The sequence below is a fragment of the Bradyrhizobium sp. USDA 4506 genome (assembly GCF_054058795.1).
In genome coordinates this window covers 1-115343 of the sequence record NZ_JBSSBM010000001.1, presented here as the reverse complement: position 1 = coordinate 115343, position 115343 = coordinate 1, and the positions used below count along the sequence as shown (strand labels likewise).

General features: G+C 61.1%; 94 protein-coding genes and 18 pseudogenes (1 of these 112 running past the window's edge). 52 read left to right on the top strand and 60 right to left on the bottom strand.

Annotated features, from left to right (window positions below; all coding sequences use genetic code 11):
• From tnpC (ACVIHF_RS00560) to ACVIHF_RS00480, 17 genes and pseudogenes are all read right to left on the bottom strand, one after another.
• Nucleotides 1–214: pseudogene (gene tnpC, locus ACVIHF_RS00560) on the bottom strand (IS66 family transposase); its annotated part reaches 836 nt to the left of the window's first position; the annotation flags it as partial.
• Between the two features lie 76 nt (nucleotides 215–290).
• Nucleotides 291–509, bottom strand: a complete 219-nt coding sequence (locus tag ACVIHF_RS00555; RefSeq protein WP_456791436.1) for a hypothetical protein — start codon at nucleotides 507–509, stop codon at nucleotides 291–293.
• A gap of 143 nt (nucleotides 510–652) precedes the next feature.
• On the bottom strand, nucleotides 653–1504 hold the full coding sequence (locus ACVIHF_RS00550) for a tetratricopeptide repeat protein (protein WP_253610443.1): 852 nt from the start codon (nucleotides 1502–1504) through the stop codon (nucleotides 653–655).
• Complete coding sequence (locus ACVIHF_RS00545) at nucleotides 1501–2550, bottom strand: EscU/YscU/HrcU family type III secretion system export apparatus switch protein (RefSeq protein ID WP_253610442.1); 1050 nt, start codon at nucleotides 2548–2550, stop codon at nucleotides 1501–1503. The genes ACVIHF_RS00550 and ACVIHF_RS00545 overlap by 4 nt, the downstream gene beginning before the upstream one ends.
• Nucleotides 2547–3338 (bottom strand): EscT/YscT/HrcT family type III secretion system export apparatus protein, encoded by a 792-nt coding sequence (locus tag ACVIHF_RS00540; RefSeq protein WP_253610441.1) that lies wholly within the window; start codon nucleotides 3336–3338, stop codon nucleotides 2547–2549. The genes ACVIHF_RS00545 and ACVIHF_RS00540 overlap by 4 nt, the downstream gene beginning before the upstream one ends.
• 10 nt (nucleotides 3339–3348) lie before the next feature.
• Nucleotides 3349–3612 carry an EscS/YscS/HrcS family type III secretion system export apparatus protein gene (locus tag ACVIHF_RS00535; RefSeq protein WP_305884507.1) on the bottom strand — a complete coding sequence of 88 codons (264 nt, stop codon included), beginning with the start codon at nucleotides 3610–3612 and terminating at the stop codon, nucleotides 3349–3351.
• A gap of 8 nt (nucleotides 3613–3620) precedes the next feature.
• Entirely contained in the window at nucleotides 3621–4274 is a 654-nt protein-coding gene (sctR, locus tag ACVIHF_RS00530; RefSeq protein ID WP_253610440.1) for a type III secretion system export apparatus subunit SctR, read from the bottom strand.
• Nucleotides 4267–5349 carry a FliM/FliN family flagellar motor switch protein gene (locus ACVIHF_RS00525; RefSeq protein WP_253610439.1) on the bottom strand — a complete coding sequence of 361 codons (1083 nt, stop codon included), beginning with the start codon at nucleotides 5347–5349 and terminating at the stop codon, nucleotides 4267–4269. Before ACVIHF_RS00525 ends, sctR begins: the two co-directional genes overlap by 8 nt.
• A complete protein-coding gene (gene sctO, locus ACVIHF_RS00520) occupies nucleotides 5346–5828 on the bottom strand; it encodes a type III secretion system stalk subunit SctO (RefSeq protein WP_456791435.1) in 483 nt (160 codons plus the stop codon). Before sctO ends, ACVIHF_RS00525 begins: the two co-directional genes overlap by 4 nt.
• Nucleotides 5821–7149, bottom strand: a complete 1329-nt coding sequence (locus ACVIHF_RS00515) for a FliI/YscN family ATPase (protein WP_305884508.1) — start codon at nucleotides 7147–7149, stop codon at nucleotides 5821–5823. Before ACVIHF_RS00515 ends, sctO begins: the two co-directional genes overlap by 8 nt.
• Nucleotides 7139–7753, bottom strand: coding sequence for a hypothetical protein (locus ACVIHF_RS00510; protein WP_253610437.1), 615 nt, complete (start codon nucleotides 7751–7753; stop codon nucleotides 7139–7141). Before ACVIHF_RS00510 ends, ACVIHF_RS00515 begins: the two co-directional genes overlap by 11 nt.
• Before the next feature lie 10 nt (nucleotides 7754–7763).
• Entirely contained in the window at nucleotides 7764–8378 is a 615-nt protein-coding gene (locus ACVIHF_RS00505; protein WP_253610436.1) for a hypothetical protein, read from the bottom strand.
• Nucleotides 8375–9139: a type III secretion system inner membrane ring lipoprotein SctJ gene (sctJ, locus tag ACVIHF_RS00500; RefSeq protein ID WP_253610435.1), complete on the bottom strand. Its 765-nt coding sequence runs from the start codon at nucleotides 9137–9139 to the stop codon at nucleotides 8375–8377. The genes ACVIHF_RS00505 and sctJ overlap by 4 nt, the downstream gene beginning before the upstream one ends.
• A 24-nt stretch (nucleotides 9140–9163) precedes the next feature.
• Nucleotides 9164–9562, bottom strand: a complete 399-nt coding sequence (locus ACVIHF_RS00495) for a hypothetical protein (protein ID WP_253610434.1) — start codon at nucleotides 9560–9562, stop codon at nucleotides 9164–9166.
• A 33-nt stretch (nucleotides 9563–9595) separates the two neighbouring features.
• Nucleotides 9596–10036, bottom strand: coding sequence for a hypothetical protein (locus ACVIHF_RS00490; protein WP_253610433.1), 441 nt, complete (start codon nucleotides 10034–10036; stop codon nucleotides 9596–9598).
• Complete coding sequence (locus ACVIHF_RS00485) at nucleotides 10029–11099, bottom strand: FHA domain-containing protein (RefSeq protein WP_253610432.1); 1071 nt, start codon at nucleotides 11097–11099, stop codon at nucleotides 10029–10031. Before ACVIHF_RS00485 ends, ACVIHF_RS00490 begins: the two co-directional genes overlap by 8 nt.
• The gene (locus ACVIHF_RS00480) at nucleotides 11096–11404 is read right to left on the bottom strand and encodes a hypothetical protein (RefSeq protein ID WP_253610431.1); all 309 of its coding nucleotides are present in this window, start codon (nucleotides 11402–11404) and stop codon (nucleotides 11096–11098) included. The genes ACVIHF_RS00485 and ACVIHF_RS00480 overlap by 4 nt, the downstream gene beginning before the upstream one ends.
• A gap of 452 nt (nucleotides 11405–11856) precedes the next feature.
• On the opposite strand from ACVIHF_RS00480, the gene ACVIHF_RS00475 reads away from it, so the two are divergent.
• Nucleotides 11857–13806, top strand: a complete 1950-nt coding sequence (locus tag ACVIHF_RS00475; RefSeq protein WP_253610430.1) for a hypothetical protein — start codon at nucleotides 11857–11859, stop codon at nucleotides 13804–13806.
• 49 nt (nucleotides 13807–13855) lie between these two features.
• On the opposite strand, the gene ACVIHF_RS00470 is transcribed toward ACVIHF_RS00475, so the two are convergent.
• The 7 genes from ACVIHF_RS00470 to ACVIHF_RS00440 form a co-directional block, all read right to left on the bottom strand.
• Complete coding sequence (locus ACVIHF_RS00470) at nucleotides 13856–14200, bottom strand: hypothetical protein (RefSeq protein ID WP_456791434.1); 345 nt, start codon at nucleotides 14198–14200, stop codon at nucleotides 13856–13858.
• A complete protein-coding gene (locus ACVIHF_RS00465; protein ID WP_069276043.1) occupies nucleotides 14200–15291 on the bottom strand; it encodes an IS5 family transposase in 1092 nt (363 codons plus the stop codon). The genes ACVIHF_RS00470 and ACVIHF_RS00465 overlap by 1 nt, the downstream gene beginning before the upstream one ends.
• Before the next feature lie 83 nt (nucleotides 15292–15374).
• Nucleotides 15375–16811: an IS701 family transposase gene (locus ACVIHF_RS00460; RefSeq protein WP_253610175.1), complete on the bottom strand. Its 1437-nt coding sequence runs from the start codon at nucleotides 16809–16811 to the stop codon at nucleotides 15375–15377.
• A gap of 511 nt (nucleotides 16812–17322) precedes the next feature.
• Nucleotides 17323–17793 (bottom strand): IS66 family transposase, encoded by a 471-nt coding sequence (locus tag ACVIHF_RS00455; protein WP_456791502.1) that lies wholly within the window; start codon nucleotides 17791–17793, stop codon nucleotides 17323–17325.
• A gap of 62 nt (nucleotides 17794–17855) precedes the next feature.
• Nucleotides 17856–18122, bottom strand: coding sequence for a hypothetical protein (locus tag ACVIHF_RS00450; RefSeq protein ID WP_253610429.1), 267 nt, complete (start codon nucleotides 18120–18122; stop codon nucleotides 17856–17858).
• Nucleotides 18123–18215: 93 nt separating this feature from the next.
• Nucleotides 18216–19133: a LysR family transcriptional regulator gene (locus ACVIHF_RS00445; RefSeq protein WP_253610428.1), complete on the bottom strand. Its 918-nt coding sequence runs from the start codon at nucleotides 19131–19133 to the stop codon at nucleotides 18216–18218.
• Nucleotides 19134–19179: 46 nt separating this feature from the next.
• On the bottom strand, nucleotides 19180–19587 hold the full coding sequence (locus tag ACVIHF_RS00440; protein ID WP_253610427.1) for a hypothetical protein: 408 nt from the start codon (nucleotides 19585–19587) through the stop codon (nucleotides 19180–19182).
• 345 nt (nucleotides 19588–19932) lie between these two features.
• Here ACVIHF_RS00440 and ACVIHF_RS00435 point away from each other — a divergent pair.
• Nucleotides 19933–20834, top strand: a pseudogene (locus tag ACVIHF_RS00435) (IS256 family transposase); the annotation flags it as partial.
• A gap of 28 nt (nucleotides 20835–20862) precedes the next feature.
• On the opposite strand, the pseudogene ACVIHF_RS00430 reads toward ACVIHF_RS00435, so the two are convergent.
• A pseudogene (locus ACVIHF_RS00430) lies at nucleotides 20863–21351 on the bottom strand (transposase); the annotation flags it as partial.
• Between ACVIHF_RS00430 and ACVIHF_RS00425 the strand changes: the two are divergent.
• The 15 genes and pseudogenes from ACVIHF_RS00425 (at nucleotide 21325) to tnpB (ACVIHF_RS00355) (ending at nucleotide 30333) form a co-directional block, all read left to right on the top strand.
• Complete coding sequence (locus ACVIHF_RS00425; protein WP_309145186.1) at nucleotides 21325–21690, top strand: transposase; 366 nt, start codon at nucleotides 21325–21327, stop codon at nucleotides 21688–21690. The pseudogene ACVIHF_RS00430 and the gene ACVIHF_RS00425 overlap by 27 nt on opposite strands.
• A pseudogene (locus ACVIHF_RS00420) lies at nucleotides 21657–21833 on the top strand (IS110 family transposase); the annotation flags it as partial. The gene ACVIHF_RS00425 and the pseudogene ACVIHF_RS00420, both read left to right, overlap by 34 nt.
• 427 nt (nucleotides 21834–22260) lie before the next feature.
• Complete coding sequence (locus tag ACVIHF_RS00415) at nucleotides 22261–22608, top strand: hypothetical protein (RefSeq protein ID WP_456791433.1); 348 nt, start codon at nucleotides 22261–22263, stop codon at nucleotides 22606–22608.
• A gap of 81 nt (nucleotides 22609–22689) precedes the next feature.
• Complete coding sequence (locus tag ACVIHF_RS00410) at nucleotides 22690–22932, top strand: hypothetical protein (RefSeq protein WP_253610425.1); 243 nt, start codon at nucleotides 22690–22692, stop codon at nucleotides 22930–22932.
• A 67-nt stretch (nucleotides 22933–22999) separates the two neighbouring features.
• Complete coding sequence (locus tag ACVIHF_RS00405) at nucleotides 23000–23287, top strand: hypothetical protein (RefSeq protein WP_253610424.1); 288 nt, start codon at nucleotides 23000–23002, stop codon at nucleotides 23285–23287.
• A 68-nt stretch (nucleotides 23288–23355) separates the two neighbouring features.
• The gene (locus ACVIHF_RS00400; RefSeq protein WP_253610423.1) at nucleotides 23356–23787 is read left to right on the top strand and encodes a GNAT family N-acetyltransferase; all 432 of its coding nucleotides are present in this window, start codon (nucleotides 23356–23358) and stop codon (nucleotides 23785–23787) included.
• Between the two features lie 76 nt (nucleotides 23788–23863).
• Nucleotides 23864–24211 (top strand): hypothetical protein, encoded by a 348-nt coding sequence (locus ACVIHF_RS00395; RefSeq protein ID WP_253610422.1) that lies wholly within the window; start codon nucleotides 23864–23866, stop codon nucleotides 24209–24211.
• The gene (locus ACVIHF_RS00390) at nucleotides 24208–24822 is read left to right on the top strand and encodes a hypothetical protein (protein WP_253610421.1); all 615 of its coding nucleotides are present in this window, start codon (nucleotides 24208–24210) and stop codon (nucleotides 24820–24822) included. The genes ACVIHF_RS00395 and ACVIHF_RS00390 overlap by 4 nt, the downstream gene beginning before the upstream one ends.
• 71 nt (nucleotides 24823–24893) lie before the next feature.
• Entirely contained in the window at nucleotides 24894–26132 is a 1239-nt protein-coding gene (locus ACVIHF_RS00385) for a pilus assembly protein N-terminal domain-containing protein (protein ID WP_456791432.1), read from the top strand.
• Nucleotides 26132–26758 (top strand): hypothetical protein, encoded by a 627-nt coding sequence (locus tag ACVIHF_RS00380; RefSeq protein WP_253610419.1) that lies wholly within the window; start codon nucleotides 26132–26134, stop codon nucleotides 26756–26758. The genes ACVIHF_RS00385 and ACVIHF_RS00380 overlap by 1 nt, the downstream gene beginning before the upstream one ends.
• 13 nt (nucleotides 26759–26771) lie before the next feature.
• Complete coding sequence (locus ACVIHF_RS00375) at nucleotides 26772–28835, top strand: flagellar biosynthesis protein FlhA (RefSeq protein WP_253610418.1); 2064 nt, start codon at nucleotides 26772–26774, stop codon at nucleotides 28833–28835.
• A 101-nt stretch (nucleotides 28836–28936) separates the two neighbouring features.
• Nucleotides 28937–29158: a helix-turn-helix domain-containing protein gene (locus ACVIHF_RS00370; protein WP_375167179.1), complete on the top strand. Its 222-nt coding sequence runs from the start codon at nucleotides 28937–28939 to the stop codon at nucleotides 29156–29158.
• A gap of 251 nt (nucleotides 29159–29409) precedes the next feature.
• A pseudogene (locus ACVIHF_RS00365) lies at nucleotides 29410–29721 on the top strand (sigma-70 region 4 domain-containing protein); the annotation flags it as partial.
• A gap of 118 nt (nucleotides 29722–29839) precedes the next feature.
• Complete coding sequence (locus ACVIHF_RS00360) at nucleotides 29840–30190, top strand: transposase (protein ID WP_253606702.1); 351 nt, start codon at nucleotides 29840–29842, stop codon at nucleotides 30188–30190.
• On the top strand, nucleotides 30187–30333 hold the full coding sequence (gene tnpB, locus ACVIHF_RS00355; protein ID WP_076824769.1) for an IS66 family insertion sequence element accessory protein TnpB: 147 nt from the start codon (nucleotides 30187–30189) through the stop codon (nucleotides 30331–30333). Before ACVIHF_RS00360 ends, tnpB (ACVIHF_RS00355) begins: the two co-directional genes overlap by 4 nt.
• A gap of 45 nt (nucleotides 30334–30378) precedes the next feature.
• Here the strand turns inward: tnpB (ACVIHF_RS00355) and ACVIHF_RS00350 are convergent, their stop codons facing one another.
• From ACVIHF_RS00350 to tnpA (ACVIHF_RS00320), 7 genes are all read right to left on the bottom strand, one after another.
• Nucleotides 30379–30831, bottom strand: coding sequence for a tyrosine-type recombinase/integrase (locus tag ACVIHF_RS00350; protein WP_253610416.1), 453 nt, complete (start codon nucleotides 30829–30831; stop codon nucleotides 30379–30381).
• Complete coding sequence (locus tag ACVIHF_RS00345; protein ID WP_456791431.1) at nucleotides 30791–31387, bottom strand: tyrosine-type recombinase/integrase; 597 nt, start codon at nucleotides 31385–31387, stop codon at nucleotides 30791–30793. The genes ACVIHF_RS00350 and ACVIHF_RS00345 overlap by 41 nt, the downstream gene beginning before the upstream one ends.
• A complete protein-coding gene (locus ACVIHF_RS00340) occupies nucleotides 31384–32316 on the bottom strand; it encodes a tyrosine-type recombinase/integrase (protein WP_253610414.1) in 933 nt (310 codons plus the stop codon). Before ACVIHF_RS00340 ends, ACVIHF_RS00345 begins: the two co-directional genes overlap by 4 nt.
• The gene (locus ACVIHF_RS00335) at nucleotides 32313–32834 is read right to left on the bottom strand and encodes a site-specific integrase (protein ID WP_456791430.1); all 522 of its coding nucleotides are present in this window, start codon (nucleotides 32832–32834) and stop codon (nucleotides 32313–32315) included. The genes ACVIHF_RS00340 and ACVIHF_RS00335 overlap by 4 nt, the downstream gene beginning before the upstream one ends.
• A 31-nt stretch (nucleotides 32835–32865) precedes the next feature.
• On the bottom strand, nucleotides 32866–33552 hold the full coding sequence (locus ACVIHF_RS00330; protein ID WP_253610412.1) for a hypothetical protein: 687 nt from the start codon (nucleotides 33550–33552) through the stop codon (nucleotides 32866–32868).
• Nucleotides 33553–33655: 103 nt separating this feature from the next.
• Entirely contained in the window at nucleotides 33656–33811 is a 156-nt protein-coding gene (tnpB, locus tag ACVIHF_RS00325; protein WP_456791429.1) for an IS66 family insertion sequence element accessory protein TnpB, read from the bottom strand.
• Nucleotides 33808–34203, bottom strand: a complete 396-nt coding sequence (gene tnpA / locus ACVIHF_RS00320; protein ID WP_253610411.1) for an IS66-like element accessory protein TnpA — start codon at nucleotides 34201–34203, stop codon at nucleotides 33808–33810. Before tnpA (ACVIHF_RS00320) ends, tnpB (ACVIHF_RS00325) begins: the two co-directional genes overlap by 4 nt.
• A gap of 488 nt (nucleotides 34204–34691) precedes the next feature.
• Here tnpA (ACVIHF_RS00320) and ltrA (ACVIHF_RS00315) point away from each other — a divergent pair, with 488 nt between their 5' ends.
• Nucleotides 34692–36128, top strand: a complete 1437-nt coding sequence (gene ltrA, locus ACVIHF_RS00315; protein WP_456791428.1) for a group II intron reverse transcriptase/maturase — start codon at nucleotides 34692–34694, stop codon at nucleotides 36126–36128.
• 300 nt (nucleotides 36129–36428) lie between these two features.
• On the opposite strand, the pseudogene ACVIHF_RS00310 reads toward ltrA (ACVIHF_RS00315), so the two are convergent.
• From ACVIHF_RS00310 to ACVIHF_RS00295, 4 genes and pseudogenes are all read right to left on the bottom strand, one after another.
• Nucleotides 36429–36695: pseudogene (locus tag ACVIHF_RS00310) on the bottom strand (transposase); the annotation flags it as partial.
• 101 nt (nucleotides 36696–36796) lie between these two features.
• Nucleotides 36797–37366, bottom strand: a complete 570-nt coding sequence (locus ACVIHF_RS00305; protein WP_253610410.1) for a GNAT family N-acetyltransferase — start codon at nucleotides 37364–37366, stop codon at nucleotides 36797–36799.
• A 487-nt stretch (nucleotides 37367–37853) separates the two neighbouring features.
• Nucleotides 37854–38665, bottom strand: a pseudogene (gene istB / locus ACVIHF_RS00300) (IS21-like element helper ATPase IstB).
• Nucleotides 38662–39701, bottom strand: a pseudogene (locus tag ACVIHF_RS00295) (Mu transposase domain-containing protein); the annotation flags it as partial. The pseudogenes istB and ACVIHF_RS00295, both read right to left, overlap by 4 nt.
• A 61-nt stretch (nucleotides 39702–39762) precedes the next feature.
• Here ACVIHF_RS00295 and tnpA (ACVIHF_RS00290) point away from each other — a divergent pair.
• The 3 genes and pseudogenes from tnpA (ACVIHF_RS00290) to ACVIHF_RS00280 form a co-directional block, all read left to right on the top strand.
• Nucleotides 39763–40170 (top strand): IS66-like element accessory protein TnpA, encoded by a 408-nt coding sequence (tnpA, locus tag ACVIHF_RS00290; protein WP_456791501.1) that lies wholly within the window; start codon nucleotides 39763–39765, stop codon nucleotides 40168–40170.
• A gap of 23 nt (nucleotides 40171–40193) precedes the next feature.
• Nucleotides 40194–40385, top strand: coding sequence for an IS66 family insertion sequence element accessory protein TnpB (gene tnpB / locus ACVIHF_RS00285; RefSeq protein WP_375167181.1), 192 nt, complete (start codon nucleotides 40194–40196; stop codon nucleotides 40383–40385).
• Between the two features lie 561 nt (nucleotides 40386–40946).
• Nucleotides 40947–41335, top strand: a pseudogene (locus tag ACVIHF_RS00280) (reverse transcriptase domain-containing protein); the annotation flags it as partial.
• Between the two features lie 235 nt (nucleotides 41336–41570).
• Here the strand turns inward: ACVIHF_RS00280 and ACVIHF_RS00275 are convergent.
• Nucleotides 41571–42905, bottom strand: a complete 1335-nt coding sequence (locus ACVIHF_RS00275) for a recombinase family protein (RefSeq protein WP_456791500.1) — start codon at nucleotides 42903–42905, stop codon at nucleotides 41571–41573.
• Nucleotides 42906–42926: 21 nt separating this feature from the next.
• The gene (locus ACVIHF_RS00270) at nucleotides 42927–43568 is read right to left on the bottom strand and encodes a recombinase family protein (protein ID WP_253610408.1); all 642 of its coding nucleotides are present in this window, start codon (nucleotides 43566–43568) and stop codon (nucleotides 42927–42929) included.
• A 511-nt stretch (nucleotides 43569–44079) separates the two neighbouring features.
• On the opposite strand from ACVIHF_RS00270, the pseudogene ACVIHF_RS00265 reads away from it, so the two are divergent.
• From ACVIHF_RS00265 to tnpC (ACVIHF_RS00250), 4 genes and pseudogenes are all read left to right on the top strand, one after another.
• Nucleotides 44080–44328, top strand: a pseudogene (locus tag ACVIHF_RS00265) (reverse transcriptase domain-containing protein); the annotation flags it as partial.
• Between the two features lie 551 nt (nucleotides 44329–44879).
• Nucleotides 44880–46130: a group II intron reverse transcriptase/maturase gene (gene ltrA, locus ACVIHF_RS00260; protein WP_456791427.1), complete on the top strand. Its 1251-nt coding sequence runs from the start codon at nucleotides 44880–44882 to the stop codon at nucleotides 46128–46130.
• A 196-nt stretch (nucleotides 46131–46326) separates the two neighbouring features.
• Nucleotides 46327–46773 carry a group II intron maturase-specific domain-containing protein gene (locus ACVIHF_RS00255; RefSeq protein ID WP_253610406.1) on the top strand — a complete coding sequence of 149 codons (447 nt, stop codon included), beginning with the start codon at nucleotides 46327–46329 and terminating at the stop codon, nucleotides 46771–46773.
• A 13-nt stretch (nucleotides 46774–46786) separates the two neighbouring features.
• A pseudogene (gene tnpC / locus ACVIHF_RS00250) lies at nucleotides 46787–47668 on the top strand (IS66 family transposase); the annotation flags it as partial.
• On the opposite strand, the gene ACVIHF_RS00245 reads toward tnpC (ACVIHF_RS00250), so the two are convergent.
• Complete coding sequence (locus tag ACVIHF_RS00245; RefSeq protein WP_375167286.1) at nucleotides 47598–47909, bottom strand: helix-turn-helix domain-containing protein; 312 nt, start codon at nucleotides 47907–47909, stop codon at nucleotides 47598–47600. The pseudogene tnpC (ACVIHF_RS00250) and the gene ACVIHF_RS00245 sit on opposite strands and share 71 nt — an antisense overlap.
• Here ACVIHF_RS00245 and ACVIHF_RS00240 point away from each other — a divergent pair.
• Entirely contained in the window at nucleotides 47851–49218 is a 1368-nt protein-coding gene (locus tag ACVIHF_RS00240) for an AraC family transcriptional regulator (protein WP_253610405.1), read from the top strand. The two genes, ACVIHF_RS00245 and ACVIHF_RS00240, sit on opposite strands and share 59 nt — an antisense overlap.
• A gap of 172 nt (nucleotides 49219–49390) precedes the next feature.
• On the opposite strand, the gene ACVIHF_RS00235 is transcribed toward ACVIHF_RS00240, so the two are convergent.
• Nucleotides 49391–49516 (bottom strand): transposase domain-containing protein, encoded by a 126-nt coding sequence (locus ACVIHF_RS00235; RefSeq protein WP_375167183.1) that lies wholly within the window; start codon nucleotides 49514–49516, stop codon nucleotides 49391–49393.
• Here ACVIHF_RS00235 and ACVIHF_RS00230 point away from each other — a divergent pair.
• The 8 genes from ACVIHF_RS00230 to ACVIHF_RS00195 all read left to right on the top strand — a co-directional run bounded on the left by ACVIHF_RS00230 (nucleotide 49509) and on the right by ACVIHF_RS00195 (nucleotide 66449).
• On the top strand, nucleotides 49509–50849 hold the full coding sequence (locus ACVIHF_RS00230) for an IS5 family transposase (protein ID WP_253610404.1): 1341 nt from the start codon (nucleotides 49509–49511) through the stop codon (nucleotides 50847–50849). The two genes, ACVIHF_RS00235 and ACVIHF_RS00230, sit on opposite strands and share 8 nt — an antisense overlap.
• Before the next feature lie 165 nt (nucleotides 50850–51014).
• Nucleotides 51015–52049: a hypothetical protein gene (locus tag ACVIHF_RS00225; protein WP_253610403.1), complete on the top strand. Its 1035-nt coding sequence runs from the start codon at nucleotides 51015–51017 to the stop codon at nucleotides 52047–52049.
• Between the two features lie 100 nt (nucleotides 52050–52149).
• Nucleotides 52150–53601: a hypothetical protein gene (locus ACVIHF_RS00220; RefSeq protein ID WP_253610402.1), complete on the top strand. Its 1452-nt coding sequence runs from the start codon at nucleotides 52150–52152 to the stop codon at nucleotides 53599–53601.
• On the top strand, nucleotides 53598–57956 hold the full coding sequence (locus tag ACVIHF_RS00215; protein WP_456791426.1) for a DUF6603 domain-containing protein: 4359 nt from the start codon (nucleotides 53598–53600) through the stop codon (nucleotides 57954–57956). Before ACVIHF_RS00220 ends, ACVIHF_RS00215 begins: the two co-directional genes overlap by 4 nt.
• Before the next feature lie 35 nt (nucleotides 57957–57991).
• Complete coding sequence (locus tag ACVIHF_RS00210; RefSeq protein WP_253610400.1) at nucleotides 57992–59470, top strand: hypothetical protein; 1479 nt, start codon at nucleotides 57992–57994, stop codon at nucleotides 59468–59470.
• Nucleotides 59470–60333 carry a hypothetical protein gene (locus ACVIHF_RS00205; RefSeq protein WP_253610399.1) on the top strand — a complete coding sequence of 288 codons (864 nt, stop codon included), beginning with the start codon at nucleotides 59470–59472 and terminating at the stop codon, nucleotides 60331–60333. Before ACVIHF_RS00210 ends, ACVIHF_RS00205 begins: the two co-directional genes overlap by 1 nt.
• Nucleotides 60334–60339: 6 nt before the next feature.
• On the top strand, nucleotides 60340–64080 hold the full coding sequence (locus tag ACVIHF_RS00200; protein ID WP_253610398.1) for a hypothetical protein: 3741 nt from the start codon (nucleotides 60340–60342) through the stop codon (nucleotides 64078–64080).
• Between the two features lie 11 nt (nucleotides 64081–64091).
• On the top strand, nucleotides 64092–66449 hold the full coding sequence (locus ACVIHF_RS00195) for a Kelch repeat-containing protein (RefSeq protein ID WP_253610397.1): 2358 nt from the start codon (nucleotides 64092–64094) through the stop codon (nucleotides 66447–66449).
• A 548-nt stretch (nucleotides 66450–66997) separates the two neighbouring features.
• Here the strand turns inward: ACVIHF_RS00195 and ACVIHF_RS00190 are convergent.
• The 4 genes and pseudogenes from ACVIHF_RS00190 to ACVIHF_RS00175 form a co-directional block, all read right to left on the bottom strand.
• Nucleotides 66998–67437: pseudogene (locus ACVIHF_RS00190) on the bottom strand (transposase); the annotation flags it as partial.
• Nucleotides 67431–68783, bottom strand: a complete 1353-nt coding sequence (locus ACVIHF_RS00185; protein WP_456791425.1) for an IS4 family transposase — start codon at nucleotides 68781–68783, stop codon at nucleotides 67431–67433. The pseudogene ACVIHF_RS00190 and the gene ACVIHF_RS00185, both read right to left, overlap by 7 nt.
• A 40-nt stretch (nucleotides 68784–68823) precedes the next feature.
• Nucleotides 68824–69180 carry an IS4/Tn5 family transposase DNA-binding protein gene (locus tag ACVIHF_RS00180; protein ID WP_456791424.1) on the bottom strand — a complete coding sequence of 119 codons (357 nt, stop codon included), beginning with the start codon at nucleotides 69178–69180 and terminating at the stop codon, nucleotides 68824–68826.
• Between the two features lie 522 nt (nucleotides 69181–69702).
• A pseudogene (locus tag ACVIHF_RS00175) lies at nucleotides 69703–69863 on the bottom strand (helix-turn-helix transcriptional regulator).
• Between the two features lie 373 nt (nucleotides 69864–70236).
• Between ACVIHF_RS00175 and ACVIHF_RS00170 the strand changes: the two are divergent.
• Both ACVIHF_RS00170 and ACVIHF_RS00165 read left to right on the top strand, forming a co-directional pair.
• Nucleotides 70237–81141, top strand: a complete 10905-nt coding sequence (locus ACVIHF_RS00170) for an IPT/TIG domain-containing protein (RefSeq protein WP_456791499.1) — start codon at nucleotides 70237–70239, stop codon at nucleotides 81139–81141.
• A gap of 379 nt (nucleotides 81142–81520) precedes the next feature.
• Nucleotides 81521–81967: pseudogene (locus ACVIHF_RS00165) on the top strand (transposase); the annotation flags it as partial.
• 75 nt (nucleotides 81968–82042) lie between these two features.
• On the opposite strand, the gene ltrA (ACVIHF_RS00160) reads toward ACVIHF_RS00165, so the two are convergent.
• Nucleotides 82043–83296, bottom strand: a complete 1254-nt coding sequence (gene ltrA, locus ACVIHF_RS00160) for a group II intron reverse transcriptase/maturase (RefSeq protein ID WP_253610472.1) — start codon at nucleotides 83294–83296, stop codon at nucleotides 82043–82045.
• Between the two features lie 559 nt (nucleotides 83297–83855).
• On the opposite strand from ltrA (ACVIHF_RS00160), the pseudogene ACVIHF_RS00155 reads away from it, so the two are divergent.
• Nucleotides 83856–84707: pseudogene (locus tag ACVIHF_RS00155) on the top strand (IS5 family transposase); the annotation flags it as partial.
• 486 nt (nucleotides 84708–85193) lie between these two features.
• On the opposite strand, the gene ACVIHF_RS00150 reads toward ACVIHF_RS00155, so the two are convergent.
• Nucleotides 85194–86357, bottom strand: a complete 1164-nt coding sequence (locus ACVIHF_RS00150; protein ID WP_456791423.1) for a helix-turn-helix domain-containing protein — start codon at nucleotides 86355–86357, stop codon at nucleotides 85194–85196.
• Nucleotides 86358–86385: 28 nt separating this feature from the next.
• On the opposite strand from ACVIHF_RS00150, the gene ACVIHF_RS00145 reads away from it, so the two are divergent.
• From ACVIHF_RS00145 to istA, 7 genes and pseudogenes are all read left to right on the top strand, one after another.
• Nucleotides 86386–87477: an IS5 family transposase gene (locus ACVIHF_RS00145; protein WP_456791422.1), complete on the top strand. Its 1092-nt coding sequence runs from the start codon at nucleotides 86386–86388 to the stop codon at nucleotides 87475–87477.
• Nucleotides 87477–87635, top strand: coding sequence for a hypothetical protein (locus tag ACVIHF_RS00140; RefSeq protein ID WP_253610469.1), 159 nt, complete (start codon nucleotides 87477–87479; stop codon nucleotides 87633–87635). Before ACVIHF_RS00145 ends, ACVIHF_RS00140 begins: the two co-directional genes overlap by 1 nt.
• Nucleotides 87636–87850: 215 nt before the next feature.
• Nucleotides 87851–88324 carry an IS66-like element accessory protein TnpA gene (gene tnpA, locus ACVIHF_RS00135; protein WP_253610468.1) on the top strand — a complete coding sequence of 158 codons (474 nt, stop codon included), beginning with the start codon at nucleotides 87851–87853 and terminating at the stop codon, nucleotides 88322–88324.
• Nucleotides 88305–88658, top strand: coding sequence for an IS66 family insertion sequence element accessory protein TnpB (gene tnpB, locus ACVIHF_RS00130; RefSeq protein WP_253610467.1), 354 nt, complete (start codon nucleotides 88305–88307; stop codon nucleotides 88656–88658). The genes tnpA (ACVIHF_RS00135) and tnpB (ACVIHF_RS00130) overlap by 20 nt, the downstream gene beginning before the upstream one ends.
• Nucleotides 88659–88710: 52 nt before the next feature.
• Entirely contained in the window at nucleotides 88711–90282 is a 1572-nt protein-coding gene (gene tnpC / locus ACVIHF_RS00125; protein WP_253610466.1) for an IS66 family transposase, read from the top strand.
• The gene (locus tag ACVIHF_RS00120) at nucleotides 90183–91232 is read left to right on the top strand and encodes an IS4 family transposase (protein WP_253610465.1); all 1050 of its coding nucleotides are present in this window, start codon (nucleotides 90183–90185) and stop codon (nucleotides 91230–91232) included. The genes tnpC (ACVIHF_RS00125) and ACVIHF_RS00120 overlap by 100 nt, the downstream gene beginning before the upstream one ends.
• A gap of 173 nt (nucleotides 91233–91405) precedes the next feature.
• A pseudogene (istA, locus tag ACVIHF_RS00115) lies at nucleotides 91406–92344 on the top strand (IS21 family transposase); the annotation flags it as partial.
• Between the two features lie 74 nt (nucleotides 92345–92418).
• On the opposite strand, the gene ACVIHF_RS00110 reads toward istA, so the two are convergent.
• Genes ACVIHF_RS00110 through ACVIHF_RS00095 form a run of 4 tightly spaced genes read right to left on the bottom strand, consistent with a single transcriptional unit; the run spans nucleotide 92419 to nucleotide 95936 of the window.
• A complete protein-coding gene (locus ACVIHF_RS00110; RefSeq protein ID WP_253610464.1) occupies nucleotides 92419–93552 on the bottom strand; it encodes a cysteine desulfurase family protein in 1134 nt (377 codons plus the stop codon).
• Nucleotides 93549–93935: a GFA family protein gene (locus tag ACVIHF_RS00105; RefSeq protein WP_253610463.1), complete on the bottom strand. Its 387-nt coding sequence runs from the start codon at nucleotides 93933–93935 to the stop codon at nucleotides 93549–93551. The genes ACVIHF_RS00110 and ACVIHF_RS00105 overlap by 4 nt, the downstream gene beginning before the upstream one ends.
• On the bottom strand, nucleotides 93932–95191 hold the full coding sequence (locus ACVIHF_RS00100; protein ID WP_253610462.1) for an MFS transporter: 1260 nt from the start codon (nucleotides 95189–95191) through the stop codon (nucleotides 93932–93934). Before ACVIHF_RS00100 ends, ACVIHF_RS00105 begins: the two co-directional genes overlap by 4 nt.
• 4 nt (nucleotides 95192–95195) lie before the next feature.
• On the bottom strand, nucleotides 95196–95936 hold the full coding sequence (locus ACVIHF_RS00095; RefSeq protein WP_253610461.1) for an MBL fold metallo-hydrolase: 741 nt from the start codon (nucleotides 95934–95936) through the stop codon (nucleotides 95196–95198).
• A gap of 73 nt (nucleotides 95937–96009) precedes the next feature.
• Between ACVIHF_RS00095 and ACVIHF_RS00090 the strand changes: the two genes are divergently transcribed.
• From ACVIHF_RS00090 to ACVIHF_RS00070, 5 genes are all read left to right on the top strand, one after another.
• Nucleotides 96010–96678, top strand: coding sequence for an ArsR/SmtB family transcription factor (locus ACVIHF_RS00090; RefSeq protein WP_253610460.1), 669 nt, complete (start codon nucleotides 96010–96012; stop codon nucleotides 96676–96678).
• Between the two features lie 92 nt (nucleotides 96679–96770).
• Nucleotides 96771–97523, top strand: coding sequence for a nucleoside phosphorylase (locus ACVIHF_RS00085; protein WP_456791421.1), 753 nt, complete (start codon nucleotides 96771–96773; stop codon nucleotides 97521–97523).
• Between the two features lie 105 nt (nucleotides 97524–97628).
• Nucleotides 97629–97946: an ArsR/SmtB family transcription factor gene (locus ACVIHF_RS00080; protein ID WP_183231859.1), complete on the top strand. Its 318-nt coding sequence runs from the start codon at nucleotides 97629–97631 to the stop codon at nucleotides 97944–97946.
• A 133-nt stretch (nucleotides 97947–98079) separates the two neighbouring features.
• Nucleotides 98080–98355, top strand: a complete 276-nt coding sequence (locus ACVIHF_RS00075; protein WP_375167175.1) for an SRPBCC domain-containing protein — start codon at nucleotides 98080–98082, stop codon at nucleotides 98353–98355.
• 73 nt (nucleotides 98356–98428) lie between these two features.
• Complete coding sequence (locus ACVIHF_RS00070; RefSeq protein ID WP_253610459.1) at nucleotides 98429–98713, top strand: MetQ/NlpA family ABC transporter substrate-binding protein; 285 nt, start codon at nucleotides 98429–98431, stop codon at nucleotides 98711–98713.
• Here ACVIHF_RS00070 and ACVIHF_RS00065 read toward each other — a convergent pair.
• The 7 genes from ACVIHF_RS00065 to ACVIHF_RS00035 all read right to left on the bottom strand — a co-directional run bounded on the left by ACVIHF_RS00065 (nucleotide 98710) and on the right by ACVIHF_RS00035 (nucleotide 106135).
• Nucleotides 98710–99750 carry an HlyD family secretion protein gene (locus ACVIHF_RS00065; protein WP_253610201.1) on the bottom strand — a complete coding sequence of 347 codons (1041 nt, stop codon included), beginning with the start codon at nucleotides 99748–99750 and terminating at the stop codon, nucleotides 98710–98712. The genes ACVIHF_RS00070 and ACVIHF_RS00065 overlap by 4 nt on opposite strands.
• A gap of 4 nt (nucleotides 99751–99754) precedes the next feature.
• Nucleotides 99755–101377 (bottom strand): efflux MFS transporter permease, encoded by a 1623-nt coding sequence (locus ACVIHF_RS00060; RefSeq protein ID WP_253610458.1) that lies wholly within the window; start codon nucleotides 101375–101377, stop codon nucleotides 99755–99757.
• A gap of 114 nt (nucleotides 101378–101491) precedes the next feature.
• The gene (locus ACVIHF_RS00055) at nucleotides 101492–102406 is read right to left on the bottom strand and encodes a carotenoid biosynthesis protein (RefSeq protein ID WP_253610203.1); all 915 of its coding nucleotides are present in this window, start codon (nucleotides 102404–102406) and stop codon (nucleotides 101492–101494) included.
• Nucleotides 102407–102455: 49 nt separating this feature from the next.
• Nucleotides 102456–103184, bottom strand: coding sequence for a type 1 glutamine amidotransferase family protein (locus ACVIHF_RS00050; RefSeq protein ID WP_253610204.1), 729 nt, complete (start codon nucleotides 103182–103184; stop codon nucleotides 102456–102458).
• 249 nt (nucleotides 103185–103433) lie between these two features.
• Nucleotides 103434–104111 (bottom strand): TetR/AcrR family transcriptional regulator, encoded by a 678-nt coding sequence (locus ACVIHF_RS00045; RefSeq protein ID WP_253610205.1) that lies wholly within the window; start codon nucleotides 104109–104111, stop codon nucleotides 103434–103436.
• Between the two features lie 768 nt (nucleotides 104112–104879).
• Nucleotides 104880–105822, bottom strand: a protein-coding gene (locus tag ACVIHF_RS00040; protein WP_141343507.1) for an IS630 family transposase whose coding sequence is annotated in 2 segments (ribosomal slippage) — nucleotides 104880–105482 and nucleotides 105484–105822 — 942 coding nt in all. Because the reading frame shifts where the segments join, the coding sequence is not laid out codon by codon here.
• Nucleotides 105779–106135, bottom strand: coding sequence for an alpha/beta hydrolase (locus ACVIHF_RS00035; protein WP_456791420.1), 357 nt, complete (start codon nucleotides 106133–106135; stop codon nucleotides 105779–105781). Before ACVIHF_RS00035 ends, ACVIHF_RS00040 begins: the two co-directional genes overlap by 44 nt.
• Before the next feature lie 253 nt (nucleotides 106136–106388).
• On the opposite strand from ACVIHF_RS00035, the pseudogene ACVIHF_RS00030 reads away from it, so the two are divergent.
• Both ACVIHF_RS00030 and ACVIHF_RS00025 read left to right on the top strand, forming a co-directional pair.
• A pseudogene (locus ACVIHF_RS00030) lies at nucleotides 106389–106682 on the top strand (ATP-binding protein); the annotation flags it as partial.
• Between the two features lie 140 nt (nucleotides 106683–106822).
• A complete protein-coding gene (locus ACVIHF_RS00025) occupies nucleotides 106823–110872 on the top strand; it encodes a hypothetical protein (protein ID WP_253610455.1) in 4050 nt (1349 codons plus the stop codon).
• 365 nt (nucleotides 110873–111237) lie between these two features.
• Here ACVIHF_RS00025 and tnpC (ACVIHF_RS00020) read toward each other — a convergent pair.
• Nucleotides 111238–111974 (bottom strand): annotated as a pseudogene (gene tnpC / locus ACVIHF_RS00020) (IS66 family transposase); the annotation flags it as partial.
• A gap of 509 nt (nucleotides 111975–112483) precedes the next feature.
• On the opposite strand from tnpC (ACVIHF_RS00020), the gene ltrA (ACVIHF_RS00015) reads away from it, so the two are divergent.
• Nucleotides 112484–113788, top strand: coding sequence for a group II intron reverse transcriptase/maturase (gene ltrA / locus ACVIHF_RS00015; protein ID WP_456791419.1), 1305 nt, complete (start codon nucleotides 112484–112486; stop codon nucleotides 113786–113788).
• 382 nt (nucleotides 113789–114170) lie between these two features.
• On the opposite strand, the gene ACVIHF_RS00010 is transcribed toward ltrA (ACVIHF_RS00015), so the two are convergent.
• Nucleotides 114171–114413 carry a transposase gene (locus tag ACVIHF_RS00010; protein ID WP_375167176.1) on the bottom strand — a complete coding sequence of 81 codons (243 nt, stop codon included), beginning with the start codon at nucleotides 114411–114413 and terminating at the stop codon, nucleotides 114171–114173.
• 204 nt (nucleotides 114414–114617) lie between these two features.
• A partial coding sequence (locus tag ACVIHF_RS00005; protein ID WP_456791418.1) for an IS4 family transposase occupies nucleotides 114618–115343 on the bottom strand: 726 nt, incomplete at its 5' end.

Genomic DNA, 115343 nt, shown 5'->3' with positions numbered 1-115343 from the left:
GCTTTTCCGATCGTCGGCCGAACCGGGCGCGGTCGAAGGCCTTCAGGGTCTGCGTCAGCCGCTCGATGCGCGCATCGGCATCGGCGTTGCGGGCCTTGAGATCGGCGACTTCGCTCGCCAGAGCATCGGCGCGGGCCGCTTTCTCGGCCATGGCAAGCACCATGGCCTTCAGCGTCTCTACGTCATTCGGGAGGCTGAGATCGGGCGGCGTCATTGACCCGACCAGAGCACATTTTGCCCCGGTGTTCTCCTGCCCCTTCAGCTCACTGATTCACTTCGCCGCAGTGCTTTTACCCAACAATCTCCGGCGGCTTGACCGCCGCGGCCCGGACCCGCTTCCAGTCCATCCCATCCACCAGTGCCATCAACTGCGCAGCATTCAGCTGCACCCGATGATGCCCGATCCGCGGCCAGCAGAACCTCGCCTTCGCCTCGTCGGTGAAGCGCCGCCGCCCGCCCGTATCGACGATCTCAAGCCCGCCGACCGGTGTCTCTGTATAGACGTCCATACAGACGATTTCTGACTTGTTCGCCAAAATACACAAGCCTGCCGCCCCCGGTTGCCGTCGGACGGATACGGTAATCGTAAGCTCGCTCGGATGCTTACGTCTAACCGCCGCTGGATGAAAGTTCGGTGAGTTACAAAATGATGTTATTTGCTGTAAGTTATTCTTGTAGATTTGCTCAGAGGGGATTCTCGAAAACTGAGAGCAAGGCTGCGGAAATTTACTCGTGCGTCTGTTTCTGTCAGATCTGTCATGGCAACGCGCATTGCGGCGTCACGGTTATTTGAGAGATACTCAACCAACGCCAAATTCTGGCGGATTGTTCTGTTATTCAGGTTGGATCGCAACAGCTCTGCTATCCGCGGCAATGCGGCGTGTGCGTTGCCGCTCAATGCCTGAGAGAGCGCAAGATTATTGTGTGCCTTTTGGTTGGCGGGGTCGAGGGCGAGGACATTCTGATACCCCTCCTGGGCAAGGTCGTGCTGCCCCATTAGATCATACGCCACCGCGAGACCGTTCAGGACGTCGAGATTATTGGGCTCGAGCGCGAGCACCTCCTGAAGATATGCGCGAGCGGTGCCTGGATTCGATCGGGCCAGCTCGATGCGGGCGAGGCCCAGCTTGCCCCCGACTTCCGCTTTCAGTTGGATGGCCCTCGTGTAAAAGCTCTCCGCCTTCATGTACGCGCCCTGCCGATAATAAGCGTCGGCGAGGGAGAGGGCAGCTGTCATGGATGAGGGATCGCTATCGGCTACTGCGTCCAGCACGCCATAGCCCTTGTCATATTCCGCGTTACTCACGAGTTGCTCGCCCGCGGCGACCACAGACGTGATGCTGGTGCTACTGCTCTCGGGGCTGGCACAGTTCGCAAGACCGGCTATGCTGGCGACAGACGCTATTTTGAGTGCGGCTCCCAGCAAGAAACCAGTGGTCGCGCGGCGTTTGCCAACTGCCTCGGCATTGATCGTATTTGTTTTGGCTGTTCGGGATATTGTCACTGTACTCTGTGCTTCCCCGTTTCGGAGCGATCGCTTGCAGCAACGCGTAGTATTTTCTCCATGCCGATGGCCGAACGCGGCGGCAAATACTGCCCAACCCCCGCCATGGCGTGAAATTCTTGGGCGACCCCTGGCAAGTTGAATGTCGGGATGCGGAAGGCGCGTAACTTCGCCTCAAGCCGGGACACGCTGCCGCCTCTTGCCTTCATCACAACATAGGGACGTTGTCTTGCCTGTTCACGATAGATGATAGCGACAAGATGATCATCTCCAAAGACAACGTGGGTCACATCTCTCGGCCCGGGTTGGTTGGTATTATTCATTGCAATTGATTTTCTAGCCGATTTTATCTGCGGATCGCCTTCTTGGTTCTTGTACTCGTTTTTAATATCCTCTTTTGACATTTTGCTCTTCGAAATAAACATCTTCGTCTGCGCCTTGAAATCGAAAGCCGCCAAGATAATAAAGACAACCAGGATGATGACTATCGTGTTGACGATCTTCGTTTCCATGATCGGTGCTGTGCAATGAATCCCACAATAGCTAGAGACTATAATATCCCGCAGGCTCGATGTTATCGTGTAGTAGACTACATATGAAATAGAGAAAAATATAATCAGAATCCTGACGAAATTATAAATCGTATTCATGGAGAACAGGCCTTTTAAGGTATTCACGGGATTCAGTCGATCGAACTTAGGGCTGAGGGGCTTGAGGGAAAAATTAAACCTGTTGAGCAGCAATCCCGAAGTTAGTGTTACTATTAAGATGAATCCGAGATAGGCTGCCACGAGTGCGGCGAGCTCATAGTTGATTTTCATAAGCGCCGGCAGGTTTTGCTCCAGCCCTTGTAAAACCGTATCGATGGCCGTTTCGGTCAAACGGATCGACAAACTGCCGAAGGGCCGCGACAGCGCTATAAGCATCAAGAGAGATGCCGTCACGACTATGGCCTCTATGACGTTTTTGCGCTGTGGAAGCTGCCCCTCCTTGCGCTGGTCCTCAAGTTTCTTCTGTGTCGGTTCCTCAGTCTTTTCTCCGCTCATGGCGCCAACACCTTCGACATGAGTGTGATGCTAGTCGCGAGCGCCTCCATGATCTTGGGATAGGCAATTTCGAGATAAACTCCGAGCATAGTCAGTACGATGAAGGATTTTACCGGGGGGGCGAAGGTCAGCGCGTTTAGGCTCTGCGCTGTGCGGGTCAGGAAAGCGATGGCGATATCGGCCAGAAGCAGGAACCCCGAAATCGGCAAGGTGAGGGCAACCGCCGTGAAGAACAGCATGCCGGAAAACCGGAGGAAGAGTGGCAAGGCATTGGCTGAGAGCTGGGGCAGCATGTCTGTCGGCGGCCAAATGCTGATACTGTCGAACAGCATTGACATAACGATGATAAACCCGGCAGAAGAGAAGAAATATCCTGAAAAAATCTGCGACAATAGAATGGCTGTCGATGTTGTCTGCGCGCTGAAAATAACGTCGAGATCCTGCCCTTGTGTGCTGCCGATCTGAGTGTCGAAAAGGGTTCCGGCGAGTTCGAGGCCGCGAACAGGCAGCCACGTGAGCACACCGAGAAAGAAGCCGAGCATCAGCTCCTTGGACACGAGCGCCGCGTATTGTACGGAAAGGCCGCTTGTCGCTTGCAAGGCCTCAACCAAGGCAGGCGTGCACATTATGGAGGGAACCGCGATGATGCCCAGTCGCACGGCGCGCGGCATCGCACGCCGCGAAAAGAAGGGTGAAATGGCGAAGAAGCCGGAAAAGCGGCCCATTAAGATCAGGAAGGCCATGAGGACGGTTTGAAGTTTTTCGATATCTTGCAAGCCGGTGGGCATCGCCGTCCCCCTAGAGTCCGCTGACGCGGCTGAGTGCTTGCTTGAGGAACATCAGCAACTGGGTGGCCATCCAGGGGCCCCACAACACGAAGACGGCGACGACTGCGGCCAGCTTCGCCGCAAAGCCAAGTGTCTGCTCCTGCAACTGGATAAGAGTTTGCACCAGTGCGACGATAAGGCCGACAACAGTTGCGGCTGCGATGGTCGGCATGGACAGATAGAACACAATAACGACCGTGCTCTTAGCCATGACGATGATTTCTTCGGTATACATTACCTATCCTACGTGTAGCTGAGGATGAGGTTGTGCAGCAGCACGGCCCACCCGTCGGCGGCGACGAACAGAAGAATTTTGAGCGGCAGCGAAATCAGCATAGGCGGCACCATCATCGCACCCATGGCGAGGAGGATGTTAGACACCACCAGGTCTACCACCACGAACGGCAGGAACAGGACGAAGGCGATCTCGAACGCCCGCGTCAGCTCAGACGTCACATGGGATGACAGGAGAATGAAGATATTGTCGCGCGTGATCTGCCCATGCAGAGGGGCCGGCCAGAGTTTCTTGGCGGCCTCCATAAAGAAGGTCAGTTCTCGCTCATTCGAGAAGCGCAAAAGGTATTTTGAGAACGTGCTGGAGATGATGTCGTAGATTTTGGCGATATTATCCCAACTGCCACTCGTGATGTTCTGGGCGGCGATCTGACGAAGAATGTCATCGCCGAGCGGCATCAGGATGAAGGCTGTCAACGTGAGAGCAATGGCGTTGATCAGCATGCCAGATGGGGCCTGCTGAACGCCGATCGCATTCCGCACAAGCGTAAGCACGATTGTAATCTTTGTGAACGCCGTTCCCATGACAACAAGGAAAGGCAGAAGGCTCAGCGCCATGGTGGCGATGATGGCAGGCAGGAAAGACGGGACGGCCTCAGTCACCGCCGGAGACCTTTTGCATTGGCCAGCGTGTGATTTGGACGCCTATATGATTGCCAAGTTGCAGTAGATGTCCCGAGCCAATGGCCGCACCGTTGGCTAGGATCGTCACGGGAGCTTTCAGGTCGATCTCCAGATCAAGCGTTACGCCGGGCGCAAGGCTGCGAAGGTCCGCGAGGCTTAGACGCCGGCGTTTCAGCAGCACATCGATCCGCACGGGGAGATCGGATACGGCGTCTGAAAGGAAAGTAGCATCGGCTTCGAAAAGAGTTTCGGATTTGGTTTCTGTGATGTCGGTCATGTCGAAAGTATCCGGTTCGAGACGATCTTCCTGCACGATATGCATCAACCCGTTGGGGCTCAGGTTTGCCGAAAACCGCACGATGCCCGGGATGCGCCCGACCAAAGGTAGCGCCTCGACAGAGGCCGCTTCGATCAGGAGAACATCCTCACGGCCCAGTTGCCTGTAATCCTCGACGATGAGGGTTCGCACATGCAGATAAAGCATGCAGCAAAACCCCGGATCGATGGTCGCCGGCGGCGGTGCAGGGGGCAGGGAGGCAAAAAACGCTGCTCCAGCAGGCGAAACCGAAAGAATGGCGAGATCAAACGGGAAATGCGCAGTGTCGATACGGACCATTCCTCCCAGCGTGGCCGTGACATCGCAGAGTCGTTCGTCAACATGACGGAAGGCAGCATCGAGGCTCGCGATGAGGTGATCCATCCCGGCCTTCTCGGCCAGTTGTGTCACAACCAACACGGCACGCCACGTCATATCGAGGACGCCGGGAGCCTCGTCACGCCATTCGGGAAGGGCGTGATCGCACAAGACATCGCAGAGGTCCGGTTCGACGGAGAGCACGAAGGAGCCGAGCCGCGAGGAAACCATGACGTCGATCCGCGGTGTTTTCCCGGCCAGCGATGGCGGAGCGCCAAAGGTGATCCCGATTGCATCCTGGTCGGTGCCGTCCTCACCCGTCATGGGCAAACTCAGCGAGTGACGCGGGCCGGCGACGGCGTTGATGGCCTGGGCGATCTCCGGCGAGAGAACGGGAAGATGCGCCACATTCGGCGTCATGGTCCACGCCCTTCCGATGCGATCAGTTCACAGAATTCGTCGAGCTCGGCATCCTCCGCCGCAATCTCTTCGGCGCACACGATCTGGCGGAGCAGATCGTGCATCTCGCGGCTCTTGTTGAGGCGAGATTCGGTCGCCTTCTTTTCCGTAGAGGCCATCTCCAGCGCATCGCCGGATTCTGTCAGCGCGTGCCGCGCCGCGGCCACCACATTGGCGAGGTTCTGCGCGTCGTCCTGTGTTTTCCGCAGTCGTTCCTCGATAGCCCGGAGATCGTTGGTCGTCACCGGTTTGTTGAGGAGCTCAGTCAGAAGATCTATTTCGAGCGTCCGCGTCTTTTTAAGAAAAGTATCGGCAGCGTCCTGGGCCTCCATAAAGCGCCGCCCCGCTTCGGCGAAAAGCCGTCTGGATCGTGCGAGATTGCGCCGTGCGTGGTCGAGCCGGCGGCTGCGTATCCGGACGATCTGGCCGAAATCAACCATGACCCACCGCCCGCTTGAGCGCCGCGATCGTGTCCTCGAAGCTCGAAAACTCGCAGGGTGCCTGCCGCAGGAAGGCATCCAGTACCGGTTTGCGGCGGATCGCCTCATCTGCCTCCGGATCAGAACCGGTGGTATATTCGCCGATGCGGATCAGCAGTTCGATTTCGTTGTATTTGGCAAGCAGCGTCCGAAGGACGCGAATGGCTTCGCGATGATCAGATGTGACGATGTTGGTCAGGATGCGGCTTGCGCTGGCGCCAACATCGATGGCCGGATAGTGGCCGGAACTGCCGAGCTTGCGAGAGAGGATGATATGCCCGTCTAGCAGCGAACGCACCTCGTCCGCCACAGGTTCATTCATGTCGTCCCCCTCGACCAGAACGGTGTAGAACGCGGTGATCGAGCCGTGTTCGGTTTTCCCCGCGCGTTCGACAAGAATCGGTAATTGTTCGAAAACAGAGGGCGGAAAGCCGCGCCGGGTCGGTGGTTCACCCGCGGAAAGACCAATCTGGCGCTGGGCACGGGCGAAGCGGGTCAGGCTGTCCATGATCAGCAAGACCTTTTCGCCGCGGTCGCGATGATATTCGGCGATGGCCGTGGCGGTATAGGCGGCTTTGACCTGTTCGATGGCCGGCCGGTCGGAGGTTGCCGCGACTATGACAGATCGCGCCATGCCGTCCGGTCCCAGCTGCCTGTCGATGAATTCGCGCACCTCGCGGCCACGCTCGCCGATGAGCGCCATCACGCAGCGATCGTATTGCGCGTTGCGGACCAGGATCGAGATCAAAGTCGATTTGCCGCCGCCCGCCGCTGCAAAAATTCCCATGCGCTGACCCTCGCCGCAGGTCAGTGCGCCATCCAGCGCGCGCACGCCGAGCGCAAAATGTCGATCGATCAGAGGGCGGGACATCGGATTGGGCGGCATTCGGTTGCCGGGAGTGCGCTCGGTAGGGCCGAGGGGAGCGCGGCCATCGATCGGCTGTCCCAGGGCATCCAGCACCCGGCCGACCAGGCTGTCCCCGACGGGCACCTCATACTCCGACATCACCGATTGTATGGTGGAATTGTGCGAGATGCCGATAGTGCGCCCATAGGGCGTCAGGAGCGCGGAGCCCGCCTCAAAGCCGACCACCTCGGCCAGCACGGACTCTTGGTTCATACGCGAAATCGCGCAGACCTCCCCGATGCCGAAGTTTCCAGCGGCGCTGATCAGCGGGCCGACCGTTTTGAGCACGCGCCCCCGCCGGCGAAAGGGCGAAGCCATCCTCGGCTCGCGCGCGAGCGCGTCTTCGCTAAAGGACCGATGCACTTCATGCTGCATGAGGCACTTCCGATCCTGCCAACAGGGTGAGAGCGCCGAGCATCTCCTCGATCATTACGGGGATGCTGGCATCGATCACATCCGATCCGGCGTAGATGAGGCATTCCTCCGGCGGCATGCGCGGATTAGCCTCCGTACGGATAAAGATTGCTGCGTTCCGGTTCTCGCGATGCAGGGCGAGCGTCTGCTCCAGCGCGGGCATCGCGCCGGGGTGGACCATGATCAACACATCGATACCTTGACGCAGATTGCCGAGGACGCTGGCCAGCGTCGCGGCCAGGAGTTCTTCTCGCGGCATCGAGCCGAGGATGTGCTCCAGGCATTCGCGCAGCAGCGCCTCGACGCGATCGGAGACCTGCTTGCCGACCTGGTCGACTTTCCGGATGGCTAAAGCGAAAGCGTCGAGACCGGCGGCGTAGCCGGCGCGGCGCGCGGCGGCACGCTCCGCCTCTATCGTCGCGCGCATGCGCCGCATTTCCTCTTCTGCCCGCTCCCGTGCGATGCGCTCGATGCGCTCAGCCGCAAGAAAGCGCGTCATCAGAGCTGCCTTTACGATGCCATTTGGCGGAAGGGCGATGCCCGGATCGATATTGATCTTGTGCATGAGCCGGCCTTTACCGCTCTAACAGGGAATGGGCGCTCAGGGCGTATTCCAGAAATGTCGTGCTGTCCGGATCATCGGGGGCGAAGGTCGCGATCGGCGGCAGGTCCTCGGCCGCAAAGCGCAACCGGAAGCGCTGGGCGTAGGCGCAGGGCAGGATGCCGAAAAGATACTGACGAACTTTTTGCGCATAGAGATCGAGCGCCTCCAGTGTAACGCTAGTGAAGACCCCGAAACCTTGGAAGACTGGCAATCCGTCCTGCCGGCGGACAATGTCGATCAGATCCTTCCGGCCGCACCAATCGATGATCTGCTCCAGAATGGCGCCATCGGTAGTGCCGAAGACGGCCTGATGATTGATCAGCAGCGCCATCTTGCGCGACAAATCCTCCAGCAGGGCATCGGGACCCGTCACGATTAGGTTGAACAGCGCTGCGGATGCCGGCGGCGTATCCTGCGGTAGCGGTTCGAGTTGTGGATATAGCCTGTCATGCAGCACCGCCCTGAGAAAGTCGTTCGACAGGATCTGCGCGGCAATCCTCCGGCTGCGGATATTCAGCAGGTTCTGCACTTGACTCACAGCGATATGCGAGGAGGGGGCCGCGTCAAAATCGCATGAGATGATCACGGCGTGCCTCCGCGGGCCTTGAACAGGAACGCTCCGGCCGCCCCGAGCAGGGTCGCCAGGAGGCCAGTGCCGGCCAACATCAGGACAGCCCGCGAATAGCTTGCCTTCTGCAGTATGATGCCCGCAAGGTTGACCATTGCGGCCGGTTGCGGCTTTGGCAGATCGACGGGCGAAACGATCACGGCGACACGGTCGTAATCGATGTTCTCGACGCTGAAGGCGACAAGCTGCTTGACCTGGGGGATCAACTCCGCCGTGATCGCATCCTTGGCAACCAGAACGAGAACTGAGGCGCTGGGCGGCGGCGCTCTCTCGAAGGGCGCAGTCTTGCGCGGATTGGCAACATGAACCTCCGCCGATACGACTCCGGGGATGCTCGAGATTGTGTTGGAGAGCTCCTGCGTCAGGGCGTAATTCAGCCGCGCCCATTCCTGCACCGGGCTGGAAACCAATCCTTCGGGTGCAAAGACCTCTCCAAGGCTGGTAAACCGGCGCCGCGGTAGACCCAGCCGCTTCAGTGTCTGGACAGCCTCGGCGAACTGGGCCTCCTCAATGAGGAGGGTGATGGTGTTGTCCTTTTCCGTTTTCTTGGAGGCCGAGAGGTTATGCGCCAGTAATTGGCTCAACATCTCGTTGGCTTCCTTTTCCTTGAGTCCCCGGCTCAACTCAACCTTGCAGCCGCCAAGCATCACCGCGACAGCTGTTACTGCTATCGCCGGGAAACGCCCGCGGCGCCGGCTCGATTGGCTTAGTTTTCTCACAGACACGCTCCGTGATACTTAGCATTACTGCGATGATAGAAGTTGCTGCGCGCTGTTGATCGTTTTGCTGATGGCTTTCACGGCTAGTTCTAGTTGAATTTTGTCGATACCGTGCTGCGTCTTTTGCCGTATGTAGGCGCTGTTTTCGCTATACATATTGACTATCTTCTTTTTTATGGCCAGCGCCGCTTCCCGCTCCTCCGGTGTCCGCAGATATTTGTCCCATTGCTTGAACTGTTCCTGGATCGGCGTCGGGATGTTCAGGAGAGGACTGGATTGATCAAGTACCGCCTGGAACGTCTTGGCGATGTCGTCCTCTTGCTGGCGGACGGCATTGGCCAGACGCTGGCCGATATCGGCAAAGCTTTGCAGCGACTGGAGGTTGCGCGCCTGTCCGACGGAGACGGTCGTAGTGCTGATCATTTTGGAGGGCTCCTTCACTTCGGTTGTTCGAATTCAATGCACATCGTCTTGGCCATCGATCAGACGACCAAGCACGGCATTGCATTCCGTTGTTACGATGCGGATCATCTCCCGGGCGGAATCGGAACCCACCAGGCCTTCATCCATGTAGATCTGGCCGAGATCGGCGGCGCGCTCGATCTGGCCATCCTGCTGGAGAAGGAACAGGTGAAAGGCGACGGCCTCATCGCGATTGATGGCGGCTTCAAAAACCTTGCCCGTTTCGAGGAGGTGGATGGCCTCCCGCGTCTTTCCAATTGAGTATTTGTACATGGCTTCCAGCAGAAACGAGCCAGCATTCTGAGGACGCGCGTCCTGAATAAGGCTGATGATTAACGTTACATGCTCCCCAATGCCTTTGTTCACCGCTGTTGATGCGATGTTGCCGAGGAGAAAGATATCTTCCTTGGTGTATTCTATGCAATTTTTAGTCATGGAATTTCATTTTTTCGTTTTTGTAATTGATTTCTACGACAACGTATTCGTTGTGCACGCTGACAAGCGTGATGCCCGGCCGCAGGGTGTCACCGGGCCGGACAATCGAACTATCGGAGAGCACAACGTAGGGATATTCGCCCGTCCAGATTGCGGCAAGTGCGGCGCGCGCCTGTGTCAGGTCGTTTTCGGTGCTTTTGTCGAACGCGACTCGAAGAAGCCCCGGCACATCCCTGAGCAGGCTGTTCTGGATGGTCTCCGCCGATTTCCGGACATCGCGCAGAGGTGAAAGTTCTATCACGCCGTCTTTCACCGAAAGAACGCGCATGCCTGCGGCTAGATTGGCGAGGGCCATCTCCGCGGCCCTCCGCAGTTGTGCGTCGACGTACACTTCGGGTTCGAACGGAAAATCGAGACGTTCCAGCTTGCTGTTGAGAAGCTGCAGGGCGTCTTCGTCCCCAACCCGCAGAATTGCGGTCCAGCGTCCATCCCGTTGGGTAAGGCTGGAAGGCGTAAGCCCCAACGCTCCGAGCTTCCGGGTGATGGCCGGGGCATCCAGCACAGGCAGGGGCATATTCGCCCACGCTTCCGTCCTGACCTGAGACGGCACCGGTACGGCCCACCCCTCAAACTGCAAGAGGCAGACAATGATGATAGCGGCGACCAATGCGCCGGCGACAGGCGTCAAGCGGCGCGCAGTGGGCTTGATCTGATTCGTTCCGGCCGGACAGCCCGAAGCCGAATAATCCGGCCTGATCCCCTCGAGCTCGATCCGGACGTTCTCGATCTGGAGAATGTCACCGGCATGCCAGGCCCGACGATCACCGCCCCGCAGCGTCGATACAGTGCCAGTGAGACCAGTGTGAAGCTCAGCTGTCGCACCATCGTTAATTTCGACGTCGACCGTATCTTCGGTCGCATGCAGGACCATGTGGACCGGTTGAAAGACTTCGTCGAGCAGAACAACTGTGCAGCCAAGGTCCGCGCCGATGCGGCAAATGCCCGGCACCAGCTTGAAAAAGCGATCCTTGATGCGCGGGCTAGTCACCTTGGCGACGATCAAGAGACGGCCTCCCCGGATGAAGTGGCGGCAGCGGCTACGGTCGTCTCGCCATCGACCTCGCCGAGGGCGAGCAGGTGTTTCACGGTCTCAATCGCACAATCGAAGACGGCGACCGCGCGCATATGGTCGGATGGGTCGCCGCCATAGGCCGCAACGCGCGACATGTCGCGCACCAGCATCTGCCGTCGCGTCCTCAGGTAGGTTGCAACGGCATCAGCGCCGCCGCAGGCACCGCGGAACAGGATGTCGTCGAACCGTTGGCCACATTGCGAAAGAGGTTTGGAATCGATTCCGGCAGGCGCCATGACTGCACTCCTTTCCCAGCAAATCAGGCCGTCGGGGACTTATGAGGAATTCAGAGTTGGTGATGATGCCGTCGCGCCAGCCAGTGCTTATAAGGTCTCACCATGCCCGACGCTGATCGGGAGCAGGGCGGGAGACAATCAGCGTTTTCTATTCGCCCATAAGCCAACTCTCGCAGATGATGCCATTCATCAACGATCTGCAGCGAAAGTGAGCCAGCCCCACACTTGCATGCCGAAGTGCTCGAAGCTCAATAGCATTCGAGCCCTCTCTGCACGGCCACCCACTCGCAACTGTAATTCAACAAGATGCCAAACAAATACAGCGGGAGCAGGCGGAAATGCTACCTAGAACGAATTCGCTGCCATCGGTTGAGGCGATATCAACAAACAGACAACGGGCTGATGAAATCGAACATCAGATTTCGCATCACCGACGATCGAGCGATCCTGGCGTGCGTCAACCCGAATCGCCGCTGCAACCAGGATCAATAATTGCGGCGGCCGACGTATTTGCCGAAGGTTGTCACGCGGCAAGGGCTGCATCTCGCGAATCTGCAGTGCAAAGCGCAGATAGAAACGCTCGTTCTCAGTTTACTCCGGTCGCTATTGACGTGGGAGCAGACCTCGATTCACCTGTCAAACTTCGATGGTGGAATATTGTGCAACGATCGCAGCGGTTGACAAAAACGGAAGACGTAAAAATGTCGCTGTTGCATACCGCCCTCAACGATTTGCACCAAAGATCAAACCCGCGTCTGGCCGAGAGCATTGCAATACTCAAAAGCGCTCTTCCGCATGGAAGTCCGCATGCGAAAGAGGCGACAAACGCATTCGACGCACTACAGGCGCAGCTGACAAAGCTTGAAACATGTTACGAAGAATTCTTGAAGCTCCGCGCTTATCAACAAACACATCGAACCCCGGATACGAGGTCATTGCTGTTTGGAAAGTCGCTAGGGCCCGCCCTCGTGCGCGGGACCATGCAATCCGTGATCATAGTTGCAGGTGGTGTCGGTTTGCAATATGCGACGGTGGCGGCGGTTTCGGCGTTATTGCGGCGAGATCCCGGGCTCTTGCCCGCTTCAGTGCTAGAGCGCGCGGCTACCACAGCTCATGGCGATGTTGACTTAGCATCGGTCTCTCAGCAACAGCTACAGCAGATCGAACATGCCGTTTCGACTCTCCCACCGCGCGACATCCTAAGCCTTGGAACGCTTTCGACCAATCAGCTTGACGATGTGGCCGAGAAAGTCGCTGCGGACCTTCAAAAGAGTTCGGTAGAGACCGTCACGAGCACAGTAGTGCATCAGACGCCCAACGTACTGTCCGAGGCGAACATCAACGAAATCATTGACGGGTATGTTAAGCCGCCCAGTACGTACATCGATGAAAGCGAGGCATCGGTTGGCGTAATATTTGGCCTTGAAGCGGGAGTTGGCTTTGCGCGTGGTATTTCGAATGCGACGGCCGATTCGTTCACTGAAAGCAAGATCCGCGCCCAACAATTGAACGATGCCGTCAACGCCGACTTGAGTACTGTTCCCGGTCGAGGCAAGCGCGTCGTCACCACGACACGCCATTCCGCGAAGTCGCAAGGCATAGGCAGTGCAGTTTCGGTAGGCATATCCGGCGTGACACTTGCCGCGACGTATGGGGCTAACGGCGCAAAGGCAGTCATGGAGGAAATCGGCAAGGCATTGTTTTTTGGCGCAACGACGTGTGGCGTCAACGTCGGTGTGGACGCGCTGCGCACCGCTTTGCCGATCGATGGATGGGGAGACGGTCGAAAACAGGCTCTGAAGGCGGCATTGCGTGTTGTGGGAAGAATTGCCACACAATATGTCAAGGCGGGCATAACGATCGGGACGGCATCACCAGGATCAGTCGGCGGCGCGGCTCTATGGAACGTGTCGACACTTATGGTAAGTGCGGGTCAGGGCACACTGAAGGAAGCCATTGGCGCAGTTGCTCAGGCCGCAACATCGAAATTGTTACCTGCAGACGAAGTCTTTGCAAAGGAGACGGCCGAGACCCTGAAATGCGCCGCAACGTTGATGAATGCGCTGCGCAATCCTGCACTCGAACAGGAATTGTCCGATTCCGACGTGCCAACGCATTCGACCGGATCATCGCAGCCGGGGCAACAAGCCCTGCGCGAGGCGATCAATCATTTGAACGGATATTTGCCGCAAGTCAAAAGTGCAGCCAGTCTGAAGGCTGATGAACCGGGTATTGAACTCAAATGGCGTGCATTTGACGCGGCAGTCCAAGACATGATCGATGGTCCATCATTGGAAGAAGTCGTGATAACGCAGCCCATCTCGAATCCGAGATCAATACAATCCCAAGGACATGACACATCATCAGAATTCGAGCTAAGGGAGGTTATCGTCGCTCAATAAAGCCCATTCACATGTCGCTGATGCCAAACCTAGCAGGCCGTTGAAGAACTCAGCCGCATTCGCAAACGAAGGCTGAATCGTCGCCATTGTGGATGTAGAAGTGGCCAACGAGCCTGCCCGCAGTGCCGATCATGGCCCATCCGCGACCACAGGACGGATCATTCTCGTCGTGCCCCTCCCATGAGAACTCGGCGCAGGCCGATCCGTCGCGGGTGCCGTAGCGAGCATCCAGGAAGCCCTTGAGAGCCCCAAACGCTATTTCGCCATCGGACTTGCCACGGAAGGTGAGATGCGCCTCTCCGACAAGATCGAGGAAGTCGCTGTCCCAGTTGTCCATTTCGACGATGCGCCAGCGGCCGGCAAAGGCCTTGGCAAAGCCGGGCACCTTGGCCATCAACCGGTCTCCGCGATCAACTTGGGCAGCCGCACCAGATTGTAGGCGGCTGCAGCGAAGGTAAAGGCCCATCCGACCCGATCACGGCCACGGAATCTGGTCTTCTCTTGCCCGGCGACCGTCTTGATCCAGCCGAATGCCTCCTCAATCCGCTTGCGGATGCGCTGGCTGACAGCATAACCGCCGTGCCGGGTCGTACGCCCGTCGATCGCAGAGCTACGGCCGCCGGTATTCTGCGCAACATGCGGCGTCACGTTCATCGAGCGCAGCTCGTTGACGAAGTCTTCTGCATCGTAGGCTTTGTCGGCACCAAGCGTGATCGCTGTCGGTCGATCGGCACGAGGCTCGATCATGTGCAGCGCGGCCACCCGTTCGGCATGCCCACCGGCCTGCGTCAGGCAGGCGTCGACCAGCAAGCCGTGGCGGTTCTCCATCAGCCCATGCCCGATGAAGCACAGCTTCGTCTCCTTGCCTTTCCCCTTGCGGTAGAGCCTGGCCTCCGGATCGGTGGTCGAAGCATGGGTGTCGTTGGAGCGCTTCTGGCCATGGAAGTTCGCTTCAGCATTGCGCCCGCCGCCTTGGGCCGGCGGCTCGCCGGAGCTATCCTTCGGTTTGACGCTCTTCATCGAGGCCCAGGCCTCGATCAGCGTGCCGTCGACCGAGAAGTGATCGCTCGACAGAAGCTTCTTCACCCTGGGCTGCGCCAGCACCGCCGCAAGGAACTTCGCCGCGATGTCGCCTTCCAGAAGCCGGTCGCGGTTCTTCGAGAATACCGAATGGTCCCAGGCTGCATCGTCGACGCCGATTCCGACGAACCAGCGGAACAGCAAATCATATTCCAACCGCTCCATCAGAAGTCGCTCCGAGCGGATCGAATAAAACGCCTGCAACAGCATCGCCCGCAGCAGCTTCTCCGGCGGGATCGACGGCCGTCCAATCGGCGAATAAAGGGCGGCGAACTCGTGCTCCAGCGCCGCCAGCGCCTCGTTCACGATCGTCCGGATCCCTCGCAGCGGATGATCACGCCGCACCCTTGCTTCCAGGTCGACGTAGCTGAACAGCTCGCCCGTTCGATTGTCGCCGCCGCGCACGCACCATCTCCGAATCTCGTCGGAGCCAATGAATCATGATCCTCGGTCGGCGGCGACCGCCTTTTTTCAACAGCCTGCTAGTCTTACTGCGTCACAAACGACGATCTGTGTAGTGGTCGAACTTGATCGCACAACAAGGACATCTCGACAGCGTTCGGACGAGCCCATGCTCGAGCCGCCGTCGCATCGTCGCGATCGAGTTTGGAATGTGACGTTGGGTCCGCAGCGGCAGATCCGCGGGGTCTATAATCTGCGGGAAGGCGAGCGAGCGGGATCGGCTGGGCGCGCCGCGCGCCTGAGGGGGGAATCGTCTCCCGCTCGGAGATCAGGAATCCGTAGGCCACAATGCACATCGTTGCGTGATGATGAAAGCCGCGCCAGCCGCGTCCCTGGAAGTGGCCGAGCCCGACCTCCTGCTTGAGGTCCTGATAGTCGCGTTCGATGCGCCAGCGCAATTTAGCCGTCTCAACGAGCGTCCGGAATGCCACATCCTCCGGCATTGTCGAGAGCCAGTATTTGGTAGGCTCGTCCTCGCCTTTCGGCCATTCGATCAGCAACCATTCCTCCAATCGCCGGGTGGTTTGCCAATAATCACGATGCGCGGCACGAACCCGCACGCGGGCAAAGCGCGAGGTCAGCTCTTCGTTCGTTCCTTGCCGCCACGTGATGGTGCGCCAAGCTTGGGCCGGCAGGCCGATCGCGAGCGCCTTCACGGCGGCTGGCTGATGCTGACGGTTGCGGCGCATCAGTTTCGGTGGACGGCCGCGGCCCGACCATGGCTTCGGCGGCAAGGGACCGGTGCCGGGCGCCCATACCGTTGTGCTCGACAGAAGACCCGCCACATAGGTCAATCCCAGCGCCGTGATCTCCGTGCGCAGGTCGCTGTTGTTGCCATAGCCCGCGTCCATCAGCACGACACCACGTGGAAGGTTGCTCGCACAGGCCCACCGCAACTGCTCCAGCGCGATCTCCGGCTTGGTCCGGAAGCCGACTTCGGCGGGAATGCCCACTTTACGCCGCCGATCGCAATCCTCAGTCCATTCCTTCGGAAGATAAAGGCAGTAGGCGACAGGCAGGCTGGCGTGGTGGTTGGCAATCGACAGCGACACCGCCACCTGGCAATTATCCTGCTTGCCGAGCTGCCCGCAATATTGCCGCGCAACTCCAACCGAATGTCGCCCCTGCTTGGGAAATCCGGTATCGTCGATGATCCAGCCTTCGATGGGGCCCTGGCGTTCAATCGCCGGCAGGACCATCTCGCGTACCTTGCTCAGCACCTTCTCATCCGACCAGGCGCCGCTGCCGACGAAATGCAGCAGCGATTGATGCTGGGCCGCCGTCCGCTCCGGAGCCGTCACCGCCGCCATCGGCTCCACGCTCTTGCGACCGCCGCAGGCCATCAGGCCGACGCAATAGTCGCGCAGCGGCGCCTTCCGATCAGCATGACCGATGACACTGGCAAGCCCTTCCAAATACGCCGCAAATCGCTTCTCGCTCGTCCTGGTGCCACGCCCGCTCATGTCGGCCTCATCGGCTAATGGTCCATGCTGCAACCATCGCTGATTCTGGCCGGCTAGAGCCTGCGGTTTTGTGACTCAGTCAGACTAGAAGTCCGCTAAGGTGATCAACGGTCTGCACGGTGCGGGGCAAAGCCGCGCAACGTTTTGCCCCTCGCGCCGCAGCCGTGAAGCGTGAAGCGGCGCCATGTTCGACTGGACCCAGAGGTGAATAGACCGGAGGAATTTCACCTGCCGGCCACTCGCAGAAGGGTGCGTGAACGTCGCGATTCACACCGCTCCCATCAGGTACACGTATTCGTTTCGAGCACCTTCCAAAGCACGCACAGCCCCCGCCCGCGCCAATTGTCTCAAGAAGACGCTGGTCGCGCGTCCTATGGTAAGCGACGTTTACGTTCCATTCGCAAAGATTTGGAGGGACGGATTGCAACGCGTTGGCGCAACGGACTGCAAATCCGTTGATTAACGCGTTGCAAATCGTCGAAGTCGCGACTGTGGCGGCAGCTGCGGAGAATTAGGAGGTGCGGGCGAACGACCAGAGCAAGAGTTCGTCGATCCGCGACTGCGCGTGATCGGTTGCGATCGCTTCGAGGGCCGCTTTCATCCAGGCGTAGGGCCCCACGCCGTTGATCTTGCAGGTGGCGATGAGCGAAGCTATGCGGGCCCATGAACGGCCACCTTCGTCGTGACCTGCAAATAAACTGTTTTTGCGAGTCAGAGTCAGCGGCCTGATTTGATTTTCGACGGGGTTAGTGTCCATCTCAACGCGGCCATCGTCGAGAAACAAAGTGAGGCCATCCCAATGGTTCAGCAGATAGGCGATCGCCTTGCCCATCTCGCTGCCCGGCGACAGGCGGGCGGCTTGCTCGCGCAGGAACTTCTTCAGTTCGACGACGAGCGGCCGTGATCGTTCGTCGCGCGCCTTTTGTCGGATCGCGGCGTCGGAGCCACGGATCTCCTTCTCGATCGCATAGAGCGCGGCGATGCGCGCGAGGACGGCTAAAGAGCGGGCGAGCTATCCCCACGGATCACAGGCGGAGAGCCACATCAGACGGCAATGACGCTGTTGCGGGCGATCATCGAGAACGAGATGATCTGTCGCTCCTCATCGAGCAGGTTTATCAGCGTCATTCTGTCCTCGTCAGGAAGCTCGGACACCGAAATCGCATTCTTCACTTGGCTCAGGGCCTCTAGCAGGTCCGAATTGTTTCGAAAACGACATGCAACGCGCGCGACCTCAGCATGAGAGAAAGTAAACACATCTCCGACAAAGGTCATATGGACCGGGAATTTGCCGAGATCATTGTCGATCATCGTTGCTTCTAAGACTGGGTGTGAAGGGGCACTGAAGGAGCAGGACGCGACGGGCTGACAGTTGCGTTCAGCCGATTCTAAGCCAGCACATCCTCAGGGCACGTACATCCGATCAAAGGCCTGCTGCAAGTCCGAGTGCTTCATCTTGAGGCGGGCGCAGTGGCCAAATGGCATGACCAGCCCAAGCGGCACGTAAATCCGAGAGTGCGAGAATTGCAGACTCCGCAACTGGTGGTCGCACATCTGCAGAGAATTGGAAACAATCGTCGGAATGATGGCTGTCCCTTTGAATTGAATCAAAAATTGTTGGAGGATGCTGCGGCTATTCACTTCGATGAAGTGATCCTTACTGGCGTCAGTCGCGATTTTCAAAGTCTGATAGATGCGGTCCTTTGTGGTGGGATTGATGCCTGAGTAGATGAACGTATACTTGGGAACATCCGTCCACGAGATTACGTTGTTGTCAGCGCTGCCCAAAACGCTCGGATTCGAGGTCACTAACACCATTTCATAACTGCCAAGCGGCAAATACTCGCGATTCCTAGGGCAGACCTCACCATCGATGAGCGCCACGCACCTGTCGTGCTTCTCGATCGTCGCCAGGATCTGGTGCCAATCGGTCACACGAATGGAGACGCCACCCTCCGTGTAGCCGGATATCAGACGCCACAGCCAATCGGGGGAGACGGCCGAGGCATAGGGCGCTTGGATCAGGACGCCGTGCTCGCAGCGCGTTTTCTTCGCTTTGCTGATAGAGCGGAGCGCCTGATCGTAAAAGGTCTTGGCTTGCACCAGCGCATCATAGGTTTCCTTGCCGCGCGGGGTCAGCTTGGCGCAACGCACCTTGCCATGGCGAACAAAAAGCTCTTCCCCGCTTATCGCCTCGATCTCGTCGACGATGCTTACCACGGCCGGTTGTGAGATGTTCGACTGGCGGGCCGCCTCAGTGAAGCTGTCCGTCTCGGCGGCTGCGATGAAGATGCATATCTTCTTGAGGCTCAGAGTTTGCATGGTGTCAATAACCTATTGACGATTGGTTTTGTTTTCGGTCTCCGATCTATGTTCGCACGCCCTTGCAGCAAGGAAACGCCGGTTCTTCGCCAAATCCTCCGCCTCTTTCGAGACGTTCCTGCGACGCTTTTTTGGCCTCCAACGTTCTCTGTGCCCACATTTGCAGGTCATTCGTAGCGCAATTGCCTAGGTACGAGTCCGCGTTGCTTGGAGAATTGTTCGCATGAAAGGCAGAGCGCATATTGAGCCGTAAGTTCAACGGCCCACCACTGCTGCTGACGATCCTGATCGTGTCCATAGCGCAGAACGTTCCGAACAGCTCGTTGCGATGGATGCGAGACATTTCGATATAACCTTTGGCGCGACGTTCCATTCTCTCGGTGAAACGCGCGATCCCGCTCTTCTCATACCAATCTGCAAGACGATGGTTGGCAGTGCAAGCGATCTTCAGCATCCCTGTCGCCTCCTTCAATCTCTGAAGAGTTTCGAACCTGTCTGGCGACAGGGGAGCGGAGAGCGATGGGGTATGTTGTCAGGGTCGACTAACGAGGCTCACGCCAAGACCCGCGACGTAACAGCTAACATCCATCACTCAACCTCGCTACTATGCTTCAATGCAGACGCGCTGTGATGATCGGTTAGCAAAGTTTTGTTATCGGTCGCCTTTTTTCAGAGAACGTATGCCTGCCCGGCCCACTCAGTGAGCTATGCGGGAAAGTGGGTGATGACGGGTTGAGAGAGGCGGCGTATCGAGGCGGGTGTCGAGCCTGCCAGAACCTCTCAAGGAGAGCGATACGCCATGAACGAGACTCCATCCTGCCCTTGTCAGCCGTCTGCGGTTGATGATCCACTGACAGACATTCTGCGGAACGGAGCCCGTGAGCTGCTCGCCCGGGCCGTCGAGATTGAGCTGCAGGCATTTCTAGCGACGACGGCGGAGCTGAAGCTGCCGGATGGCCGTGCTAGGGTGGTGCGGCACGGCTTTGGCCCTGCGCGTAAGATTGCAACGGGGATCGGCGCGATCGAGGTCGCCCGGCCCAAGGTCAGAGACCGCGGTGCGGCCGGAGCTGATCGGATCCGCTTCACCTCGGCGATCCTGCCGCTGTGGGCGCGGCGGACGAAGAGCCTGGATGCCCTGCTGCCGATCCTCTATTTGCGCGGCATCTCGACCGGCGAGTTCCAGGAAGCGCTCTCGGCGCTGCTCGGCAAAGGATGCGCCGAACCTGTCGCCATCGGTGATCTCAGGCCTGAAGGCGCAATGGCAGGGCGAGTACGAGCGCTGGCAGAACCGCGATCTGTCGGCGCGGCGCTATGTCTACGTCTGGGCCGACGGCGTCTTCCTGCAGGCCCGGATGGAGGACCACAGCGAATGCATGCTGGTTTTGATCGGCGCGACGCCCGAGGGCAAGAAGGAGCTGATCGGCTTCCAGGTCGGCGTGCGTGAGAGCGCCTAGAGCTGGCGCGAGCTTCTGATCGACATTCGTCGGCGCGGACTGCAGGTCGCGCCAGAACTGGCGCACACTCGGCTTCTGGAAGGCGCTGGATGAAGTCTTCCCCGGCACGCGGCGGCAGCGCTGCTGGCAGCACAAGACCGTCAACGTGCTCAACAAGGTTCCGAGCTCCGTGCAGGGCGGCATGAAGAAGGCATTGCAGGGCATCTGCATGGCGCCGAGCCGAGCTGCCGCGGAGCTTGCACTGAGCTATGCTTGAATTTGGGTGACGGAGCCGATCAGGCGGCGTGGCTTTGCTGGGTCGGAATGACCTCGATGCCGTCGGCGAATCTGACACCGGCGATGATCTTCGGCAACTGATTTGTTCCTTTCTATCGGCGCCAGGTGTTGGACGCAGCATCGATGAGCTTGAACACCATCAGCTTCGCGGTCTGCGGCGACAGCGATCCTTTGGTCCGAACCGTCCGGTGCCGCACAGTGGCGAACACGCTTTCGATCGGATTGGTGGTTCGCAAGTGGATCCAATGCTCCGCAGGGAAGTCATAGAACGCCAGCAGATCGTCGCGATCCTTGGCCAGGCAATCAACTGCGCGCGCATATTTTGCACCGTATTTCTCGGCGAAGGCTTCGAGTGCAAGCTCCGCGGCAGCTCGGCTCGGCGCCATGCAGATGTCCTGCAAAGCCTTCTTCATGCCGCCCTGCACGGAGCTCGGAACCTTGTTGAGCACGTTGACGGTCTTGTGCTGCCAGCAGCGCTGCCGCCGCGTGAGACGCTCGGTGTGTTGCGGAATGGCCGGCGTCGCTATGGCCCGGCCAGCAAACAACAGCTGGTCGAAGTCTGTCTGCGGCCTGGCGGGTCGCTCGCGGGGCTGGCTTTGCAACACGGCGTGAACGCGAACCTGCTGCGCAAGTGGCTGGCCAAGCGACAACTTCAGAGCGGCAATGGCCCGGCGGAGGCGCGGGCGCCGATTGCGCCGGCGTTTATTCCGGTTAGCGCGCCGTCGACGTCGCCAACTCGATCTGCTGGCGCGATCGCGGTTTGCGCGACGGAGCGATCCTGTGCCGGGCGGCTGCCCGAAACGACGCTCGGGCGCGACCGTGGTTGAAGGCGTTATTCGCCAGACGGCCCTTCAAGGTTGTCGCGGTCGCGCAAGCCAACAAGACTGCGCGGATCATTTGGGCGTTTCTGAACAAGGGCGGGACGTACCGGCGTCCCGACCCGCTGTCGACTACCGCGGCCGCCGTCTGATGGACGCAGTGACCGCCAAAGCGATCTGACCGGCGCAGGCCGGCAGAGGGCAAGGTGCAACAACAGCCGATGAACCCATGGGACGAAATCCCGAAACGAGTGAAGCTACTGCCCCCAATGCGCTCAAGCGCGTAAACTTGATTTAGCTCCTCGTTCCGCGGATCTCATCGAGGCCAGCGGCCATGTGCCGCGCGCAACGGCCGGACATATGACCGCACCGTTCCAATGTGTGAAATCGACTGAAAAAGCTCTTGCCACGCGGACCGTTCCACATATGGGGGCAAGGTCATTAGTCGCCGAGTTAGGAATTTATGATGCCACTATTGGTCCAATCTTATTTACGTTCTTGCTGGCTTGGAGACGGTCTCCATCGGCATTCACAAGGCAAACAAGGGAGAATAGAGTGATTATCTCTATGATAACTAATATGCTGTCCCAGCAGGCGCAGGCTGCACGCGACCAGCAGAATACGCAGCAACTGCAGAAGACCCAGGAACAGCAATCCGCCGAAAACAAGGAATTCCTGCGCCGTATGGAGGAGCGGCAGAGGAAGAGCGACCAAGAGTTTAAGGACATGATGAAGCAATTTTCCCAGGACAACAACTCGGCTGGCGTAAGTGCGAGCAGGAACGCTGCGCCCGATGGGCTTTCGCTCGGACGTGGCCCATTGCAATCGCCTAATGGCAACGAAGCGAAAGGAGAGCTGGCGACGGCGCGCATCTCTAGCTCCGAGCGTGATTCCAGGGGGTACGCTCCGAATCTCTCCTTCCAGTAAGCAGCGACGAGAATTGTACGTCTGAGACGCGACAGTTTCTCGCAAACTCCATCCAATCACAGAATCGAAAGGAACTTACCAATGACGGCAGCAGCTCTTATGGCCGCGCAGCAGGCCCAGTTTAAACAGCAGATGGTGGAACAAAGTGCGATGTCGATGCAGAATTCGCGTCAGGAGCATCAGCAGCAGCTCGCGGCCAAGCAGAACGAGTCCCAGCGCGCCCTCGCGAATGATCAGACCAAGCGCGCGAATGAAGCGCAGGCCGACGCAGCGGCGGTATTGAAGGATACGACGCAGAAGCTGGATTCTTCCTCCGGCGCCTGAGGTCGCGATAGGCCTCGCACCGGCCCATCCGGTGCGAGGCTTTTCCAATTAAAAAGGGAATTCTACCATGACTCTGCCAATACTTCAGCCGGGGATCACCGGAGCAGCCTTTGATGCCGGTGTTCCTGCCGTCGTGGAGCAATTGAACCAGCAGATGGTGGCCCAAAGGGCGGCGCAGTTGACGCAATTCGGGCGGATAGATGATGAAATCCGAAGAAAACTGACACAGCAGCGTGCAGAAGGGGCTTTTTATCAGGCTGATCGGGCCATCGCCAATGCGAAGAGTCAGCGGCTGATGGGGGCGCTCTCTTCCAAATTCAGTCTCATCTCGAAGATACAGCAAAACATAGGCTGATATCTTGGCCGGATTCGCTTTCGTTTAGAGCGTGTTTGTTTCCCTTGCCGTCAAACGGAACAGAAATCATGTCCGTAAGACCCGCAACACCTTCTGATCTGCCGGTGTTGAAAACGCTATGTGCGGCCTTCCGCGCCGAACACAGGGCCGGGGCAGCTCTTCCCTATGAGCCCGATATGTTTATGGAATCGCTCGCCGCCGCGATGAAGAGCGACGATGTCTTGTTGCTCATCTTGGACGATGATCAGGGTTTTTTTCTGGCTGCACTCGGCGTGACGCCCTATTCCACGGTGCAGGTCGCGCATGAACTGATCTGGTACACGCGTCCGGAGGCCCGCGGGAGGGGCTTCAGCCTGTTCCGGGCTTACATGCGCTGGGCGCGGGCAAAACAGGTCGAATATGTCTTCCTGACTCTGCCGGAGCCGAGCGAGACAATGGAGCGGCTTGGATTCTCCCGGGCGGATATTGGTTATTACATGCGTTTGCCGCCCGCGGCCTGAGAGCGTGACGCAGATGGGCATCGCATTGTTCAAATCTAGCATAATCTACGCACGCTGCTTCGTGGGGCAGGCATAGATGCCCAGACATCGTCATCGATCAGAGCAATACCATTCCCTCGCCGCAGACGTCCTGTTGTTGCTGTCCTCCTTTAGCTTGCGGGGCCAGTTTATCGCGAAAGCCGTGCTCTACGGACGCGTCGGCGTGTCGATGTTTCCGGACGATTTGCGCCTGCGCGAAATCTACACTTACGCCCTTTATCTCGACGGCCGGATTGACGAGGCCATCGACGTGATCCAGTCCGCGCAAGTGGACACGCCGAACGTGTCATTCCTCAAAATGCGGCTCGCATTGCATGCGTCGAAGCCGGCGAGTGAGCGCCGTGCGGCCGTTCGATCCTATCTCAAGGCAGAGCGGAAGACATGACACACGAACTCCGTAACACCGGGCCGATGCCCGGCACTTACGTTGCGCAGGAGCAGCCTCTTCGGCCAACGCATCAGGCCGAGCGGAAAGCCTTGTACATCGAGGAGCGCTCTCCCGGCGAGAAGGGCGCTGAGCCTTCCACTTCCTATGCAGCGATGCTCGCGGAGGCACAGGATGGCGATACGTCGGAAGCGTTGGCCGTCGCTCTGGGAGGCGCTCGCCAGAGGGCGGTGCCGGAACTGAAAGATGCCGTCATCTCTTCGCAGCCGAGGTGGAAAACGGCAAAGCCGGTGTTCCGCACCGAGGTCGATCAGGACTCGGCGAACCTTCTTTTCGGCCTGCGCGATAAGCAGAACGCCGAACGTCTCGGTGGCGAGAGCGCCATCGCGCATGCTGGCGGCGCTCGACTGCTTTCGGTCAAGAACTCGCATGACCAGCTGATGCTGACGGCAAGTCAAATGCGTTCATCCGAAGCTGCCACGCATATCAGCTACCGAGCTTTTCTGAAACTGACGAAAATCCTGTCTTCGAGCGATTGGGTGCGCAACGTCCATTGCTCGGAAGCCCTGCTTCGATCGCAGATGGCCAGGGTGAAGGGAACGGCGACATGAGAACTGCATACGGCTCCACGCATGCGCCACGGAAGGGGATCGGCCGCTTGTGGGCGGGAATTGTACGGGCGATGCTGCTGGTTGTAACCGTTCTTGTCTGTACAGAGGCCTTCGCCCAATCGCGGCGGTTGATGGTCGAAGTCGGGAAAGGCATGAAGCTGGAGGGGGTCCAGAATGCGGAATCCGTCTTCGTTGCCGATCCCGCTATTGCCGATGTGAGCAAGTCGCCCGGCGACGCGCTGTTCATCTATGGAAAATCTCCCGGTGGAACGACGCTCATTGCGTCGGACCTGTCCGGGAAAACGCTGTTCAAATACGATGTTGTCGTCATTCATCCGGTGTCCGAACTGAGGCGCATGCTAGCACAGCGCCTCAAGGCCGGGAATATTTCCATAAGTTCCGCCCGCGGCAGCATCCTCATCTCGGGCGTCGTCGATGACGAACTGGAACGCCAGAATGTCATCGCGAGCCTCAAGAGCAGCGTCCCGGATAGCGTGCTGATCGACGAGCTGGTCGTTCGCAAAGGCAAGCTGATCCGCCTTGACGTCAAGCTTCTCGAAGTGGCGCGGGATAAGCTGGAGCGGTATGGGATCGACTGGCTCGCGCTCATTTCCGGGACGGGGGCGACGCAGACGCTCACCAGAAGCACGGCCAGTCTGAATGCAACATTGAACCTATTGACGGCGAATGGCGTTGCGACCATTGTCGCGGAATCTACCTTGATCACCGTCAGCAACAGGAAGGCGGATTTTTCCGTTGGCGAAGAAATTGCCATTCCGACATTTGCCATCGCCAACAGCGCCAGCCTCAACAGCTTTGGAATCGACTTCAAGTTTGTCGGGATAAACGTGACCTTCCTTCCTATTATCATGCCGGGTGGAAGGGTAGCTCTTGAGATTAATTCGATCGTTTCCAATATGCAGGCGACCGCGCGGCAGATCAACGGGAACAGCTTTCCCAATCTTGCCTCGCGCAAGCTGACAACGAATGTCGAACTGGAGGGTGGCCGCAGCACGGTCATTGGCGGGTTGTCGCGTCTGGAAACCTCGGCTGCGCTTCCGAAGCCATCGAACGGGACGTCAGAGTTCGTTCGAACCCTTTTGGGAAGTGAACAAATCGAATCCTTGCAGAAAGACCTGATCATCGTTGTGACGCCCCGTTTCGACGACCTCGACAAGCCGGCTGTCGCGCAGATCGTGCGCCCGCTACAGAACAATCTCGAGTTCATCCTGTCGAGAAAGGTCATGGCGTCCGGATCTGGCGACCCCGCTTCCATCCGCATCATCGGTCCTGCGGGGTTTCTCTACTGATGGGCGCGGTGCCTCTTGTGACCCTTGCCTCGAAAGTTGCCTGCCCCCTCGTTCTGGCATGGGGGGTGATCCATGCAGGATCTGCCGTTGGCGCCGAACTGCCCAATGCGGCAACGATCTACCCCTTCATCAGCACCAACCAAGATCTGGCGGCGGCGATCCGCTTTTTCGGAAACAACATTGGCATCGGGGTCAATGTCGATGCCGCCGTCACCGGAAAGATCTCGGAAAAATCGGAAGGTGTGCTGACTCGGCGTGACTATCTCGATCAATTGGCGGCGAAGTTCAGGCTGGTCTGGTTCTTCGATGGCACAACCCTGCATGTCGCGCCGGTCAGCAATGTCGAAACGGAAGTTTTCTTCCTGAAGCAGAACGACGGCGCCGCCATTCTGAAGATATTGCAACGGCTCGATCTCTACGAGACCAGGTTTCTGCATCGTTTCGATCCCCGCAATCGGGTGCTGCTCATTTCCGGCCCCTCCGTCTATGTCCGGATAGTGAAAAAGGCAATTGAGGCGGCCGAAAAAGCCGACCGGACGGAAACGACGGTATTGCGCGGAACTCCCGGAGGGACTGCCGCGATTGTGCCGTCGATCACGCCTGTCAAGTCCGCGGCTCCACCGTGATCAGCGATACACCATGACGATCGCGCAGTTCGCCTCCACGCTGGCCCGACAGAAAGATATCTTTCTGATCACCGTCTTCGCGCTCGTCTTGCTGATGATGATTGTGCCGTTGCCAGCCTTTCTGATGGATGTGCTGATCACGCTCAACATCAGCGCCTCGATCATCATTCTGCTCATCTCGCTTCAGCTTCATAATCCAGTCCAATTCTCTACCTTTCCATCCGTCCTGCTGGTCACGACGCTGTTCAGACTGGCCATCTCGGTCTCAACGACACGCCTCATACTGATCGAAGGGGATGCGGGGGAGATTGTGGCGACCTTCGGCGCGGTTGTGGTGGGCGGTAATCTTGTGGTAGGGCTGGTCATCTTTCTGATCATTACGGTCGTACAGTTCATTGTCATCACCAAGGGAGCCGATCGCGTGGCGGAGGTCGGTGCCCGTTTCACGCTCGATGGCTTACCCGGCAAGCAGATGAGTGTCGATGCGGATGTCCGCGCGGGCAATATCGATCAGGCCGATGCCAAGGAGACGCGCGAGACCCTCGAACGTGAGGCCAAACTGTTCGGCTCGATGGACGGGGCAATGAAATTCGTCAAAGGCGATGCGATTGCCAGCCTCGTCATCACGGCCATCAATCTCCTGGGAGGCGTTGCCATCGGCATGGTGCAACGAAGCATGAGTTTTGGTGACTCGCTGAAGCTCTACGCCTTGCTGACGGTCGGCGACGGTCTCATCGCCCAGATTCCAGCGCTCCTCATTTCCGTCGCTGCAGGCAACATCGTTACGCGTGTGACCAATCCGAGGGGCATGGATCTCGGAACCGAAATCAGCCAGCAAATGCTGGCCAACGGGCGAACGATCATCATTGCGGGTGTCGTCATTGCAGTCTTCGGGGTCATTCCGGGCTTTCCGACCGCGATCTTCGTCGCTATCGGAGGCGCGATGTCCGGCGGGGTCTTTTGGACCTATCGGATGCTCGCTAATCGTGCTCTTGCGACCGAGACGAGCTGGGATCGCAAGCTGGAAAGCCTTGAGCGGAAGTTCGCCGAGATCGAACAGCGTACCAAAGCCATGGAGACCATCAAGCTTGTCCTGCCGTCCGGCATCCGAGAGATCGACGTCTCCTGGTTCTGCCAGATGCTCGACAATGTTCGCGCCGGCCCTGAAGCCGAGTTCGGAGTTCCCCTCGGGTACTGGAGGATTGCCATCGAGGATAATCAGGCGGACACCTACCGTGTCTTTGTTCGACAGGAGCTGGTCGCAACGGGACAATTGAGGCCCGGGACTGTCTTTGTGAAGGCCAATCCAAGCTATTTGGAAGCTCTCGAAATTCCATCGGCTGCCGATTTCGGCCCGCGTGAGGGCACTATCGTCGATAGTCGCTCTATTGTGCGGTTGAAGGAGGAAGGCATCGAGTACTGGACTCCGGAGGAGCAGCTGTTCATACACCTCAAGATGGTCGTCATCGAACATCTCGACAGCATCGCCGGCTTCCAGAACACGGTGGATATCATCAACGAGACGCGCCAAAGCAATCCTGTTCTCATCGCGGATTTGCGGGAGGCCCTGTCTAACAACCAGATCATCGCTGTGTTGCGCATGCTGCTGCGTGAACGCATCCCGATCTCTAGCCGCGTCCAGATTTTCGAAGCCCTCCTGCAATGGTCGCAGGAACGGGACGCGACCAGCCTTCTGCAGAAAGTGCGGATATCGCTGGCGGAATTCCTCACCAAGCGCTTCGCGCCGGATGGATTCCTGCCCGTTGTTGTTGTTGCGCCGACGCTGGAAGCCAATCTTCGGGAGGGAATGCGCATTACGGAGGAAGGGCGTTTCCTGGTGCTCGAACCCTCGATCTCTGCCAATATCGCGAAGCAGGCGCGGGACATCGCCAGTGACGGGTTTAGGCGTGGGTATCATCCCGTGCTGATGACCCAGCAGGACGTTCGTCACGCGCTTTTCAACGTGCTGCGCAAGCACGGAGTTTACGTGCCAGTCCTCGCCTATCAGGAGATCGTACCGGAAACGATTATTTATGCCGTCAGTTACCTCTCAGCCGATCCGGAGGATGCTCAGTAGGCACGACGCGCCCGTCTCCGCGAGCGCTGCGGCGCCGCCTACTCTCCGGAGTCTGGAGGGGTCTGATTCAAGCTGCCTGCTGGTGAAGGAGGCCGGCAGGCATGGCGCCAGCTCTTTCGATTGATCTCCGCAAACGTGTGGTCGCCGCCGTTGAGGGCGGCATGTCGTGTCGAGAGGCTGCGGCGCACTTTCGAATGGGCGTGTCGAGCGCGATCCGCTGGGTGGCGCAAGCTCGAAAGACAGGTGAGGTGACGCGAAGCCGCAGGGCGGGGATCGACGCTCGCAGGCGATCGAAGGGCAGGCTGAGCGCATTCTCGCGCTGATAGCGGCCAAACCCGACAGCACATTGGCGGAACTGAAGGCGGCGCTCGCCGCCGATGGACACACCTTCATCGCCTCCGGAGATATGTGCGTGTTTCGGCAATTTCCGGACAGCAATTTCGCTAATTCGCGGACAGCGATTTCAGTAATTCCGGGACAGGGATTCCGCTAAATCGCGGACAGTTGCGGGAGGTTGGTTTTCGGGAGCGCCGTTCAGGCAATGTTCTCTCTCAAGCTGAGTTTGAGAGGGGCAATGCCGAGGCGGAAGCAAGCGAAACGAACCACTGTGAAGGACCTACGATCGATCCTGAGGCTGACGTACGAGCAGGACCTGTCGGTTCGGGAGATCTCGGAACGGCTGCAGATCAGCAAGAGCTCGGTTGCCACCTACCTGCTGCGGGCACGCGAGGCGGGCTTAAGCTGGCCGTTACCGCCGATTTACGCGAGCGAGGCGGCGTTGCAGCGGGCTCTGTTCCGGCGGGTCGGGCGCCCCCCGCAGGACTTGAGCGAGCCTGAGTGGCCGCGGGTGGCGCAGGAGCTCAAGCGCAAGGGCGTGACGCTGAGTAAGCGGCAAGGAGACCCCGTCTGGCGGAGGGGGTGAACGATCGGCTATCGGCTGCTAAGTTTGTGAGCCGATGTGAGCTTCTATGTCTGCGCCTAGTTCTGGAACTAGAACCTTCCATATGATCGAAGCGGTCGCCGACCGTCTTGAGGGAGCGCCGCGGCAGCTTCGCCGACGCTGGTCGGACGAGTTTAAGGCCCAAGTCGTGATGGAGGCGCTGGAGCCTGGCGCGAGCGTCTCGGCGATCGCTCGCCGGATCGGCATTCACCCGTCGCAGCTGTTCGCCTGGCGCCGTGACGCTCGGGCCGAGCGGCGGCGTTATCGCTCACGGCACTCGAGTTGCGAGGGTGTGGTGGCGCCTGTGGCAGGCGCGGTGATCGAGATTGCCATTGGCGAGGTGATCGTGCGCGCCGGCGTGGACGTCGACGAGGCGCAGTTGCAGCGGGTGATCCGGGCGGTCCGTTCGGCATGATCCCCTCCGGCGTGAAGGTGTTCCTGGCGAGCCATCCAGTCGACTTCCGCAAGGGTATCGATGGCCTTGTTGCGCTGGTGCGCGATGCCGGCTCAGATCCGTTCTTATGTGTCGGACGAGATTATGTGGCGGAGGCGCTCTAACGCCAGCCCGGGCCGGCCACTCAGGGTTTCTCCGCCACATAATAATCAGATGTTGGCCAGCAGCTGCAGGATGGTGTCGTTCGGCCGGAAGCGCGCGCTGCGGTCGCCTGAGACGCCCGCCTTCTCAAGTCCCCGGCGCATCATCTCGACATCCGCAGCGGCGTATCGGTGGGTTGTGGCGACCTGAGCATGGCCAAGCCAAGCCTGGATCGTCAGGAGGTCCACACCTGACCGGAGAAGCTTCATGGCGAGGGAATGCCGGAAGATGTGCGGCGATATCGGCTTGCCCTCCAAGCTTGGCCTCGTGGACCCGGCCTGGGAGGCGGCACGCCGCACGATGTGTGTCGCGCCGAAACGCGTCAGGCGCTCGTTGTGAACCCCGACGAAGATCGGCCGCGGTTCATGATTGGCGAGACCGCGTTCGCTCAATAGGTCCGTCAGCGATCGCACCAGATCCTTAGGAATGGGAACGACGCGATCTCGGCGTCCTTTTGCCATGAAGCAGCACCTGCGGGCGTCCTCGCTCCAACTGAAGGTCGTTCGCGTTGACGCCAGTCGCTTCGGACACGCGAGCGCCGGTTCTCGCCAAGAAGAGCAGAAAGGCCCGGTCGCGCCGGCCGCGGGGCGTCGTCTGATCAGGGGCTGCGATGATGGCCTCCACCTCGGCGTTGGTGAGATGATGCGTCACCTCGATGTGGGCCCGTTTGGTGGGGATCGTCAGAACCCGTTGGGCGACGCCGAACGAGGCGGGATCGGCGGCAGCGACGTGATGGAAGAAGGATCGGATCGCGGCTAATCGGGCGTTGCGCATTGCGACGGAGTTGTTCCGCTTCTCCTCAAGCTCGTCAAGAAAGGCGAGAACAAGGTCCCGATCGAGATCCTCAAGGGCCAGCGCCGCCGGCTTCTTCCCCAAATGGGCGGCGGCAAAGAGGATCAGCATGCGCAAGGCATCGCGATAGCTGGCTAAGGTCGCGGAGGTCGCGTTGCGCTGCTTGGTCAACCGGCGACGAAAGTACGACTCCAGGAGCGGCGCCAGCAGGAGGTGTTCGTTCATGCCGCACCTCCGTCGAGGAAGGCGCGCTCAGCCGCGATGGCGAGGAGATCCGACGAGCCGGTGAGGTAGTAGGCTGTGTCGCTATAGTTGGCGTGGCCGAGGTAGGTGGCGAGTAAGGGCAGCAGCGCTTGGACGTCTGCGCGCTGTTGGTGCCACAGCCTGAGCCTGGTCACCGCGAACCGGTGCCGGAGATCGTGCGGTCGCAGAGGCTTGCCATTGTCAAGACCCGCGAGCTTGCGGACCTTAGCGAAGTTGCTTTGCAGGCCGGTCGCCGACAGACGGCAGCCTCGCGAGCTGAGGAAGAAGGCCTCGCCTTTGGGCCTGGGAAACACGGTGTCGCGCTCACGGGCGTATCGACGAAGGGCTGCCTGGGTCGTTGGGTGAACAGGAATCAGGCGGTCTTTACGGAACTTGGTTTTACGGACGAGGACGATCCCGTTGGTCAGATCGACGTCGCCGCGATCAAGGCTGACCGCTTCGCCCGATCGTAATCCCGTGCTGGCCAACAATCCGATTAGCGTCGCCATCGTACGGCCCCTGAGAGGGTTCCCTGGCGAAATGAAGCTGCATGCGTCGATAAGCGACGTCAGCTCAGCCTCACTTAGGATGCGCGGCGGCGGAATCGCCCTGGACCGCGGGAAAGCTTTGCGCTCCAAGACCTCGGTCTGGGGGGCGTAGAGGACCAGGTACTCGTAGAATCGGCGGAGCACGCCGTGACGGACCGCGCGGCTGTCGGCGGCGCCACCGAACGATAGGACGAAGTCCAGCGCCATCGTCCGGGTGGCGGGCGCACCCAGCTGAGATTGCTCGACGTAGCGAACGAAAGCCCGCAGCGTGCCGGCTTGCTTGTTGAAGGCGTAGCCGAGGGAGCGGCGCAGCTCGATGTAGCGCTCGACCTTGTCGCCGAGGAATGCGGCGAAGGCAGTCATGCGGCGCCTCCCGGAAAGGGGAGCGCGACCTCAGCGAGCTGCGAGGCCGCGACCTTCACGTACAGCGCCGTTGTGTTGATGCTTCGGTGCCCTAGAAGATCGGCGACCTCGTTGATCGGCCTTCGTCGCCCGACGAGCTGGGTGGCTAAACTGTGGCGCAGGAGATGTGCGCCTCCGACGCGACCGAGCTCGATCCCACCATGCTGCAACCGCCTCCGCACGATCCTTGAAACAGACGACGCGTACTTGAATGGTCCCACGGGCGGCGTGAAGGACAGGAACAGATGCTTACTATCGACCTTCGGTCTAGCCCGCAGGATATAGTCGGCGAGCGCGGCGCCGGTCTCCTCGATGAGCGGGGCCACTCGGTCACGCTTGCCCTTGGTGCGCCGGACAAAAAACTCACCAGCTCGCCAGTCGATATCCCGGAGCTGAAGAGCGCGTAGCTCGCCGTTGCGAATGCCTGTGGTGGCGAGCAACAACAGAACGGCTCGATCGCGAAGGTCGATCGGCGTCACCTTGCCGATCGCATCGATGGCGCGGCGAACATCATCCCACGAAAGCTGGGGCGGTAAATGGGCCAGTCGCCAATATGGCGTTCTTGGAACGATGGGAGCCAGATCCTGCTCGTGGTGACCACCCCAATGCAGAAAGCGGAGAAACGTTCGGATGTGAGAGATCGCCGCCGTGCGAGGTGCCGGAGGTCGCCGAGAGCGACAGCCGATACTCGACAGCGGCAAGGACATGCTCTGCCGTCAACGCCTCGAGGTCTTGGCCAGGATGGCGATGGTGGAGCCAATCCAGAAAGCGCCGTGCGCCCAAGAGAACGCCATCGCGGGACCTTGGCTCAAGGCCTCGTACCCTGCTCAGATAGTGAGAAAAGGAGCGCAAAAGCGGAGCGTCCGGATCATCGACTACAATGGGCGTCGAAGCAATGAATCGTTCGGGCGCCACCCGTCGCGCGTGTTGGATCGCAGACACTGCCGCAATCCGTGGTGAGTCCGTGGTGAATGTGCATAGATAGCTATCGACGATAGCTTCGCCGATTGGCCGTGAACCGCAATGTGCTGCAGCAAAACGGCCGAACCGCGCGATCCGGCTCAGATAAAGCTTAGCGGATGCTTGCTTGTAACCGAGCGAGAAAAAGTGCCCCGCGATGCGATCCATCTCGGCGCCGAGCGCCCCGTCACGAAGGCGTTTAAGCACCCCGCGGTACGAAAAATAGAACTCGAGCATTGTGCCCCTCCGGCGTTACGGCGCAGGGGGATCCCGCGTCGCCACGAGGGGCACGAAATATTATGTGGCGGAGGAATCCAGCCGTGGCCGGCCCGGGCTGGCGTTAGAGCGCCTCCGCCACATAATCTCGTCCGACACATAAGTGTGGATCCCGCTTCAAGCTCTCCTGAACCAGACGCGCAAGGCTCGGGAAGCCTCGGCGCATATCGGTATGGCCGGTCGCAAGCCACACCCGCACATTACCCGGTATGGCGATCATCGGCGCTCAAGCACCTCGAGGACCCGCGCCAGTGCCTCCGGGTCGACGTGCGCATCCAGCCGGATGCGTCGCCGGTTGCCAAGATCAATCTCGATCAATCCAGTACGCGCGGACGCTACGGAGCGCACCCGACCGTCACCCGCAGGCAAAAGCTTCGCAGTTTCCTCCACCTCCGTAGCGACGATCTGCACCGGCGCAAAAGATGGTACGACCTGCTCTGACGTCCGTGCTTGTCGACGCCAGGTAAACACCAGGCTGGCCGCGACTCCGTTGCGGCGCGCAACCTCAGTCACCTTCGCGCCCGGCACCAATGTCTCCTCGACAATCCGCACCTTGTCGTCCTGCGACCAGCGCCGCCGCCGCTCCAGCCCGCCCAAAACCTCGACTCGCATCGCCTGATGACCTTAAAGCTAGACTTAAGGCTACACGCTTCGCGAATTACCTCGCGTCACGCAAGACGGCGCCCGTCGGATGCGTAGTGCGCCAGTGAAACTGGCGAAGGATAGTCGATGAAAGTTCGATACAGGAAAGGAGTAGCGACCCACCCTGACCCCGAGTCATGCGGAGGTGTCCGTGAGGGCGACTTCGAAGCGTTGACAGGGGAAACCGCAGGCCAGCCATTGAGCCGCGAAATCGAAAGTCTGGAGCGCCGACGCAGTTATGCAATGCGGAAGGCAACACGTTGGACGGCGTCTATCGCAAGCCACCCAACGGCTCCACGCGGTCGGAGACCCTGAGCATGCGGGGAAATCCTTCGCACAGGAACTGGGAGATCTCGTCGTCGCCCGAGGGGGAACAATCTTCGGGCAGGCTGGGGAAGGCTGAATGCCGTAAGCCCAGCACCACCGTCGACGAGAAGTCGGATGTCTGCACAGTACCAATGAACGATCTGAACAAGAGCGACGGGTCCACACCGATGCTCGCGGAAGGTCCGGAGGGAAGGCGGGCAGCCAAGGGCAATAGCAAACATCCTCCCGTGCCCCGGACACAGAGCCGGACCAGCGCGTCGACGAGGTTGGATGTTATACGTGAACTGGCAAGACGGAATAAGAAGACACGGTTCACAGCGCTGATGCACCATGTGACGCGCGAACTGCTAACGGAAAGCTTCAGGGGACTGAAGCACTCCGCTGCATCCGGCGTCGACGGAGTGACATGGCGTGACTACGAGGAAGGACTCGACGAGCGAATCGAAGTGCTTTGGGACGCGGTCCAGTCAGGCCGCTATCGGGCACTCCCGTCTCGCCGAGTGTATATCCCCAAGATAAATGGCAAACTGAGACCGCTCGGAATCGCAGCGCTGGAAGATAAAATCGTCCAGCACGCGGTGACGACGGTCTTGAATGCGATTTACGAGGTGGACTTTCTCGGCTTTTCCTATGGATTCCGGGAGGGGCGGAGCCAGCACCAAGCGCTGGACGCACTGTGGATCGGCATTCATCAGAAAAGAGTGAACTGGGTGCTCGACGCTGACATCCGTTCGTTCTTCGATACGATCGATCACGGGTGGATGATGCAGTTCCTCGAGCACAGGATCGCAGACCGCCGGCTCTTACGACTGATACGCAAGTGGTTAACCGCTGGCGTTGTCGAAGGTGGATTGAAGTCCGTAGCACGAGTAGGTACTCCGCAAGGAGCAGTGATCTCACCGCTTCTTGCTAACATTTACTTGCACTACGTCTTCGACCTCTGGACTCATCAGTGGCGAAGTAAGTCGGCAAAAGGGGATGTCATCGTCGTCCGCTATGCGGACGACAGTGTCATGGGCTTCGAAACAAAGTCCGAGGCCCTGCACTTTCTCGACGCACTGCGTGAGCGGATGGCGAAGTTCGGTCTGTCGCTGAATGAGGAGAAGACGCGGGTATTGGAATTTGGACGGTACGCGGCCGAGCGCCGCGCACGCCGGGGGCAACGCCGCCCGGAAACGTTCGACTTCCTCGGGTTCACGCACATCTGCGCGGTGACCCGGATAAACCCGCACTTCACAATCCGGCGCGTGACCATCGCCTCTCGCTTGCGGGCGACGCTGAGTGCGATACGACACGACCTGATGAAACGCCGCCATGCGCCTATCGGTGAGACCGGCGTTTGGCTCCGTCGCGTGATGCAGGGATACCTGAACTACCACGCGATCCCGGGGAACCTGAAGCGGCTCGGCATGTTCCGCGCCGAGGTCTGCCGGGCCTGGCTGCGCTCGCTTCGTCGACGCAGCCAGCGCTCTCGCATGACCTGGGAAAGGTTCCGACGATTCATTGGGCGATACATCCCGAAAGTCCGCGCATGTCATCCGCATCCCAACCCAAGGTATACGTCATGACCCAAGGCAGGAGCCGTATGCGGTAGTTCCGCTCGTACGGATCTGGGCGGGGGGCACGGAGAAATCCGTGTCCCTACCGCGACCCCTCAAACGAGCGCTGGAGGATGCGCTGTTGCTGCGGGGCACGCGCGACTTCGCCAGTCTCGATGCCTACCGGGCTTTTGTCGACGAGATTGTCGGCCGGCGCAACGCCAACCTCGCCAAGCGGATCGCGCTCGAGAAGGAAGCACTGGCGCCGCTGCCGAAAGGTCGCACGACCGACTTCGAGGAGAAGGTGATCCCGGTGACGTCGTCGGGCGGCTTCAAAAAATCGTTCTCCAGCGTCAGTTCGCCGATCTTGGCGTGCAGCGACTTCACGTCCACCGCGGGCGTGGCCGGTGTCCCGCCTCCCGGTCCGAAAATCTCGGAAGCGCCTGCCTCAAGCTGCGATTTCCATGTCGTTATCTGGTTGGGATGGACGTCGAAATGCTCTGCCAGCTGGGCGATGGTTCGGTCGCCCTTGACGGCGGCCAGAGCTACCTTCGCCTTGAAGGCCCCTGAGTGGTTCCAGCGGGGTCGTCTGCTCATTGTCGCTCCTGATTCGCAGGCACAGCGTGCCCGCTGTCAGGCAGAAATTCCACTTATCGTCCTGTGCAGAATTCCGCGACCAGCTCTCACCAACTGTAATGCTAATTACCGTATCTGTCCCAATCTTCTCTAATTAAAGAGTGCATCTCGACATCACGATACTCTCCCGCGAGGAAAACTCTCTGCCTGAGACAATCGGCTTCACGAGTAAAGCCGAGTTTAGCCACAACAGCTTTCGAGCGAACGTTCTCCTTTTCGACTTCAGCCTCTATCCGGTTAAAACCGAGATCTAAGAACATATGCCTGATTAAGGCTTGGACGGCTTGGTTCGCCAACCCCCTCCGTCCAAATTCGGGCAAAAGAACGTAGGCGATCGAGCCGTGTTTGTTCACGATGTCAGCGCTAAAATACATGAATGATCCACATACAGCACCGGATTTCTTGAGCCTTGCAACGAACCACGTAGCCCATTTCCGGTCATACCCCGAAATGGTCTTAACAAGTTTTCGAGCCTCCTCGATGGTTTCTGATGCCGAGAACAGGTATCTTAAGAGGCTCCTATCGCTGAGAATTGGGAATAGATCTTCGGTATCATCAATAGACAGTGACCTTAGAATCAGTTCATCCGTTTCTAAGGTGACCGTATTATTAGGGGTCATGCGTTCGTCCATTTTACCCTCCGGCCTGACTTCCTGCGCTTTCGTCAGCGGTCCTTCGGTGACCTTGCCCCCAAGCTTAATCCAGTTTGAAGTCGCGGAGGCTCGTCCAGGTACCGGTGTTACACCATCGAGCTATCGCCAAATTTTGGTGACGGCGAGGCCGGTCAGGCGGCGGCGGTTATGGGCTGACGGTCGGTCGGCTTGGCGATGACCTCGATCCCATCGTTGAATGTCACACCAAGAACGAGTTTTGGCAACTGGTTGTGGCCATCGAGACGGCGCCAACTTTTATTTCGCCTGCGTCAGTTCACGCCCTCTCGCCCCGCTCCGTGGCTTCGGTTCCAAGTACGTACGAATAGAGTCTCGAAGGTATAGCGCGACAATCTGGGTGGGAAGCGCGCGACAATCAGGATGGCGAGTCGGTGTCGCGGCGAGGTGATGATCGCCGCGATGATTGTCGCGCGCAAGAGTTTTGTTGAACTCTGATAGTCGTGGAGCGTCAATCAGCGGCGGTTTTGGGTGTCGCGTACGATGGCGGCCGTCCGGGACCGCGTTTTCGTTCGAGGGCGGTCCGCCTGCGATAGCTCTCGACGTTCATCTCGACGATGGTGGCGTGGTGAACGAGGCGATCGATGGCGGCGAGGGTCATAGCGGGGTCCGGGAAGACCCTGTTCCATTCGCCGAACGGCTGATTGGCCGTGATCAGCATCGAGCGCCGCTCGTAGCGTGCGCTGATGAGCTTGAACAGCACGCTGGTCTCGGCCTGGTCCTTGGTGACGTAAGCGAGATCGTCAAGGATCATGAGATCGAAGCGATCGAGACGATTGATGGCCGCCTCGAGGTTGAGCTCGGGCCGCGCCACCCGGAGCTTCTGCGCGAGATCGGTGGTGCGGGTGAAGAGGACGCGCCATCCGTTCTCGATGAGGCCAAGCCGATCGCTGCCGCCAAGTGGCTCTTGCCGCCGCCGGGCGGGCCGAACAGGAGCAGATTGGCGCCCTTGCCCAACCAGCCATCACCGGCGGCGAGCGCGGTCACCTGCGCCTTGGAGATCATCGGCACGGCCTCGAAGTCGAAGTTGTCGAAGGTCTTTCCGGCGGGCAGCCGCGCCTCGACGAGATGGCGCTCGATGCGACGGCAGCCGCGTTCGGCGATCTCGTGCTCGGCAATGGTGGCGAGGAAGCGGGCCGCCGGCCAGCCTTCCTTGTCGGACTGCTCGGCAAATTGCGGCCACAGCGCCTTGATGGCGGGCAGCCGCAGCTCGTTGAGCAACAGATTGAGGCGCGCGGTGTCGACTGTGTTGGCCGTGTTCATGCGGCGTCTCCGATCTGGCTGGCGCCGATGAGACACTCATAGCTGGCGAGCGGCGCAAGCTGCACCATGCGCTGCGGCATGCAGGCAGGATCGGGCGCGAAGTGGGCGCGCAGCCGTCCGAGATCGGCAGTTGGCCGGCGTCCAGGTCGGCGGCGAGCTGACCGGCGAGTTCGGCCTCGCAGCGGCGCTCGTGCGCCAGCGCAAGCAGATCGACCATGAGCCGGCAGGCTTTCTTGTCCGGCAGCCGTTCGCGCAAGCGATCGAAGGTCCTCCGATAGGCATCGCGCGGGAACAGCCGATCACGGTAGACGAGATTGAGCAGCGCCATTGGCTTACGCCGCACGGAATGGATCACGTGTCGATAATCGACGACCTGGTCGTGCTTGCCGTTGGGATGCGGCCGCCCACGCGGCAGGGTGACCAGATGGGTGCCGCCGACGAACACGTCGAGACGATCGTCGTAAAGGCGCACCCGCAGCTGGTGGCCGATCAGGCGTGACGGCACGGTGTAGAACACCTTGCGCAAGGTGAAGCCGCCGCTTGACGTCACGCGGACGATCACCTCCTCGTAGTCCGAGGTGCGACAATCTGGCAATGCCTGCAGCGTGGCGCGCTCGTGGTCGATCCGCTTGGCGTTGCGGGCATTGCGGCGGCTGACGATCTCGTCGATGAAGCCGCGGTAGGCGGCGAGATCATCGAAGTCGGCAGTGCCGCGCAATAGCGGCGCATCGGCGATTGTCCGCTTGAGATGGCCATGCGAGCTCTCGATCGTCCCGTTCTCATGGGCGATGCCGGGATTGTTGCGGGAAGGCCGCATGCCGTAATGGGCGCAGAGGTCCTCGTACCGCCGGGTCAGATCGTCCTGAGCATTCCGGTCCAGATTGCAGAAGGCGGTCGACAGGCTGTCGGTCCGATGCTCCCGCGGCGCGCCGCCGAGCGACCACAGAGCATTCTGCAGTCCTTCGGCCAAGGCGACGAAGCTCTCGCCACCGAGCACGACATGGGCGTGCTCAAAGCCGGAACAGGCCAGCCGGAAGGTAAGCCTCCGAGGAAAGACGCCTTGCGACGGGCCGGCCTGATGGTTGAGAACTGTACGTATGGACAGCCATACGATCAGTGCGCTGAATCGACTCGAAGTGGTGGAGACAGGCCGGCGGCGGCGTTGGTCTGAGGAGGAGAAGGCGCGGATTGTTTTGGAAAGCCTGTCCGAGCCGCGCCTGGTTGCGGCGACAGCGCGGCGATACGGCTTGTCGCGTTCTCTGCTGGTGACTTGGCGAAGAGCCTTCGCGGCGAACCGGACCAAATCCGAGGCTGCCTTCGTCAGGGCAGTTGTTGCCGAGGATGGGCCTGTGGCGTCGATGGCGACGTCATCCGAGAGTGCGACAGCACATTCGACGGAGCGTCGGATTGAGATCGAACTGACCGGCGGGCGGCGCGTCATTGTCGATGCGGGCGTCGACGTCGAGGCGCTTCGCCGGATCATCGAGGCTCTAGATCGGCGATGATTCCGATTCCTACGGGAGTTCGGGTGCGGCTGGCGACGGGCCATACCGACATGCGCAAAGGCTTCGCCTCTTTGGCGTTGCAGGTGCAAGAGGTGCTGCACCGCGATCCGCTGAGTGGTCATTTGTTCTGCTTCCGCGGGCGCCGAGGCGATTTATTGAAGGTGCTCTGGCATGGTGTGCTGCAGAGCATGAAGGAGGTGAATAACCGAATTTAATGCGTACAGCTTTATGAGAGATGGAGGACGGCCCTCCTGCATCGGCGTTCCAGGCGCAGATGCAACACCACGACACTGTGGCTTCGCTTAAAAGGCGCGGTCATCAGCAAGTGTTGCAAAAGTCCCGGGTTTACGGGGCAGGTAAGTATCCAGAAGGCGAGCGAAAGCGAATCTTCCGATGACGCGTCGAAAATTACTAAGGCGTCGCCAAAATCAGGGGCGCGTGCCATCCCTGAGATCAATCCGTGAGACGCCTGGATTACTGCGCGGATGGCGACCGGCGTTTAGGGGACGCGATCTGGATACAGGCTCTTGTAGAGAACTGCAGGAACCAGTCGTTGTGATGCCAAGGGAGCAGTTCAAGCGGCGCACACCGCGAGACGAGAGTACCGAAGCACAACACTGGGGCGGATCGGCTCGTAGTAGTGATGAAGGTGCTGTAATGGAACTGGAGCGAAGGGGCCGAAACAAGTGGGTTGCGCCCATATGCAACTGTGATGAGCAGGAGGACATGTGAGTGTAACCGGACGTAAGCAGTACGATATCGACAAGCAGACAGTGATGAAGGCCTACAAACTGGTCAAAGCCAATGCGGGCGCGGCCGGCGTGGATAAGGTGTCGCTCGAAGCTTTTGAGAAGGACTTGAAGGGCACCCTTTACAAGGTCTGGAATCGAATGTCTTCTGGCAGCTACTTTCCACCTGCCGTTCGGGCTGTCCCCATTCCCAAGAAGAACGGCGGACAACGCATTCTAGGCGTGCCGACAGTAGCAGATCGCGTGGCGCAGACGGTCGTCAAGCTGCAGATTGAACAAGCGCTCGAGGAAATCTTCCTTCCCGATTCCTACGGCTACCGGCCCGGAAATCCGCGCTGGACGCCGTTGGCGTCACCCGGCAACGGTGCTGGAAGATGGACTGGGTGCTGGAGTTCGACATCAAAGGCCTGTTGGATGTTGCGTCATACTACACCTTCGGTTTTTTTGAGAGGGTCGAAGAGGTCCGGAGCAACTGCAGGTACTTGAATTCGTATGCCTTTTGCCCGTCCGCGATAGACGTGAACGGCGTTAAGCTCGCCGCGCTTTACACGTTGCAAGATGGTTTGCCGCGAGACGCCGAGTAGATTCATGGCCTTGAACATCTTCACGTAACCTTCGGGCGCGCTCTCCACAAAGCGCGACCGCAACTCGTCATTGATACGGATGCGCCACGGCGCGCCAGGTGTGATCTGCTCTCCGGCAATGAAGCCATCGTTGAGGCAGCGATGCAAAGTAGAGGGTGCGATCCCGAGCGCGCGTGCGGCTTTCTCGAGTCATGCACTCGCCGTCCTGCACTTGCTGTTTCGGCTCGAAGCACGGGATCTCCCAGTGCGTCCGCAGGCTCGACACACGATTTGCCGTAAACGACAGTCCTGTGGCCGTTGTACGTCCTTGGCGATTGAGGATGCCGGCGATCTTGGTGTCGGGATAATGTGCAGCCAGTCGCCGCAGCAGATCGATCGTATCGTCGGCGGTGCGGATCGGCGATGGATGCGAGTGCGGCAATGGGACATTAACGTCACTGAAGGGACCGCCGTGCCAACGCAGCGTCAGGTGAGCGTTGTATTTATCGCGCTCGACTCTCAAGGTGACATCGTCGAGCAGCGTGCGGAGCAACTCCTTGCGATCGCGATCGCTCGTCGTGGGAGCGAACCAGATACGCTTGAGGTCTTTACCGAGTGCAAGAATCGCGTCGCGTTCTTCGTGCGTAAGCGAGTGCGGTCGGGCATGTTCGCGGTCCGAGAGTTCGGATTCGGCAGTCTTCAGTTCCAGCAGAGCGCTTTCCCATTCTGCTTCGAGTCCACGCGCGACGAGTCTATTCTCCGGGTCCACGGCGCGATAGCGTCGCTCGGCGCGCTGCGCGTTGTAGCGCGCACGCTCGACGTCGCGACGGAACTGCGCGAGAGTCGTCTCGTGATCGGCGTCGAATTGCTCGATCGCCTGGAGCGAGGCTTCCAGGCCTGCGGGCGCGAGAGCCGCAAGGAACGCTTCGGCAACAGCCGCATCGATCTGCACACCGCCGATGTTGAGGCAGTACTCGCCCCGGCCGTTGACGATGTTCTTGCCGGCGCAGTGATATCCGGGCGCCGAGAACCGGCCGCTGTAGTGTACGGCCAGGCGCCGACCGCAGTGTCCGCATACGGCGAGGCCTTGCAGGAGTGCTGCGCCTTCTCTCACGGCACCCCCGCTCTGGTGCGATCGAGGACGGATGTTCTGCGCCAGGCGCTTCTGGTTCGCCTCGAAGGTATTCCAATCGATGTATCCGGCATGATGGTCACGAATGAACACCGGCCACTGCTCGCGGTCGCGTTGTCTGATGCGCTTTCGGATTCGACCGCCGACATCGAGATAGCATGTCTGCTGGGTGCGGCCATACACATAAACGCCGGCATAGAACGGGTTGGTGAGGACCTGGTGGACCTTTGTGTAAGTGGGGGCGACCCAGCGGAGATCGACAAGGCTGTTGGAGTGCAGCGGAAAGCGCAGGCCTTGCGAGCGGAACCACAGTCACACGCGTCGTGCCGAGCCGAATTCGGCAAAGCGGTCGAAGACAGCATGGATCGCGGCTTGCACCGACTCGTCAGGATGCAACAGCACCTCCCCGTCGGCGTCGCCCCGTACCAGACCCACCGGCAGCCCGCGGTGCAGTTCTCCGCGTGCGGCCTTGTTGCGGATGCCACCGAGCAGCCGCGCACGCAGCACATGCAGCTCTGCCTCTGACATCGTACCTTTGAGCCCGAGCACCAGGCGGTCATTGAACAAGCCCGGATGATAAATCCCATCTCCATCACCGATGAGCGTGTGGGTCAGGCCACATAGATCGAGCAGACGGTACCAATCAGCATTATTGCGCGCTAGTCGCGAGACTTCCAAGCCGAGCACGATGCCCACCCGGCCGAGGCCGACCTCCGCGGTCATACGCGCGAAGCCGGTGCGCTCGGAAAGGCCGGAACCGGAAATACCGAGGTCCTCATCGATGACCTTCACCTGATCGCGTCGCCAACCGAGCCTCGCGGCGCGTTCGGCTAACTCGTACTGACGGGCAGTGGACTCGCGATTATGCTCGACCTGCGTCGTACTGGACTGACGCACGTAGACGATTGCGCATCGGCAGAGGTGCTCAGCGGTGATCTTGCTCAATTCGTTCATCGTTGTGATCTCCGGCAGTGGCGATTGCTCGGGCGATTAGTCGGGCGAGTCGCAGCACGAGATGTGCGCGCTGCTCTTTATCGAGGGCCTCCCATACGGGTGCGGCCCCGCGCTGAGGTGGTGGGTCGAGAAAGCTTAGCTGCTGCATGGCTGTCCTCCGCTTCCGGTGGCAGGACAGTATGCGCGGCATCCAATTGCCGCAGCAAAGCGTCGACGATCGTCCGGGCGTGCTGCAGCTCGGCGTGGGAAGCCAGGAATGCCGCTCGAGCGCATTGCGGGCTTGCACGCGGTAAATGTTGTGCGATAGGCAGATCCGTCCACGCGGCCGGTACAAGGGCACGGGTACCATCGGGCAGTACAAGCGTCAGATGAAGTTCGCCGCGTCGATGACACCAGCCAAGCACATTAAGCGCAGATCCCTCAAAGGGATGGCGCGACCGAACGATGGTTACCTGATCGGGATAGTCGTCGAGATGATGAGTGCGGTGGTGGGTAGTCTGTCGAGTAGCCTTTCGACCGGGTCAACCACGACATCCTGATGAGGCTCGTTGCCAAGCGGGTGACTGACAAGCGCCTCCTGAAGCTGATCCGCGGAGTCCTGAATGCGGGTGTGCTGGAGAGAGGGCTGGTCAGTCCGACGGAAGAGGGTACGCCGCAGGGCGGTCCGCTCTCGCCGCTATTGTCGAACCTGATGCTGGATGTGCTGGACAGGGAACTGGAAAGACGCGGCCATCGCTTCGTGCGCTACGCCGATGACTGTGCGCCACGACGGCGCGGAGGAGGTGTGATGTAGAGCACGTTTGAGCAGCCTTGCTGCACAGAAGATGGGGGTCGGCCCCTCGAACTCGGGTTGCAGGATCAGGGTTCAAACCACCGGCTGCTGCTTCGGCCCAATGGTCGAGGTGGTGAGCGAGACCGGAAAAGGCAGAGCAAGACTCTGTCAGGTAAGGATCGAGGAGACGAGCGCAAGCGAACCACCGATGAACTGTCGAAAGCGTAGGGAAGACGTCAAAACCAAGGGGTAGTCGTTATCTTGGGATCAGTCTGAGCGATACCTGTTTACGGCTCAGGCGGCGTCCGGCAGGCGAGGTGGCGTGACCTCGGTTCAGGCTTCTGTGCGGAACGTGGGAACCTGTATCGCGATGCCAAGGGAATGGTTCAAGTGGAAGCCCCACAAGAGTCTGAGTACCAATGCGCGATGCAGGGACGGAGCCGTGTGTAGTAGTGACGAAGGCACTGTAATGGTGGCGGAGCGAAGGCACGGCACTGTCCCGCTTGATTGGAAGAACAACCGGAAACGGGAGGACTCTTTTGCGTCAAGCAAAGCCGTATGACATGCCCAAGCGCTGGGTTTGGGAGGCGTACAAACGGGTTAAAGCAAATCGGGGCGCAGCCGGTGTGGACGAGCAGTCGATCGAGGTGTTCGAGGCAGACTTGCAGAGCAATCTGTACAAGCTCTGGAATCGAATGTCTTCGGGTAGCTACTTTCCACCGCCGGTCAAGCGTGTGCAGATCGACAAGCGCGACGGCGGGAAGAGGCCGCTAGGAATTCCTACGGTGTCGGATCGCGTTGCTCAGGCGGTCGTCAAAGGATATCTGGAGCCGGATTTGGAGAAACACTTTCATCCAGACTCGTTCGGATATCGACCCGGAAAATCGGCGCTCGATGCCGTTGGGGTTGCTCGCCAGCGATGCTGGCGGCATCCCTTCGTGCTCGATCTCGATATTCGGGCCTATTTTGACTCGATATCGCATGAGCTTTTGCTCAAGGCGATTCGGAAGCACACGGACTGCGCTTGGGTGTTGTTGTACATTGAACGGTGGCTTAAAGCTCCCGTTCAACTGGAAGACGGCACCCCTGAACCCCGAGAGAAGGGCACGCCGCAGGGCTCGGTGGTATCACCGCTGATGGCGAATCTCTTTCTCCACTATGCGTTCGACATGTGGATGCGAAGAAATCATCCGAGCATCCCGTTCGAGCGTTATGCCGATGATATTCTCTGCCATTGCGACAGTGAGCGGCAGGCACAAGAACTGAAGGAGGCGCTTGCGAAGCGCTTTGCCGAATGCGGACTGGAGCTTCATCCGGACAAGACGAAGATAGTCTATTGTAAGGATGACGACCGGCGAGGTGATTATCCTGAACAGAAATTCGACTTTTTGGGCTACACGTTCCGTGCCCGTCGGTCGAAGAATCGTTGGGTAAAGCACTTCGTCAACTTCAGCCCCGGTGTCAGCAATGCCGCGACGAAGGCAATCCGACAGGAAATCCGTGCCTGGCAACTACGCTGCCGGGTGGATAAGAGGATCGACGACCTGGCGAGGATGTTCAACCCGATCATTCGAGGCTGGATGAACTACTATGGTCGGTACTACAAGTCGGCGCTTTATCCGACACTACGCCATCTCGACCGATGTCTCGCGCGATGGGCGATGTCGAAATACAAACGTCTGCGGCGACATCGAAGACGGGCAGAGCACTGGGTACGGGACATTGCGTGCCGCACCCCCACGCTGTTGGCCCATTGGCCGATGCTGCACAAGACGGCGGCTGGACGGTAAGAGCCGGATGAGCGGAGACGTTCACGTCCGGATCTGTGAGCGCCTGGGGGTGAAACTCCCCCGGGCGACTCGACGGTTGGTACATTGTCGGAATGAGATGGAGGCGCGCAAAGCGTTCGCGAAGCGCTCCAGGCTCGGCTGGCGAAGTGCCGCCTGGAATTGCATCCTACGAAGACGAGGATCGTCTACTGCAAGGATGATCGACGCCGAGGTAAAAGCGAGACGGTCATGTTTGACTTTCTCGGTTATTGCTTCCGGCCACGATCGGTCCCTGGGGCCGCATTCGCAGAAGATGTTCTGTGGGTTCACCCCAGCGGTCAGCAAACCAGCGCTGAACGCCATGCGGGCAACGGTCCGAGGCTTGAAACTTCGCAGGCGAACCGAGGTGACGCTGGACGATATTGCTCGCGAGCTAAACCCGATGGTTAGGGGGTGGATCGCTTATTATGGGCAATACACGCGCTCAGCGCTTTATCCTTTGGCACGCTACATCAACCAGACGTTAGCTATTTGGCTGAAGCGAAAGTACAAGCGCTTCCATCACCGTTTAGGACGCGCGCGTCTCTTCCTGGAGAAGATCGCGCGTGAGAAGCGCAGGCTCTTTGTGCAGTGGCAACTCGGCGATGGCGGCAAGCTTGCCTGATGGGAGCCGGGTGAGGCGAGAGTCTCACGCCCGGTTCTGCGAGAGGCTGGAGGTGAAATCCCTCCGGCCTACTCACCCGACGGTGCCGGTGCTGGCCAAGCTTAAGACGGTTACCGGCCGGATCTGGACTTATGTTCGCGATGACCGGCCGTTTGGCGGCACGGATCCGCCGGCGGCCCTGTTCTACTACTCACGCAACCGGGCTGGAGAACATCCGCAAAGCCATCTTGCCGGCTATGTGGGCCTCATGCAGGCCGATGCCTTCGATGGATATAACCAGCTCTACAAGGCCCAAAGGAAGCCGGCTCCGATCCTGGAAGCGGCCTGTTGGAGCCACGGCCGCAGAAAGTTCTTCGACCTGGCGAAGTCTGGAGAGGCGCCGATTGCCAGCGAGGCCGTGCGACGCATCGATACCTTGTTCGAGATCGAGCGCACCATCAACGGCAAAACGCCGGAACAGCGGCTTGCGACACGTCGTGATCAGTCGAGGCCGATCGTCGCCGATCTCGAAATCTGGATGCGCCAGCAGCGAACCTTGCTCTCATCAGGCAACGATACTGCGAAGGCGATCAACTACCTGCTCAACCGCTGGGCGGCGTTCACCCGCTTCCTGGACGATGGCCGCATCTGCCTCTCGAACAACGCTGCCGAACGAGCGCTACGCGGTGTGGCTGTTGGAAGACGAAATTGGACCTTCGCCGGTTCAGATGCTGGCGGCAATCGTGCCGCCGCTGTCTATACCCTGATCGAAACCTGCAAGATGAACGACGTTGATCCGCAAGCCTGGCTCGCTGACGTGCTGGCCAGGCTTCCTGATCACCCCGTCAACAAAGTCGCCGACCTGCTCCCGTGGAATTGGAAGGCGACCCAACAGTCCAAAGCGGCTGCTGCCTGAACGCCGCGGCAGACCGGCGCGACTGCCCGGGGTGCTGGCCGGATGCGTACCTCTTTGGCGATCGCGCGCACGCTCCAGTGTGTTGCGGCCTTGGGCTTGCGAGCGAGGCCACCGCCTCATCCTCAACGGTGCGGGGCCTGCCGCTACGCATCTCGTCGTAGAGCCCCTCAATCCGATCGGTGATGAAGCGCTTGCGCCATTTGCCGATCGTATGGGGACCGACGCCAAGCCGCGCCGCCACGACGGCGTTGCTGGGCTCGCGCTCGCTCGCCAGCACAATCTTCACTCGCAACGTCAGTGCCGCCGGCAACGAGCGCGACCGCGTTATGGCCAACAGATGCGTGCGTTCGTCGTTCGATATCGTCAGTGTCGCTTTTGGCCGTCCGGTTCGCATCGGACGGAACACTAGGGCACCGGGACCAATTCTCTTGGTGGCGGGCTGTAACAAGATACTGCCGCCAATCATTCATCAATCTAAAAAAAGTCAATCGATCTTTACAGACCTGCCCCTCCCCATACCGTCAAACAGCGCGTGGGTGATACACGATGGGACCAGAAAGGAAGCGCTGCGTCGACGAAATGCAGTATCCCCTCCCTTCAATCCGCAGTGTGCGGACAACAGTCTAGAGTCGGCAAGTGTGCATCTTCCGCAAAAAACATATCGCTTAAGCCAGACATCGCTCGACTGCAGTAAGGAAATGCGCATTCGCAGAACAAGCGAACACCTTGGCTGGTCGGATATCAATGTCAGCATAACGGCCACCCAACCACACAGCTATGAGATCGTACATAGAGCTATTCCCGATCTCTGGATCCATCTAGCTCTGGCACCGATGGACCTGTCCTTTGTCATAGGCCAAAAGCAAATGCGTTTGGTCGGGCCGCCGCACCGCATTTCGCTCGTTCCACCGGAGACGTTGGCCAAAGTGAGGCGACACACAGAGTCCGACGAGCTCCACACGTTTCTGAAATGCGACGTTCTCGCGGAGGTCGCTGGTGACGTGCTTGATCGCCATCTGGGAGACATGGAAATCGAATTGACGCTCAATTGCGATGACCACAGCATGAGTTGCCTCCTTCTTTCTTTGAAAGAGGCACTGTTTGAGCCGGCGGAACACTCAAGATTGAAAATCGAGTACGCTTCACGTGCGCTCGCTCTCGACGTTCTCGGCAAGCATGCTCGTCAAAGGCACGGCGCCGTTGGCGGTACGGAAGTGCATCAACGGTTGACCGTGAGTCAGGTTCGCCTGATCTCCGAGTACATTCGCGAAAATCTTTCCGCGGATATTTCACTGAATGACCTAGCGGGCTTTGCAAAGCTAAGCCGCACGCTCTTCATCCAACGCTTTAAGGCGTCATTTCGTCAAACCCCACATCAGTATTTGATAGCGGAGCGTGTACAACGGGGGAGGGAACTGCTGACTAACAGTAGCCTGCCAGTGACGCAAATTGCGCTGGCCTGCGGCTTCTCGGATCAGGCGCACTTCGGCATGTGTTTCAAGCGCGCAATGGGTATATCACCATCGGCGTATAGAGCAAATCTCGAATAAGCACAAATAGGATGAATGATCTACTCGTCAGACGCGAGCATCGGCCCAAGCAGCGCGACAGTGCCGCTGTTCATGTCCGAAACTAGACATCGGCGACATCGCAGGAAGTTGTGGTCTGCTTTGCACATCATCGCCTCGATCGTATCCGCCCGATGGAGCCAAGCTAAGGCCGTCAGGCGGCGTGTTTCCATGGCATAAGCACGTCGATTTCGCCGCTCGGCCAACCGTTGGCAATACGCTGAAGCGTGAGAGCGAGCCAGGCGAGCGGATCATCGGCATTGGGGACGGCGATGAGCAAACCGCGGGATGATCGCCAGAAAGACCTGCCGCTTCCGGCGCTAGATCAAATCATCGACATGCGCCACCCGCTGGTGCGGTTGGCGGGGCTAATCGACTGGAAGTTTCTGGATGACCGCTTTTGTTCGGTGTGCCAGACCGATTCAAGGCAACCTGGCCTGCCGACGCGACTTGTCGCCGGCCTGTTCATCCTGAAGCACATGCACAATCTCTCGGATGAGGTGCTGTGCGCCCGCTGGATCGAGAACCCCTACTACCAATACTTCTGCGGCGAGTTGAGCTTCTGCCACCGCCTGCCGTTCGATCGATCGTCGCTGACGCGCTGGCGGCAGCGGCTCGGCGAGGAGCAACTCGTCGCGCTGATCCAGGAAAGTCTGGCGGCGGCGCACAAGACTGGCGCCATTGGTCCTACCGACCTGGAGCGGGTGGCGGTCGACACTACGGTGCAGCCCAAGGCCGTTGCGCATCCGACCGACGCGGGGCTGATGCATCGGGCAATCACCAAGCTCGTTGGGCTCGCCAAGCGCAACCGGGTGCCGCTGCGCCAGAGCTATCTGCGGTTGGCCAAGCGTGCCGCCATCATGGTCGGCCGCTATACCCACGCTCACCAGTTCAAACGCGCCCGGCGCCAGCTCAAGTTCCTGCGGACTCGGCTTGGCCGGCTCATCCGCGACATCCGCCGCAAGATTGATGGCGATGCGGTGCTGGAAGCTCGCTTCGGCCCGCTGCTCGATCTGGCGCAGCGGGTGCGCAGCCAGGATCAGCATCAGCGCGGTCCAAAGGTCTATGCGTTACACGACGCCCCGGAGGTCGAGTGCATCGGCAAGGGCAAAGCCCGCGCGCCTTACGAGTTCGGCTGCAAGGTAATTATCGCCACCCCCGTTGACCTCCCCGAAGGGCGGACAGTTCGTGCTCCATGCCAAGGCACTGCACGGCAATCTCTTCGACGGGACACGCTCGGCCCGTGGGTCGCCGACATAGAGAAGCTCACCGGCGTGGAGGCTCGCCGCATCCATGTCGACAAAGGGTACCGCGGCCACAACCACCCGCATCGGTTCAGGGTCTGGATCTCGGGGCAGGTTCGCCGCGTCACGGCTTCCATCCGGCGCGAGATGAAGCGTCGTGCGGCTGTCGAGCCCGTCATCGGCCACGTCAAGGCCGAGCACCGCATGGACCGCAACTATCTCAAAGGCCGCGTCGGCGACCGCATCAGTGCCGTCCTCGCCGCGGCCGGGCACAACAACTTCGGCCTGCTCCTGCGATGGCTCGCAGAACTCTTGCGTGCCACCATCCGGACCTTTGCAAAAACTTTCCTGGGCCAAAACATCGCTTAAATCAGCGGTCGCCCGCTTTCTTCACGGAGGACTAGTGATCATCTGTCTGTCAATTTTAGATTGTGTTGTTGGCGCAGTAGTAGTATCGCATCAAGATACTACTAGAGCGAGATTGCTTAAGTTCGACGACGCAGTCGCGTTCTCATCTCAGCAAGGGATTGTGTCATGACCCAATACAACGGCGTGCTATTGCGACAAAATCTGCAGGATCAGGGTTTGCTGCCTCGGACGGGCGGCTGGACTGCGAGCCCCGACCTGATCGCTGCGGGGACGCAGCCGATCCAGAACCCGGCTGCCTACTACTCGTCGGCGGGCAGTATGGGCAAGGATTTGACGCAGCCGGTCGTCATCAATGCCACCAACTACTTCTACCTTCGTGGAAAGAACCTGGGCACCAAGACCGTCCCGGCGGAAGGGCGCATTTTCTTTGCCCCACAATCGCTATTCCTCTATCCGCAGCAGTGGCTCAACAACGGCATGAAGACGGCCAAGGGGGCCGAGTTCAGTGCAATCAGTTCGATCGAGCCCAATGCGATCGGAGTGACCACTGATCCGCTGATCTGGCTTGCCCCGAATACTTCGGAGCACACCTGCCTGATCGGCTTCATCTCGACGGCAGGTTTTCCGTTTGCGAGCCAGAGGCCGCCCAATGCGGTGCATTCGCTCGACGATCTGGCTGCCTGGATCGGCAAGAACGGCGGCACCGGCTGGCACAACGTGCAGTTCACCAGCGCGGGCTCGCCGACTTTCACCAACTACACGACCTATCCGGCCTCGTCGAAGCCGGCCAAGGTCCAATTCGTGATCACGTGCCTCGGTTGCCCGGTCAATTCCCAGGTATCGTTCTCCTGTGGCACTCCCTTGCCCGATGGCACTTACATCAATCTGCCGCTGACCACGGTGACCAAGTCCGATCAGTTCGGCGTGATGTTGCAGTACGACATCCCCGCTGGATGGACCTCGTCAGTCACCTATTCCTATAAGGATAATGGCCTTCCGCCGGGAGATAACTTCAGCGTCTCCATGAGTGCGTCGATCGTGGAAACCACGCCAGGCGGGCATGCCTTCTCCGCCTTCGCGCGACCGGCAGCGGAGGTTTTCCCGAACCACGTCGCGCTAAATCCGAAAACGCTCGCAGTGACGGATATGCCGGTCGGCCTCGTGTTGCCGGTGGGCAGCGACATGACCAAGCGTCCTTGATTGATCGCAGGGCCGCGCGCCGACCCGCGCGCGGCACTGATCGCGACCTGGTCTCTGGACTGGTCTCAACGTTCGTCGTCGGCGATGCGAAAGGTCGGCAATGGCCCCCGTTCCGTCAAATGTGAAGCAGGCGTTTGACGTCGTCGCTCAGAAAGGAGGGGCCTACGATAGGGAGGATTCTCCGACCGATCGGTATTACGCCTTTCTCTTCGATGTCGAGAACGCCGTCAATCCGAAGAGCGGCGCGAAGCTGTGGTCGGTGCAGTTCGAGATGGTGCCGTTCGAGTGGATGGAGTCCGCGGTCCTTTCGCAGGACGGGGTGACCAGGAGTCCGCCGCCGAGTGGTCCTGCGTCGCTTCTTGTGTTCGACGACGCAGCGCCCGACGACCTCGCCAAGGCGCTGGGTACCCCGGTTGATGAGATCGTTTCCGGCGAGTGGTACGTCATTACGCTGGGAAAGGGCGGCTTGTCGGCGCAGCGGGCGCGGCCGGTTGCGGTGCCAAGCGTGCGGCGAACGACGGCGAAGGGCTACAAGGTGCCGCGGCGCCAGATGCTAAAGCTGAACAAGCGTTTTCGGCCTGTCAGCAGGTTCTCTATCAGAGCGATCGTGAAGATGCTGAGGGCGCGGATAGCGCGCGAAGTTGGCGTGATGGATGTTGGCCAGGCGTCATGCAACCTCGTTTACGACGCTTTCGGCTCCCCGCAGTTCTACGTCGATGTTGGCCTGCCCATGTTTTTCAATTTTGCGAGCATGCCGCCGGTCAACGGGCTCGGAAACGTCGAAATACTCAACCCGGGGCCATGCCTTCAAAACAATCCGATCGTGATCGTGACTCATTTCCACTTTGATCATTATTCGATGGCGGCAATGTCGGCGAACTGGGCCGCTCTGGTGAACCGCAACTGGTTGGTGCCCAATCAGGTGGTGGGACCGGTGGCCTGGTTGGTGATTAACAATGTAAACGCCTCCGTCAACGGGCAGATCCACGTCTTTCCGGTTGCCTTGGCGGGCCTGGTTGGCGGGTACGTGAACATCATCCAGTGTGCGCCGGCGATGGGCATGGCGCCGGGCAACCTCAACAATACGGGACTCGCCGTGGTCGTGACGATCAACGACCTGTTGCAGACCAACTCCCTGTTGCCCGGCGACGCCGCGTTTCAGGCGATTCCGGGCGTTGGCGGAATAGCCGGACTACGTTGGCTGGTTGCATCGCATCACGGGTCCGATACCGATCTCATTCCAGCCGTTGGGCCGTCCCCCATTCCAGCGCCGAACGTCGCTAACCAGGGCCGTCTCTCCTATTCCTACGGCATCAATGGCGGTCCTCCGCTTGGCGTTCATTGTTATGGCCACCCGGATGCACCGGCTGTCGCGGCGTATATCGGCGTCGGCTGGGGGACAGCGCCGGCCTTCGTTGCCAGCACTGCAGAAACCGGCCCCAACACCAACGTCGCCGGGCGCGGCAACATCATGATGTGCAATAACGTCATCCCGCCCGCCTGCGGGGTGGCTAACTGTCCCTTCCATGCCTTTCCGAAGCGTTTGGTGTGATCTGGAAAGCCGACAGCGCCATGCCGCAGATCGCCACCTATGATGCTCTTGCGAAACTGGCTTCAGGTCTGAAGCCAGGCGATACGCTGACGGTCGGGCCGAATGATGTCGCGCCAGCGATGCTACAGATACTTGAGGACCTCACGCTGGTCTTCACTCTCTCGGTCACCAAAGCGACGGTTTCCGCGCAGCCACCGGTCGTCACCGTTGAGGGAACGACAACGCTGTTCGGCCTCGCCGATATGGCGACGACGCTGACTTTCGTGCCGGAAACCGACAAGACCTTGACAGGGCCCTTCCTGATGAGCGTCATCGGGTCCCCCCAACAGGGCACCGAATGGGACCTCCTCAGCAACTTCCAGCTCACCGGCATCAACCTCAACTTCGCGCCCAATCCGGCGATCGAAAACTATGACGCGAGCATAAGCTGCAACCTCGTCGTCGGTGCAGCGCACTCGCTGACTATGCCAGTGACGGTTGCGCTTCCGGCATATCCTGGCTTGGACTGGGTGATCACAGGGCAGTTTGCAAAGCAGCCCTTGTCTGCCGATGCCTTCGCGGCCCTCGGCGGCGGCCTGTCGCTTTCGAACTATTTGCCATCGCCGCTGGATACCTTGGCCAAATTCGGCTTAAGTGAGATCGAGGTCGCCTTCAATCCAACCGCCGGCCACCTGTCCTACGTGTTCCTGACCATCACCTACACCGACGCGTGGTCGGTGCTGGGCATCATGGACGTTCCCGCAGACGGTGTCGCGCTGCGGTTCATGGTGGATTTCCGGAAGACCGGCCAAAGCTATGTCGAACTGGAGGCACAATTCGAAATCGCGACCGTACCGGTCGACATCGGCGCGCACTTTGCGCCGGATGATTTCGTGGTCTGGGGGCGGCTGCAGGATGGTAAGACAGTCGGCATCACCGATCTGTTCAAGCACTTCAAGGTAATCCTGCCCGATAAGTTTCCCGAGATTGAGATCGATCGGCTCTCGGTGCTCGCCAGCATCAGTGCCGGGAGCTATGACTTCGAGCTGGTCGCGCGGGTCGATGCCGGAGTGCAGCTCAAGCTTGAGAATCTGACCGCCAAGGTCCATGTTGCGACCAAGCCCTCGACGGTGGTCGACGCCTCCTTTCTCGGCACCATGGTGCTTGCCGCGGACGCAAGCGTGTTTCTCTCGGCCAAATATGATGGCGGGGGCGGCGGGCTCACGCTGGTCGGCGACGCCGAGAACATCCCGATCGGTACGCTCATCAGCTACTGGGCCGACCGGTTTGGCATCAGCGATGTCCCCGAGCCGATCAGCTCGCTTCTCCTCAAGACGCTGACCATCAGTTACAACACCGCGAGCGGCGATCTGCATTTCAAGTGTGTCGGCGGCTTCACCGTCCACGATACCGCGGTGCAGGTGACCTTCACCGTCGACCTCGTCCACACGGCGAGCGGTGGGGCGATCCCGGCAGGGGCGAAAGTCGGCAGCAAGGGCTACAGCGCCACCTTCGGCGGCTCGGTGACTTTCGCCGATCTCGAATTCGACATTCGCTTCAACACCAAGGACACCGGCGAGAAGATCTTCATTGCCGACTATGTCGACAGCGGCACCGCGCACCAGGTCAAGCTGCATGATCTGGTCGCCGACGTGTCCGGCGATCTGGCTAAGCTCGTTCCCGACGACGTCGCGATCAGCCTGCACGTCGTCAAGTTCGCCTATTTCAAGGACAGCGGCGGGGCCAACCATTTCCTGTTCGGCGCCGAGCTTGGATCCGAGATCAGCCTGACCACGATCCCGCTGATTGGCGACAAGCTTCCCGAAGATGCGACGGTGAAGTTCAGCCAGTTGCAGTTCGTCTATTCGGACTCCGCCTTGCTCAAGGACCAGGCCGCCTCGATCAATGCACTGTTTCCGCAGGGCGTAGGAGGGCTGCCCGCCGCGGGACTCGACAAGGGTGTCCTCGTCTCCGCCGATCTGCAACTCGGCTCCAGCCACAAGACGATCTCGCTTCCGATCGCGATCGGCAAAGACCAGGCGTCGGCGCTGCTGGTCGATGCGCGTCCGGGCGGTGAAGGCGTCGTGCCAGCCGCCGCGCCGTCCACCGCATCGGCGCCGGCGTCGCTGTCGATCAACATCCAGAAGCAGTTCGGTCCGGTCGCGATCGAGAAGCTAGGCCTGATGTACGACAATCAGGTGCTCTACGTCACCGGCGATATCGGGCTGACCGCGCAATTGCTGTCGATCGGTCTCATCGGCCTCGGCGTCGGGTCGAAGATCACCAGCTTCTCACCCGAGGTAACGCTGTCCGGCTTGACCATCACCGTGGATGATGGACCGGTGCAGGTCCGCGGCGGCCTGCTCGGATCGATCCATCCGCTGAACTTCTATGGGGCCTTGTCGGTCACCGTGCCGTCGATGTCGATCGGCGCGCTCGGCGGCTATGCCCAGCTCGGACCCGATCCGTCGTTCTTCCTCTATGCGTCGGTCAATCGGCCGCTGTTCGGCTATCCCTTCTTCTATGTCGACGGCCTGGCCGGCGGCCTCGGCTTCAATCGCGACCTCCTGACCCCGGGCATCGACGGCGTCGCGGGTTTCCCGCTGGTCAGTTGGGCGATGGGCAAGGACGTGCCGCCTGCGGATCCCTCAGGCAATATCGGAAGCCAGATCGAGACCGTGATCAAGTCGTTGGGCGACACCATTCCGCCGCGCGTAGGCGAGTACTGGATCGCGGCGGGCATCAAGTTCTCCTCGTTCAGTATCCTGCATTCCTTCGCGCTGCTGACTGTCTCGTTCGGGACCGATTTCAAGGTCGCACTGCTGGGACTGACCACCGCCAGCCTGCCACCCGACACCGCAGCCGGGGTGCCGCCGATCGGCTATGTCGAGATGGCGCTGGAGGCGGTGTTCTCGCCTGACAACGGCATCCTCGAGATCGCGGCAAAGGTGACGCCGGCGTCGTACATCTTGACCAAGGACTGCCACCTGACCGGTGGCTTCGCCTACTACTCCTGGTTCAAGGACAATCCGGCAAACGATCCCGCGTCCTATCACGCCGGCGATTTCGTGGTCACGCTCGGCGGCTACAATCCCGCTTACGCGCGACCGGCCTATTTCCCGGTCGAACCGCTGCTCGGCTTCAACTGGCAGGTCGACAGCAACACCAGCATCAAGGGCGGCATCTATTTCGCGATCACGCCTTCGGCGATGATGGCCGGCGGACGTCTTGAGGCGGTGTGGGAGAGCGGCGATCTCAAGGCGTGGTTCATCGCCCATGCCGATTTCCTGCTCTGCTGGAAACCGTTCCACTACGAGATCGAGATCGGGCTCAGCATCGGCGTCTCCTACAAGCTGGACCTGCTGTTCACCAGCGTCACCATCTCGGTCAGCATCGGCGTCGATCTGTCGCTGTGGGGACCGAAGTTCGGCGGCACCATCTATGTCGATCTATCGGTGATTTCGTTCACCGTCGGGATAGGCAATCGCGACAAGCCCAAGGCGAGGCCGATTCCATGGAGCGAGTTCAAGACCTCGTTCCTGCCGGCGCCGCAGGGCGGCGCTCATCTTGCGCTTGCCGCTGGCGCGCCTATCGTCACCGACAGCTATTGTCATTCGAGCGTTGCGGCGGGGCTCGTCACGGCTATGACGGCGGCCAAGGTCAACCCGACCGATCCGGATTGGGTGGTCAATTCCGAGACCTTGCAACTCATGACCTTCACCGTGTTCCCGGCCAAGACAGCGACCCTGACGACGGCCGGAACCAAGACCACGCCGCTGCCGACCGGTCAGAGCAATTTTGGCGTCGGCCCGGTGGATGTCTCGATCGATCATTTCACGTCCGAGCACGCCATCACGATCCAGCGGCTGGTGAAGGGACAACCCGATTCGGCCTTCAATCTTGCCGACGTTGCGACCATCGTGCCGGTTCTTGCCAACATTCCGGCCGCAACCTGGTCGGGCAAGCTGACGGTGAACCCGAATATCGGTGACATCAACAAGTCGCCCGCCAATGTCGGCGGCGTGCTGGTCGGGTTCTCGATCACCATGAAGCGACGGCCACCGGACCACACGCCGTTGCCCATCGACATCGCGATCCTGCAGCAGGAGTCCGAAGGCACGGTCGGGTTCAGCTGGACTACCCCGACCGTTCCGTCGATGGATTCATTCGACCAATCCACCGCGATGAAGACCTTCTCGGACACCCTAGTGTCGGCCAAGGCCAACCGCGAAGCGGTCATCGGCGCGCTCAATGGAACGGGCCTCGACCTCGGCGTCGATGCCGATGTCGACATTCGGCTGCTGGCCGAGCAGGCGCCCGCGACCCTGCTCAAGGCGCCGGGGCTCCGCTATCTGGGAGAACAACGTGCTGCTTGATATCGCCGCACCGGCGTCGCCGCAGGAGGTTGGTCATGAGCGATGATCCAACCCAGGAAACCGGCAAGATCACCTTCGTTGCCAGCCACCGCCCGCCGCTGGAAGACGGCGAATATTCCGTCACCATCGTGCAGACGGTCAAGAACAGCGATCCAAATCCGCCGAAAGATGCGGTGTTCGACGAGGCCTATACCAACACGCGGCGCTTTCAGGTGCGCGGCGAACGCTTCGCGGTCGACGCAGCCGAAATCAGCAGCGTGTTTCCGCCGTCGTCGAGCACCGGCGAATATGCCAACGTGCTGCCTCACATCGTGTTCAGCAGGGTGACGCTGCCCTGGGAGCGCTCGGTCGGCGACGCCGCCGACAGCTCCTGGCTGGCGCTGCTGCTGTTTGACGAGGACGATCCCGTGCCGGAGCCCAAGTCGGTGTTTGCCGGCGACTTGACCCCCAATCCATTCCCGCACGCCAAAGGCGGTCCCGATCAACCAAGCGCGCTGCCCACTGGGACCGTATCCTATCCCGGGTTGACCTTCGACTATGGCGAGTTTCCCTATCAGCCGTGCAACGTCATCGATGTGCCGGTCGCGCTGTTCAATCAGGTCGTGCCGGGGCAGGTCGACATGCCGTGGCTGGCGCATGCGCGGATCCTCACGACCGACAAGCCGGCGCGCATGGGACTAACCACGGATCCGGGCACCGAGGTCAAGACCTCGGTCATCGTCGGCAACCGCTTGCCGAATTCCAATGCGCGCTGCACCGTTCATCTCGTATCGCTGGAGGGGATGGCGAGCCTTCTCCCCGCCGGCGACGACTACACGCCGGCAGCGATCAAGTCGCCCAACGGCGGTGCCGCCGACGCGGTGCGGCTCGTCACGCTCGCCAACTGGAGCTATCAGTCGGTCGATCCGAAGCAGACCTTCTCGGAATTGCTCAAGGCGCTGGATGCGGACGATAACCTTCGGGTGTTTGCGATCGCCGATGGCAGCACTGGAACGGGCCCGGCCGACAGCTTTGTCGCCAACGCGCTGCACATGGGATACACGCCGCTCAATCATCAGACGCGACAGGGCAGCAAGACAGTGTCGTGGTATCGCGGCCCGTTGGTGCCGTTCGCGGTGCCGCCGGACAGCATCGTGCCGGTGCCTGGCGATGGGACGCATTCGGAACCGATCGCGACCGCGGACGAGGCCGTTCGCTATGATCCCGACAACGGCATGATGGACATCTCCTATGCTGCCGCCTGGCAGATCGGGCGGTTGCTGGCGCTGCAGGACCAGGGCTTCTCGCAGGCGCTTTATGAATGGAAGCGCAGCAACACCCTTGCGGTGGTGACGGCATTCGAACGCCAGGTGCTCGAGCGCGAGTTCGGTGCAACGCTGGGCGTCACGGCGGGGCGGCATTCCGCCGAGGCCAATTTGATGCATCATTTGACCAGCAGCTTCATTCGCACGCGGCTGAAACCGCATCTGATGCGCGGACAGGCGCGCCGCAATCCGCCAGGTGAGGTGCAGTGATGGCCCGGTTGCTCGACAGGCAGGCGCATCTCGAAAGCCTTGCAGCGACGTTCGCCAACCGCGAGGCGATCGCGGCCGCCACGGCGGACATCGATCCGACCGTGCAGTTGAGCGATTGGCTGAAGCGGCTGGAGCAACTGCACGGCCTGCCGTATCGCTATTTGGTTGCCAATGAGCGCTTCTTGCCGAACGAGTCGATCCGCTTCTTCCAGATCGACTTCAACTGGCTTCACGCGCTGGTGGAGGGAGCGTGCAGCATCGGCCATGCCAGCGATGCCGAGGCCGCACAGCACGCCGTCACGCGACAGAAATTGCACGCCTCGGCGCGGCGCGGCGTCTCGGCCGACGACAAACCGGTTGCGGTCACCGGCTTCCTGCTGCGCTCCCAGGTCGTTCCCGGCTGGCCCAAGCTGGAGATCGTTCCGTTTGACCAGGCGGGCACCGAGCTTACCGACGTGATACGCATGGACCTGCTGTCGCCGTCGATCCTGCTCTACATAGTGGTCGGAACGATCGACCATGTCGTGATCCGCGAGCCGGCGGTCGGGCTTCATTCCGGAATCGACGTCGATGGCGGCAAGCCGTTGCGCTACGTCACCGTGCCGGCCACCGCGCCGCCGGGGACCAGACCCGGCGACCAGCTCGAGGGCGTGTCCGCCGCTGTCGACTACCGCGCCGGCAACCGGCGCGCGCTGCGTATCAACAAGCTGGCCGGCAACGTCAAGGATCTCCTCGACAAAAACAAGGCGAACAACGCGCCCAATGGTGACGCGTTGCCTTTCACCGCGGCGGAGTTTGCGCTCGAGATGGTCGAAGGCACGCAAGAGGTCACGTTTCGCAGCAAACCTGCGGCAGCAAAGTAATCCGGCATGGCAACGCTCCCTTCGGCCCTGGTCGTCCCAATCGATCTCTCCGCGCTTTGCGTCGGCAAGACGGACGTCAACGGGTCCTCGACCCATCCCTACGGGACCAAGGATTTTGCGCGCCTGGCGCCCGACTTCTCGCTGCTGCCCTATGCCGATCAGGGCATCGCCAACAACCCCGGGCCCTATACCAGCGATCAGGTCCTCACCACGGCGTTCCAGCCGTCCTCGCAACCGCTCGATGTCGGCATCCATCTGCATTGGGCGCTTCCGCAAAGCCTCGCGCACGGCACCCAGGATGCCACCGGCAAGATCACGTTCCCACCTGCACCCAACCGCTGGCTGGTGGTGAGAATCGCTTCCAATACCGCGGTCGCCACGGCCCCGGTGACCGAACTGACCGGCTGGGTCGTCGAGAGTGACCGGCTCTGGGACAAGCGCAACGACACGGTCCTGTTGCCGGTCCAGAACGCGGTCAGCCTCGATATTCCGATCAAGCCGAATCCGATCGCCGCCAGCAACAAGTCGTTCAAGACGATTGGCAGGATATTTCCCTATGTGGGCTGGGCCGAGGACACCACCGCCGAACGCGGGCAACTGACGGCGCTCGGCTTCGGCGAGGCGCATTACGCGGCCAGCTCGCAATATTGCACCAACGTCTTCGGCATGTGGGATCCGCTCGGCGATATCGACCAGACGCGGTTCCCGCCGGCCACGACGCGGATGTCCTATCTTCTGATCGGATGGCATGCCGACATCGTCGACGACCCGCTGTCGCGGGTGACTTATCCGTCGCAGGCCGATAACAAGCAGAAGCTTGCGGCGATCGCGGCGCAGCTCGATTGGAGCTTTGCGCTCGCCGCCGGCGCATCGATGCCGACCCGGACCATCTACAGCGCGCTGACGACCGCAATCCCGTGGGATCCCGACCGGCATTTCATCGACCCGCATGCTGCGTCGTCGGATCTCGAGATCGCCGTCGGCAACACCTCCGCGGAGGCGGTGTCCGCGCTGCTCGCCGCGCAGCCCGACCTGAAGTCGCTGCCCAAGATCGAGTTCGTGTTGAATGCGCTGCAGACCGGGATCCTCAGCCGCCTCACGCTGCCGGGCGGATTGGCCGACATGGACGAGGTGCTGCACCAGGCCGACTTCACCAGCACCAATGTCGGCCAGATCTGGGTGATCGTGCCGGTGAAGGCGAAGGACGGCGAGGTCGGCGCGTCCGACAGGATGTTGGCTGCCGCGCGAAACCTGAAGAGGAGTTTACCGGCGGGGGCAGGCGATGCGCTGAACGCACTCAATGAGACGCAAAGCCTGCTCGATCGAACGACCCAGGAAGTCGAAAGCCTGCGCGCGCGCATCTTCGCGGACTGGTACCGCTACATGTCCATCGAATATCCGCCGGCCCAGGCCCCGCCGAGTCCGATCTCGCCGAACGATGCGCGCACGTTCATCGAATCCGAGATCGCCGAGCTGAACGTCATGCTCGGCTCCATCACCACGATCAGGAACGACGTCAAGACCCAGGGCGATGCGCTGAAGCAGCTGATCGGCCCCGACTATATGCTCGATATGACCAACGGCCCCCGCTACTGGAGCCCGAGCAATCCGGTGGTGCTGTTTTCGGGCTCCGACGTTCAATCGGCCTATCGCAACCGGATGCCGGCGGCGCGAGACCCGAGCGGCAACCTGGTCTGTCGAACCGGCGCCGATCTCGTCAGCGCGATGATCGCCGGCAGTAGTGCGTTCACGATCCACGCGGCGAACCTGCCGACGCTTGGTCAGGCCGATCCGGACGGCCTCGGCGACGTCGTAGCCGCGTTGGTCGGCGAGGGCTTTTTCGTCGACGTCTGGCAGGCGCCGGTGCTGGCGGCAGCGGTTGCCGCGCTCGGCGGCAGCGGCAACCCGGCGGCGGATTATGCCGGCCTGGTCAGCGCGATCACGAGTGCCCAGCAAGGCGAAGCCGGCGGCAAGCAGCCGTCGATCACATTTGTGGGTACGCCGGGGGCGGCTGGATCGGTCAAGCCGTGGAGCCTGCCATGGGTCCCGATCATCCTGCAATGGCAGAGCAGCTTCTATGCCAACGGACTGCCGCCCTACGATTCCGGTTTCATTCTCAAGAACTATCAGCTCGACGAGGCCGATATCGACCTGCAATTCAAGGGCACGATTCCGGTCGATCCGAAGTACGTGCGGACCTATCAGGGCACCATCGTTCTCTCGCACAATAGCGAGATCGACCTCGCGCAACAGATCAAGACCTACCTTGCGAACTTCCCTGACGACGATGTTGACGGTGAGCTGAAGACCGTTCTCGACAACCTCGACCTGTCGGCCCAGGCGCAGGCGTTGAGCGGCTTCAATCAGGCGTTCCTGATGCTCGATCGCGTGCTGCAGATGGAGGTGTCCGATCCGCTCGCGATCCTGCAGGGACTGTTCTTCTCCAACTTCACCAACAGGGACGTGAAGGATGCGGTGGGCGTGCAGAACGTCGACTCGCCGCGCGGCAACAACAGCTTCTGTCCGCTGCGCAACGGCGCGTTTGCGATCGACCGGCTGCGCGTCGTCGATGCCTTCGGTCAGGTGCTGGATATCGAGCGGCCGAAAGTGATCCGCGCCGAGAGCCTGATCGCTCCGGGTGACAGCTCCGGGCTGATCAATCTGCCGGTACGGCTCTCGCAGGCCGCAGCGCTGCGCTTCAACTGGCTGGCGGCCGACAACGATCGGGTCGAGACCAACAGCGATCCCGCCACCACTCCGGTCATCGGCTGGGTGCTCTACAACCATCTCGACCATGCGCTCGCGATCTACGATACCGCCGGGACGGCGATCGGATCGTTCAACCTGCTCGGTCCGTTCTGGCAGGGCGCGCCGGGCAACACCGCGAACTATGGCCAGCCGATCGAGAAGGCGTTCGCCTCCGCCAATCCGCATCTGCGCGATTTCGCGCTGGGATTGGCGGGCAGTCCGACGCCGGTCGACTACCTCGGCGAAATCCTGGCCGCCATCGACAATGCGGCGGGCTTCATCTCGCCGCGGACCTACAAGCAGGATGGTGGATTGTCGGTCCTGATCGGGCGGCCGATTGCGCTGGTTCGCGCCGCGGTGAAGCTCGACCTGCTGGGGTTGCCGGCGATGGACCAGAGCATGTCGGCGTTCGGCGCCGCGATCGCCAGCGACAACGTGCTGGAGCGCCAGGACGGCCAGCTGCCGCAACTGCAGGTGCCGGTCCGAATCGGCGAGCTCTCCGATATCGACGACGGCATGGTCGGTTACTTCATCGAGGACGGCGAACCCTCGACCTATCAAACCTTCTACTCGCCGGCGGCGCGGAGCAGCGACAGCCACGGCGTCAAGAAGCCATCGTTCGGACAGGTCGTTGTAACGGCCGACCGCAGCGTGCCGCCGGTGTTGCTGACCCTGCTGGTCGACCCGCATGCTTCCGTCCACGCCACGACCGGGCTGCTTCCGATGAAGGAGCTGACGATTCCTCCCGCCGTGATCGCCGATGATCTTGCGAACATGGCCGTGACGTTCCTGACCACGCCGTTCGTCTCCGGCGGGCCGCCCGAAATACCGGTGCCTGCCGAAAGCGGCTTTGTCTGGAATTGGGTGACGCAGCCGAGCGGCGCGGGCTGGACGATCGAGCCTGTCCAATCCGCGAGCGTTGCGATCTCGACGCTTCCGCGACGTGCGGTCGAGGGATGGCTGAGCTTGAGCCAGGCCAAGAAGTCCACCAACCGGTGAGGAGGGGCGCGATGGAGACGACAGCGAAACCTGCCGTGCAGTTCCAGTTGCAGAACGCGCAGGGACAGAGCGTCCTCTATGTGACGCAGGACACCAGCCAGAATGTGCTGACCTTCACCATCACCTATAGCGGGACGGCGGCGGTAACCGTGAAGGGCGGCGCGCCGGTCAGCGAGGACAAGATCACTCCGGCCGGCCCGACCAGCTTCTATTTCACCGTGTCGTCGGTTCTCAGTCCGAAGGAGTTCGCGACCATGCGGGTCACGCCTCCGGCCGGATGGCAGGCAGCGCTGTTCGGATCCTGGGCCCTGACGCCGATCGCCGACACCAAGCTGGAGCCAGGGCAGAGCCTGGTTTTCACCCTGACGAAGATCACCGCCAACGGGCGGCCCGGCCCCGGATCGTTCAACATCGACTATTACAACATCTCGACCGTCGCCAACTCCGGCACGCAGCTGCCGCTCTCGCTGCAGAACCTGCCCAATCTGCACAAGCGCCTTGCGGATTCGATGTTCATCTCGATGGTGGGGGGCAACTCGGTCTACATCGACGTCAACGACCAGCACCTCATTCCGCCCAACACGCTCGTTCTGCAGTTGAACAATTCGACCGGCGGGCCGCTGGTGCCGCCCGGCGCCAAGCAGGGGAAGCCGGTGTTCTACCTGACCTTTGTCAGCGCCAGCGGGGCGCCGGGCTATGGCGCATTGACCACGATCGACCGCCTGAAGAATATCGTCGTCGGCACCAATGGCGATTACGGCACCGTCTGGGATGTCCAGGATCATCGGCAGAATGATCCGCCGTACTGGGCGATCTACCCGAAGAGTCCGGAAATTCTCGGCACCGGCGCCTCCGCGATCGCTGAATTCAGGATCAGCAACATCGTCACCGACTTCGATCCGTCGTCGACAAATCTGTATCTGCAGTCGGTCGACATTCCGACTTACGACGACGGCAGCATGACGCAGCCGCTGGTGAAGGCGGTGCCGACGCTTGCGCTCCAGGGCGTCGGGCCGCTCAAGGACAACGTCCCGAGCGGCACTCAGGTCGGCCTGACCTGGACCAGTTTCAACGCGAACCGCTGCACGGTCAGCCCGGTCGATGGCGGCGAGGTGCCGGCGCCAGCGCAGCCGGACAAGACCGGGTTTCCGGTCACGGTGGCGCGCACCACGACGTTCACCGTGACCGCCTACAACGACGCGCTCGGGACCAAGACCAGCGGGCCGGCGACCGTGAACGTGCTGCCCGTGACGGTCAGCGAGGCGCTCACCGCGGTTCCCGCCACGGGCTATCATTTCGGCGATCGGGTTTCACTGTCCTGGGCGTTTTCGTCGGCGCAATCCTGCACCGTCGATCCGCCGATCAATGGAAGTGCGTCGGTGCCCGCGCAGTCCGATGGCACCGCGATCTTTCCGACCGCCGCCCAGCGCTACACCATCACGGCGCAGGGCCAGGCCGGGCCGGCCGCGACCTCGCTCGATATCATCCCGATTCCCAATGGCTGGAAATCGGTGCCGGGCGCCGGCCCCTGGGACACGCGCGGGCGGCCGGTCCTGCTGGCCGAATTTCTCGATCAGATCTGGTTCCTGGCCGGTGGCGCCGACGATCTCAAAAGCATCGTGTTCAGCAGCCGCGACGGATTTACCTGGTCGATCGTCAACAATGCCGCCGCATTCTCGCCGCGCACTTCAGCGGCCGGCTGCGTGTTCGCGGGCAAGCTGTGGCTCACGGGAGGCGCAACGCTGAATGGCGGCGTGCTCGACGAAATCTGGTCCAGCAGCGATGGCGTGACTTGGACGAAGGTCGCTGCCACACAACATTGGCCGGCCCGGGCAGACCATGGCTGCGTGGCGTTCGCCGGTAAGATCTGGGTGATGGGTGGGCGCAATGCGTCCGGCACGCTCATGAACGACATCTGGAGTTCGACGGACGGTGTGTCATGGACCTGCGTCAAGCCGTCCGCGGTCTGGTCGGCTCGGTCGGCGTTCGGTCTCGTCAATTTCGGTAACGGCATGTGTGTGATAGCCGGCAGTGGCGCCGGCGGAGTACTCGCCGACGTTTGGCAAAGCGGAGACGGCGCGACTTGGAACGGTCTGAGCAACACCGTGCCCTGGCCCGCACGCTCCAGTCCGGGTGTGGCCGTGCTCGGCGAGCAACTCTACGTCGTCGGCGGCATGAGTCAGGCGGGTTTGGCGTTTTCCGACAGCAACATCGCTGATCAGTCCGGCAACTGGTCCATGGGGCTTGGACCGAATTGGGGCGCGACCGTGCTCGATCTGGGCACTACCGCATTTCGCGATGCAATGTGGTTTGCAGGAGGCTCTGCAAACGGCTTACCCAACACGACGGTCTGGGGCTTCGGCACCTAACGAGAGCTTAAGTGATCGACAACGGTGGCTGAAGCTAACAACGTCGCGCGTTGTTTCGGCGCGGCGCTCAGCGGCCGCGCGACAGTCTCGTGGAGCGCCGGTGCGGACAATCTTGCTGAAGTCAGGCTCGTGAGAAGAAGCGTAAAAATACGACGAATACGGCCTGATTGACGCATGCGCGCGGGCACAGTGAGCTCTATGATTGCTTGGGTGAAGGTCAGGCAGCCTGCTGGCGGGCTTGTCGCCTTGGCGCAGGAGCTTCCATTCCCATATGTGGACGGCTCCCTCCTTGCAAGATATTGTTCAGTGATTTGACGGATCGCTTGCCTCCGTATGTCCGGCCTTTGCATGCGGTCGCACATGACCGCTGGCCAAGATGGGTTCCGCAACGCGTGTTCCTAACAAGGCAGCGCCCCTCGGAGGGCCACTGGGAATGACGGAGTGTCACGAGTTTTGGATCGATCGATCGCACCATCTGCTCTTCTCATGCAAGTTCACAGCATCAGCGCAACGCGGTAGTTTCTGTTCTCACCGTGGTCGCCAATCCTCTATATAGCCTTTGGCTGTTCCTCTATTCGCCGATACGTTTCACCGCTCACCATGAGTTTCCAGGCAACGCGGGCGATCTTGTTGCAAGCGCCACGGCGACAAGTTTGGGGCTTTTTCGTTGCAGCAGGTCGGCAAGCCATCGGGAGGCATGTTTGCTTCGACCTACTCTTACATGCTGAAGAAGAGCGGTCGCGCCGACCACCAATGTGCTCCTCAACATTTCGTCGCCGGCACGTGTAATGACCCCAAGCTTGACCTTGCCGGCCGTCGAATGATCTCTGGGTGTAAGCCCTATCCAAGCCGCACAATCGCGGCCAGACTTAAACATACGAGGATCTGGTGTCTTCATCATCAAGAGTGACGCACCAACAGGACCGGCACCGGGAATTTTTGCAAGACGCTTGCTGCATTCATCGGCGCGGTGCAGTTCCATTAGCGTTTTCTCGACCGACCTGATTTGCGACAGCAGATCTCGAGCCGCGCGATCTTGACGACATAGTGCGAGAGCGTGCTTCGTCGAGAGCAATCGCCACCCCTGTCTTTCACAAAATGATCAAGAAGCCTGATTTCGGGATCTGTCAGCGCGGTTTGCGGTAGGGTATTCGGCGAGGAGCGATTGAGCATCGTCATCCAGAAGACGCGCCAACTCACAATGCAGAAGACCGCGATCAGATTGACCAGACGCTCAGCAGTTCGCAATTTTGAGTCCTCTGCTTTGCAGCCCGATTTGAGGATCTTATGGAAGACTTCGATCTTCCACCTCAACGCGTACCATTCGATCTTCTTGATGGCGTCCTTGCGCGATCGGACCGGGAGATCGGTGAGGAGCTTCCACTCGATTTTCTTTCGCCGCTTCGGCCTTCCCCGCTCCTGAGCGTGGATCACGGTCAGAGTGAGTGCGGGATATTTCGTCTGTTTGCCGATCGGCGGCAGGACGCGTATCTTGCGGTACCTGATCTCAAGAACGGCGTCGTCGGGATCGCCTTTGTCGTCCTTGACCTTGATCCGATGTAGACCCTTGATCGTCACCTCGTCCATTTCGTCGGCAATTGTATGATTGCCGTCCTCGGCAAGCCGATCAACACAGGTTCGCACCAGGAAATGCGTTCCGACCTCCTCGGCCAGGCAAAACAGCTCATAGATGTCGCTCTCGCGATCACCAATATGAACGCATCGTCCAGGAGCAGCGAGAAGGTCGGTCGATTGCCGTAAATTCTCGAGCCAGCGGATGCTCTCCTTCTGCTCGATCGGCACCCGTGTCGGATTGATCTTTCGCTTCAGCGCCGTCGTCCCCTTGAACTTCTTGCGGGTCCAGAACTTGATTGCCGACAGTCCGAGCGGAAGCCCCTCGGTCGTTACGGCGAGACTCGAATGCATCAGGATGCCGCACTGTGTGCGTCCTGCCGTCTTGCCCGTAAAGCCGATCAGGTCCGGCTTCTCGCGCTTGAAGCTGAAGTCCGTCGTGTCATGGAGGACGAGGATCGGTCCCTCCGTCGCCGCTACGCGCCCGCGCGTCGCCTCGAAATGACCGCAAAGAATATCCGCCTCGTTGACCCGTTCGTTGGAGAGGAAGCGATAGGCGGCCTTCGTGTTGGCCCAATCCTGACAAACCAACGGGATGCTTTGACCCATGTCGCTCCCGATTTGTGCGAGCAATTTGCAGAACCGGCGACCAAGCCGCTCATCCTTAAACTCGCATCCCGCAACTTCCTGATCAACCCACGTCTCGATACCAGTCGTCAATCGCTGAGCACGCGCCCCCGTGCGTCCCTTCACCAAGCCCATCGAGCACCCCGCGCTTCCGAATCAGGTGCTCAACAAGGAATCACAACAGATTCTGCCGATTCAAGATTTCGCCCGCCGCGCCTCGCTCAAATCCGACGTCAAATGTGGGTAATTGAAAGCCGCGCGTCGCCTCGAAATGACCGCAAAGAATATCCGCCTCATTGACCCGCTCGTTGGAGAAGAAGCGATAGGCGGCCTTGGTGTTGGCCCAGTCCTGACAAACCAACGGGATGCTTTGACCCATGTCGCTTCCGACTTGTGCGAGCAATTTGCAGAACCGGCGACCAAGCCGCTCATCCTTAAACTTGCATCCCGCAGTTTCTCGATCAACCCACGTCTCGATACCGGTCGTCAATCGCTGAGCACGCGTCTCCGCGCGTTCCTTCAACAGACCCATCGAGCACCCCACTTCCGAATCAGGTGCTCAACAATGAATCATAACAGATTCTGTCGATTCAAGATTTCGCCCGCGGCGCCTCGCTCAAATCCGACGTCAAATGTGGGTAATTGAAAGTTCTTCGAGACCGTCCCGGCTCGAAGCACCGCTTGAGTCGGGAGCTGCCGCCAGTTCTTCACGAACGACTAATTCGCCTATTTTGGGGACGATAGCCGCTCTGTCACGGCGTGCGGCGAGCTTTCACGGTTCCTTCCCTATGTCCGTAGCGGACGTATTTTCGTTGTCGGCGGCAATCCGCGCGGCGAAGTCCTCGCCCGTCATACGTCTGCCAATGATGCGCACCAGCCTGAGGGCGACTTGAGCGATCTTCGCAACACCTCGGGATCGGGACCGCCCACGTTATCGTTGGCCGGGATGGGATAGTTTAAGGGATCGGTCCATCATCCCGGCGTCATGGTCGACGGCCTTTCCGCGCGGCTATTCGTTGTCGTTGACGGCGCGCCACGAGGCGGGGTTTGCGACCTATCTGTCGGTGTCGGATTCGTGCGAGCCTGTACCGTTGGCGCTGATCCTGAGCTGGGCGGGGAACGTGCCCTCGGCGATCTTGCGGTAGATGGTGCAGCGAGATAACCGGTTCGGGAAAGCACTATCTTGAGACGAATGATGCGATCTGGTTGGCACATGGCGGCGCTGCCTCCTGCCGGCTGGTTCTGACGATTGCCGAGACCAGACAGGACAGGCCATCACGCGCGCGCAAGGCACAAAATCCTGCAGTGCGCCGAGCGGCGCACAACCGGCGTCAGGCGGCGCGGGCGCGGCATGACATGCGAAGCTGGCAGGTCGAGCGCCGCGGGCGCTCGCGGCATCTGATTAGAAGATTTCTTTTTTCAAATATTCTGACCGTTATTCCGATAACTGGTGTTCAAAACATTTTATGCGCGCCCCACGGCTATCCGTACGCCGTTTGGGGGTTAAGTGGTGCTTTATTCGTTTTATGCCGTTCTCGGCCGTGCAATCCGCTTGATCTTTCTGGCCGCCGTCGTGCTCGCTGGCTCCATGACCGCTGCGAGCGCCCTAGGGAATGACAAGACGCCCACGGTGACGTCGATCTCGCCAACATGGGGCTCGGAGGCGGGCGGCACCAAAGTGAAGATTGAGGGCGCATATTTTCTTGCGACGGGCGTACCAAACATACATGTGAGTGCGGTAAAATTCGGTAATGCCGATGCGCAAAGCTTCGAAGTGAGATCTGAGCAGGGAGGCTCTGCCTTTAATCGTCACATTTGGATCCAGGCGGTGTCGCCGGCCGGAACCGGCACGGTAGATATTACCGTGGTGACAAACTATGGGACCTCGGCCACCTCTGCTGCGGATCGCTTCAGCTATGTCGGCGCGCCGACGGTGACGTCGCTGTCGCCGACGTCTGGTCCTGAAGCGGGCGGCACGGTGGTGACGATCACCGGCAGCAATCTGGCCAATGCCAGCGCGGTGACGTTCGGGGCCAGCGCGGCGCGGATCACGGCGAACTCGGCGACCTCGCTCACGGTGACCTCGCCGGCCGGCAGCGGTGTGGTCGATGTCACGGTGACGACGCCGGGCGGCACGGTGTCGCCGGGCCGCTTCACCTATGCGCCGGCGCCGACGGTGACGTCGCTGTCGCCGACGTCCGGTCCGGAGGCCGGCGGCACGGTGGTGACGATCAGCGGCAGCAACCTGGCCAATGCCAGCGCGGTGACGTTCGGGGCCAGTGCGGCGCGGATCACGGCGAACTCGGCGACGTCGCTCACGGTGACCTCGCCAGCCGGCAGCGGTGTGGTCGATGTCACGGTGACGACGCCGGGCGGCACGGTGTCGCCGGGCCGCTTCAGCTATGTCGCGGCGCCGACGGCGACGTCGCTGTCGCCGACCTCCGGTCCGGAGGCCGGCGGCACGGTGGTGACGATCGCCGGCACCAACCTGGCCAATGCCAGCGCGGTGACGTTCGGGGCCAGTGCGGCGCGGATCACGGCGAACTCGGCGACGTCGCTCACGGTGACCTCGCCAGCCGGCAGCGGTGTGGTCGATGTCACGGTGACGACGCCGGGCGGCACGGTGTCGCCGGGCCGCTTCACCTATGCGCCGGCGCCGACGGCGACGTCGCTGTCGCCGACGTCCGGTCCGGAGGCCGGCGGCACGGTGGTGACGATCAGCGGCAGCAACCTGGCCAATGCCAGCGCGGTGACGTTCGGGGCCAGCGCGGCGCGGATCACGGCGAACTCGGCGACCTCGCTCACGGTGACCTCGCCGGCGGGGACCGGTGTGGTCGATGTCACGGTGACGACGCCGGGCGGCACGGTGTCGCCGGGCCGCTTCAGCTATGTCGCGGCGCCGACGGCGACGTCGCTGTCGCCGACCTCCGGTCCGGAGGCCGGCGGCACGGTGGTGACGATCGCCGGCACCAACCTGGCCAATGCCAGCGCGGTGACGTTCGGCACCAGTGCGGCGCGGATCACGGCGAACTCGGCGACGTCGCTCACGGTGACCTCGCCAGCCGGCAGCGGTGTGGTCGATGTCACCGTGACGACGCCGGGCGGCACGGTGTCGCCGGGCCGCTTCAGCTATGTCGGGGCGCCGACGGTGACGTCGCTGTCGCCGACGTCCGGTCCGGAGGCCGGCGGCACGGTGGTGACGATCAGCGGCACCAACCTGGCCAATGCCAGCGCGGTGAAGTTCGGGGCCAGTGCGGCCACCAGCTTCACGGTCAATTCGGCGACGTCGCTCATCGCGACCGCGCCGGCGGGGACCGGTGTGGTCGACGTGGTGGTGACCACCCCGGGCGGCACCAGCGCGACGTCTGCGGCCGACCAGTACACCTATGCGCCGGCGCCGACGGCGACGTCGCTGTCGCCGACCTCGGGCCCCGAGGCGGGCGGCACCAGCGTGACCATCACCGGCACCAACCTGGCCAATACGATATCGGTGTGGTTCGGCCCCAACATGGCGCGGATCACGGCCAAGTCGGCGACCTCGATCACCACGATCACGCCGAGGGGGACCGGGACGGTCGACGTGGTGGTGAACAACCCGGGCGGCAGGGTGTCGCCGGGCCGCTTCAGCTATGTCGGGGCGCCGACGGCGACGTCGCTGTCGCCGACGTCGGGTCCTGAAGCGGGCGGCACGGTGGTGACGATCAGCGGCAGCAACCTGGCCAATGCCAGCGCGGTGACGTTCGGGGCCAGCGCGGCGCGGATCACGGCGAACTCGGCGACCTCGCTCACGGTGACCTCGCCGGCGGGGACCGGTGTGGTCGATGTCACGGTGACGACGCCGGGCGGCACGGTGTCGCCGGGCCGCTTCAGCTATGTCGCGGCGCCGACGGCGACGTCGCTGTCGCCGACCTCCGGTCCGGAGGCCGGCGGCACGGTGGTGACGATCGCCGGCACCAACCTGGCCAATGCCAGCGCGGTGACGTTCGGCACCAGTGCGGCGCGGATCACGGCGAACTCGGCGACGTCGCTCACGGTGACCTCGCCAGCCGGCAGCGGTGTGGTCGATGTCACGGTGACGACGCCGGGCGGCACGGTGTCGCCGGGCCGCTTCAGCTATGTCGCGGCGCCGACGGCGACGTCGCTGTCGCCGACCTCCGGTCCGGAGGCCGGCGGCACGGTGGTGACGATCGCCGGCACCAACCTGGCCAATGCCAGCGCGGTGACGTTCGGCACCAGTGCGGCGCGGATCACGGCGAACTCGGCGACGTCGCTCACGGTGACCTCGCCAGCCGGCAGCGGTGTGGTCGATGTCACCGTGACGACGCCGGGCGGCACGGTGTCGCCGGGCCGCTTCACCTATGCGCCGGCGCCGACGGCGACGTCGCTGTCGCCGACCTCCGGTCCGGAGGCCGGCGGCACGGTGGTGACGATCAGCGGCAGCAACCTGGCCAATGCCAGCGCGGTGACGTTCGGGGCCAGCGCGGCGCGGATCACGGCGAACTCGGCGACCTCGCTCACGGTGACCTCGCCGGCGGGGACCGGTGTGGTCGATGTCACGGTGACGACGCCGGGCGGCACGGTGTCGCCGGGCCGCTTCAGCTATGTCGCGGCGCCGACGGCGACGTCGCTGTCGCCGACGTCTGGTCCTGAAGCGGGCGGCACGGTGGTGACGATCGCCGGCAGCAACCTGGCCAATGCCAGCGCGGTGACGTTCGGGGCCAGCGCGGCGCGGATCACGGCGAACTCGGCGACCTCGCTCACGGTGACCTCGCCGGCGGGGACCGGTGTGGTCGATGTCACGGTGACGACGCCGGGCGGCACGGTGTCGCCGGGCCGCTTCAGCTATGTCGCGGCGCCGACGGCGACGTCGCTGTCGCCGACCTCCGGTCCGGAGGCCGGCGGCACGGTGGTGACGATCGCCGGCACCAACCTGGCCAATGCCAGCGCGGTGACGTTCGGCACCAGTGCGGCGCGGATCACGGCGAACTCGGCGACGTCGCTCACGGTGACCTCGCCAGCCGGCAGCGGTGTGGTCGATGTCACCGTGACGACGCCGGGCGGCACGGTGTCGCCGGGCCGCTTCAGCTATGTCGGGGCGCCGACGGTGACGTCGCTGTCGCCGACGTCCGGTCCGGAGGCCGGCGGCACGGTGGTGACGATCAGCGGCACCAACCTGGCCAATGCCAGCGCGGTGAAGTTCGGGGCCAGTGCGGCCACCAGCTTCACGGTCAATTCGGCGACGTCGCTCATCGCGACCGCGCCGGCGGGGACCGGTGTGGTCGACGTGGTGGTGACCACCCCGGGCGGCACCAGCGCGACGTCTGCGGCCGACCAGTACACCTATGCGCCGGCGCCGACGGCGACGTCGCTGTCGCCGACCTCGGGCCCCGAGGCGGGCGGCACCAGCGTGACCATCACCGGCACCAACCTGGCCAATACGATATCGGTGTGGTTCGGCCCCAACATGGCGCGGATCACGGCCAAGTCGGCGACCTCGATCACCACGATCACGCCGAGGGGGACCGGGACGGTCGACGTGGTGGTGAACAACCCGGGCGGCAGGGTGTCGCCGGGCCGCTTCAGCTATGTCGGGGCGCCGACGGCGACGTCGCTGTCGCCGACGTCGGGTCCTGAAGCGGGCGGCACGGTGGTGACGATCAGCGGCAGCAACCTGGCCAATGCCAGCGCGGTGACGTTCGGGGCCAGCGCGGCGCGGATCACGGCGAACTCGGCGACCTCGCTCACGGTGACCTCGCCGGCGGGGACCGGTGTGGTCGATGTCACGGTGACGACGCCGGGCGGCACGGTGTCGCCGGGCCGCTTCACCTATGTCGGGGCGCCGACGGTGACGTCGCTGTCGCCGACGTCCGGTCCGGAGGCCGGCGGCACGGTGGTGACGATCAGCGGCAGCAACCTGGCCAATGCCAGCGCGGTGACGTTCGGGGCCAGCGCGGCGCGGATCACGGCGAACTCGGCGACCTCGCTCACGGTGACCTCGCCGGCGGGGACCGGTGTGGTCGATGTCACGGTGACGACGCCGGGCGGCACGGTGTCGCCGGGCCGCTTCAGCTATGTCGCGGCGCCGACGGCGACGTCGCTGTCGCCGACGTCTGGTCCTGAAGCGGGCGGCACGGTGGTGACGATCGCCGGCAGCAACCTGGCCAATGCCAGCGCGGTGACGTTCGGGGCCAGCGCGGCGCGGATCATGGCGAACTCGGCGACCTCGCTCACGGTGACCTCGCCGGCGGGGACCGGTGTGGTCGATGTCACGGTGACGACGCCGGGCGGCACGGTGTCGCCGGGCCGCTTCAGCTATGTCGCGGCGCCGACGGCGACGTCGCTGTCGCCGACCTCCGGTCCGGAGGCCGGCGGCACGGTGGTGACGATCGCCGGCACCAACCTGGCCAATGCCAGCGCGGTGACGTTCGGCACCAGTGCGGCGCGGATCACGGCGAACTCGGCGACGTCGCTCACGGTGACCTCGCCAGCCGGCAGCGGTGTGGTCGATGTCACCGTGACGACGCCGGGCGGCACGGTGTCGCCGGGCCGCTTCAGCTATGTCGGGGCGCCGACGGTGACGTCGCTGTCGCCGACGTCCGGTCCGGAGGCCGGCGGCACGGTGGTGACGATCAGCGGCACCAACCTGGCCAATGCCAGCGCGGTGAAGTTCGGGGCCAGTGCGGCCACCAGCTTCACGGTCAATTCGGCGACGTCGCTCATCGCGACCGCGCCGGCGGGGACCGGTGTGGTCGACGTGGTGGTGACCACCCCGGGCGGCACCAGCGCGACGTCTGCGGCCGACCAGTACACCTATGCGCCGGCGCCGACGGCGACGTCGCTGTCGCCGACCTCGGGCCCCGAGGCGGGCGGCACCAGCGTGACCATCACCGGCACCAACCTGGCCAATACGATATCGGTGTGGTTCGGCCCCAACATGGCGCGGATCACGGCCAAGTCGGCGACCTCGATCACCACGATCACGCCGAGGGGGACCGGGACGGTCGACGTGGTGGTGAACAACCCGGGCGGCAGGGTGTCGCCGGGCCGCTTCAGCTATGTCGGGGCGCCGACGGCGACGTCGCTGTCGCCGACGTCGGGTCCTGAAGCGGGCGGCACGGTGGTGACGATCAGCGGCAGCAACCTGGCCAATGCCAGCGCGGTGACGTTCGGGGCCAGCGCGGCGCGGATCACGGCGAACTCGGCGACCTCGCTCACGGTGACCTCGCCGGCGGGGACCGGTGTGGTCGATGTCACGGTGACGACGCCGGGCGGCACGGTGTCGCCGGGCCGCTTCACCTATGTCGGGGCGCCGACGGCGACGTCGCTGTCGCCGACGTCTGGTCCTGAAGCGGGCGGCACGGTGGTGACGATCGCCGGCACCAACCTGGCCAATGCCAGCGCGGTGACGTTCGGCACCAGTGCGGCGCGGATCACGGCGAACTCGGCGACGTCGCTCACGGTGACCTCGCCAGCCGGCAGCGGTGTGGTCGATGTCACGGTGACGACGCCGGGCGGCACGGTGTCGCCGGGCCGCTTCACCTATGCGCCGGCGCCGACGGCGACGTCGCTATCGCCGACGTCTGGTCCTGAAGCGGGCGGCACGGTGGTGACGATCGCCGGCACCAACCTGGCCAATGCCAGCGCGGTGACGTTCGGGGCCAGTGCGGCGCGGATCACGGCGAACACGGCGACCTCGCTCACGGTGACCTCGCCGGCGGGGACCGGTGTGGTCGATGTCACCGTGACGACGCCGGGCGGCACGGTGTCGCCGGGCCGCTTCAGCTATGTCGGGGCGCCGACGGTGACGTCGCTGTCGCCGACGTCCGGTCCGGAGGCCGGCGGCACGGTGGTGACGATCAGCGGCACCAACCTGGCCAATGCCAGCGCGGTGAAGTTCGGGGCCAGTGCGGCCACCAGCTTCACGGTCAATTCGGCGACGTCGCTCATCGCGACCGCGCCGGCGGGGACCGGTGTGGTCGACGTGGTGGTGACCACCCCGGGCGGCACCAGCGCGACGTCTGCGGCCGACCAGTACACCTATGCGCCGGCGCCGACGGCGACGTCGCTGTCGCCGACCTCGGGCCCCGAGGCGGGCGGCACCAGCGTGACCATCACCGGCACCAACCTGGCCAATACGATATCGGTGTGGTTCGGCCCCAACATGGCGCGGATCACGGCCAAGTCGGCGACCTCGATCACCACGATCACGCCGAGGGGGACCGGGACGGTCGACGTGGTGGTGAACAACCCGGGCGGCAGGGTGTCGCCGGGCCGCTTCAGCTATGTCGGGGCGCCGACGGCGACGTCGCTGTCGCCGACGTCGGGTCCTGAAGCGGGCGGCACGGTGGTGACGATCAGCGGCAGCAACCTGGCCAATGCCAGCGCGGTGACGTTCGGGGCCAGCGCGGCGCGGATCACGGCGAACTCGGCGACCTCGCTCACGGTGACCTCGCCGGCGGGGACCGGTGTGGTCGATGTCACGGTGACGACGCCGGGCGGCACGGTGTCGCCGGGCCGCTTCAGCTATGTCGCGGCGCCGACGGCGACGTCGCTGTCGCCGACCTCCGGTCCGGAGGCCGGCGGCACGGTGGTGACGATCAGCGGCAGCAACCTGGCCAATGCCAGCGCGGTGACGTTCGGCACCAGTGCGGCGCGGATCACGGCGAACTCGGCGACGTCGCTCACGGTGACCTCGCCAGCCGGCAGCGGTGTGGTCGATGTCACCGTGACGACGCCGGGCGGCACGGTGTCGCCGGGCCGCTTCACCTATGCGCCGGCGCCGACGGCGACGTCGCTATCGCCGACCTCCGGTCCGGAGGCCGGCGGCACGGTGGTGACGATCGCCGGCACCAACCTGGCCAATGCCAGCGCGGTGACGTTCGGGGCCAGTGCGGCGCGGATCACGGCGAACACGGCGACCTCGCTCACGGTGACCTCGCCGGCGGGGACCGGTGTGGTCGATGTCACCGTGACGACGCCGGGCGGCACGGTGTCGCCGGGCCGCTTCAGCTATGTCGGGGCGCCGACGGTGACGTCGCTGTCGCCGACGTCCGGTCCGGAGGCCGGCGGCACGGTGGTGACGATCAGCGGCACCAACCTGGCCAATGCCAGCGCGGTGACGTTCGGCACCAGTGCGGCGCGGATCACGGCGAACTCGGCGACCTCGCTCACGGTGACCTCGCCAGCCGGCAGCGGTGTGGTCGATGTCACCGTGACGACGCCGGGCGGCACGGTGTCGCCGGGCCGCTTCAGCTATGTCGGGGCGCCGACGGTGACGTCGCTGTCGCCGACGTCCGGTCCGGAGGCCGGCGGCACGGTGGTGACGATCAGCGGCACCAACCTGGCCAATGCCAGCGCGGTGAAGTTCGGGGCCAGTGCGGCCACCAGCTTCACGGTCAATTCGGCGACGTCGCTCATCGCGACCGCGCCGGCGGGGACCGGTGTGGTCGACGTGGTGGTGACCACCCCGGGCGGCACCAGCGCGACGTCTGCGGCCGACCAGTACACCTATGCGCCGGCGCCGACGGCGACGTCGCTGTCGCCGACCTCGGGCCCCGAGGCGGGCGGCACCAGCGTGACCATCACCGGCACCAACCTGGCCAATACGATATCGGTGTGGTTCGGCCCCAACATGGCGCGGATCACGGCCAAGTCGGCGACCTCGATCACCACGATCACGCCGAGGGGGACCGGGACGGTCGACGTGGTGGTGAACAACCCGGGCGGCAGGGTGTCGCCGGGCCGCTTCAGCTATGTCGGGGCGCCGACGGCGACGTCGCTGTCGCCGACGTCGGGTCCTGAAGCGGGCGGCACGGTGGTGACGATCAGCGGCAGCAACCTGGCCAATGCCAGCGCGGTGACGTTCGGGGCCAGCGCGGCGCGGATCACGGCGAACTCGGCGACCTCGCTCACGGTGACCTCGCCGGCGGGGACCGGTGTGGTCGATGTCACGGTGACGACGCCGGGCGGCACGGTGTCGCCGGGCCGCTTCAGCTATGTCGCGGCGCCGACGGCGACGTCGCTGTCGCCGACCTCCGGTCCGGAGGCCGGCGGCACGGTGGTGACGATCGCCGGCACCAACCTGGCCAATGCCAGCGCGGTGACGTTCGGGGCCAGTGCGGCGCGGATCACGGCGAACTCGGCGACGTCGCTCACGGTGACCTCGCCAGCCGGCAGCGGTGTGGTCGATGTCACGGTGACGACGCCGGGCGGCACGGTGTCGCCGGGCCGCTTCACCTATGCGCCGGCGCCGACGGCGACGTCGCTGTCGCCGACGTCCGGTCCGGAGGCCGGCGGCACGGTGGTGACGATCAGCGGCAGCAACCTGGCCAATGCCAGCGCGGTGACGTTCGGGGCCAGCGCGGCGCGGATCACGGCGAACTCGGCGACCTCGCTCACGGTGACCTCGCCGGCGGGGACCGGTGTGGTCGATGTCACGGTGACGACGCCGGGCGGCACGGTGTCGCCGGGCCGCTTCAGCTATGTCGCGGCGCCGACGGCGACGTCGCTGTCGCCGACCTCCGGTCCGGAGGCCGGCGGCACGGTGGTGACGATCGCCGGCACCAACCTGGCCAATGCCAGCGCGGTGACGTTCGGCACCAGTGCGGCGCGGATCACGGCGAACTCGGCGACGTCGCTCACGGTGACCTCGCCAGCCGGCAGCGGTGTGGTCGATGTCACCGTGACGACGCCGGGCGGCACGGTGTCGCCGGGCCGCTTCACCTATGCGCCGGCGCCGACGGCGACGGTGACCTCGCTGTCGCCGGCCTCCGGACCCGCGTCCGGCGGCACGTCGGTGACGATCACCGGCACGGGCTTGACTGGCGCGAGCGCGGTGAAGTTCGGCGCCAGCGCGGCCACCAGCTTCACGGTCAATTCGGCGACGTCGATCAGCGCGACGGCGCCGGCGGGGACCGGCACGGTTGACGTCACCGTGACCACGCCGGGCGGCACCAGCGCGACGTCCGCGGCCGACAAATTCAGCTATCAGGCAATTACGAGCGTGACGCTGGCGTCGTCGCTCAATCCCAGCAGTTACGGTCAGCCCGTCACCCTCACCGCGACCGTCACCGGATCCGGTGGAACGCCGGCCGGGACCGTGGTCTTCAAGGATGCCGGCGCGGTGATCGGCTCCGCCACGCTGTCCGCAGGCATTGCCTCCTTCGCCACCACGACGCTCGCGGTCGGAACTCATTCGATTACGGCCAGCTATGGTGGCAACACCGTATTCGCCGCGAGCACCTCACCCGTCCTCAGCCAGACCGTCAATATCCCGGCCGACAGTGTCAAGCTGCGTCAGCTGCAGGTCAACCTCTCCAGGATCGTGGCGCAAAACTCCGGACAGGCGATCTCGGGTGCGATCGACGATGCGATCAGCGAGGGATTCGCCCAGGACTGGATCTTCGCGACCCCGGGCCAGTTGGGCGTCCGTTTCAATTTCGCCGCGGACCCTTACGAGAGCCGCGACGATCAGGGCGATGCGGCGTCCACGTCCGGCACCGGACCCCGCAGCAACATCTTCGACAGCGGAGCAGGCAACGCATATGGCGCGGCCCCCGCGTCTGGCGGCAGCCGACGCAATCCCGCGTCGCGGATCAATGACACCTTCGCCGCGATCGATCCGCAGACGCCGCGCAAGGTGTCGCCAAAGAGGATCCGGGAGAACAAGGACTGGCTGTTCTGGGTCGACGTTCGCGGCACCGGTCTAGATCGCCTGACCTCGACGACCACTGCGGCCGGCATGACCACGACCGCTGCGCCGCTCTACGGCCTACAAGTCAATGCGCTGGCGGGACTGACGTACAGGATGTTGCCTAACTTCCTTGTCGGTGTGGTCGGCGGCTATGAGACCTTCAATTACACCGAGCAGGACATCAACGGCAAATTGACCGGCAACGGCTGGACCGTGGGTTCATATCTGGGCTGGAAGATCACGCCTTCGCTGCGCTACGATGCAGCCGTGGCCTATTCCGGCATCGGCTACAACGGTGTCGCCGGCACCGCCCAGGGCAATTTCAGCGGCAACCGCTGGATGCTCTCGACCGGCCTGACCGGCACCTACCAGGCGCTGGGTTTCACCATCGAACCGTCAGCCAAGGTCTACGCACTTTGGGAGAAGCAGGGCGCTTACGTCGACTCGCTCGGCACCCGCCAGGCGAACTATGACTTCTCGACCGGCCGTGCCTCCGGCGGCGTCAAGTTGGTCTATCCCTTCACCTGGGCCGACAGCATCCTGCTGGCTCCCTATGCCGGTGTTTACGGCGACTACTATTTCAACCTGGACGATGCTGCCGCGATCCTGCAGGCAGGCGGCCTGCCGCTCGCCTCGACACCGCTGCTTCAGGGCTGGTCAGCGCGGGCGGCCGCCGGCATCAACGCCAGATTCGAAAATGGGGTGATGGTTGGTGCAGGCGCCGAATACGGCGGCATCGGCGCCAACTTCCAGACCTGGACCGTCAAACTCAGAGGCCAGATGCCATTCAACGCTCAGTGACAAATGCTCAGCATCGAGAATGGTCAAACATGGCAATATAGGAGGCCAGATGGGGTGAGCAAGGGCCTGCTTGCGAGGCAGGCTTCAAAACCAATGTCGAGAGCAAAATAAATGAGACAACGGACCGTACTCGGGAGTATGGATGCGTGAGGCAATGCGGTGGTGGTGTTTGCGTCGCAAGGGCTGTTCGGCAGGCTGTTACGCTTGCAAGTCTTCCGCGAAGAACTTCCCAAGCCATTGAGCGGGAGTCGATTTCTGGACCGGAGAGAGGTTTGAGATTGCAAGCTTTCGGGCTTGGAGGAGCCAAAAGCTTGCAATGTCATTTTCAGGATTCCGTCGAATCGCACGTCGTGATTCCGTGGTGACATCGGAGGGGACGATGAAGCCAAAGGAACGACGCGACAGCGGACAGGCCGATCTTCTGCGCTCCCGGCTGGACGCGATCATCGATATGGGTCACCCGCTGGTGAAGCTTTCGCGGACGATCGACTGGTCGTTCCTCGAGCAGCGGCTCGGGGCGGTCTATGAGGACAAGCCGGGCCGGCCGCCGCTGCCGACGCGGCTGATGGCAGGACTTGCCATTCTCAAGCACACCTACGACCTCTCCGACGAGGTGTTGTGCGAGCGCTGGGTGGAGAACCCCTATTACCAGTTCTTCTGCGGCGAAGAGTTCTTCCAGCACCGGCTGGTGTTCGATCGCTCCTCACTGACGCGCTGGCGCCAGCGCATGGGCGAGGAGAAGCTGCAAGCCTTGCTCCAGGAGAGCCTTGCGGTCGCCACCAAGACCGAGGCGATCAAGCCGTCCGATCTCAATCGCGTCATCATCGGTCGAGTAGCCCCGGGGAATTGCACCCCGAGGCTCTCACGAAACCGGACGTGAACCTCTCGATTCATCCGGCTTCTATCTTCCAGCCGCAGGTCGAATGCCGACTCGCCACAAATAGAGTAGGTTCGGATCGCGCTGTGCGAGCCGTCCCAACCAATATACTGAGGCGACTTTCCGGCCTTTCAACCGCTTGTATTTCCGCCTCGTCCAACGGGCGAGCGCGTCGTTTACGTGACGAAGGACGTTGACACATTCCGTCCGGTAAAACCGTCCGTAATAGTTCAGCCATCCTTGCACGACAGGATCAATCAGCTTGGCGAGTTCTTCAAGACTCCAGTGGTTTCGCGTCGAACCCAGTCGCCATGAGCGAATGGTTTGTCGGATTCCTTTGGCAGCCTTGTTGCTGATTGCCGGGAGGAAGTTGAGGAACTTCTCGCCCTTTCGATCGCGAGCGCTGCGCGGCTGGAAGGTGTAGCCAAGGAAGTCGAACGAGATGTGTTCGCATTCCTTTCTCCGTTTATTATCCTTGCAGTAGACGATCCGGGTTTTCTCCGGATGGAGCTCCAGACCGCATTCCGCAAGACGTTTTCGGATCGCCTCCATCACGGTTCGAGCCTCGCTTTCAGTTCTGCAATGGACTATCACATCGTCAGCGTATCTTTCGAAACACAAACAAGGGAAGGTCCGCTGCATCCAGCGATCGAATGCATAGTGCAGAACCAAATTTGCGAGCAGCGGTGAAACCACTGAACCCTGAGGGGTTCCGCGTGTTCTCTCCACTAGGATTCCGTCTTCTTTCTCCACGGGAGCTAGCAGCCACCGCTTTACGTAGAGACGAATCCAGCTCAGTTCCGTGTGGTGGGCGACGGCCTTTTCGATCAGGTGCCAAGGAATCGAGTCGAAGAACGACTTGATATCAAGGTCGATAACCCAGTCGAATTTCCAGCAACGCTTTCGCGCTGTCCCCACTGCGTCAAGCGCCGAACGGCCGGGCCGATAGCCGTAGGAGTCGGGATGGAATATTCGTTCCATCGTCGGCTCCATAACCATCTTTGCAACCGTCTGAGCCACGCGGTCAGCTATAGAGGGTATTCCTAACGGACGCTTCCCTCCATTAGCCTTGGGAATTTCCACGAGACGGACGGGAGGCGGAAAGTATGTCCCCGACGACATTCGATTCCAGATCTTGTAGAGGTTTCTCTTCAAGTCCTTTTCGAATTCCTCGATGGAGACCCCATCCACACCCGCTGACCCGCGGTTCGCTTTCACCTGTTTCCAAGCTTCCCAAACGAGATGTTTGGGGATCTGATACGACTTTGCCTCAGTCATCGGCTCCTCCCGTTTCCGGTTGGCCTGTGACTTTGGCTGGAAGATCGGGTCCCTTCGCTCCGCCCGTATTACCGGGCCTCATCACTATTACGAACCCGTCCGCCCCTGCGTCGCGCATTGGTACTCTGCCCTCGGCGGGTCCGCCGCCTTTGGGGTCTCCCTTGGCATCGCGACGCAGGTTCCCATGTTCCGCGCAAGAGCCTGCCATCGGGATCACGCCGCCTCTACACCGGTTGCCGCCCGGCCAATAGACAGGCTCTCGCCGCGCTTGATCCCAGGAGGTGGTATCGCCCCCGGTTTCGACAACACCTGAACTGTACTTTCGATGCATCATCGGCGGTTTACTTGCGTTCGTCTTCCCGTGGCTCACCTGACAGGCTGATTGCCCGCCTTTTCCAGCAACGCTCACCACCTCAGCCATTGAGCTAAAGCAGCTTGTGGCGGTTTGGACTCTGATCCTGCAATCCGAGTCCGAGGGGCCTGCCCTCATCTCTTGCGCAGCAAGTGCTCGGAAGATGGTCTACATACTCAACCTCCTTCTTCGCGCCGTCATGGCGCACACACCACGGTGCAGCCCAAGAACGTGATGTTCCCGACCGACGCGCGACTTCTGAACCGCGCCCGTGAGATCCTGGTGCGGCTCGCCAAGGGCGCCGGCATTAAGCTGCGTCAGTCCTATGGGCGGGTCGGCAAGTTCGCGCTGATCAAGCACCAGCGCTACGCCCACGCCAAGCAGTTTAAGCGCGCCAACCGGGCCTTGAAGACGCTCCGAACCTATCTCGGTCGCGTCATCCGCGACATTGGCCGCAAACTCGGTGGCAACGTCGATTTGCTCGGTGGGATCGTGTTGGAGCGCATGCTGGCGCGGGCGCGACGGGTGCTTGAACAGAAACAGCTTCAGCGCGGCCAGAAGGTCTATTCGCTGCATGCGCCGGAGGTGGAGTGCATCGGCAAGGGCAAGGCCCACCGGCCCTACGAGTTCGGGGTCAAGGTCTCCGTCGCCACCACGCTATCGCCCGCCCGAGGCGGCCAGTTCGTCACCCACGTGAAAGCGCTGCCCGGCAGCCCCTATGACGGCCATACACTCAAAACCGTGATTCCGGACATGGAGGCACTGATCGGCAACATCATCGAGCGCCTCGTTCTCGACAAAGGCTATCGCGGCCACAATGCGCCACCCGACTACAAGTTCAGGGTGTTCATCTCAGGTCAGAAGCGGCGCGTGACGCCAAAGATCAAACGCGAGCTGCGCCGGCGTTCCGCCGTCGAGCCGGTCATCGGTCATCTCAAATCCGAGCACAGAATGGGCCGCAATTATCTCTGGCATCGCGAGGGCGACGCCGCCAATGCCATCCTCGCCGCCGTCGGCTACAACTTCCGCCGTCTGATCCGGTGGCTCGCTCTCTTGCTGTCCCAAATCCTCGCCCCCGATCACGGTTCGCCTTCATCTCGTCACCGGCTGAAATCGGCGTTCTTCACGGACGACTTGCAAACGCCACCCAACGAACCGCAAGCGACGCCATGGATGGTACGAAACAGCGTCAACCGCATTGCGTCCGCCGCCGCCAGACGCGGGTTTCGTACCAAACGGCGAAGCCACCGGTACACGGTGAGGGCGGTAGATCCTTTGGCAGCATGCGCCAGCCTCCGCCAGGGTGTCATGTGGAGGATCGCGTTCAGCGCCTCGCGCAAGTCCGCACCTGGCTTGCGGCTCCGCCTTCTCGGCCTGGGTAAGAACTAGGTAATCCTTTCCCACGTCTCATCCGTGAGATCTGTCGGATAGCGTCAGGTCGTCTGTTCGATCGCCGCAATGCGATCTCGCGTCTCTCGTGTCCACATGCATAGCATAGCGCGATCACAGATGACGCGTCCAGGTAATCCGTTCTAAAGCGTTCTCTTAGGAGGCGAGTTTTCGATATTGTGATGGCGACTTGCCAACGGCGCGCCTGAAGGACACGCTCAAATGCGATTGATCAGCGAAACCGCAGATCAGTGCAATGTGCGTCAGGGGCAGGCTGGTCGTTGCCAACAATTCTTGGCAACGACGAATACGCGTCTCCATCAGGTATCGATGCGGCGTCTGATGAAACGATGCCCTAAATCGCTTGATAAAAAGCGTGCGGCTGACTCCTACCAGCTTCGCAAGATCCTTCAGAAGTATTTCCGAAGAAAGGTGTTCGCGGATGTATTCGGTCACCAAACGAGCCTGCTTCGTCGTTAGGCGTTCGGCGCCTTGAACACCAATGAATCGCGCTGAGGTGACATGCTTCGAGAGCACGTCGATCGCTAGCGCACGTGAAAGATGCTCGATCTTGAGGCTCGAATGCTGTCCGGGCTCAGAGAGTGCATAGTTCAGGGAATCTAGCAGCAAGCTCATGCTGGGATCGTGAAATCCGAATGCCGAGACAATTTCAAAGCTCTTGGCGTCGCGATCGAATATCTCGCTTGCAACCTCGGCGAGGATCTCCGCCTTCAGAAACACGTGAAGTCCGCGAATCTCGCTCTCCCTACGCACCCCAATCGGGGTCTCCGGTGCGAGCAGCAGAAGCCGCCGGTCCTGAAAGATAAAGCGCCGTTCTCGCTCGCCCGCATTCAGAAATACATCCATCGGACTATACGACATGGCGATCCAAACGTCGGGCGTGGCTGGATGGGTTATTTCGTAGCGGTGTGGGAGTCCCCTTGCAAAACTAGCGTTGATGTTCGGCCACCCGAGGCTCTCACTCGTCCTCACGATGGAAAACTCCGAACCAATCTTCAGCACCGTTTGGTCAAGTCGATACGGCACTTTCATAGACGACATCTTCATAGACGACATCAGCTCCATTGCTTGAGCCGAGGGTATGGTTTGGTTCTTGGTATTTTCTTTTAGAAACGGGCCGCCTTTTTTAAAAACGGTCAAAAATGGCCTAGGTACTAACGCTTCCGAGTCTCCGGCGCCTGCCCGAGACAGTCTCGCGCTTGCCGCTTGCTGATGCACTGGCTCCGCGCCGCCCAGTAATCTGTCATCTAGCAGGCTGTTGAAAAAGGCGCTCGCCGGCGAGCGACGACCATGATTCATTGGCTCCGACGAGATTCGGAGACGGTGCGTGCGCGGCGACGACAATCGAACGGGCGAGCTGTTCAGCTACGTCGATCTGGAAGCACGGGTGCGGCGTGATCATCCGCTGCGAGCGATCCGGACGATCGTGAACGAGGCGCTGGCGGTGCTGGAACGCGAGCTCGCCGCGCTTTATTCGCCGATTGGGCGGCCGTCGATTCCGCCGGAGAAGCTGCTGCGGGCGATGCTGTTGCAGGCGTTTTATTCGATCCGCTCGGAGCGGCTTCTGATGGAGCGGCTGGAATATGATTTGCTGTTCCGCTGGTTCGTCGGCATCGGCGTCGACGATGCAGCCTGGGACCATTCGGTGTTCTCGAAGAACCGCGACCGGCTGCTGGAAGGCGACATCGCGGCCAAGTTCCTCGCGGCGGTGCTGGCGCAGCCCAGGGTGAAGGGGCTTCTGTCGAGCGATCACTTCTCGGTCGACGGCACGCTGATCGAGGCCTGGGCCTCGATGAAGAGCGTCAAACCGAAGGACGGCTCCGGCGAGCCACCGGCGCCAGGTGGCGGGCGCAATGCCGAAGCGGACTTCCACGGCCAGAAACGCTCCAACGACACCCATGCTTCGACAACCGATCCGGATGCCAGGCTGTACCGCAAGGGGAAAGGCAAGGAGACGAAGCTGTGCTTCATCGGGCATGGGCTGATGGAGAACCGCCACGGCCTGCTGGTCGACGCCTGCCTGACGCAGGCCGACGGGCATGCCGAACGGGTAGCCGCGCTACACATGATCGAGCAGCGTGCCGATCGGCCGACAGCGATCACGCTTGGCGCCGACAAGGCCTACGATGCAGAAGACTTCGTCAACGAGCTGCGCTCGATGAACGTGACACCGCATGTTGCGCAGAATACCAGCGGCCGCAGCTCTGCGATCGACGGGCGTACGACCCGGCACGGCGGCTATGCCGTCAGCCAGCGCATCCGCAAGCGGATCGAGGAGGCATTCGGCTGGATCAAGACGGTCGCCGGGCAAGAGAAGACCAGCTTCCGTGGGCGTGATCGTGTCGCATGGGCCTTTACCTTCGCTGCCACCGCCTACAATCTGGTGCGGCTGCCCAAGTTGATCGCGGAGACTGGCTGATGGCCAAGGTGCCCGGCTTCGCCCAGGCCTTTGTCGGCCGCTGGCGCATCGTCGAGATGGACGTCTGGGATAGCGACTTCCTCGGTACGCACACGACGAGGGCCGCCCGATTGACGCATGCGCGCGGGTCTCGAGAGCGCTATGATGGCGTTGGGTGAAGATCAGGCGGCCCGCTGATCGGAGGGCTCTGCAGCCTGGCGCAGAAGCTTCCATTCCCAGGGCAGCAGTTCGTGCAGACGCGAAGTGGGAAGATCGGCGATACGGGTGAGGTCCCGGGTCAGCAAATTCCTGGTAAGCGCGAATTTCTCCGCACCTTTTGCTTTTGAGTGCTCTGATGCATGAGGTGTCCACCAAAATAGGTGGACACCTTGTGATGGCAGCGGACGATCAGAAACTGCGGGTCAGGCTTGTTGGCCGGAACGGTCGCCGGCGCTACGAGGCGGCATCGAAAGAGCGTCTTGTCACGGCCTGCCTTGAGCCTGGGGTTTCGGTATCGAGGCTTGCATTCGAACATGGGGTCAACGCGAACCTGCTTCGGAAGTGGATCAAGAAGCACACCGCGACCAGGTCGCTGCCGCCGTCCTCACGCCCGGCGTTCATCCCGGTTCAGCTTGAGGGGGCCGCCGATCGAGCCCTGTCGCGGCACGACAGCGTGGCGACGGTGGATTTGCCGGCGACTTGCGATGAAGTGCGTGGTTCGGAACCCAAAGGGACTCCAGCTTTTTGTTCTCCGGCCAAAGTGAGCGTGTCGCTGCCGAACGGCGTGAAGCTCGCGCTGGAATGCGGCGATGTGGATGCATTGACGGCGATCATCGGAGCACTGGGCCATGTTCAGACTGGGCGGTGACCGGCAGGTCTATCTGCACCGTGAGCCGATCGACTTCCGGGCTGGCATCAACAGCCTTGCGGTCCTGGTCCAGGAGACGATGGCGCTCGATCCATTCACGCCGGCGGTTTTTGCGTTCTGCAATCGCCGTTGCGACCGGATGAAGTTGCTGTTCTTCGACCGGTCCGGCTTTGTGCTGGTCCTGAAGCGGCTGACCGAGGACAAGTTCCGATGGCCGCGCCGCCAGGAGGCGGTCGTCCGGCTTACGACCGAGCAATTGCACTGGATCCTTGATGGCATCGATATCGATGCGATGGTCCGCCATCCGGTGCGGCACTATCAGGTTGCCGGCTGAGCTCTCGAGTTGAGCGGTTGACGCGTCGGTACGGTTCAGATTCAAGATTCCGATGAATCGAACCGGCTATCCGAGTGTTGAAGTGCTGTTGGCGCGCATTGCTGCGCTGCAGGCGGAGAACCATCAACTCGCCGACCGCGTCGTCAAACTCGAGGAAGAACTGGCGCTGGCACGCCTGCATCGTTTTGCGCCACGCAGCGAAAAGCACGTCGATCGTCTCTTCAATGAAGCCGAGCAGGCCGCCGATGAGGATGACGCCGGCAGTGAAACGAACAATATCGCCGAACTTCCGGACACGGGCTTGCCACCCGTCGAAAACACAACGGGAAAGAAGCGCGGCCGCAGGCCGCTGCCGGCGAACCTGCCGCGTGAGCGCGTCGAGTATGACCTGCCCGACGATCAGAAGGCGTGTCCTTGCTGCCGTGGCCAGATGCATCGCATGGGCGAGGCTGTCACCGAGCAACTTCATATCGAGGTGAAGGCGAAGGTTTTACAGAACGTACGCTTCAAATATGCGTGCCGCCATTGCGATCGCACCGGAATCAACGCCCCTGTCGTGACCGCGCCGATGCCGACGCAGCCGCTGCCGGGCAGCGTTGCCACGGCCTCAACGCTGGCGTTCGCGCTGGTTCACAAATATGTCGATGGCACGCCGCTCTACCGCCTGGCGCAGGCCTTCGAACGCGCCGGCGTTCCGGTCAGCCGCGGCGCTTTGGGTCGCTGGGTGATCGGCTCGAGCGAGAAAGATCTCTCCCGCATCTATGACGCCCTGAAGCTGCGGCTCAGATCGCAGCCTCTCATCCATGGCGACGAGACGACGGTTCAGGTCCTCAAGGAGAAGGATAAAAAGGCCACCAGCACATCGTATATGTGGGCTTATCGCAGCGGCAAGGGCAGTCACGAGCCCATCGTTCTTCTGGATTATCAGCCGGGCCGCGGCCAAATCCACCCCCAGGCCTTCCTCGGCGATTACCGCGGCATCGTGATGAGTGACGGCTATACCGCATGGCGCACGCTGGAACGGGCCACCCACATCGGCTGCATGGCCCACTCCCGGCGGCGCTTTGTCGATGCCCTCAGGGCGAGGAAGAAGGGCGGCGGTCCGCCCGAGCAGGCGCTGCGGTTCTTCGACCAGCTCTACCGGGTTGAAAGGCAGGCGCGGGACGGAATACCGGAGAAGGGTGAAACACAGGCCGACTGCATTCGCCGCTTCCGCCAGCAACATAGTGTTCCCACCCTCAATGCTCTCAAGGTATGGCTCGATGACATGGCCCCGAAGGTCTTGCCTGACAGCAAGCTCGGCGACGCCGTATCCTACACCCGAAACCAATGGGAATATCTGACGCGCTACACCGGGGACGGCTGCATGCCGATCGACAACAATCTTCTGGAGCGCGACATCAGGGTTTTTGCAACTGGCAGGAAGAGTTGGTTGTTCAGCGATACCGTGGACGGAGCCAAGGCCAGTGCCGTCGTCTACAGCCTGATGCTGACCTGCCGCGCCTCACGTGTCGAGCCGTTAGCGTGGTTGCGCCACGTCCTCACCGAATTGCCTCAGCGCGCCGGCGACGCCGATATTACCGACCTGCTGCCCTTCAACTTCCACAAAGCCGCCACTGCCTGAACGGCCCGGTATCGCCCGATACTAGGGCAATCCTTCAAAACCGCCGGCGTCAACGTGAGGGGAAAATCGCGCTTACGATCCTCGTCCTCCATGACACGACGGAATTCAGCTTCAAGCGCGAGAAGCCGGATCTGATCGGCTTTACGGGCAAGACGGCAGGACGCACACAGTGCGGCATCCTGATGCATTCTAGTCTCGCCGTGACGACCGAGGGGCTTCCGCTCGGACTGTCGGCAATCAAGTTCTGGACCCGCAAGAAGTTCAAGGGGACGACGGCGCTGAAGCGAAAGATCAATCCGACACGGGTGCCGATCGAGCAGAAGGAGAGCATCCGCTGGCTCGAGAATTTACGGCAATCGACCGACCTTCTCGCTGCTCCTGGACGATGCGTTCATATTGGTGATCGCGAGAGCGACATCTATGAGCTGTTTTGCCTGGCCGAGGAGGTCGGAACGCATTTCCTGGTGCGAACCTGTGTTGATCGGCTTGCCGGGGACGGCAATCATACAATTGCCGACGAAATGGACGAGGTGACGATCAAGGGTCTACATCGGATCAAGGTCAAGGACGACAAAGGCGATCCCGACGACGCCGTTCTTGAGATCAGGTACCGCAAGATACGCGTCCTGCCGCCGATCGGCAAACAGACGAAATATCCCGCACTCACTCTGACCGTGATCCACGCTCAGGAGCGGGGAAGGCCGAAGCGGCGAAAGAAAATCGAGTGGAAGCTCCTCACCGATCTCCCGGTCCAATCGCGCAAGGACGCCATCAATAAGATCGAATGGTATGCCTTGAGGTGGAAGATCGAAGTCTTCCATAAGATCCTCAAATCGGGCTGCAAAGCAGAGGACTCAAAATTGCGAACTGCTGAGCGTCTGGTCAATCTGATCGCGGTCTTCTGCATTGTGAGTTGGCGCGTCTTCTGGATGACGATGCTCAATTGCTGATTCCGCTCGATGTCGCCCACGATTCCGGAATGATCTCGCCCACCATTCCGGGATGATGTCGCCCGGGGTATCGCAAGGGCGAACCCGGGGTGACGAGGCCTCTTCTGGCTCCGATACGGTCCCGCCTTTCGGCTTTGCGAAGGGGGACCTGGATGCCGACGGAGAGGTTTGCGATGCGCCATGTGCGCGATGTGATCAGATTGAAGTCGGCCGGGATGCCGACCCGCGAGATTGCGCGGCGGGTGGGGACAGCCCCTTCGACGGTGCGGTTGACGATCCACCGGTTCGAGGCGGCGGGGCTGACCTGGCCATTGCCCGACGACATCACCGACGCTGCGCTGGAAGCCCGGCTGTTCGCCAGCGCGGGAGCCGGTCCCGGCACCCGGCGGGGCCATCGCCGGCAGGCCGAGCCGGACTGGGCGGCGGTACACCGCGAACTCCGGCGCAAGCATGTGACGCTGTCGATCCTGTGGGACGAGTACATCGCAGGCGAACCCGGCGGGTATCGTGATTCGCGGTTCTGCGAGCTCTACCGCGCCTGGGAAGGCCGCCTGTCGGTGACGATGCGCCAGTCGCATACGGCCGGCGACAAGCTGTTCGTCGACTATGCCGGCGACGGCGTGCCGGTGGTAATCGACCGGTTCACCGGCGAGCGACGCGCCGCGCAGATCTTCGTCGCGGTGCTCGGCGCATCGAGCTTCACCTACGCGCAGGCGACCTGGACGCAGGGGCTCGCCGACTGGATCAGCGGCCACGTCGGCGCCTTCGAGGCGATCGGCGGCGTGCCGGCGCTGCTGGTGCCGGACAATACCAAGGTCGCAGTGATCAAGGCCTGCCTCTACGACCCGCAGATCAACCGCAGCTACGCCGACATGGCGGCGCATTACGGCACCGCCATTCTGCCGGCCAGGCCGCGACGGCCATGGGACAAGGCGAAGGTCGAACAGGCGGTCCTCATGGTCGAGCGCTGGCTGCTCGGGCGGCTGCGCCACCGCACCTTCCACAGCCTCGCCGAGGTCAACGCGGCGATCACCGAGCTAATGACCCGGCTCAACGAGGAGCGGCCGATCCGGCGGCTCGGCGTGACCCGCCGCAAGCTATTGGAGGAGGTATGGATGTCCACACCGCGGCAGATAACGCGAATCAACCGGCTCTTGTGCTGGCGACGAAGCGGTAGTCGAAGCGATCAGACCGCCGCGCTTGCGGCCAGGCGTACGACGACGTGGTCGATCTCGTCGACTGTCGTTTGCCTTCCCAAGCTGAAACGTATCGCCCCCATTCCGGTCCTCTCGGGCACGCGCATGGCCGCGAGGACCGGTGAGAGTTCGATCTGCCCGGAATGGCACGCCGAACCTGTCGACGCCGCGGTATCGCGTAGCTGACCCAGGATGTCCGCGCCTATTTTGCCAACGAACGCTACGTTGAGGGTATTCGGCAAGCGATGCGTGGGATGGCCGTTGAGCGCCACGCCTTCACCGAACCTGTCTTGCAGTGCCTGCCATAAACGATCGCGCAAGACCCGGACGTGGTCCATAGGTGCAAGATCCGCGGCCAGTGCACAGGCGGTCCCAAGCCCGACTGCCAGCAAGGCACTCTCGGTTCCGGCGCGTCGGCCCGATTCATGACCGGCGCCGTGGACCAACGGCTCAAGCTCGATGCCTCGCCTGACATAGAGCGCGCCGACGCCCTTTGGCGCGTAGAGCTTGTGACCGGCGATCGTCAGCATATCGACACCGAGCTCGTCCACCTTGGTCGGAATTTTTCCGACCGATTGAGCCGCGTCGGTGTGGAAGCGGATTCCGTGCTCTCGCGCGATCGCGCTGATTTCAGCGATCGGCTGGATGGTGCCGACTTCGTTGTTGGCGTGCATGATGCTGATCAACAGCGTCTGCGGAGTAACGGCGCGCCGCACGTCCTCTGGATGGATTAAGCCTGTCCCGTCTACCGGAACGTACGTGACAGTCGCGCCGAACCGTTCGAGAAACCGGCAAGGAGCAAGGACGGCGGGATGCTCGATGGCCGAGGTGATGATGTGCGTCCCTTTTCGGTTCGGCGCGAAGAACGTGCCCTCGATCGCAAGGTTGTTGGCTTCGCTGCCACCGCTGGTGAATACGATCTCATCGGGTGCTACGCCGAGGAGTCCAGCGACCTGGCTGCGAGCCCGATCTAGCGCGGCCTTCGCCGGCGCGCTGGCCCAATGGCCGCTGGACGGATTGCCGAACGCGCCGTCCAAAAATGGCCGCATCGCTTCCGCCACGGCTGGATCAACCGGTGTGCTCGCGTTGTAATCGAGATAGATCAGCCGCGTCGTCGCAGTCATTTACCTTGCTCGCTGTGGTCAAGCTGCAGCCAGGGCAGTTGCTCGTTGGCGAAGAAATGCTTCCCCGGTCGGAGCTCCGCCGCCCGATCGAAGGCGCCGACGTGATAGTGCGTCTCCGTCGGAAAATGCACGGTAGCGCAGGGCAGCGTCGAGCCGCAGCGGGCACAGAAGCCGCGCGTCGTTCCTGGCGATGATTTGAACGTCGTGATGGCGCTTTCGGTCACCGTGACAGCGTCGTTCTCAAACCCGACGAACACGCTGACGGGAGCGCCGGAATGACTGCGGCAGCTATCGCAGTGACACCAGAAGACTCCCTTCGGCCGACGTCGCGCCTCGAAGCGCACCGCCCCACAAAGGCAGCGTCCTGAAAAGGTCTCGTTCATTGTCGTGCTCCGGGCCGGCCCTCCATGGCGATGAATACTATCGCCCCCGAGAGGAAAGTGAGTGCGCCGATCGCTCCGATCGCCCAGGCCATGCCGAACAGGTCGGCGATGATTCCGGCCGATAGCGCCCCGATCGCGTAACCGAGATCGCGCCAGAATCGGTAGACGCTTAGTGAGCGTGCGCGCCAGCTTGGGTGCGAAGCGTCGGACACCGCAGCGATCAAGCTCGGATACACCATGGCCGTACCAAGTCCGAGAAGCAGGCTGCCGATCAGCCACCATTCGAAATGGGTCGTTGCAGCGGTCAGGAATAGACCCGCGGCCTGCACCCACATCCCGGCCACGATTAAGCCCTTGCGGCCCCAACGGTCGGAAAGTGGGCCGGTGGCGATCTGCAGGATGCCCCACGTCGCCGGGTAGACGGCTTTCAAGATGCCGATCCGGTCGACGTGCAGGCCGAACGAGGCGAAGAACAGCGGGAAGATTCCCCAGCTCATCCCATCATTCAGATTGTTGACGAGTCCGGCTTGCGACGCAGCGAACAGATTCCGATCGCCGAACGACGTGAGGACGAATATCTCCCTGAAGCTGATCGGAGACGCTTGACGCGCATGCGCCGCGGTCTCCAGCCGGACGTGCTCGCGTGTGTCGCGCACCAGCAGGATCGAGAGCGCGGCGCCGAAGACGGCGTAGACTACGCCGAGATAGATCGGCGCTGGTCGCAGTCCGTACTTCGAGGCAAAATATCCGGTAAGGAAGGCGGTCACGCCGACCGCGAGATAGCCGGCGAACTCGTTCAGGCCGACGGCCAGTCCTCGCGACTTCGGGCCGACGAGGTCGATTTTCATGATCACCGTCATCGACCAGGCAAGACCCTGATTGATGCCGAGAAGGGCGTTTGCTGCGATGACCCATCCCCAACTCGGCGCCCACATGATCATGAACGGCACCGGCAGGCCGACGAGCCAGCCGAGGATCAGAACACGTTTGCGTCCCCAGGCGTCGGCGAGTTGGCCGGAGACCAGGTTGGCGCACGCCTTCACGACGCCGAAGCTGACGATGAAGGAAACGACGAGCGTCGTCGAACTGATTTTGAACTCCTCGGAGCCGATCAGCGGCACGACCGTCCGCTCGATTCCGACCATCCCGCCGACGAAGGCGTTGATCAGGACGAGCAAGGCGAACTGCGGCCAGTTCTCTTTCAGCCCCAGCCGGACAGACGACGCAGTCTGTGGACCGCTTACAGCCTCGGTCATGAGATCAGGCCGCAGCCGCGGCCGTGCCTGAATTGGCAGCCCTGATCTTCGCGGCTTCCGGAGGAGCCGGCGGAATCTCGGCGACCATGAACCGAACGAACTCGGCTTCGTCCTCGATCATGAACGCCTGATTGTGCCGTTTCTCGAAGCCGATTGCGGACGATGGCTTGCCGCTTAGCCGCCGACCACAGACCGAGCCTGCATAGGCACCCGGCAGCACCTCGATGTAGTCAGGAAGCTCCTTGAGCCTTCGTACGCTCCTGAACAATTGCCTCGCACCTTCCTCAGCGCTCACGGCAAGTTCGGTACGGCCAAGATCACCGACCATGAGGGTGTGTCCAGTGAAGACGAACCAAGGCTCGTCGGCGCGCGTTCGGTCTGTCACAAGGATGCAGATGTGCTCGGGCGTGTGACCCGGCGTGTGCATCACGGTTGCCGACACATTGCCGAGCGGAAGAACCTCGCCGTCACTCACGCCCTTGTACGGAAACGATACGCCGGCCTGAGCAGAAAGCACGTACTCGGCGCCCGCCGCGGCGGCGAGAGCCCGGCCCGCCGACAGGTGGTCGGCATGGACGTGCGTGTCGATGACGAAATGTATCCGCATGCCGGCATTGTCGGCGGCCTTCAGGTAGGGCTTGATGTCACCGACCGGGTCAACCACGGCGCCTGCGGCTTTGCCGCCGCAGCCGAAGAGGTAGGAGATACCGACTGGATCGCTATGCAAGAACTGGCGGAGAATCATGGACTTGCACTCCCTCGTGAGAAACGCTAGATACATTCAATCGATCTGCTGAATGATATATTGAAGGAGCGCCGTGTCAAGCTCGGGACCGAAACAGGCGATCTATGAAAACCTTGCCCAGGTGGCGCAGGCGCTCGGCCACGCTCACCGGCTTGAGCTCCTGGAGCACCTTGCGCAGGGGATACGCACTGTCGAGGAGCTGTCCGCTCGGGCACATCTGACGTTCGCCAACACGTCGCGGCACCTACAGATCCTGAGGCGCGCGCGTCTTGTCGAGACCGAGCGTCGCGGCAAACATATTCTCTATCGTCTCGCCGGCGATGCCGAAGTAGTCACGCTGATCAAAGCGCTGGGACGCGTAGGTGAACGGAATGTCGCCGAGATCGGTCGTGTTGTGACCGATTACTTCCAGGCCCGTGATGCGCTTGAGCCCGTCTCGCGTGACGACCTGGTCGCGCGGTTACGGGACGACCTGGTTACGTTGCTCGATGTGCGGCCCGAGGATGAGTTCGCGCTCGGCCATCTACCAGGTGCGCTCAACGTCCCGCTTGCCGAACTGGAACGACGCCTCGGCGAACTGCCGAAGGGCCGCGAGGTGATTGCCTACTGTCGCGGGCCCTATTGCGTTCTTTCGTTCGAAGCCGTGTCGGCGCTGAGAGCGCGCGGTTATCGCGTTCGCCGTCTTGAGGACGGTTACCCGGAATGGAAAGCCGCCGGCCTGCCGGTCGAATCCGCGGCTTGAGACAGATCGTCAGGTGCATCATGGATGATAAGCCGCATCGCGCGGAATCCGCGTGGCCGATCGTTGGCGTGAAGGATCACAAGGCGCCCTCGGTGTTCCGGCCTGAATCCCTGTTGAGGGAGGCGCGCCGGCAGAGACAGTTGCCGCTCGTCGCAGTGCCCGAAATCTGCGTGCTCGATCCGGACGGTGACGTCGTCCGTCACCTCAAGCGGACCGGTGCCGGCCGCGTCCACGAAGGTTGGGCCTGCTACCATACCGAGCTTCTTGCCTTCGATCTCGACGGCATCGGCGAGGTCGGGATCGTCGGCTGCGCCGTCGGCGCCGCCTTCGCCGTCCTGGTCGCCGACCAGCTCTTCGCGTCGGGCTGCCGGTTGCTCGTCAGCGTCACCTCGGCGGGCCAGATCAATCCCATCGGACCGACTCCCTACTTCGTCCTGATCGACCGCGCGTTGCGCGACGAGGGGACGAGTTATCACTACCTGCCTGGCTCGGCTTTCGCCGCGGCACCCGACTTGTCGCTTCTGGATCGCGTCGAGCGGGCGGGCCGATCGCTGCCGGAGAAACTGCATCGGGGCTCGACCTGGACGACGGATGCTCCCTATCGCGAGACCGAAGCGGCGATCGCGCGAGCGCGCGATCTGGGGACGCTCGCCGTGGAGATGGAAGCTGCGGCCCTCTACGCTTTCGGCACAACGAGCGGCAACTCGATCGTCTGCTTCGCTCACGTCACGAACTCGATGGCGCAGACCGAAGGCGACTTCGAGAAGGGCGAGGCGGACGGTGCCAAGGCCACGCTCGCCGTCGTCGCCGCTGCGGCGCGGGGGTGGCGAAGTTCCGGGTCATGACCTGCCTGTGATCGGTATGCGAAAGTTTGGCTACATCTCCATTTGACGCAATCATTAGTTTACGCTAATCATTAGTCATAACTAATGATATGGCGTCAGACAGCCATGGCTAAAGACAGCGTGCAATTGGCCGCTCTGGGCGATTCCACTCGCAGACGAATTTTCGAACTGGTGGGCGCGCGGCCTCGCACCGTCGTTGAGCTCACTCGAGAGCTGACGGTCTCCCAGTCAGCCGTCTCCCAGCATCTGAAGGTGCTGCGCGAATCTCGTTTGGTTCGTGCCGAGCCAAAGGGGGCCAGCAACATTTATCACATCGATCCGGCGGGGCTCGGCCAGATGCGCGCCTGGCTTGACCGGTTCTGGAGCAGCACACTGGCAGCCTACAAAGTGGCCGTCGAAAAATCAGTGGAGGACCAGCAATGATTAAACGTGTATCGGCCGCGCCCATCAAACAATCAATCGTGGTCGAGGCGCTGCGTTCAAGGTCTTTACTGAGGACTTCGGCAGCTTCAAGCTCCGCGAGCATAATCTGCTCTCCGTCCCCATCGCAGAGACCGTGTTCGAACCCCGGGTTGGGGGGCACGTTTATGATCGGGGTGTCGATGGCAGCGAATGCCGCTGGGCGCGTGTGTTGGCTTTTGAGTCGCCAGATCGCGTGGTTCTAAGCTGGGACATCGGCCCGCGTTGGCAAATCGAAACCGATCCTGACGAGACCAGTGAGTGGGAGGTGCGGTTCATCGCCGAGACGGCGAGCCGGACGCGATTGGAACTGGAGCACCGTCACCTCGAACGTCATGGCAAAGGTTGGGAAGGCGTGCGCGCCGGCGGATAGGCCGCTCCTTGCGGGCCGCAACGGGATTATTCGCATTTGCCCTTCTGGGGTTTCTTGTGTCAGGTCAGGGCCGATGAAGGCCGCGGAACAGGACAAGCCGCTCCGCATCGGGCTGGCGACCAACATCTCGAACCAAGCGATTGAGATCGCGGCCCGCGAGGCGAAAGCTCAAGGTCTCGATGTCCGGCTGATCGAGTTCAATGACTGGAACACGCCCAATCGTGCAGTCGCCGAGAAGGAGATCGAGGCGAATCTGTTCCAGCACGTTCCGTTCCTCGAGGATGGCCGGTCGCCATTACCCTCTAATCGGGATTTTCATGACATAATCCGACGGATCAACGCGCGTGGATTCGCCTAGCCGCCATGGCTGGTGTCGACCGTCACGGTCACCGAAAGACCAGGGAGCAGACGTTCGACATTTGGTTGACCCTCGTCGAACTTGATACGGATAGGCAGTCGCTGCGCTACCTTTGTAAAATTGCCCGTAGCGTTGTCGGGTCGAAGCACGCTGAACTCCGAGCCAGTTGCCGGTGCTAAGGTCTCGATCTTGCCCGTGAAGTTGAGGTCGGGAGCAGCGTCGAGAACCACCTTGGCCGGCATGCCAGGCCGTATACGGCGTATTTGGGTTTCCTTGAAATTGGCGATGACCCAGCGTTTCGGCGGAACGATCGCCATAAGTTGCGTGCCTGCACCGACGTATTGTCCGAGACGTGCGCCGATCTCCCCAAGCTTGCCGTCTTCCGGGGCCTCAATGCGAGTGTTCATCAGATCGATGGTTGCCAGTTGTACGGCTGCTTCAGCGGCGGCGACGGCCGATTCCAGCGTCTGCCGGTGGACCAGCATGCCCTGCAGATCCTGCTGGGCGACATCGAGGTTGGTGGTTGCCTGGACATAGGCTGCGCGCGCCTGTTCCAGCCCGCTTTGCGCCTGATCTAGATTGCTCTGGGTCGTTGCACCGCGGGTATTCAGGTACTCGATACGCTGATCGTTCGCCTCGGCATTGTCCCGGGTCACCTTGGCGGCCCGGACCGATGCCTCGCCAGCGCGGATCTTGGCTTCCGCCGACAGAGGCTGTTGCTCGGAAGAAGCAAGGGCGGCCTTTTGCCCTTCCAGGGTCGCCTTTGCCTGATCGAGCTTCTGCTGATAGATGCGATCATCGAGGCGCACGAGGATCTGCCCCTTCTTGACCTCCTGAAAGTCCTGCACGGCGACCTCGGCGATGTATCCGGCGAGTTGTGGTGCGAGAATGGTGACGCGACCGCGCACATATGCATTGTCAGTCGACTGTTCGACACTTGTAAAGGGCGGCAATCGCCAAGCATAGAGAACCGTGGCGATGCCGGTCACGCCAACCGCGATTGCAACTATGGTTGCGGCCGATCGAAGAAACTTCATGATGTCAGTTGCCCGTTGGTTGGGGACTCGGCTGCACGGCGCGTATTGCAGCCTTGGCAATGGTGCGAACGAGAAGGATCAGGAAAGCACAGGCGGTAACGATCGAGATCAATAGGAAGGCGTCGTTGTAGGCGAGCACGTTGGCCTCTCTCGTGGCCTGTTGGCTGAGCAATGCGATGCCTTCGGCATTGAGCAGGGCTTTATCGGTAAGAACCCTTGAATAGGCGCCGCCAAGCTGCGAGATGCGCTGCGCCACGATCGGGTCGGTCAGGGCGATGTGTTCAACCAGGTAATTGGAATGAAGCTTCTCGCGCAGCGTAATGAACGTCCCGAATATCGCCGATCCGAGCAGGCCCCCGACCGACTGCGTCGACAGGAAAATGATGACGAAGCTGAGGATGTAGTTCGGCCCCTTGGCCAGCGCCGACGTCAAGCCGGCAATCATGGCCGGCGGCAGGAAAAGCGCGCTGGCGAACGCGATCATGGCCTGGCTTACCAATAGATCGTTGGGACGCGTCAGGCTGGTCGATTGACTGTCGAGCCATGCGCCCACGGCGATAAGCGCTAGTGCGACCAGATGGATTTTCGTCGCACGGCCCGGCTGCATCACGGCTGCGCAGGTCAGGCCGCCTGCAATCGATGCGCCGAGGATCACCCAGTAGAGCGTCGCCATCTGCGCGTTGGACAATCCAAGCACCAGGAACATGCCCGCCGCGCCCGTGGTTTGCTCCGAAAGCAGGAGCCGAAACAGCAGTAGAACCCCGGCGAAATGCAGGATACCGGGGCTGACGAGCCATCGTATGTTGAGCAGTGGGTTCTTGCGGTTGAGCTCGATGAGAACGGAGGCAGTGATGGTCGCGAAGGCGATCGCCAACAACACACCGAGCCAGGGCGCTTCGAACCACCAGTACAACCGGCCCAGCGAAAGGACGATGGCGGTGCAGCCCATGCCGGTGGCAATCAGCAAATAGCTGAGGACGTCGATCTTTTCAATCACCTTGGCGCGCGGTTGCGGCTGCGACAGGGGCAGCATGTAGACAAAGCCGAACGCCACAAGCGCCAGCCCGACATCGAGGATGGCGATGCTGTGTAGCCCCTGTATATCGAAGAGATAGGGCGAGATCAGCCGAGCGATGGGTGTGCCCAAAGTCGTGTTCATCAGGGCCAATGGTGCACCAACACGTAGCTTCAGATTCGGTGGGAAGGCCTCCATCATGTAGAGGAAGCCGAGCGTCGAAATCGGCGCAGCCGCTATGCCATTCAGGAAGCGCGTCACCACGGCCGAATTGAGGTCCATGATGTAGAGGTTGAGCAGTGACGCGCCGACAAAGAGAGCGATGCTCGCTTCAGCGAAATTGCGCAGGCCAAATTGGGTACGGACCTTGATCAACGCCAGCGCCAGTGAAACGTTGGGAGCCCAATAGGCCGCGATCAGCCAGTTAGCCTCGCTTGTTGTGGCGGCGATGGCACCCTGAATCTGCGGGATGTTAACGCTGATGAGGTTCATCGCGAGCCCTTGCGTGAGCGCGAGCCAGATGGATGCAATCACGTAGGCCGACGCTCGTAGCTTGCTCAGCGAGTAGGGCGGCGGCGTGGTGGGGGGTGTCGGTGTGGCCGGATCGGACATGACGCTACTGGTGGGCCTCAATGTTCCGAGATATGTGCGTCAGGGCCTTCAATGCCGTGCGCGGATCGTTGACCAGGGCGGGCATCAGCACGCGCTGCTCAGTCAATCGCTCAATCAGTTGCCGGTCGCCCGAGCTCCTGAGCCGATCTGCGGTTTAGAAAAATCGACGGCTAGCCGATGCAAACACAGCACCACGAATGGAAGTACCGTGAATAACGATACGAGCGTCATCGAACCGTAGATATCGCCAGTCCACCAAACGTGATGATCGTGGGTCGTTATCTGGACGCTTTCACGACCAAGCATCCCAGCCGGATACTCGGCAATGATCGTCGCGTACATGAATGCTGGAAGTTGCCAATAGAGCTCTTGGTCAGGTCCGGGCCGACCTTCGCCGTGATTGGCCGATCTGTTGTACAGTGCGAAAATAAGAAAGAATGTGAAAACACAGAGGTACCAGCCAAGAAAATTGACGAAGGGCACTCCAAAATACGCGCCCCCTTGGGGCCAATCCCACGTACCCGTAATCGATGAATTGATCGGATCCATGGTCACGTCCCAAGCGACCATTATGAAGGACGCCACAATGGGCACCATGAACACGTCGGTGCCGACCGTGCGGCTGTCGCGCCTGGACAAAAGTCCGGCGGCAATGCTCCACGCCAAATAGCCGAACGCAAAATATGCCGGCATGATCGATAAGGGAACCGTTCCGATCTTTGTCCCAAGCAGGCTCGAGTAGTGATAATGTCCGAATGGGAAGCCCGTCGCGATGCTCAAGGACTCGTAGCTCCAACTTATGATGGATACGAGAACAACGAAGACGATCATCTTCCGGGCGCCATAGCGCAGGTAGCCGTGCCACAAGGCGAAGGGCGTCACCAATACGGGCGTCATCACGCCGGCGATCGTGGTGGCGGCATAGGGCTCGCTAAAGCCCTTGAAAAAAGCGTGCATGAGATGCCCAAGGATCAGGATGAAGGCCACCCCGACGAATAGCCGGTAGCCGCGGATCTCGTTCGTTGCCATGCGTTATTCCTTCGCTGAAGAAATCCGAGGATGGATCTTGTCGCTGCGGTTATCCGATGATCGAGCGCAGCTGTTTTGCCTGGGCGTCGACCGATTGCGGCCCGTTGGACGTGAGGAGACGAAGATGCGGCTCCCAAATCACCCGAACCGCGCCGGGGTTGAGCGACAGGGAAACCTCATAGCCCGCCTGCTTCAGTGTCTCGTCGACATAGTAGGTCAGCCGGGTCTTCTGGCCCGGAATCTTCGGATAGCTGGTCGTGAGCGCGACCACTTCTCCATAGTTGGGTACCGTGGTCAGCTTCGCGCCGCGGAACGGATGGTCCTGGAAATCGCGGGGCGCGCCATCCTGATCGATGCGAAACCGCGCCGAAGTCATGGCCACCGGTGCATGACAGATCAGAGAAAGCAACACCTTCTCCTCGCAAGCGAGGTTGATGATCTCGCCGAGCCAGAGCGAATCCCGGAAATCGACCATGGGAGCGTGGCCGCCGGGAAAATGGATGAAGTCGAAATCCGCGAGCGAGAAGTCATCGTTTGGGTCGCGATGCCGCTCGACCACTGCTTTCGCTGACAGATAGTCTTTCTTCGCCAACTCGCCGAAGGACGCAACGATCTCGTCACGCAAATCGGCTGCCTCCGGATCGGTGTTCGGCAGACTGTCGGACACCGGGAGCGGGCCGAGATGGCGACGACCCAGTTCCAGCTCGGCGTTCCGCCGCGCCACCAGATCGGGACGGCGCCGGGCAAATCCGCCCGGAGCGAGCATTTGAGAGGCCATTGCTCCGGAGCCGGTCGGTCGCCATGAATGGGAGCGACATGCCGTTGATATCGAGTTGCGGCGTCGCGCCATCAGGCGTGCAGAGCGTGAACGCGTGCGTGCCCTCAAACTCCTTCAGGATTTGCGCCAACTCGACCAGAAAGAACCCGGTCGAGATCGGCGCATGATCGGCCGGCTCGCGGAGCGGGAGGGCTCGCGCCGACGACAGGATGATAAGCGCCTTGCGTTTGGACGAATGTTCCGGAATGGTCATGACGATCTCCGATGCTGCGGAGGCTCGATGCGCGCGACGGGCTTCGCTGCCCGGGCGTGTCCTGCTGGGTGTTTCTGGAAAAGGGCACGGAAAAAGACAGGGAGCACGCTTGAGCCCGTCCCGACGCCGAGCGCCCTGTCGAGTGAGACGCCGTGCGAAAGCGCCATCAGTCCGCTGGCAATGTCTTCTAGCGGCGCCGGCGGAGTCGCTCCGCTGAGATCGAACAGCCGGCGCGCGAGGTCTGCATATAGCGCGAGCTGCTTGGCCATGGCAGCTGAATATGCGGCGCCGAAATTGGGGTCGCGGACAGCCTGCAACTGAAGCTCGAGGGCTAGCATTGCGTGCTTGGGGGTTTTGGAGAGCTGTTCCGCCCAAGTTTCAATGCCGGCAAGCACCTTTGAGAAATCGCCGCCAGCAGAATCGATGATCGAAGCGACCCGCAGCGCTTCCTCGGACCTGTGAAGACTAAGAACCTCCAGCAGCAGCGATTCCTTGCTGTCGAAGTTCGAATAGAAGGCGCCCAGCGAATAGCCGGCGTCTTCTGCGATGTCGCGCACCGTCGCGGCATTGAAACCGCGCGTGGCGACCTGCCGACGGGCGGACTCGATCAGACGCCGACGGGTCTGTTCCTGGCTCTGTTCACGGGTAAGGCGGCGACGGCTTGGATGTCCCATGATATCCAAATATCATATGTTATCTTAATGTTCAACCTACTCCTAAAATTCTTCCGCCCTTGTGCCGAGGTGAGGATGGCGCTGTGCCCAGTTCGTCGGGCGCATCCTCAAGCACGTCGAGTTCGGGATTACGGTCTCATCGGACTTCCGCCGGTACACTTAGATCGTAGCGGAGCCGCTTAGATTAGCCGTTGTTCCGGCTCTGCGGGGCGGAGAAGTCGGCGAAAAATTCAGATGCGGGCTTAACGCCGACTGACATGCTGGCTCGATTCGGAGGCCGGTACCGAGGTGGAAGCCCGAGCGCACTGCTATCAGCGCGTCGATGGGCGCAACTGAGAGCCCAATTAGTGCGGCGTCCGGCGGTATTCGGCGTTCGCAAACAAAGCAGATTTTGGGGAAGTTGGCGCGCCGTCTCGGGCGATGATGCGAACTATGTCTCCTCCATAGCCCTCTAAGGCCCTCCCTTTTGCCAGGATGGAGTTGGAACGCTGGCCGCACCGGTTGGCGTATGATCGTCGCGGCTCAGCCTCGGCCGGCAAGTTGATCGCCCGCGGCGCCACGCCCGTAGGCGTCAGCAGCTCTTAATTCCCGGCAACGGCTGCCCGCGGCGCCGAAATCAGCGCAATTGGCAACTTGACGATGGCCTCAAGCGAATTTCCGGCGATCTCGGGTGCGCTCGCGTCCCTCCGTTGTGGCCCGATGCCTTGCTCCAAAACGGCCTCCAGTTGCGGAGCGACGGCCGCTAGAGCATTTTCCACATGATGTGGATCATCTGGTGTATCCAGCATGCCTAAAGTAGTTGGCACACATCTGCGGCGCAAACGACTTGACGAGTTTGCCGATGAGTTTGAGCAGGGCTTGGACCGTGCGGGTGGCGCCTTTGCGCAGCGCAGCTTTCAACCGGGAGAAGGCCTGTTCGATTGGATTGAGGTCGGGCGAGTAGGCCGGCAGATAACGCACGCGGGCGCCGACAGCCTCGATCGCCTCGCGGACACCGGCGATCTTGTGAGTGCGCAAGTTGTCCATGAAGACGATGTCGCCCTTGCGCAAGGTCGGCGCCAGGACTTGCTCGACATAAGCCAGGAACGAGGGCCCATCCATTGCACCGTCGATGACATAGGGCGCCGTGAGGCCATCGATGCGCAGCGCGGCGACAAGCGTCAGCGTCTTCCAGTGACCATGGGGCACGCCAGAGACGAGGCGCTCACCGCGAGGAGAGCGCCCATAGTGCCGGACCATCTTCGTCGTGACCGCAGTCTCGTCGATAAAGATGAGGCGCGGTGCACGCAGCTTGGGCTGCTCGGCTTTCAGCGCGGCACGCTCGGCAGCGACGTCAGGTCGATCCTGCTCGGCGGCGTGCAGTGTTTTTTTTGAAGGTGATGCTGTGACGGTCGAAGAAACGCCAGATCGAACCGATGCCGGCCTTTTGCTTTCTCTGAGAGCGCAGACGCGCGCGGATCTCCTCGAGCGTCAGGTCCGGCTCCGCGGCGATCAGCTCGATCAGCCACTGCTTGTGCTGCTCCAACGGCGAGCGGCTGTGCCCGGTGCCGGGCTTGGCCTCAACGTTTCCGGTCTTCCTCCAACGATCCATCCATCGGATCGTAGTCGAAGCGCCGAGATTGAGAATGCGCGCAGCCTCACGTGCGCTTTCGCCGGACTCAACAAGCTCAACCGCACGCACCCTGAGGTCCTTGGAGTATCCCTTCGCCATCGCATGCCCCGCATGTTGTCGCGGGCAACACCGAATCTGATTTGCGTGCCCGTGGGAATCCCCTTTGACTGTTCCGATTCACCTCAACTGGAAACCGCTCTAGCTGCGCGAACTTGTCGTGGTTGGTGGAGTCCAACGCTTTCACATCCGTCATGTCGATCACGGTTGCGCCCAGCTCCGCCAACTCGGCCGTATTGGCATCCGCACCGAGTCGCGTCTGCCCGCCAGCGAGGAAATTCGACACGCCGAGCGCCTTATCGTCCTTTGACACGATTATGTAGAACGGCTTGGTTGGCTTGCCGAAACGCCGCATCTGCGACTCGCGACCCGCACATTGAGTAGGTGGTCTGAATTACCGGTGTGATAGGCGATGCCGCGGCCAGATCCGGCCTCCGTTCGATCAGCGTGACGCGGAGATCGCGGGCTGGCTGGTGGGCAGCTGGTACGCCAGCAGCACGCCGCTCGCGCCACCACCGATGCCGAACGAGTAAGCTGCACCAAAATTGCGTCAGCAGAGCCAAATTGAACACGATGACGTAATTGCGGTCGGCGCTCGCGGCACGAAAGGGCCGATTGACAGCGATGGACGCTATGCCCGCTTGCTCAAAACCCTTGGCCGCGTCCAGCTTCTGATTTTGGACGATTGGGATTGTCGGTGCTCAAGCCGCCGAGCGGCGCGATCTACTCGAAGTCCTCGAAGACCGCCATGCCTCCACCATCGTAACCAGCCAACTCCCTGTGGACACATGGCACGAAGTTATCGGAGACCAACCTACGCCGACGCCGTCCTCGATCGCCTCGTCCATAACGCTCACCGCCTCCAGCTTGCCGGCGAAAGCATGCGAAAACGCAACGCCAAACCGGGCCTTGAGCAGGCTCCGCGGAGATCATATTTTAAACGTAAACCACGAAAGCGCTGGGACGTCATCAGTAAAACTGAGTTCGATATTTTGGATTTCGTTGCGACACATTCATGAATGGAACGAGGAAATATCAAAGAATGCCGTTCGTGACGCCACCTGGGTCTCGCCCCGTTTTCGCTGAGGTCAAAAGCAACCCGCCTGAGGGCGCCACTCCTCAGGCAACCGGTAACCAGCCCGGGACGCCTCCCAGTCCTGGTGCCGCCGACGCTGTCCAGCTTATCCTTCCAGGAAACAGTGAATCCGAAACGCTGGCCGCAACCTATCAGACTATTCGCGACATTCCCGGTGCAACCGATGAAGCAAGAGCGGCAGAGAATGAACTGACGGAGGCGGTCCAACGACGCAATCCTGCCAACCCTACAACTGAGCAGCAACGGCGGTTTATCCGAGCGCTTATGAACTACACCAGGGTGGCCAATCGGATCTATCAGGCTTCGCAAAGCCCAAAGGCGCCAACTGATCCGTCGCTGAGAAGTTCTCTGACCAATCTCGGCGTCGGGATGATGCGCAACGTCTTTACCTTTACACTGCCTGTCGGCCTCAGTGTATACGCCGGGCAACTTGCCCGGCAGTCCGGGGGAGATGAGGCAAATGTGCGCAATATGCAGTCGGGAGTCTTTGCAGCGGCGATTGGAATCATAAGCGCGTTGATGGAGCCAGCTGGCGATGCCCTTCGCGCCAACCTGAAGGGTAATGTCTCATCTATCCTGATAGCTGGTAAGAGCGCAGCAACGGAAGGTGTCTACAAGAAGATCGTAGGTGGGCTTGCCGAGTCCACTGTCGCCACTGCCATCTATGCTTCAGCCCGCGCGGGAATGCTTGCCCATCTGGCAGGGGGCGGGCCCATTGCCGACATCGGTAAGGCTATAGGTAGCGCCATGGCCGCCGCGTTAACTGCCGGAGGTGTCATGAACTTGACGAGAGAGGCCGCTCTGGCTGGCGGAGCCAAGGCAACCCTTAGGGCCAACGGAGTGTCGACGGCAGAGGATCTGCCGATTGTTCCCCACAACCGGACGCTGAAGAACGGCATCTACATGCGCTCTACGGACGGCTTTACCGATGAGGGAACTACATCACAAAAGATCAAGAAATACATTGGAAGCGCTATCGGCTGCGCCGTGGGTGCAGCCGCGCAATTTGTTGTCGAATTGGGGCTGGGCAATGGGTTGCAACACTTCGCACTGACTTCTCCAGATTCTGCACATCCCTACTCCACGGTTGCCAACTCCACTGTTGCAAACAGCGCGACATTGGCGCCCGACGTCTCAACGGTTGTAGGCGACGAAGTTGCGGACATTTTTCTTCGATTCACTACGTTCTTCACCGTCAAGGCGGCTGTGGAAGCGCTTTGGACCACCTATGTTACCCACCCCGACAAACATGCCAATGCCGCCGGCATCGCTGAATCAGAGCAGGCTGTGCGGAACCTGCGGGCCTCTGCTCTCAATGGATACGAATCGCTTCTGGACCAGGCCAGCAAGGAGCTTGAACAGGGCATTGACACAGATCAGGCTAAACTCAAAAAAGAGGCGCAACAGTCTTGCTTGATTCTATCAGGGACAGTCTTCGGCCTGAAGGAAAATGCCACAGGGAAGGTTTTAGAAGTCGCCGAGCTGTTCAGCGCGAAAGCAACCAAAGTGCGCAATCTTGGAGACGAACAGCTCTTTTCCAGGATGGCCGTACACCTGGAGCGTGCTGCCAAATCTCTCCACGAGCTTGCTAACAGCATAGATAGCGGAGCCCCGGTACAGCCTTGGCTCAAGGACGCTCAAGGCAGACTGCGGGATGTGCAAGCAATTTTGGCCGAAAACACGGTACAGCCAGAGGTGCAAGTGCAACCTGACAAGGTCAATAGCGCAATGGGCGAAATCGTGCCATTGCTCGTTGGATTGCGCGAAGTGGATCGCCGGAACAATGCACATTCCTTCATTCATGCTCTTGATGACTTTGACCGAGGAGACGGGGGGCCCGATACAGTCCTGGCAACCCTCAATCGAGGTGGTCACGGTGCCTTTTTTGCCAGCGATGCGGTCAGGGTGATCCGTGAATCTGGACAAAACGAAAAAGTCATCGAGAGCGCTGCTGCAAAACTCATGGCCAATCTTTCTGACAAAGCCAAGTCGTCCAATTTAGGGGCTCTAACCAAGCTGAACATCGTTCTAGGTTCTCTAAACGAAAGATTGCCGGCCGATCGATGGGGCGAAAATGCGCTCGTAGGCGCCCTTCATGAAATTAGTCAAACCCAGGATAATGAACGAGCAGTGGAATTGACTCGAGATCTGCGAACGGGCCTGAGAGAGGGGCGTGTCGACGCGAAAACCCTCGGTAAAGTACTCGATCAAGTATTGGACTCGTCAGTGACCAACCTTGCCGGCCCCTCTCATGCACAGGATCCTGAGGCGGCTGGGGCAGACATGGCACATCGCACGTTTACAGATGCGCAGCGAAGGCAGCTTGAGAAGCATCTTGGAAGCGCCTTCATCTCTGCTGTAACGCATGAGACGACGACCTCTGAACGCGGCTTGCTGAACGTGTACGTGCAAAGCGGCCAGCTGCTGGCAACGTTGGCTGCGGACATCGCCGCAATGCCCAAAGGGCATCAGGCCCTCTATAGGGAGGCATCCAGATTGTCTACGTCTCTCGCCAACCCGGTCGAGCTTAACTCGGTTAAGCAGAATGATGTGCATTTTCACCCAACCAGCTATTCAGGCAAGGTCAATAACCTTCAGCTGCTTGTAACATACATGGACGCTAATGGAATAGACCGAACAAACCTGGCTGGAATCCCGTCCCAGGTACGTAAGCCAACGAGCGAGCAGAAATACTATGCCAACTCGCAAAAGGGGATCGATTACCGTGATCACGACATGCCGCTTGCCGACCAGCTTGCTCAGATCAAGCGAAAGGATCCACCTCAATACGAGGCATTGATGCGAAGGTTCGATCTGTCCATCACCGGGATCGACATTACCAATGGCCCGACCGTCGGGCAGGAGCTCAATCATCGTCAGCGCATGTATCCGGGCATGTTTAAGTCCGTCGGCGAGGTAACCCTGAAAAAGGAAATCGTCAGCCACAAAAATCCCCACAATCCGCACATCGAAAGCAAGGATACGCAGACCTTCTTAACTGAGACGTTCATGCACGGATTTCCTCTGATCCTGCATTGTGACCGGGGCAAACCAGGTGACAAACAAGCCTATGAGAAGAAGCTTATCGAAGCGCTGGAAAAATCGGTCAGGGATTTGGAGAAATGGTCCCCTAGCAATGATCCTATGGTTCGGGCGGGTATTGCAAGCGCGGACGTGCCGAGGCCCAAAGCAAAGGTAATTTGGGCACATGGAGCTGGCATTAGTCGCTTCACCGTTGCCTCGAATTCGCACACCCAGCGGCTCGACTCTCTGTTGAATCGCCCGTCGCTAAGGGATGCTTTAATGATTGATCTATCATGGGATTTCATTGCTCATGACATCCTGCGCAATACCTATGACCTCTTTGTGCGCAAAGGATTGCCCAAACCGATAACGGACGGCATCCAGGCGATGCTAAAGACCTATCAGGCCTTTGCCGTCGAGGGTAGCCGCGCCGACAAGGCGAGCGATCTTGGTGATGAAAACTTGGCGGCGATGCACCGGGTCGCCGCCGAGAAGATCGCCTCGCTTCACATGCAAACGTTGGCCAACTTCCGCCACCTGATTCACACCGAGGTAGAGGCAAACCCTGTGGTTCGTGGCAAGCTAGACGAGCTTATCACAGCGCACGGCAACGACGGCAACAACTGGCTCTACGTACTCAACAAACATAAGGATCGCATGGTGTTTGGAACGGATGCATTGGCGGTTGGGATCAAATCCCACGGGGATGCAGCCTACGCGCTGAATACGCGGATGCTTTATCCGATCTATGACATCTTCTCGGCGATCGCACGGAGCAAGAATGAAGCGGATCAAGTAACCCCCAAGATTGCCAGAGATAACTATGTAAAGTTCATGGATGACGAGGCAAACGGTAAGCGACGTGCGGCTTGGGAGAGCTATCTCGCCAATCATGATCCATCATCCTGGTCCACTAATGCCACGCCCCAGGCTTTTACAATATCAGAAGTTGCAGAACCGTTCCTTAGGTAAGCGAGGCTTTTCTCCCATTTGATTGATGGGTTTCCGCTCGGTTTTGTGCTCTGCGATTCTTGGCTGTTCAGGCAGCTAGGAGGAGCTGGCGGCGATGGAACTTTCGAGCGAAGAGGCCGAAGCTGACGGTTTTGCGGGGAAGCTTGCGCGCCGTACGCGTTCTGGAGGTCCCTTGTGGCCTGCGGAGATTAAGGGGCGCGCTGTTTTCGAGAGCATGAAGCCTGGCGCCCGGGTATGACGCAGACGTGTCAGCGGTGCGGATCGCGGAGATCGTAGCTGCGATCGAGCGCGGCGCATGATCATTCCGGCGCAGGGACCGCGGATTGTGCTTGCTGTACGTCCTGTCGATTTCCGGCGCGGGCACGGAGGAAGCGGGCGAAGTCGTCCCAGCGCCTGAGCATGTAGTTGATCGGCTTCAGGACCTCGGAGGAGCGCGAGAGGGTTTCGCGCTCACGCAGCAACCAGGCGTGCATGTCGTCGAGGAGTGGCTTGCTCTGTTCCTGTCGCACGGCGCGACGCTCGTCGGCGCCGCGGCCGTTGGATGTCGCGCTCGATCTCGAACAACGCATCGAGGCGCCTGACCGCCTCCAGCGCAATCGGAGAGGCCGGCTTGCCCTTCTTACCTTCCCGAGCATTTTTCTCGATGTCAGCCAGCTCGAAGAAGCCCCGTCGTGCATGGGCAAAGCAAAATGCCGGCGTAATCGGCCGCACCTTCTTCTGCGGGTCGAACAGCGGTTCGAACCCGCTGTAGCAATCGGCTTGCAGGATGCCAGCGAAGGCGGCCAGATGCTTCTGGGGATGCTCGCCTCGTCGGTCGCTCGAGGCGTAATAGACCGCCGCCGGCGGCGCAGGCCCGGTCATCCCGCACATAAGTCCAGATCCGCCCGGTCGTGCACTTGCCCTTCGCCAGGATACGGATGGTGGTGTCATCGCCATGAAGGCGCTCGGCAGCGAGCACATGGCGTTCGATCAAGTGGAAGAGCGGCATGACGGCGAAGGTCCCGTGGCCGACCTGGTCGGCCAGCGTCGACAACGGCAGGTCGATCCCCTCGCACTTGAAGCGCGCACTCTGGCGGTTGAGCGGGATATGCATGCCGAACTGTGCGTCCAGCGAAGGCTGGCATGTTCAGCAGGAGTTAGTCCTGCCGGGGAAAAAGTTAGCTCCCCGTAGTGTGGATAGCAGAAAGGAGAGAAACCGAATTTCTGAAGCCTATCGACAAAGACTCCCTTGGGGAGCTCACGAGTCACCGGGCCGTATCAAAAGAGAACGCGCTGTGGCCTCGAAAATGCTCAGAACCGAAAGCCGAGCCCGCAGTTTAGGGGCGAAGGCAGCATGATCCGACGAATGCTAACTGATGCGACGGATCATTTCGGCGGGGTGAAAGCGACAGCACGGTGACAAGGACATGCAAAGCAACTGGAGAAGCCTTCCTCATCCCGGAGAGAAATCGCCGGAAGAAGGTAGGCCGTATAACCGGCGCCCCCGGGAAATCGGCCGAAGATGAGAAGGTGGCGGCCGGGTCCGCAGTAGCGCTGAAGCGGGGTAACACCCGTGGAGCGAAGGGACCCTGCCATTTGTGATGTCTCCAACGTAAGGAAGGCAAGGACGAGATGACAAAGGCGTCCATCGATTTGCAGGACCTGAGGCGGAGGCTATACGTCAAGGCGAAGGCTGAACCGTCTTGGCGTTTCTGGGGTCTATACGTCCACGTGTGTAAGATGGAGACGCTACGCGTAGCGTATGAGATGGCGAAAGAAAACGACGGCGCTCCGGGAATAGACGGAGTGACGTTCGAAGCCATCGAAGCGCGAGGCGTGGAGTCGCTACTCGAACAATTACGGGACGAACTGATCGGGCGCAGCTATCAGCCACTCCCATCAAGGAAGCGGGAAATACCGAAGGACGGGGGCTCCAAGGTCCGCGTTCTGTCGATTCCGGCTATCCGCGACAGAGTGGTGCAAGGCGCGCTCAAGCTCGTACTCGAACCTGTATTCGAGGCGGATTTCCAACCGGGATCGTTTGGATATCGGCCCAAGCGTACGGCACATGAAGCGATCAAGCGAGTTGCCCAGGCAGTAGCCGAGCGGAAGACGCGGATTCTCGACGTTGATTTGCGCGCCTATTTCGACAACATCCGGCACGATCGGATGCTAGAGAAGGTGGCTCTGCGAATCGACGACAAGGAAATTCTGCATCTGCTGCGGCTGATGCTGAAAGCATCTAGCAAGAAGGGCGTTCCACAGGGCGGGGTAATTTCACCCTTGCTCAGTAATCTCTACCTCAACGAGGTGGATAAGATGCTGGAGCGAGCGCGTGAGGTAACTCGTCGCGGCAAGTACACCAACGTCGAATATGCACGATTCGCTGACGATCTGGTGGTCTTGATCGACGCCCACAAGCGGCATGACTGGCTGCTCGGTGCCATAGACAAGCGATTGCGGGAAGAGTTCACCAAACTGCAGGTTGAAGTGAATGATGAGAAGAGCCGCATAGTCGACCTGGAACGAGGCGAGAGCTTCGGCTTTCTGGGATTCGACTTCCGCTACCTCCGCAGTCTGCGCGGAGTGATGCGGCCGTATTACACGCCCAAGCTCAAAAAGCGGACGGCGCTTCTGCGGGGGCTCAAGGAAGTGTTTCGCCGCCACCGGTCGCAACCGATTGGCCGGGTGATAAGCCTGATCAATCCGAAGCTCCGAGGGTGGGTAAACTACTTCGCGATGGGCGATTCCGGTAAATGTTTCGCCTACATCAGAAACTGGGTAGAGAAGAAGGTCAGACGCCATCTGGCGAAGGCTCGGAAACGAAAAGGCTTCGGCTGGAAGCAGTGGAGTAGGTCGTGGCTGTACGACACCTTGAAGCTGTTCAATGGCTACCGGGCGAGTACTGGCAAGGCGAAAGCCGCTCCAGCACGATAGGTCAAATAAGCCTTGGTGCGAAGCAAATGGGAGCGCGTAGTGCGGGAAATCCGCATGCTGCGTGCGATGTGGCGGGGGCTGGAAACGTGCGCGATCGAAAATTTGGTCGAGCGGCGCGCCAGTCCTCGACCCTACGTGCGTCCAGCGAAGGCTGGCATGTTCAGCAGGAGTTAGTCCTGCCGGGGAAAAAGTTAGCTCCCCGTAGTGTGGATAGCAGAAAGGAGAGAAACCGAATTTCTGAAGCCTATCGACAAAGACTCCCTTGGGGAGCTCACGAGTCACCGGGCCGTATCAAAAGAGAACGCGCTGTGGCCTGGAAAATGCTCAGAACCGAAAGCCGAGCCCGCAGTTTAGGGGCGAAGGCAGCATGATCCGACGAATGCTAACTGATGCGACGGATCATTTCGGCGGGGTGAAAGCGACAGCACGGTGACAAGGACATGCAAAGCAACTGGAGAAGCCTTCCTCTTCCCGGAGAGAAATCGCCGGAAGAAGGTAGGCCTGGCGCCTGAAAGCTCGCTGCCGTCGCGCACTTGCGCCGCCACACCGTCAGCAGCCCACGGACAACGCCGTGGCGCCGAGCGACCTCGGAAATATTGGCCCCTTCCTCGAAGCTCTCCGCCACGATCCGGCCTTCTCTTCCGCCGTCCAATGCCGTCGCCGACGCTGCCCCGTGATCACCTCGATCCGACGATAGGAGCCGCCTTCCTGCCTGGCATCAAGCATGGCTTCATGCATGGCATCTGCCATAGCCCACCTCCAAAAGACAGTTCATACCCGGCTGTATCGCATCTCATTCGCGCGATGCCCAGGTGGGGGGCTCATACTTTCAATTACCCATAATTTTTGCCTCGATCGCAGCTCCCAGTTCGATGTCGGTCAGCCGCGATAGTCCGCGCCAGATCACGGTATTTCCTGGAGGCGGATCGTTGGCTCGGGCTAAATATCCTCCGAGCCGCGCGATCTTGACGACATAGTGCGGGAGCGTGCTTCGTCGAGAGCAATCGCCACCCCTGTCTTTCACAAAATGATCAAGAAGCCTGATTTCGGGATCTGTCAGCGCGGTTTGCGGTAGGGTATTCGGCGAGGAGCGATTGAGCATCGTCATCCAGAAGACGCGCCAACTCACAATGCAGAAGACCGCGATCAGATTGACCAGACGCTCAGCAGTTCGCAATTTTGAGTCCTCTGCTTTGCAGCCCGATTTGAGGATCTTATGGAAGACTTCGATCTTCCACCTCAAGGCATACCATTCGATCTTATTGATGGCGTCCTTGCGCGATTGGACCGGGAGATCGGTGAGGAGCTTCCACTCGATTTTCTTTCGCCGCTTCGGCCTTCCCCGCTCCTGAGCGTGGATCACGGTCAGAGTGAGTGCGGGATATTTCGTCTGTTTGCCGATCGGCGGCAGGACGCGTATCTTGCGGTACCTGATCTCAAGAACGGCGTCGTCGGGATCGCCTTTGTCGTCCTTGACCTTGATCCGATGTAGACCCTTGATCGTCACCTCGTCCATTTCGTCGGCAATTGTATGATTGCCGTCCTCGGCAAGCCG

Excerpts from the sequence above, each read along its gene's own strand:
- ACVIHF_RS00555 (WP_456791436.1), bottom strand. The coding sequence starts at position 509 with ATGGACGTCTATACAGAGACACCGGTCGGCGGGCTTGAGATCGTCGAT.
- ACVIHF_RS00545 (WP_253610442.1), bottom strand. The coding sequence starts at position 2,550 with ATGAGCGGAGAAAAGACTGAGGAACCGACACAGAAGAAACTTGAGGAC.
- ACVIHF_RS00540 (WP_253610441.1), bottom strand. The coding sequence starts at position 3,338 with ATGCCCACCGGCTTGCAAGATATCGAAAAACTTCAAACCGTCCTCATG.
- ACVIHF_RS00535 (WP_305884507.1), bottom strand. The coding sequence starts at position 3,612 with ATGTATACCGAAGAAATCATCGTCATGGCTAAGAGCACGGTCGTTATT.
- ACVIHF_RS00525 (WP_253610439.1), bottom strand. The coding sequence starts at position 5,349 with ATGACGCCGAATGTGGCGCATCTTCCCGTTCTCTCGCCGGAGATCGCC.
- sctO (WP_456791435.1), bottom strand. The coding sequence starts at position 5,828 with ATGGTTGATTTCGGCCAGATCGTCCGGATACGCAGCCGCCGGCTCGAC.
- ACVIHF_RS00515 (WP_305884508.1), bottom strand. The coding sequence starts at position 7,149 with ATGCAGCATGAAGTGCATCGGTCCTTTAGCGAAGACGCGCTCGCGCGC.
- ACVIHF_RS00510 (WP_253610437.1), bottom strand. The coding sequence starts at position 7,753 with ATGCACAAGATCAATATCGATCCGGGCATCGCCCTTCCGCCAAATGGC.
- ACVIHF_RS00495 (WP_253610434.1), bottom strand. The coding sequence starts at position 9,562 with ATGATCAGCACTACGACCGTCTCCGTCGGACAGGCGCGCAACCTCCAG.
- ACVIHF_RS00490 (WP_253610433.1), bottom strand. The coding sequence starts at position 10,036 with ATGACTAAAAATTGCATAGAATACACCAAGGAAGATATCTTTCTCCTC.
- ACVIHF_RS00480 (WP_253610431.1), bottom strand. The coding sequence starts at position 11,404 with ATGGCGCCTGCCGGAATCGATTCCAAACCTCTTTCGCAATGTGGCCAA.
- ACVIHF_RS00470 (WP_456791434.1), bottom strand. The coding sequence starts at position 14,200 with ATGGCCAAGGTGCCCGGCTTTGCCAAGGCCTTTGCCGGCCGCTGGCGC.
- ACVIHF_RS00460 (WP_253610175.1), bottom strand. The coding sequence starts at position 16,811 with ATGAGCGGGCGTGGCACCAGGACGAGCGAGAAGCGATTTGCGGCGTAT.
- ACVIHF_RS00450 (WP_253610429.1), bottom strand. The coding sequence starts at position 18,122 with ATGATCGACAATGATCTCGGCAAATTCCCGGTCCATATGACCTTTGTC.
- ACVIHF_RS00445 (WP_253610428.1), bottom strand. The coding sequence starts at position 19,133 with ATGCAAACTCTGAGCCTCAAGAAGATATGCATCTTCATCGCAGCCGCC.
- ACVIHF_RS00440 (WP_253610427.1), bottom strand. The coding sequence starts at position 19,587 with ATGCTGAAGATCGCTTGCACTGCCAACCATCGTCTTGCAGATTGGTAT.
- ACVIHF_RS00415 (WP_456791433.1), top strand. The coding sequence starts at position 22,261 with ATGCTGTCCCAGCAGGCGCAGGCTGCACGCGACCAGCAGAATACGCAG.
- ACVIHF_RS00410 (WP_253610425.1), top strand. The coding sequence starts at position 22,690 with ATGACGGCAGCAGCTCTTATGGCCGCGCAGCAGGCCCAGTTTAAACAG.
- ACVIHF_RS00405 (WP_253610424.1), top strand. The coding sequence starts at position 23,000 with ATGACTCTGCCAATACTTCAGCCGGGGATCACCGGAGCAGCCTTTGAT.
- ACVIHF_RS00400 (WP_253610423.1), top strand. The coding sequence starts at position 23,356 with ATGTCCGTAAGACCCGCAACACCTTCTGATCTGCCGGTGTTGAAAACG.
- ACVIHF_RS00395 (WP_253610422.1), top strand. The coding sequence starts at position 23,864 with ATGCCCAGACATCGTCATCGATCAGAGCAATACCATTCCCTCGCCGCA.
- ACVIHF_RS00390 (WP_253610421.1), top strand. The coding sequence starts at position 24,208 with ATGACACACGAACTCCGTAACACCGGGCCGATGCCCGGCACTTACGTT.
- ACVIHF_RS00385 (WP_456791432.1), top strand. The coding sequence starts at position 24,894 with ATGCTGCTGGTTGTAACCGTTCTTGTCTGTACAGAGGCCTTCGCCCAA.
- ACVIHF_RS00380 (WP_253610419.1), top strand. The coding sequence starts at position 26,132 with ATGGGCGCGGTGCCTCTTGTGACCCTTGCCTCGAAAGTTGCCTGCCCC.
- ACVIHF_RS00375 (WP_253610418.1), top strand. The coding sequence starts at position 26,772 with ATGACGATCGCGCAGTTCGCCTCCACGCTGGCCCGACAGAAAGATATC.
- ACVIHF_RS00370 (WP_375167179.1), top strand. The coding sequence starts at position 28,937 with ATGGCGCCAGCTCTTTCGATTGATCTCCGCAAACGTGTGGTCGCCGCC.
- ACVIHF_RS00360 (WP_253606702.1), top strand. The coding sequence starts at position 29,840 with ATGATCGAAGCGGTCGCCGACCGTCTTGAGGGAGCGCCGCGGCAGCTT.
- tnpB (WP_076824769.1), top strand. The coding sequence starts at position 30,187 with ATGATCCCCTCCGGCGTGAAGGTGTTCCTGGCGAGCCATCCAGTCGAC.
- ACVIHF_RS00350 (WP_253610416.1), bottom strand. The coding sequence starts at position 30,831 with ATGGCAAAAGGACGCCGAGATCGCGTCGTTCCCATTCCTAAGGATCTG.
- ACVIHF_RS00345 (WP_456791431.1), bottom strand. The coding sequence starts at position 31,387 with ATGAACGAACACCTCCTGCTGGCGCCGCTCCTGGAGTCGTACTTTCGT.
- ACVIHF_RS00340 (WP_253610414.1), bottom strand. The coding sequence starts at position 32,316 with ATGACTGCCTTCGCCGCATTCCTCGGCGACAAGGTCGAGCGCTACATC.
- ACVIHF_RS00330 (WP_253610412.1), bottom strand. The coding sequence starts at position 33,552 with ATGCTCGAGTTCTATTTTTCGTACCGCGGGGTGCTTAAACGCCTTCGT.
- tnpB (WP_456791429.1), bottom strand. The coding sequence starts at position 33,811 with ATGATCGCCATACCGGGTAATGTGCGGGTGTGGCTTGCGACCGGCCAT.
- tnpA (WP_253610411.1), bottom strand. The coding sequence starts at position 34,203 with ATGCGAGTCGAGGTTTTGGGCGGGCTGGAGCGGCGGCGGCGCTGGTCG.
- ltrA (WP_456791428.1), top strand. The coding sequence starts at position 34,692 with ATGAACGATCTGAACAAGAGCGACGGGTCCACACCGATGCTCGCGGAA.
- ACVIHF_RS00305 (WP_253610410.1), bottom strand. The coding sequence starts at position 37,366 with ATGGACGAACGCATGACCCCTAATAATACGGTCACCTTAGAAACGGAT.
- tnpA (WP_456791501.1), top strand. The coding sequence starts at position 39,763 with ATGGACAGCCATACGATCAGTGCGCTGAATCGACTCGAAGTGGTGGAG.
- ACVIHF_RS00270 (WP_253610408.1), bottom strand. The coding sequence starts at position 43,568 with ATGAACGAATTGAGCAAGATCACCGCTGAGCACCTCTGCCGATGCGCA.
- ACVIHF_RS00255 (WP_253610406.1), top strand. The coding sequence starts at position 46,327 with ATGATCGACGCCGAGGTAAAAGCGAGACGGTCATGTTTGACTTTCTCG.
- ACVIHF_RS00240 (WP_253610405.1), top strand. The coding sequence starts at position 47,851 with ATGAAGCGCTTGCGCCATTTGCCGATCGTATGGGGACCGACGCCAAGC.
- ACVIHF_RS00230 (WP_253610404.1), top strand. The coding sequence starts at position 49,509 with ATGAGCAAACCGCGGGATGATCGCCAGAAAGACCTGCCGCTTCCGGCG.
- ACVIHF_RS00225 (WP_253610403.1), top strand. The coding sequence starts at position 51,015 with ATGACCCAATACAACGGCGTGCTATTGCGACAAAATCTGCAGGATCAG.
- ACVIHF_RS00220 (WP_253610402.1), top strand. The coding sequence starts at position 52,150 with ATGGCCCCCGTTCCGTCAAATGTGAAGCAGGCGTTTGACGTCGTCGCT.
- ACVIHF_RS00210 (WP_253610400.1), top strand. The coding sequence starts at position 57,992 with ATGAGCGATGATCCAACCCAGGAAACCGGCAAGATCACCTTCGTTGCC.
- ACVIHF_RS00205 (WP_253610399.1), top strand. The coding sequence starts at position 59,470 with ATGGCCCGGTTGCTCGACAGGCAGGCGCATCTCGAAAGCCTTGCAGCG.
- ACVIHF_RS00200 (WP_253610398.1), top strand. The coding sequence starts at position 60,340 with ATGGCAACGCTCCCTTCGGCCCTGGTCGTCCCAATCGATCTCTCCGCG.
- ACVIHF_RS00195 (WP_253610397.1), top strand. The coding sequence starts at position 64,092 with ATGGAGACGACAGCGAAACCTGCCGTGCAGTTCCAGTTGCAGAACGCG.
- ACVIHF_RS00185 (WP_456791425.1), bottom strand. The coding sequence starts at position 68,783 with ATGGGCTTGGTGAAGGGACGCACGGGGGCGCGTGCTCAGCGATTGACG.
- ACVIHF_RS00180 (WP_456791424.1), bottom strand. The coding sequence starts at position 69,180 with ATGGGTCTGTTGAAGGAACGCGCGGAGACGCGTGCTCAGCGATTGACG.
- ACVIHF_RS00170 (WP_456791499.1), top strand. The coding sequence starts at position 70,237 with ATGACCGCTGCGAGCGCCCTAGGGAATGACAAGACGCCCACGGTGACG.
- ltrA (WP_253610472.1), bottom strand. The coding sequence starts at position 83,296 with ATGACTGAGGCAAAGTCGTATCAGATCCCCAAACATCTCGTTTGGGAA.
- ACVIHF_RS00150 (WP_456791423.1), bottom strand. The coding sequence starts at position 86,357 with ATGAATCATGGTCGTCGCTCGCCGGCGAGCGCCTTTTTCAACAGCCTG.
- ACVIHF_RS00140 (WP_253610469.1), top strand. The coding sequence starts at position 87,477 with ATGGCCAAGGTGCCCGGCTTCGCCCAGGCCTTTGTCGGCCGCTGGCGC.
- tnpA (WP_253610468.1), top strand. The coding sequence starts at position 87,851 with ATGGCAGCGGACGATCAGAAACTGCGGGTCAGGCTTGTTGGCCGGAAC.
- tnpB (WP_253610467.1), top strand. The coding sequence starts at position 88,305 with ATGTTCAGACTGGGCGGTGACCGGCAGGTCTATCTGCACCGTGAGCCG.
- tnpC (WP_253610466.1), top strand. The coding sequence starts at position 88,711 with ATGAATCGAACCGGCTATCCGAGTGTTGAAGTGCTGTTGGCGCGCATT.
- ACVIHF_RS00110 (WP_253610464.1), bottom strand. The coding sequence starts at position 93,552 with ATGACTGCGACGACGCGGCTGATCTATCTCGATTACAACGCGAGCACA.
- ACVIHF_RS00105 (WP_253610463.1), bottom strand. The coding sequence starts at position 93,935 with ATGAACGAGACCTTTTCAGGACGCTGCCTTTGTGGGGCGGTGCGCTTC.
- ACVIHF_RS00100 (WP_253610462.1), bottom strand. The coding sequence starts at position 95,191 with ATGACCGAGGCTGTAAGCGGTCCACAGACTGCGTCGTCTGTCCGGCTG.
- ACVIHF_RS00095 (WP_253610461.1), bottom strand. The coding sequence starts at position 95,936 with ATGATTCTCCGCCAGTTCTTGCATAGCGATCCAGTCGGTATCTCCTAC.
- ACVIHF_RS00080 (WP_183231859.1), top strand. The coding sequence starts at position 97,629 with ATGGCTAAAGACAGCGTGCAATTGGCCGCTCTGGGCGATTCCACTCGC.
- ACVIHF_RS00070 (WP_253610459.1), top strand. The coding sequence starts at position 98,429 with ATGAAGGCCGCGGAACAGGACAAGCCGCTCCGCATCGGGCTGGCGACC.
- ACVIHF_RS00065 (WP_253610201.1), bottom strand. The coding sequence starts at position 99,750 with ATGAAGTTTCTTCGATCGGCCGCAACCATAGTTGCAATCGCGGTTGGC.
- ACVIHF_RS00060 (WP_253610458.1), bottom strand. The coding sequence starts at position 101,377 with ATGTCCGATCCGGCCACACCGACACCCCCCACCACGCCGCCGCCCTAC.
- ACVIHF_RS00055 (WP_253610203.1), bottom strand. The coding sequence starts at position 102,406 with ATGGCAACGAACGAGATCCGCGGCTACCGGCTATTCGTCGGGGTGGCC.
- ACVIHF_RS00050 (WP_253610204.1), bottom strand. The coding sequence starts at position 103,184 with ATGGCCTCTCAAATGCTCGCTCCGGGCGGATTTGCCCGGCGCCGTCCC.
- ACVIHF_RS00045 (WP_253610205.1), bottom strand. The coding sequence starts at position 104,111 with ATGGGACATCCAAGCCGTCGCCGCCTTACCCGTGAACAGAGCCAGGAA.
- ACVIHF_RS00035 (WP_456791420.1), bottom strand. The coding sequence starts at position 106,135 with ATGCGGCGTTTCGGCAAGCCAACCAAGCCGTTCTACATAATCGTGTCA.
- ACVIHF_RS00025 (WP_253610455.1), top strand. The coding sequence starts at position 106,823 with ATGCCGTTCGTGACGCCACCTGGGTCTCGCCCCGTTTTCGCTGAGGTC.
- ltrA (WP_456791419.1), top strand. The coding sequence starts at position 112,484 with ATGACAAAGGCGTCCATCGATTTGCAGGACCTGAGGCGGAGGCTATAC.